Genomic DNA, 109,643 nt, shown 5'->3' on the forward strand with positions numbered 1-109,643 from the left:
CTTTCAATCCGTGCGGGGGTGCACCAGGACGCTGAGGCTTGTGTTGGGCTGGGCTGCTTCAGCACCGCTGCCATCTCCTTGGCGGAGCGCCGTTCCAGCCGCAGTTGGAGATCGAGCCGATCCAGAAGCGGGCCGGAGAGCCGCTGCCAGTACCGCTGGCGCTGGCTGATGCTGCAGCGACAGCCATGGTCGCGGTCGCCATGCCAGCCGCAGGGGCAGGGATTGGTGGCCGCCACCAAGGTGATTAGGGCCGGGAACACTGTGCTCTGCTGGGCACGGCTGATCTGCACGGCGCCGTCCTCCAGGGGCTGCCGCAATTGATCCAGCACCGTTCGCGAAAATTCCGCCAGCTCATCGAGGAAGAGCACGCCACCGTGGGCCAGGCTCACTTCCCCGGGACGGGGTGAGCGTCCGCCGCCCAGCAAGGCGGCAGCGGTGCAACTGTGGTGTGGCGATCGAAAGGGGCGCTGCTGTTGCAGTTGATCGATGCCATGCAGATGGCCGGCGACGGAATGGATGCGCGTGATGGTGAGCGCTTCCTTGCGGTTTAGGCCTGGCAGCAGCCGCGGCAGTTGATGGGCCAGACGGGTCTTGCCGCAGCCAGGGGGACCCACGAGAAGCAGATGATGGCCGCCGGCCGCTGAAAGAGCCAGGGCGCGGGAGGCCAGGCTGCTATCGAGGCAGGGCCAGGGATCAGGACCGGTGTTTGCCGCTGAGGTGCGTGAGCGACTGCAACCGATCCCCGGCCAGGGTTGTTCTCCTTTGAGGTGCTGAACCAGCGCGTGCAGGTTGGGCGCGGTGTGGATCGCTAGCCCTTCAATCAGGCTGGCTTCATGGGCATTCTCAGGAGGAACCACCAGGGCCCGGGCCCTTTGCTGATGGGCTTTTTCGGCGAGGGCAATCACCCCTCGACAGGGCCTGAGGCTGCCATCGAGTCCCAATTCTCCGGCACACCAGAGGCCCTCCAGCTGAGGGCGGGCGAGCTGCCCGCTGGCCACCAACAGGGCCAGGGCGATGGGCAGATCAAAGGAGGGGCCTTCCTTGCGCAGATCGGCAGGTGCCAGGTTGATCACCACGCGCACCAGGGGGCCGCGGAAGCCGCTGTTGCGCAGGGCGGAGCGGACCCGCTCCCGTGATTCTTGAATTGCTTTGTCCGGCAGACCCACCAGCTGGACGCCTGGCAGCCCCGGGGCGAGATCCACCTCCACCACCACCGGTCTGGCCTCCAGGCCTTGCAGGGATGCACTGAGACAACGTGCCAGCATTCTTTGGAAGGTGACGCAGGAGATTCATGCCCCTGCTGTCACACCGGTCCCGCTGTTCCTTCCTTTTCGAGGCCCATGGCAGACGACACGATCTTCGGGAAGATCCTTCGTGGCGAGATCCCTTGCGATGAGGTCTACAGCGATGCGCAGTGCCTGGCCTTTCGCGATGTCGCCCCCCAAGCTCCGGTGCATGTGCTGGTGATTCCCCGCAAGCCGATCGAGAGCCTGCGTTCCGCTGCTGCCGAGGATGAGGCTCTGCTGGGTCACCTGTTGCTGGTGGCTGCGCGCGTGGCCAAACAGGAGGGGCTGGACGACTTCCGCACGGTGATCAATAGCGGAGCCGGTGCTGGACAGACGGTGTTTCACCTTCACGTTCACGTGATCGGTGGGCGTCCTCTGGAGTGGCCCCCCGGTTGATGTCAGCGGCGAAGTGGCGCGGTGACAGCCAGACTGAGCACAGTTCAGCAGTGGCATGACCCACCAGCTTCAGAACCTGCGCAATCAGGCCGCCAAGCTGCGTCGGCTTTCGCAGCCCTACTTCTTCCCCTACACCGAAGACAACGGTTGGCAGTTCTTTGGACTGCTGGTGAGCCTGCTCTTCTGTGTGGCAGGGATCGTGCTGTTCCTGGTCACCGGGTTGATGAACGGCCTGTCGTGGCTGTTGCCGGAGTTGACCGGCCAGTACCTCGGTGGTGTCCAGTCCTCCCTGGCCATGCTCTGGTCCCGTGGATGGGGGGCCGGGATTAGTGCCCTGTTCGTTCTGGGGGCTGTGGTCTTCGCTTCCGTGCGGGGCCAACTCAGGCATCGCCGCTGGCTGCCTTGGCTGTTTCTCGGCCTAATCATCCTGATGCTGTTGAGTGTGAACGGCATCAATGCCGGTATCACATTCATCGCCAGGGATCTGACCAATGCGTTGATCTCTAAAGACGGCGATGCGTCTTATCGCAACCTCTGGATCTACGGCGCCTGTTTTGCGGTCGCGCTGCCGATTCGCAGCCTGCAGTTTTATTTCACCCAGAAACTGGGGCTGTTCTGGCGGGAATGGTTGTCGCTGAGCCTGGTGGACGACTATCTGCGGGATAGGGCCTATTACGTGCTCAATCCCAATGATGAAGCGGCCACCAATGTTGATAACCCAGATCAGCGTATTTCCGAGGATGTTCGTGATTTCACAGCTCAAGCACTTGGTTTCGCGCTCAATATCTTTGATTCAATTCTCACGTTTTCCCTCAATATTCTCATCCTTTATTCGGTGAGTGAGGGTTTGACGTTCGCTCTCTTGGCCTATGCCGCGGCGATTTCGGTCTTGATGATTGTTGCCGGTCGCAAGCTGGTGCGGTTGAACAATTTCCAGTTGCGTTTTGAAGCGGATTACCGCTATGGCCTCGTGCGGGTGCGGGACAACGCCGAATCGATTGCTTTCTATGCCGGAGAGCAGCAGGAAGCCAAGGAGGTGACGCGTCGTCTGGCCACTGTCGTTGAGAACTTTAATCTGCTGATTGTCTGGGAGGTGCTGCTGCGGGTGCTGCAGCGCTCAAGCATCTACGCCAGCAATTTCATCCCTTATCTGATTCTTGCAGCGCCGATTCTTGCTGGGGAAATGGATTACGGCGGCTTCGCTCAGGCGAACGTTGCTTACAACCTAGTTGAGGGATCGTTGTTTTTCATCATCTACAACATCGAAGCCTTGGCTCGTTTTTCGGCATCGATCAACCGGCTTGAAGGTTTTCAATCAAACATCTCCAACCTGGATCGCGAGGAGTGGAGTGATTACGTGCCGCGAATTGTGCCGTCCGAGCACCTGGCGCTTCAGGGGGTGACGGTCAAAACACCTCGCACTGACAACGTGCTGGTTCGTGATCTCAGTTTTTCCCTTGACAGCGCCGAGGGGCTGCTAGTGGTGGGCCCCTCAGGCTGTGGCAAAACCTCACTGCTGCGGGTGGTGAGTGGTCTTTGGGGTTCGCCGACGGGCACCGTTTATTCCCCTGGGCAGGGAGACCTGTTGTTCATTCCCCAAAAGCCCTACATGGCGTTGGGATCCCTGCGTGAACAGCTTTGTTATCCCCTCGATCAGGCCCGTTTCAGCGATGAGCAGCTTCGGGCTGTTTTGGATCAAGTGATGCTGGGCAAATTGCTGCAGCGTTATCCCGACCTCGACATCAAGCAGGACTGGCCGCGGCTGCTCTCTCTGGGTGAACAGCAGAGGCTGGCCTTTGCGCGGCTGCTGCTCAATTCGCCCAAGGTCGTGGTGCTGGATGAAGCCACCAGTGCCCTGGATGTCGAGACCGAATCCCGCCTTTATTCCCTGTTGCGAGACCGGGAGGTGGCTTTCATCAGCGTGGGCCACCGGCCAACCCTGAAGGACTTCCATGACACTGTTCTGGAGCTCAGCGGTGATCGCGACTGGCGGCTGATCCCGGCGACCAGCTATGACTTCGGGCGTTCCTGAAGCGGCCGGATGACCTCCACCAGCGAGCCCCCTGACACCACGTCCGTTCCGGAGACGTCCGCTACCACCAACGATGTGCCTGCCTTCGGCTGGAGTGGCTATGCCGAGCGGGTGAATGGCCGCTTCGCCATGGTGGGTTTTGTGGCTGTGCTGCTGATCGAGGTGCTCAGCGGCGACACGTTCCTGCATTGGGCGGGCCTGCTTCCCTGATCAGGGCAGGCGGATTAGATCCACATCCCAGCGGCCGTTTCGGCTTACCTGCACCGCCAAGCGCCGGCCTGAGCCGTCCAGGCTGACGCTGCGGGGTACACCCGGTGGATCCAAGGGAAGCCGTTGCGTCGCCCCAACGTTGCGCCGGTAGAGCACCAGTTCGGTGCGGTCTTCCCGCTGTTGGACCACGGCCAAGCGTTGCCCATCGGCACTGATGCTGACGCTGATTGGTTGGGCATCCGCACGGTTGAGGCCAGGCAGTGGGACAGGGTTGCGAGTGCGCAGGTCGATCAGTTCGACCCGCTCCCGTCCATTGCGTTGGCCCAGGCTGGCCAGCCAGCGTCCCCCTAGGGATGGATCCCGCCGGCTGTTCACCGATTGACGCAGCAGGCCGTTGAGGTCGGGCCGAGGGGTGGGCCTGGGGCTGCTGCACCCGGTCATCAGCATCAGGCTGAAAAGCAGAGCGACGCGGATCATGGCTCTGACGACAACGCCGGTGTGGAGAGGCTCTGCCCAGGAGGACGGTCCGGTTCGAGCAGATCACTTAGATCCAGCAGTTCCACGCGCCACCGGCCCTGATCCGTCACCTGGAGGGCGATTTGCTGTGCATCAGGCGCCAGGCTGAGCTGCACCGGGTCTCGGCCTCCCGGCAGCGGCAGGGGATGCATCCGGCCGTTTAATCGGTCGGTCACCACCGCGAGTCGGCGGCGCCCCCGCTGGGTGATCGCTGCAAGGTAGCGGCCGTTCCAGCTCAAAGAGGGGGAGCTGTGGGGTTGATGGCGGCTCAGCTGAGGAACAGACACAACTGATCTGTCGCTGAGACGGCGCAGCTGCACCGTGGGTCTGCCGCCGCGATCGCTGATGACCGCCAGCCACTCACCACTGCCACTCAGGGCTGGTGCTTGCTGACTGGTTGCGAGTAAGGCACCACCGGCCCGTTCACTGCGACCGTTGCAGCCCGCCAGCACCAGACTGGCGAGCAGGATCAGCAGCGGGCGAGACAACTGGCTCAGTCGTCGAAGCGGGAGCTGTTGTCCCGCGGTCTGCCGGAGGAGGGCCGTGAGCTGCGGGGGGGTTGGCGGTTGCTGCTGGGCCGGTTCGAGGCCAGTGGCTGTTCCGCGGATCGCCTGGAGTCGCTCGCGGCACTGGAATTGGCGCTGGGGCGTCCCCGGTTCGGTGCCGCACTACTCGGCGCTGAACTGCGGCTGGGGGTGAAGGCGGCATCCTCTGCTCCTGAGGGAGCGGGTTCGCCGGAAGGACGCTCAGGCCGCCCCATCGGACGGCTGCCGCGGCGTTGTTCGTCTCGATCCGTCCGTCTGGAGCCGAAGTCGGGACGGCGTTCATCCCGGGCTTCTCCGGCACGGAAGCGAGCCATGCGACGGGAGCGTTCGTCGTTTTGTCCCCAGCCGGAATCGCCTTGATCAGGTCCTGAGGAGCGACGACTGGCGGCTTCCTCAGGAATGGCGGCACGGCTGGAGCGGCGCGGCCGGTAGAACTCCTCTTCGGGCCGGTCTTCGGCCTCATCGTCTCGGCCGGAGAAGCGGCGTCGCACCGGCTGGGGTTCATCAAAACGGTCGTAACCGCCGTCCTCCCAGCCGCCCCGGAGACCGCCTTGGCCTCCGCCCCGGGCTGGCGCGGGTTCGTCGTCGAAATAGGCGGAGCGCCGCGCCTGCTCGGTGGCGACGCCACGCAGGCGCACGCTTTCGTAGGCGAAGAAAACGGTTGTCCCTGCTAACAGGAACTGGCCGAACTGAAGAATCGGGTCGAGGCGCCAGCCCTGGAAGAACAGGATGCCGCCGCAGAGCAGCCCGATGGCTGCAAAGAACACGTCGTAGTCCCGGGCCAGGGCGGGCTTGAACGACCGCATGAAATAGAGCAGAGCGCCGCCGACGGCCAAAACGATGCCGACGATGCTGGCCCAATTGAGACTGGCGTTAACCAAAGCTCTGCTCCCGCTTAGGAGTCAGTCTACGAGGGGCGCCAGGGGAAGATCAGAGCTTGCGATCGACTTGGTCGGTCTGGCTCAGCAGAAACAGGGCAATGGAGGCAGGAATCACGACGATCACACCTCCCCAAAGGAGGCTGCTCAGAAAGTTGGAGAGGGAGGGGGTCATGGGGTTACTGCCGTCTGCATCAAAGCCGCGGTGATCTTAAGAAGCGATGCCGTCTTTCTACGATGAGGAGACGATTTGCTTTGAGCTTTGTGATGCCGCTGCTGCTCCAGGCCCTGCCAGTTCTCCACCTGTTTCTCGGCCTGCTGTTGGCTGCCTGGACCCTGGCATTCCTGCTGCGCATCGTGCTCACCTGGTACCCCCAGGTCGACCTGAATCAGGGGGCCTGGCCTGTGGTGGCGTGGCCGACGGAGCCGGTGCTGGCGGTCAGCCGCCGCGTGATCGCCCCGATCGGTGGGGTCGATGTCACCCCGGTGATTTGGGTGGGTTTGATCAGTCTCGTGCGCGAGTTATTGGTCGGTCAGCAGGGGCTGCTCTCACAGATCCTGATGAACGCCCAGGCGGCTGCCTGAGCTCAGGGGAGCATCTCCTGCTCCACGAATTTGGTGTGCACATCGCCGTTGATGAACTCCGGCCGATCCAGCATCTCCAGGTGGAATTCCACAGTTGTTGGGATCCCGGTGACGGCACATTCGTTCAGGGCCCGCTTCATCCGGGCCATGGCGTGGTCGCGATCCTTGCCCCAAACGATCAGCTTTCCGATCAGGGAGTCGTAGAAGGGTGGGATGTCGTAGCCGGTATAGACGTGGCTGTCGACGCGCACACCCGGCCCGCCGGGGGGCAGCCATCCGGTGATGCGTCCGGGGGCGGGACGGAAGTTATGGCGCGCATCCTCAGCATTGATCCGGCATTCGATGGCATGGCCGGTGAGTTGGATTTCTTCCTGGCGCACGCTGATGGGTTCGCCACCGGCGATGCGCAACTGCTCGGCGATCAGATCCACACCCGTGACCATTTCGGTCACCGGGTGCTCTACCTGGATCCGGGTGTTCATCTCCATGAAATAAAAGCCCCCGCTGCGGTCCAGGAGGAATTCCACCGTTCCGGCGCCCTCGTAATTGATGCTTTGGGCAGCAGCTACGGCGGCTTCTCCCATGCGGCGGCGCAACTCGGGATCCAGGGCTGGGCTTGGGGCCTCCTCAAGCAGTTTCTGGTGACGGCGCTGAATCGAGCAGTCCCGCTCGCCAAGATGCACCACATTGCCGTGGCGGTCGGCCAACACCTGCACTTCCACGTGGCGCGGCCGATCGATGAATTTCTCCATGTACAAGCCGGGGTTGCCGAAGGCGGCTTCCGCTTCCCCCTGGGCTGCTTTGTAGAGGCTTTCCAGCTGACTGGCGTCTGGGACAAGGCGCATGCCGCGACCGCCGCCGCCGGCGGTGGCCTTGATCATCACGGGATAGCCCATCTCTTCGGCCAGGACGGCCGCTTGCTTTGTGCTGCTGAGCAGACCTGCACTGCCGGGCACCGTGGGAACCCCCACCGATTGCATGGTCGACTTCGCGGTCGACTTGTCCCCCATCGAGCGAATCGCGTGGGGGGACGGTCCAACGAAGGTGAGGCCGTGATCACGGCACATCTCGGCAAACTTGTCGTTCTCCGCCAAGAAGCCGTAACCGGGGTGGATGGCGTCAGCACCGCGGGAGGTTGCGGCCGCCAGGATGTTGGGAATGTTGAGGTAGCTCTTGCTGCTCAGGGCTTCGCCCACGCAGACCGCTTCATCTGCGAGCTGCACATGCAGAGCGTCTTTATCCACCGAGCTGTAAACCGCCACGGTGGCGATGCCGAGCTCGCGGCAGCTTCGAATGATCCTGAGGGCAATCTCGCCGCGGTTGGCGATCAGCACTTTGCCGATGGGCATCCCGCAGCATGTTCAGGCCTGACGCCGGATCGTATCAGCGCAGACCGAAGATGCCGAGAGCGAAGACCCTGCCCGGTATGATCTGTCCTCGACAACACCCGAGCGGTGAAGTCGACCACGCGGATGTGGTGGAATTGGTAGACACGCACGTTTGAGGGGCGTGTGGCTTCGGCCTTGCGAGTTCAAGTCTCGCCATCCGCATTTTTTTCTTTGGCCCGTCCCCGCCCAGCAGAACCAGGACCGGCCGTAGTTCTTGTTTCGAACGGTCCCGGTGAGTTGACCACCTGGGTCCGCCCACTGGCCGAGCGGCTGCACGCCAGCCTTCGCCTGCGTCCCCGGTCTTCGAATGCACCGGCATCCCTGCATTTGGTGTTGGTGCCCTGCCCCAATGCCACCGGCCAGGAGCGCGCGGCAGCTGAGCCCTGGGGCTTGTTTGAGCGCATCGTGCCGGCATGGCGCTTTTGGTCGCTGCTGTTGCGTCCCCAGCGCTACGGCCCATGGCCGCAGAAGGGTGTGGTGGTCTTCTTGGGCGGTGATCAGTTCTGGACTGTCCTGCTCTCGGCCCGTCTCGGCTACCGCCACATCACCTATGCCGAGTGGGTGGCGCGTTGGCCGGGCTGGAACGATCGGATTGCGGCGATGTCGGACGCGGTGAGGCGCCAGCTGCCGGTCCGTTACCAGCCCCGATGCCGCGTGGTTGGCGATCTGATGGCGGATCTGTCGTCCTTCGCTCGCCGCGAGGATCCCCTCCCTGAGGGCCGGTGGGTGGCCCTGCTGCCGGGATCCAAGCCGGCCAAGTTGAGCGTTGGTATGCCCTTTCTGCTCGACACCGCGGATCGTCTGGCTCGGTTGCAACCCGGATGCCGCTTTCTGCTGCCGCTGGCTCCCACTACAAGCGTTGATGAGCTGCTGCGTTTCGCCGGCGCATCCAACCCGATTGCTTCCCGCTACAGCGCCTCCGTGGCGTCGCTTGACCGGAGTGGGTCTGCAACAGAGATCGTGACCGCGGCTGGGACGCGGATTCTTCTGCTGGAGCAGCATCCGGCCCATGGCCCCTTGAGCCAGTGCGCCCTGGCCCTGACCACGGTCGGTGCCAACACGGCCGAACTCGGCGCCCTTGCGGTGCCGATGATCGTGATTGTTCCCACTCAGCACCTGGAGGTGATGCAGGCCTGGGACGGCGGGCTGGGGCTGCTAGCGCGACTGCCGGGTCTGCGGCGTCTGATCGGAGTTCTGTTGACTTTCTGGCGTCTGCGTAACAACGGGTTTATGGCCTGGCCCAACATCAGTGCGGGTCGCGCCGTGGTGCCGGAGCGGGTGGGGGCGATCACCCCCGAGGCGATTGCGCTGGAGGCCTGCGATTGGTTGAACGCGCCCGAGCGGTTGGAGGGTCAGCGCCAGGACCTCCAGGCCTTGCGCGGAGAGCCTGGGGCGGTGGCGGCATTGGCCTCCGAGGTGAGGGGGTTGCTTCCTCGAGAGCTCAACGCTTCCTAGGCTGCGCTGGACTCTGGTTTCGACGACCATGACTCCGTCCAATCCGGTCGAACGCAGCGCCGAGGAGTGGAAACAATCACTCACCCCGGAGCAGTTCCAGGTGGCCCGCTGCGGCGGCACCGAGCGAGCGTTCACCGGGGCTTACTGGAACAACAAAGCCACCGGGATGTACCACTGCGTCTGCTGTGGCGCACCCCTGTTCAGTTCCGATACCAAGTTCGATTCGGGAACGGGTTGGCCGAGCTTCTGGGACGGAGTGAATTCTGAGGCAATCACCATCAAGGAGGATCTGACCCACGGGATGGTGCGCACCGAAATCAATTGCGCTCAATGTGACGCTCACCTCGGGCACGTCTTTCCTGATGGCCCCGCGCCCACGGGCCAGCGCTATTGCGTCAACAGTGCATCGTTGGACTTCAAGGCGTCCTGAACGACTATCGGCGCCTTCGGCCCGTTCACCAGGGATCGTCGAGATCCTGGCTTCGGCGCTGGGGTGCTCTGTCTTCCATCGGTTCCACATCCAGGGGCTCGCCGGACTGCTGAACCGCTCGGCGGGAGGCTGGCATCGCTCGCCGTGGGGGCTGTTCTTCGTAAGCAGCCTGTTCTTCATAGGCAGGCTCCTGTTCGTAGGGCGCGGGCTCGTTGAAGGTCCGAGCTCGCTCAGCAGGCCTCTCGTCGTAGCGGGGTGGTTCCGCGTAGCTCTGCTCGTCGTACCGCTGGGGCTCATCGAGGTAGCGGCGTTGCTGCATGGACTCCTGCCGCCGGTCCTCCAGTTCCACGTATTCCAGTTCTGCATCAGCTTCAAGCCGCTCGGCTTCTGAAGCCTTGAGCCGTCGTTGCTCCTGCTCCTGCGGTTGGCCGGAGGTGAGCTGATTTTCGACGGGTACCAGGTTGACCCGGTAGCGCTCCCGCTCCTGCTCTTCCCAGCTGGGGCCACCGACCCCCAGCTTCTCCAGCACGCCGCTGTTCAGCTGTTTGAGCTTATCTTCGGCACCCTCATAAACAATGATCCGATCCGGGCCACTGCTGACGATCTCCTCCACCGGCATTTCCCAGGTGCTCAGCACTCCTTCCCCCAACAGGGGCACGCCAAGGGCTCCCATCACCAGGGTGGTGAGTTCTCCGGTTTCGATGTCGAAGGCGAAGCCGAGTACGCGCCCGAGCTGCTCGCCGGACTCGGTGATCACCTGGCAGTTGATCACCCGGCTGTAGCGCTCGGGGTTGAAGTTCTCACTCAGGGAGTCGGCGGAATCCACCAGGATCACGTCGCCCACCTGACGGATCCGGTCCAGCGGCATCCAGCGCGGCAGGCCGGGCAGAAAACGGGTCAGTGGGTTGTCCCGCAGTCCGACGGCGACCACTTCACGGCGGTCGATATCGACGATCACTTCACCCACCACCCCTAGGCGGCGGCCGGTGTCACGGGTGATCACCTGGGTGCCCATCAGTTCGGAGCGCAACCAGAGGCGATCGCTGGGCACGCCAGTGGTGATGGCGTCAGTTGGGGTAGGGGTCGGGGTCAAGCGCGGGCCCTCGGCCATGGACAGTCAGATCATTGTGGCGCAGGGGTTCCGCCTGTCACGTTCAGATTGCACAGCGAAAACTCAGTTCGTTTAGGCGGCATCCGGTAAACCCACCACCTGGGTGTGGGCGCCGCGGGCCTGGGTCACGCCGATGGTGCGCTGGGCTGCGCCGATCATTGGGCGGCGGTGGCTGACCACCATGAACTGGGCTGCCTCGGCTTGACGGGCGATCAGAGCAGCCAAGCGCTCCACATTGACGCCGTCGAGGAAGCTGTCCACCTCGTCGAGGGCATAGAACGGCGACGGCCTGAAGCGCTGCAGGGCAAACAGGAAGCTCAGGGCGGTGAGTGATTTCTCCCCACCCGACATCGAGGCCAGGCGCCGCACGGTCTTGCCTTTGGGATGGGCCACCAGGGTGAGGCCTCCTTCCAGGGGCTCCTCCGGGTTCTCCAGTTGAAGGTGGCCATCACCATCGGAGAGCGAGGCGAAGATCTCGCGGAAATGTCCGTCCACGGCCGTGAAGGCCTCCATGAAGGCGTCCTGGCGCAGGGTGGCCACCGTTTCGATCCGTAGCAGCAGTTCCTCCCGCTCGCTGTTGAGCACCTCGAGCCGTTCGTTCAGTTCGTTGAGCCGCTGTTCCAGGGCCTCCAGTTCCTCCAGCGCCAGCATGTTTACGGGCTCCAAGGCTTCCATGCGTTGCTGGATCGCCTGCAGATCGGCCTGCAACGCCTCCAGGCCCGCCAGGCGCAGGGCCTCCGGGATCTCCGGTCTCGGGTCCGGCAGGGCCTGCTCCATCTCCTGCAGGCGCACCGCTCCGCTGCGCTGCTCTTCGATCAATCCTTCGCGGTCTTCCTTGAGTCGCTCCAGATTCCATTCGGCCTGCTGCAGGGCCTGACGCTGCCGGCCCACCTCGGCTTCCGCGGCATCCCGGGCCCGGCGTTGGCTGCCGAAGCGCTCCTGCAGGTCGCTCTGCTGCTGCTCGAGCTGTTTGCGCTTGTCCTGGAGGTCGCTCTGTTGCTGGCGCCAGGCCCCATGGGCGCTAGCCAGGACCTTCACCGCCTCCTGCAACCGGGCTTCTTCGGCGGCCAGGGCCTTCTCCTGATCCCCCAGTCGTTCAATCGCCAGCTGCCGCTCGCGGCGGGCATTCAGCAGCTGGTCACGTTCGCTGCGGGCCGTTTCCAGCCGTTGGTCGGCGGCTTCCTGTTCCGTCTGCAGTTGGGCCCAGGCGGCGGCATCGTCGTTGTTACCGCTGTTGCGCTCTGCCTCATCCAAGGCCTGGAGCTCTGCGGTGAGTGGGGTGAGTGCAGCGCTGATGGCTTCGAGTCGTTGCTGTTGCTCGGTCTGATCCTGCTGCAGCTTGCTGAGCCGTTCGGCCCGCTGGCGGCTGCGCTCGAGCAGGGGGCCGTGGTTGCGCCGGGCCGCATTGCGCTCGGCGATCAGGGCTGCTTGTTGCTTTTCCAGTTCGCGCAGCTGGGGTTTTTGTTGCTCGATCACTTGCGCCAGCTTCGACTCCTCCCGCCGGCAGGCCACCAGAGATTCCCCCAGTTCCAGCAGGCGCCGCCGCAGGGGTTCGGCTTCGTCCTGATCGCTGCTGCGGCCAAAGCTGAGGCTGCTGCTTCGCTGGGAGAAGCTGCCGCCGGTCATGGCGCCGCTCTTCTCCAGCAGCTCGCCATCCAGGGTCACCGCCCTGGAGCGGCCCAGCTGTTGGCGGGCACTGGCCAGGTCGGAGAACACCAAGGTGTCACCGAAGACGTAAGCGAACACCTGGTCGTAGACCGGCTCGAACCGCACCAGTTCCACGGCCCGGCCGATCAGTCCAGCGCCGCTGTCCCCACCGGGGCGTGCCCCCCGGGCAAAAGCGGCTGATCCACCTCCACCAGGAGCGCGGATCTTGTTCAGAGGCAGGAAGGTGAGCCGGCCGGCACGGCGGCTCTTGAGCAGTTCGATGGCGCGGGCGGCGATGCGGTCGTCGTCGACCACCACCTGGCCGAGACGGGCTCCGGCGGCCACCTCCAAGGCAAGGCGATGGCGATCCTCCACCTCCCCCAGTTGGGCCACAGGACCATGGATGCCATCGAGGCCGGCCTCCAGCAGCAGGCGCAGGGCTCCGGTGCCGCGGCTTTCCTGAAGGGCATCCCGCCTGCTCTCCAGGCGAGCGATCTCCCGTTCCAAGCGGGTCTGCTCCTGTTCCAGTCGGCTGCGGGTGCGCTGTTGGATGGCCAGGGATTCGGCGGTCTGCTGGAGCTCCTGTTTGCCGTCGGCAATGGATTGCAGCAGGGTTTGCCAGGTCTCCTCCAGGGTTGCGAGCTGTTGCTGCACGGCGTCACCGTCGGCGCCGTCTTGGTGCTGCTCCTGGGTGAGCTCCTCCAGCCGTTCCCGTTCCTGGCGCAGCCGTTCCTGCAACTGCTGCTGTTCCTCCAACAAAGGAGCGACGCTGGATTGCAATTCCTGACGCCGACCACTGCGGCGCTTCTGTTCCTCCACCCAGGCGCCGGAGCGGCCCGCCACATCCGCCAGCCTGCGGCGGGACATCTCCACCGCCGCTTCAGCGGCTTTGCAGTGGTCTTCTGCAGCGTTCAAGGCGTCCTGATGGGGATCGCGTTCAAGCTCCCGTGATTGGAGCTGCCACTGCTGGCGACGGGTGGCGAGGTCTTGGCGCTGCGCCTGCAGTTTCTGCCCTTCCTCTTGATGGAGGCTGGCCTGGCGATCCAGTTCGCGGTTGCTGGTGTCGAGGCCAGCCAGTTCCGCCTGAACCGCCAGCAGCTGGTCCTCGCCCAGGGCCTTCACCTGCTCCTGCAGCAGGTCCAGTTCGGCCACAGCCTTGTTGAGCTGCTCCCGGCCGTTGGCAATGGCCGCGGCGTCTCTCTGTTCCTGGGCTTCCAGCGCCTGTTGACGCGTGGCCAGATCTTTGAGGGCCTGCTGGGCTGCCTCATAGGCCAGCACCATTTCCTGGCGGCGTCCCAGTTGCAGCCGTTCCCTGAGCTCCTGGTACTGCCGGGCCTTGGCGCAGTCCTTTTCCAGCCGTTGGCGGCTGGCTAGCAGTTCCTGCTCAATGATCCGGCAGCGCTCTTGGCGCTCCTGAACGTCATCGAGCTTGCGGCGGGTCTGTTCGATCCGGGTGTCGAACAAGGCAACACCGGCCAGTTCATCGATCAGGCCGCGGCGGTCGCGGTTGCTCATCGAGACGATGCGGGTGACGTCCCCCTGCATCACCACGTTGCTGCCCTCGGGATCAATCCGGAGGCGGCGCAGCTGGGTCTGCAGCTGCTGCAGGTTGCAGGGCACCCCGTCGGCGCTGTAGCTGGAGCTGTAGGAGCCCCCCGGCATCACCCGCAGTTTGCGGGTGACCGTCCATTCCGTCTGTCCCGGTTGAATCCACGGTCCCTCTGCCGGTGCCTCCAAGCCTTCCTCGGCGGCATCGGGTGTCCAGTCGCTCAGATCAAAGCGGACACTGACTGTTGTTTCAGCGGCCTTGCCGGCCTTGAGCATGCCGCTGTTGACCAGGTCTGGCAGGCGGTCTGCCCGCATGCCACGACTGGTGGCCAGGCCCAAGCAGAACAGAACGCCATCAAGAATGTTGCTTTTCCCGGAGCCATTGGGTCCGGTCACGACGGTGAATCCCTCCTCAAGAGGGATGCTCATCGCTCCGCCGAACGACTTGAAGTGCGTCAGCCCAACCTGATTGATATGAACCAACAGGAACAGGGGCTTTCAGCAGGCTGAAACTAGCGGAACCCACAAAAAGCTCAAGGGTTCGATAAGGAACAGTGCCCAGCTGTGATGCGCAGGCAGCCCTGAAGGTCGCCCTCGAGCTGCAGGGTGACGTCCGCATCTGTTGCCTTTGGGATCACGCCGCTGTAGCTGCCGGCATGGATTCGTTCGGCCCAGCCCCGATCGCCCGAAACTGCAGCACTGCGTGGTTCCAGCCACACCTTTCGATGCGCAGGCAGGGGGACCGCCGGTTGAGCTGCTTCGTTGGGTTGCGGCACTGTGGATAGTCGCCAAGTTCGGCAGCTGTCCCCATCCTCAAGCAGCAGATCGAAATGGCATCCAGAGGGGTCGTCCGGTGCTCCGGTGTGGCGCAGGAGGGCGTATCGCGGCAAAGACTTTCCCTCAGCCTTCAGTCTCCCTACCCTTCTAAAGGTTTCTGCCAACGGTCTTTATGGCTTCGCCATCGCCGCAGTCCAACGGCAGATTCGAGCACCACTTCCGCGAGAGGTTCGAAAGCCTGCTGCCGACAATCCAGGAGCGCTGGCCGGATCTGGCTGAGCACACCCTCGAGGCCACCCGGGGGAGTGTGGATGAGTTGGTTCGGTTGATCGAACAGAACACAGGCCTGACCCCTCAAGGGGTTCGCGAGCAGCTGGAAGAGCTCCTCCATAGCGCCGGTGACCGAAGCCGCGACTGGGCCGACAGCCTGGATCCCCTCGAAGAGCAACTCGAACAGTTGCTGGATGAGTTGAACAGCACCCTGAGGCCGAAGATCGAGGCGCCTGTGCGCCAGCGACCGCTGCTGGCTGTGGGTGTTGCCCTTGGTGTTGGGTTGCTGCTGGGCAGCATGCTTCGCGGGGGCCGGCGTTCCTGATGGCTGATAAGAACTCTCCCCGCGGATTTGGAGCGGCAGCTCGGGTGACCGCACTGGCGGCGTCAGTGATGGACCTGCATGTGCGGATTGCGCTGCAGGAGGTGGATCGGGAAAAACGCCGACTGATCAGCGGTGGCTTGTTCCTCGCCATCGGCGGCACCGCCATGTTTCTGGCTTTGCTGGCGGGGGAGGCGTCGTTGCTGCTGTGGATTCAGGCCCAGTGGGAGCTGGATTGGATGCGCGCACTGTTGACCCTCGCCGTGGCCAATCTGGTGCTGGCGGGCATCAGCTTGCGCATCGGTGGCCAGGTGCTGAAGGGGCCGTTCCTGCCTCAAACACTGGAGGGACTGATGAAAACGGTACGGGCGGTGATCGGACGGGCTTGAACGTTTAAAAAAAGGATTAAAGCTGGGTTAAGATTGGAATAATGTCCAAGGAGAAGAAATTTGGGTTGGCCCGATGCCCTGAATTTCTTTGGCGTAAATCCACCTCGTTCTTGCACGGATTTTTCGAATCAAGATGCTCCTGATTCGAATACATTGATGATTGTTGCTGGCCCTTGTGGATCGGGTAAGTCGACTCTTTTACAGGCTGCTTATAGAGAGAAACTGCCTTTGTTTGGTCCTGAGTTTGCCCAGTGTTTCAGTAAGTCGTGCAGGGATCGTAGCTATCGAGAGCATGATGATTACAAGGTTGCTTGGCATAAGAAATCTTTTTTTCAGGCCAGTCATGTGAAGTTGCTGGCTCGTGAGCCTTCATTGCCTCAGTTTGTGTTGCTGCATGTGGATCTTTACCAGGTGTTGCGCGGAATCGACTCCTCCTATTGGCCCCGTTCTCTTCGAAAACGTGAGCTGCTGAAAGGGGTACGGGACGAGAAGGGAAATGGCCAACACCGTGTAAGCACAAAGCTCGCCAAGCGTTCCATGGGGCGTTTGCAGTTGCCCTCTGAAAATGATCAGATGATGCGTGCTTATCTCCAGCACCCATTTTTCAAGCGTTTCAAGCGCATTGTGGTGAATACAGTTCGTTGTGAGTATTCAGAGAATGCTCAGCAGTTGTCTGAACGGAAAGCAAAGATGAGTGCAAACGGGCTGACGTTTCAGGCGCAGCCCCGATACAAGTATTTTCAGGCGCCAGATGCGATGGCTCAAGCCATTCACCAAGAGCTGTATGCAGCTTGGGAGAGGAACCTTTCGCTTCTTGAGCCCGCCGCTTTATTCACCACGCAGGTGTCTGAATCCGGGGATCTTTTGCTCAACGGTTCGCTACTTGTTGCGGGGTGGAGCAAGCGTTTTCAGCGAATCTCGTATTGAAGCCACCGGCAATCGATGCCGCCGTTGCTTACAGGAATCCGCCGTGATGCTTTGAGCCGAAGCGCCCCGGTGAGTTTGGGATTGCCACTGAGCAGCCATAGCTGCCAACCGGAGGCTTCCTGGCGTACGAATTGCCCCAGGGCGCTGTAGAGCGCATCGAGTTCCTGTTCGTCGCCGATGCGCTGGCCGTAGGGCGGGTTGCAGACCAACACCCCTGGGCCTTCAGGTAGGGCTTCGGCTTCGAAGGAGCCGGTGCAGATGCGGATGACTCCACTCAGTCCTGCGGCTTCCACATTGGCGCGGGCCTGATCGGCAATGCTGGGATCCGCTTCGATCCCCAGCAGTAGGGGAAGGCTGAGGTCTCCCCTGCGCCGTTGCCGGGCGCGATCCACTTCCTTGTCCCAGAGGTCGGGTTGGAAATCGGCCCAGCCTTCGAGGGCAAAGCGGCGCTCCAATCCTGGGGCCTGCTGCAAGGCGGCCAAGGCCGCTTCGATCAACAGCACTCCGGATCCGCAGCAAGGGTCCACGAGGGGCTGGCTTCCATCCCAGCCCGTCAGGCGGATCAGACCAGCGGCCAGATTTTCTTTCAAGGGTGCTGCCCCCATGGCTGCCCTGTAGCCACGGCGGTGCAGGCTGCCGCCACTGCCATCGAGGCTCAGTTGTGCTTCCCCACGGCCGAGGTGGAGATGCAGGGAGAGGTCGGGATCGTCGAGATCGATGGAGGAACGCTCCCCCCAGAGATCCCGTTGGGCATCCACAAGGGCGTTTTTGACCTGCAACGCCGTGAAATGGCTGTGGTTCAGCCCCGGTGTCGTTCCGGTCACATCCACCCGGAAGGTCATCGATGGATGCAGCCAGCGTTCCCAGTCGAGCGCTTGGCGGATGCCGTCGTAGAGGTCGTCTCGGCCTTGGCAGGGGAAGCGCGCCACCTGCCGCAAAAGACGGAAGGGCAGTCGAGCTTGAAGGTGCAGCCGGTACAGGCAGGCCATGTCCGCTTCGAAGCTGACGGCACGCCTGCCAGGCTTCACGTCATGGGCCCCAAGGCCGCTGAGTTCTTCGCCGCCAGCTGCCTCCAGGCCTTGGGGCACAACGGCAACAGCGGATAGCCGGTTTGTTCGACCCAAGGGCGTTGTGCTCCAGGCCACCACTCCTGTCAGAATGACAGGGTCCGGCTTCGTCGGACTAGGTGATCCACACCAGTGTTTCGGACAGCGGTTCGATTCCGCTCAGCTCCATTCCCCCTTACGGGGCTGCAATGGTTTCGACGGGGCATGAGGAGGGTGACTGAAGCCTGCTCGGTGAGAGCAAACCCGTAACTGCGAACAACATCGTTCGTTTCTCCCGTCAAGCAGCCCCTGTTGCTGCCTGACCCTTAGGGGAGATGGGGTGAAGTCAGCCTTATCACCCAAATGACTCATGGGGGCTGGAAGGCCCCCTCAACCATTCCAAGACAAGGGTTCTCGCTAACCAGGAATCGTGGTGTCCGCTAATCAGGACAAATTTCAGGACAAATTCATGGGTACTTTGGCCGCGGCGCACGGTTGGTGTCTTGGCCCACGAAAATGGTCATGGATACCAGTACCAGTCCTTATGGCACCCACCAAAAAAGAGATCCTCGCGGCATCCGCGGGCTGGGTAGCCGTCACCTTGAACGTGGTTCCGGGGCTAGGTGCTGGGTACTTGTACCAGCGCCGCTGGAAGGCTTATTGGATGACATCTGTTCTGGCAACAACCTGGTTCGTACTTGGTGCAGTGCTTGGACAAGAAGCAGATGGTGCTGAGGAAATCCAAAACCAGTTGATTGGCTTGCTAGGGCTAGTCGCTCTCGCGGCTGGAACAGCGGTTGAAGCCGGGCTTGCGGCGAAGAAATCTCGCGAACAGAGTTGAGATGTGTAGAGGCAAGCAAACTCTCAGCGGAACCTCAGAACAAAAACGAATAACGCTCTTATGAATGGAGGGTCCAAAGCAACGAGGGACCCAGGCGACGCTCACGCCTGGGTTTTTTCTTGCCTGCCAACAGCAGGGAACACTCAAGGCAGTCACGTCGGACCGATGCCTCAAGACACCCGCATTGCTCTGTTCCTGATGGGGGAGCTGGTGGCAGCACTACGTGCCAATGACCCTGATGCCTTCAAGTGCTGGCTGTCTGGAGGGGGCCAAGACCTAGGGGAGCCAGTGGTGGAGGAGTTGCTGCTGGATTGACACTTGGGAGCAAGCCTGTCGCTCCTTGATGCAACCCACTCGAAGCTTGAGCAGCCTTGCTCGATGGAATTGAAAATATCTAATTTTACAGCTTTGAATCGATAATTATTCTTTAAAAAGATGGTACGGATATAGCGCTTTTGCTGCAAGCATCAAGACAACTGCTTACCGTGAAAATGGTTAATAAATAGCAACGATGAATTCCAAATCAATCGCATCTCTTCTCTTGGTGAGTTCGCTTGGTTTTTTCTCCGCAAGCTGCAGTGGCAATAATGGTGATTTTTCAAACTCAGTAAACAAAGAAGCCAGCATTGTCAATGCCAGCCAGGAGAAAGAGCGGGCTGAAAAACCATCTCCAATAGTTGTTACAGAAGAAAATTTTCCACAGGCATATACAAATATGCGCTTTGACGCAATCATTAAGCAAGCCGGGGGGATCAATAAATTCAAAGAAATGGGCAAAGCGCCAAGCGACCCGTCTAAGCAATTTGTTGTACGCATGAATCGAGACACCCATTACTCAACGGGCGTTTTTGACATGGAAGGGGGTGTGTACCTGACAATACCTGAAACAGATAAATATATTTCAATACAAATCGTGGATGAGAATCATGAAACCCAGCCAATGATATACGGCCCTGGCAAGCATAAGCTAACAGCCAAGACGAAATATGCTTTTATTGCCGTAAGATCGTTAGACGATGAGGCTCGTAAGAACCTTGAAGCCGAAGCAAATAGTTCAGATGATTTCAATGTTAAAGAGTGGGATGAGAAGTCCTTCAGCGAGGTGGCAGCCGCCGGAAATAAAATTTTTACCGATGGGTATGATCAATCAAAGGCATTCAGCAACAAAGAAAGCGGGCAAACCCCTTACTGGAACTTCGTAGGCGCTGCCGGAGGATGGGGAGGCGCAATGGTTGTGGACAACATTTATCAGACAAGTAAATACATGAGTAATGAAGGGTGTTATGAGATGAATTTTGTAGACCCACAGGCAAGAGATTTTTGGTCTGCCACTGTCTACAATGGTGACGGCTACATGTTTAATGATGTTGCCAATATATCGAGCGAAATGAATCCCGAGATGAATCCTGATGGAACCTATACTCTTAGGTTTGGTTGCGATGGCCAGCCCAATAATATTCCTATTCGCGAAGGAAATGAAACAGGTAAATTCAATGTGCTAATGAGGCACTATGGGCCTAGCGATATGGTAAGCAATAAGCAGAAAGGCTACAATCCAGTAGAGGGTATTGAGAAGATTAAGTGAAATAATTTGACTCGCCTTGATTGTGCATTGGCTGGTCTTCCCTCAATAAAACATTCACCCCGCCAGCAATGGCGGGGTTTTTATTGCTTGAACAGAGCGGGGAACACTCAAGCCAGGCATATCTGGCCCCATGACTCTCGACATCAGCACTGCCACACGATGGTGGGCTGCAACCTTAAGCACAAGCGGCCCAGCAGGGCCAGTATCTGAAGAAGCGCCGCAAGCTCTGGGTGCCGATGTGGCAGAAGAACGTGAGCTAGTGGCTTCTTAGCTCTTTCCGCATAGACTCAGTTGTCTGGCATAAGTCAATTGAATTCTGGAACCATACGGCGGCTCATTATTACTCTTGCTACTGGGTATCTAACTGTATTTGGCGTAAGACAGATCCCTTATGAATTTGCCAATGAATGGCTTGTGCTTGTGCCAGCATTGATTCTTGTCTATGCGTTAACTGTCTGGGTAGAGGGCAAGATATTCAAGGACGAATCATTCGCGGTTCCTGTGAGTAAACCTGTCAAAAAGAAAGCCGAACCCTCAATCAAAGGATTTAAGTAAAGAGCTAGTCCACAGGCCAATGTTTCCTCTCGGCTGATCTGGAGTCATTCACAGCAAATAACAGCGTAGATGGCAAAAGAAGGATGCATTAATTTCAGTCATCGGGAAGGTCTACGAAGCTCACGTTCCTCCTTTTCATGCTGAATTCTCTGCAAGCGGAGATACGCATTGGCGCAAAGAGGGCATTCACATGGAATGCCAAAATCTTCAAGCTGCCGCAGTGCAGCTTGGGCCTGATAATGCTCAGGCCAAGAGTATGAAGTCACCGCAATTGGGGCGGAGTACAAGATGACTTTGCATGAATTTCAAAAAACCTTCTGTACCAGCAGGTCAATGTTGGGAACTCAACAACACAAGCTGTGCATGTAGTTCCATCTTAAGAGCGGCGAAGCGGAACAAGTTGCCGCCACCGTACTGGTGACTGCTGTTGCTGCATGTGCTGTTGATGCTTGTTCAGTGAAGCGGCGAGCCCATCGACTGGCTTCTCCCAAGTAAATAAAGGAATTTCCAATTGACACGACTGGTGGTGACCGCTCGTATGGCCATGTGGGGCCCACTATCAAACGTCTGTTTCCACCCTCATCGCTGCCGGCACACCCATGCGACTCAAGCAATTCGGCGCGGAGTTAATGTTTTTACCCTTTCAGCGACGCTCGGCCGCAGTTCGACGGGAACCATATCTCCCTACGTTCTTGCTCAGCCTGGTGAGAGTTCATCTCTCGAATTGGGTTGACGGCCCGTTCTGAAAAGAATCTATTACGCCGCCATCCGGTGTTCCATGGGTGTGAAGTCCCATCCGATTGGTGTCTGATTCTGATTCAGTGTGCTGTGCTCTTCGAATAGATCTTCAATTTCTTTGCAGGCTGCACTGTATGCACTCCAACCCATCATTCTGCGTGGATTTGCACGACCACGCTTGTCAATTGCCTGATCAACCGTGACTCCTTCTGTTTCTGCCTGTTCAAAGGCGCTCAGCAGTGGAATTTGTGCAGCTAGAACCTTGATATCGAATCCTTGAAGTAATTCTGTGGCTTGTTCAGCTGCAGCCTCTTTGCGTGCATCCACTTTGACAAGCAGTGCCGCATAGGGAACTTTGTATTGCCTCAGCATTTGTGACATCTCGACTGTCAATTCGATTGATCTGCTCTGCGTGGTCGTGGGTAGCAGAATGAAATCAGCCCCCTCCACTAAGTTTTTTATTTCTTCTTCGTTGCTGCTGGCCTGCCCATCTGTGATCACAATCTCTGCTGATCGAGTCGCTTTGGCTGCCGCTTCAATGGGTACAACGGTACAAGGCAAGAGCCCTCTGGCGCCATAAGCAGTCGCTGAGCGGTTGCGGTCGGCATCAACCAGGACCACGCGTTTTTGCTGTTGGCTCCAGCATGCTGCTATGTGAACGCTGCTACATGTTTTGGCGACGCCACCCTTCTGGCCAAAAACAGTGATGAACATCAGGCAACGGCTAAAGGCTTCTTTTCAGGATCGCGTTCTTTCCCGGTAAGGCAATACGTGGTTTGTCGTATTCATGGCGATGACAGCGTTGGTTGGCTGCAGTTCTCTCACCCATCTCCGGGCAGAGTGATCCACCGTGCATGAAAAGCAGATCACTCGAGCCAAGTCCACCACCTCTCTGGGGACGAGTCTCTGCTTATGTCATAGCTCTCATGGCATTGGCTTTTCCATACCCGATGGGAGTTCAGTCAACGATTTCAGTGTCTTTGCGGACAAGCCAGTCGTTTTCATCCGCGAACTTCTTATCGATTCGGCGCCGAGTCTCGATGAGGTGGCGGCGTTGTGCCCACAACTCACCAACGAACTTGGCGAGTCGTTCCCTGTGATCTCCAGTCTGCATGGGCACCAAGGGATTCTGCTCCGTGATTTCTGGATTTCCAGAGGTCATCTAAATCAGGATGCTTGAACTCAACCCTTAGCCAGATCTTTTGTCGTGGACCATTTCCTAAAAAGAAACCCCGGAGGTGTCTCCGAGGCCTTTCATCCATTCGGTTGATCCCCATCACCCGGCCGGACTGGACAAAGCTAGCCTCGTTGGACTCAAAAGTGCCAGCAAATGCGTAATCCGCACATAGTGCGGTGAAGTTCTGTGCCGATCCTTAAGACACCAGATGTGGGGCTAGGCAGCCGCTATGAGCTAAGCCATATTGATATTTCCCCCATCACCCGGCCCGATGTGCATGTCACAGCGGGTTTTTTTATGCCTTGAAGCACTAGCAGTAGTGCTTTTGAGGGTTTTGAAGCTTGTCGTTGCGTGTGGCGCACTTGATCTGTGGACAACGCGAGCCAAAAAGAACCCCCGCTGTATTTCATCTGCCATGGCGGTGCACTGGTGCCTTCATCCTTCGCGCATGCGAGGGGATGGCTGAGGGGCTTACCCCTTTTTTGTTGCATTAGCTGCTGGGGCATAAAAAAGCCGGGTCGTCACACCCGGCTCTATGCGCAGATAAGCCTGTCTATCGGCTGACCGACCACAGGCAAGAGGGCGGCAATCCCAATCGCTCCAGGAAGCCAGCTCACCAGTCGTAGAGCTTGGGTTGATTGGCCGGAGAGAGCTGCGCGACCTCAATGAACAAGAAGAGGACAGAAATCAGCGCACGTAGCGGGCATAGCTGGGGAGTCTTTTTAATCGAATCTGAGTGGAGTAACCCGTCGGCGTGATGATGTTGACCACCTCAGGAGCAGGGCAATTCAGCATGTAACCGCTTTTGGTCAGCTTGTCCCAAGATTGTTTGAGTAATTCAGTGTCCATAAATCCTCGATAACACAAGTTGTCAGGATTTCGCCAGTGCTTCCTGACCATTCCTAGTGGTTGTCAATATGTGCCACTTGATGCAATTTGGGACTTACGGAGTTATTAGCTTGTTGGTCATGCCTGATTGATAGTTATGGCTTTTGACGAACTTGACCGGACGACGCGGTATATCAGGGATGCCAAGTCTCGTGCCCTAGAGGTACTCAATCAAAGCTCTCCAAAACTCACAGCACTTGAGAAGGCGATGTGGGTGAAGTTGAAGCGGGGTGAACGCCCCTGCAAGAGCAGCAATGGCTAGTGTTCGGGCTTGTCCCAATTGGGGAATCAGGCTTGTTCAAGAGCATGGTCATGCCCAGTGACATTGGCTCAGCGTTGATTTGATCCAGGGGAAGAAGTACTGGCGGCTCTGAAGTGCACCCGCCAGTGGCTTCTCTTCAGCTTCTTCCTTCGACCTACCGTTATCGAGCTTGTCGATCGCTGCTGTCTGTCAGTGCCTCTAGGCGAGCTGGAGCTTGTTAATACACCAAGGATTGCAGTTGTTTTTTAGACCGTCTGCATGCCAAACAATTCCTTAGCTTTCACGAAGCGCCAGCGCCAGCAATGCCCGGGCTTCAGCCGCCCTCGCAATACCTGACCCTTTCCGGAGACAACGGGGGGTCCCAGCCAGACCTAGGGGTCATCACGCAGACCGCTGTAGGGATGGTCTGAATCAACAAGCAGAACGCGATGACCAGGAGCGCGAAGCCTGTGCCCGGGGCGTGGATGTTGGCTTGGAACCAGGGTTTGTTTGCCATGCCATCAGTTTGGCGTTGAGCGTTTTGACAAACAAACCTTTCGGCTTAGTTGTTGATTTTGCTGAGACAGGCGGACCCAGCAGTTGCCGCTGACATGGGTCCGCGTCCCGGCCGGAGCCCTCCAGAGCGGGACACATCTTGAATAAGACAGTGACTTCAACCGATTCAGCCTGAATCGATACCGGTCTGGGGTTTTTGTCACAAGCAGAAAGAAGACGGTCTGGCGTCCATTTCGCAAGCCCATGCCTGATCGTCCTCAGCAGCACTTGAACTGATTCGGTTTGCAACCTGGTCTCGCTGTGATTTGCCATCTGTCACGGGTTGTCCTTTGGGCTTCATTCGAGCACTCACTCAACATTGGTGAGATGGGGAGCGAACATCAGCTGAGCTTGGCTTCTTGCTGAAAGCTCGGTTTATTGGGGCAGCAGCTGAAGCAACGTGGTCCGCACTCTGAAAGATCAATGGTTCGCTTTGGCGGTCGGAGCCACGGCACTTGCCGCATTGTGCTGGCTTGAGTTGATTGCCTACTGATCAGGATTCTTTAGATCAGATGTCGAGATCTGTTTCCGCGGCTTCGTTGATTGCTGTTGGACTCCTGTTTGCTTGTTCTCCAGTTGCTCGGTCTGACGAATGGGTGACGTGCAAGCGTGATGCCTCCACTGGCCAGCTTCTTTGGCTGCGCGGTAAGTCAACTGAGCCTCTGAAGAACGCTGAATACCGGCCTGGGGCAAGCAACCCGGATCTGGGCACTTGCTTGGTTGGCAATGACCAGCTTCGTCAAGCTCACGGTTTGAGGTTTTGATCACCGCATAGGTGATCAGGCAGGGCAGAAGCACTTTCCCTCCACGGCAAATGACCTCAGGGCAACTGGCCATCCCGATGCGGCTTAGACGCAGCTTGAAGAGCACAGCACTTTTGAAGCTCCTGCAGGCCTGCAGGCCGAACCGCGCGGAAGCGTAGGCTCGGCCTGCGTCTGACGAGTCTCGTTTTGGTCATTCGTCTGATGCTCGCTCTCGCCTTGTTGGCTTCCTGGGCGTCCCCAGCCCGAGCGATTTCACTTTCAGCACGCACGGATCGGTTGATCGACCGGCTTCAGCAGCTTGGTGTTGTGATAGATCGCCTCGAGCGTTGTGGCCCCGGGGCCGAACGAGCCGCTTACAACATGGGCGTGAACCGTCTCTGTTTGTCGCAGGGACTTCGCGATGAGCCAGGGCTTCAGCTGGATGTTTTGACCCATGAGGCCATCCATGTGGTTCAAGACTGTCTGGATGGTTTGGAGACGCCGTCGTCGTCCACGATCAGCTTGATGCTGCAGGCGCAGGGTGGCTTCAGTCCCGCCCAGGTTGATCGGTTTTTGGCGCACCATCTCGACCATTCAACAGCGGGCCACGTGCTGACGGTGACCCAGGCGCTCGGGCCGCTGCAGCGCCAGCGCGAAGTCGAGGCCTATGCGCTGCAGAGCCAGACCGGCATGGTCGAATCCTTGTTGGCTCGACATTGCTGAAGTCGCTTGAGGGATGAGGCTTCGGCTTGAGATCTTGATCTGCTTGACATCGCTAACCTTGATTGATTCGTAGGAACAATCTCGGGTGAAGCACCAGTGGATTGCGATGCTTTTGTGGGCTCCAGTGGTGTTGCTGCAGGCGCCCTCATCATTTGCCCAATCCTTGTTTGATCGCCCCCCAATTCGGGTGATGATTCACAACCCTGAATCAACCGAAGGCCTGCGCAATCGCACCACGATCACTGTTGTGGTTCCTCCGGATGCTGGCAATGCCTTGGGCTCGATTGTTCTGCGGCAGTTGCCCAATCTTGATCAGTGGGACTGGGGCCGCCTGGAGCCTCGTGTCTATCTCGGTGATTATTCCCTTCGCGGTAAAGGAACAAGCGGATTGGCTTCTGCTGATGTCTCAGAGTCCGAAGAGGTCTTGACCATCCAGCTCAATCCAGCGGTTCAGCCGGGGCAAACCGTGAATGTTGTATTCCGTGGTTTTAATCCTCAGTCCAGTATTTATCAATGGTCAACGGAACTTATGGCGGATGGAGAGGATCCCATCCGTTATCTCGGCCCCACCCTGCGTTTGAACGTTTACGAGCAGGATCCTTACCGGTAGCTGTTGGCTCCTAGAGCAGATTTGGATAGGCATTGAAGAGTCCCCAGATCACCAGTGCGGTGATCGATGCAAAGATCACGGCAGTCCATGCCGCAAGATCAGCGTTGTTGCTGGACCCCTGCAGAAGCTGAAGAAGACGTGCCATCAGAAGGAATGCAAGCCCTTCGGTTCTGGCTCAAGTTGCTGGCAAATTCCAGCCTTGTTTGCGAGTCCTCATACACCGAAAAATGTACTCAGATTTAAATCGTTTCGCTTCAGCAGCACGAAGGTTGTTCCTGCATTGCCGCGGCAGATCCGCAGTTGTTCATCCAGCACGGTGATGTCGAGCCATGCCGGCGTGCTCTGCTGAACTTTTCGTATCCAACTCAACTGTTGGCGGTTCGGTAGGGAAGGGCCGACCCAGCCTCCCTGGCGAAAGCACACCATGACCCGCGTGCTGTCGGCGACCTGCAGCTCGGCCTGCACACGGATGCCCCCTAGAGCACTCAAGGGGCCGCGCAAGCGCAGCAGATTGCATCCACGTCCGTGATCTGGATCCAGGATCTGAAGGTTCTCCAGCTTGGCGTTCGGTTTTAACCATGGTTGCTGGGAACTGCTCCAGTTCAACTCCCAGACCCCACGCAGCAAGCCTGCTGAGTTGGTGAGGTCGGCGGGCTGCTCCTGTTCCACCCGTTCGATCAGCGTCTGCAGGCCTGCATCGTTTGGCTTCTGCCGCAGCAGTTTCACCAGTTGGTCGCGGTGATGCCCCAAGGGTCTAGTGGTATTCGCCGGGGTGCTGAATCTTGGTGACGCTCACGCCTGAAGAACTCTTGCCGGAGAAGCGCAGCAGTTCATCGCCGGAGACTTCGTAACCCAACTTCTGGGCAATCAGGGCCGCAGCATCGGCACTCACGGCCTGCAGCACCTGCTCTCGTAGAGAAGGGTCTCTGGAGATGTGAGCAAAAAACTGCCGGAGTTGGTCCGTGCTCATGTCGCTTGAGATGACGTGCCGATTCTGACCCGTCTGCTCTTGCCTCTTGCCTGTTGACTGGTTCATAGATCAAGTCCGATGGGATGACGCAACTGGCGGTGTCTGGCGCCTCCGGCAAAACCGGATGGCGCGTGGTGGAGGAGGCGCTCAAGCGTGGTCAATCGGTTCGAGCCATCGTTCGACCTGCGTCAGTGCTCCCTCCTGCCCTGGCCCAGGCCGAGCAGGATGGGCGCTTGGACGTCTGTCGCCTGGAGCTGGACACGGCGGAAGCGTTGCTCCATGCGCTTCAGGGCTGCACCGCCTTGGTGATCGCCACGGGTGCTCGACCTTCGATCAACCTTGCGGGTCCCTTGCAGGTGGATGCCTGGGGAGTTCAGGCGCAGGTGCAGGCCTGCCGCTCTTTGGGGCTGAAGCGTGTTCTGCTGGTGAGTTCCCTCTGCGCCGGCCGTTGGCTGCATCCCCTCAACCTGTTCGGCCTGATCCTGGTCTGGAAGCGGGTGGGTGAGCGCTGTCTCGAGCGAAGCGGCCTGGATTGGACCGTGATCCGGCCTGGAGGTCTCAGTGAAGACGACAACCGCAGCACCACCGAGGGCGTACTGGTGACCGACGCTGATCAACAGCAGAGCAACAGCATTCCGCGGCGTCTTGTGGCGCAGGTTTGCCTGGATGCTCTTGAGCAGCCGAGGGCCTGTGGTCGCATTCTCGAAATCACAAGCTCCCCTGGGCAGCCCAAGCAGCCGCTGGCCCAGTGGTTGGATCAGAACGCTTGATCTGAGGATGGATTCAATCCCAGGCCCATGTGTTGATGGGCCGGCCAGTACTGGTGAGGAAGCGTTCGCTGTCGGGGCGAATTAAATCAATCGTTTTTTGTTTGAGTTCGTCGTTCCAGCTGGGTGCCGCCACGTTTTTTCGTCCTTTCGACCCCGCTGGATTCATCAGCGGCAGTTGTCCCTTCTCCAGCAACTCGGAGCAATCCGGCGTGGCGCCGATGAAGCTCAGGATCCGCCGCAGGCTTGATTGCGGCTGTGTGCTGAGTTCTTCGGTGGTGATGCTCAGGATCAACTCCTGCGGAAACCAGCTCCGATAGCGCTGCCATTGCTTGTGATACATCGAGGCGTCCATCACGCGTTGTCTCAAGCGAGGTGAGTGCAGCAGCTGATCAAACGGCGGGCAGTCTTTGATGCGGCCCTGCCAGTGACGCCAGTGGGATTCAATCCGTCGCAGCGGATGGCGCACCAGATAGATCAATGGAATGGGGCCGAGGTGGTGGTGGATCAGCTCCGGGGTTCTGGCGTAGGAGCCATAGGACGACGAGTACATCGTGCTGGCTTCCCCCCGCAGGGGCCGCCGCGGATCGGCTTCAAACTGATTCGCGTACCACTCCCAACCACGCAGATAGTGCCGGCCGAAAAATTTCGGCTCCATCGACTGGCTGATCTGGATCTCGGGATGGCGCCGTAAAGCCGTGGCAAGGCTTGTTGTGGCCGACTTGGCGGCTCCGATGATGATGAATGTGGGCAGCTGGGAGCGGTAGATCGCTGCGATCTCGTCGTGCTGCCCCTGCAGGCTTCGGTTGATCTGCTGCCGGCAACGCCAGGCTCTCAGCCAGCTCGAACGTTCAGCGCCCGAAGCCATGGGACCGTAGCCAGTTCGACAGCTTCAAGCCTGTGCTGTGGAGTGGATTGATTGCCGGGAGGGGCGCGTTCTGGATCAAGTGGTCGACAGAGACATCGTTATAGAAAAGGCGCACATCGTCGCCATAGATTTGCATTGTTTTATTGATCAGAGCTTCGTTGTTGAAGTAACTCTGCAGGCCGCCACGGTCACTTCGCCGTACGTTTTTCTGCGGTAAAGACTCCATCACATTGATGCCGCGTCTGGCGAGAATGTCGCGCAATTCAGCCCAGTGTTCGTTGATCTGTTCAACGCGTCCTACGAACTTCGGCACGATCTGATTGCCGATGCAAAGCAATTGGCTCTGGGGGAGAACGTGAACGTCGTAGTGTTTGAACGGTGTCTCGATCAAGACATCGAGAAAGGCCTCAAACGACATGCCATGGGTGACGCCCATGTTCTGCATCGGCAGAGGTGGAGTCTCGATCTCGATCACTTTGTTGTTGTACGCCGCGATCAATCGGTCGAAAGGGTTGCGCACGAAACTGAAACTGAAATGACTTCGCCGGTATTTGCGTGCCCGACGCAGGGTGATCAGCTCCGTTTCCTGATTGGTTTCATGTTGCCAAAACTTATCGGATGTTGTTTTTGTGCCTTTGGGGGGCATTTCGCTGAGCAGCCGGCACAGGGCTGCTTTGATTGAGGAATTCGCCGCCTTGGGAACCCGCCCATAGAGCAGGTTGTGGCGTTTCATCCGGATGAAGTGATGCGGTTGGGCCATGGATTACGGGCTTTTGGCGAAATTTTTTTCGAGGAATTTGCGAAACAGCTTCCACTCGCTGCGTTTAAAAAGGGGTCGCGCCTGGATCGCCAGTTCAAGCCCGCGTTCATTCAGGCCCGGATTGGTGGTTTTGTTCAGGTTGGGGTTGTCGGTGTTGGCTTCCATCTGCTGCCTGAGCCTGTCAGCTTGCTTGGGCAGGGCATGCTTCAGCACGTTCCATAAAAAGGTGCTGGGAGCTTCGGGGTCGCTGGCTTGTTCATAGTCAACGCATACCACCTTCAGATCGCGTTTGCTGGCCAGCTCCAAGAGGGATTGTTCCAGTGATTGGGGATCGGTACGGGAGAAATCGGCCGTTTGCCGGAACGTGTCGTAGTGGCTGGTTTCAGGCGTGTGACGCCCTTCCTTGAGCAGCTGGGTGTGGCAAGAGCGCACGAAGGCCTCATGGCTTCTGCTGGCAAAGAGGATGGTCCAAGTGATCGAACGGTGCTCGAGGCTGTCTTCCAGACCAGTGATCAAGCGTTTGGTGCGTGACTTGGCGTAGCGATACAAGCCTGTCTTGCGTTCCTTGTTTGGTGTTTTTCGGCGGGGTGGATCCGCAAGGCCGCTGCGCAGCGTTCCGAAGATGGCTTCGAACGACAGAACGATGGTGTGGATGGTTTCCGGATGCTCCCCCGCCAGTTCCATCAGGGTGGTTCTGGTTTCTGATGTCAGGCGTTGGGGCGTTTTGCGATCCAATCGGCCCCACTGCAGGTGACGCCACAACTCTCCGCAACGCTTTTTGAAGGTGTTCGGCCCGAGGTACAACACACCCTGTTTCAGCAGTAGCTCGCGGTTGGTCTGCAGGTTTCGCTGGATGTAAGTGCTGCCTGTTTTGTGCAGCCCGCAGTGCAAAACGATCCTGCTCGGTTTGAGCTGACTCACGCGACCTGCTTTTGCGGGCTGGATTCGACACAGCTTTCAAGGCGTTCAAGCGCGAGCCAGGCGCCTTCCCCGTTGTTTTTGTGGCCCTGCCAGATTTCGGGGATGAAGCTTGCCTTGGGGGAGAGCTGCTCCATCAGGGCAAACAGCTGCACCCAGTCGATCTCACCATCGTGGATCTGCAGGCCTTCGCCATCAACGCCTTTGGCATCGGCCAGATGCAGGTGTGCCGTGAAGGGAAGGATCGCCTTGAGGAAGCCGCTGAAGGAGGCGTTGAGGTGCGTGCAGGCGAGCTTGGAATGGGACGCATCCAGGCAGACGCGCATTCCGGTTTCCTCGCAGAATTCCTGGATGAAGGCGGTGTCGACAAACAGATTGTGATAGCGCTGACCGCCGAAATGCCAGGGGAAGGGGGGCATGGTCTGGGGAATGATCTCCACCTCGCCTGCGGTGTTGATCTGCTCAAGGCTGTTGATCAGGCGTTGACGCAGCGGTTGCAACTCCGGACGCTCGAGATGATGGTGCTCGGAGAATCCTCCGACGTTCGTCACCAGCAGTACGGGATCGGGGCAGTCGAAACGTCGGCGCAGGTCACGCGAGATGTCGACCACGCGCTGGAGTTCCTCAATCGAATGGAGCCGGTAGTGGTCATCAGCGCTGCAGAGATCGAGGGTGTGATCGCCGGCAAAGAGTTCGGGGGCATGCACCACCAGGCCGAGCTGCTGTTTTCTCGGCAGTACTTGATCGAGGTCGACCTCTAGATCCTTGTAGCTGAGATGGATTTCAACGAGGTCGAGATTGCTGGTGACTGCAAAGCTCTCAATGTCGTGGTAGCGGACCGGCAGCCCAAAACGATGGAGGAACCGATAGTTGCGCGGGGTGGCAGCCGGGGTCTCGAGGTCTGAGGGGAAAAAAAAGTCGCCGGCGGCTTTGCTCACCGGCAGGGTCTTGCCGATGAGGTCGTCCAGACGGTTGGGCTGCAGTCCTTGCCCCGGGCTTTGGATGCCAACCATCGCCGCGGTGATCTCCGTACCGGCGGGCACGTCGCAGGTGGCGACGAGGCTTTTGGCCAGCACTTCGCGGTTCATCATTTCGCCCTGGCTGATGCTGCGTTCGCCGCTGCTGCCCATCGACTCCTCAACACGGCGAATGCCGTGGATCATCTGGGCAAATTCATCGGGCAGCAGGCTCACCTTGTGGTCGTTGCCCTCCATGGAGCGATCGAGGGTGATGTGTTTCTCGATCACCACGGCGCCCAGGGCGGCGGCGGCAATGGGCACTTCGATTCCCCGTTCATGGCCGGAATAGCCCACGGGCGCCTCGGCCAGTTCGCGCAGACGCTCGAGGTAGCGCAGGTTGACGTCCTTGAAAGGGGTGGGATAGGTGGAATTGCAGTGGAGCAGCACGTAGCCGGCCCCTTCGTTCTGGAGATGGCGAATGCCGGAGCGGATCTCCACTTCCGAGGCCATGCCGGTGGAGCAGATCAGGGGTTTGCCGGTGGCGGCCAGGCTGGAGAGCAGGGCGTGGTTGGTGAAATCGGCCGATGCCACCTTGAAGCCTTCCATCCCCCAGCGGTTGAGCTTGTCGAGGCTGGCTTCATCCCAAGGGGTGCAGAGCGGCACCAGACCTTTACTGGCCGCATGGTCAAAGCAGCGGAACAACTCGTCGTCGCTGAGCTGAAAGCGCTCGAGCAGATCGAGGGTGTATTGGGTGCCCAGATCGGAGGCCATGTCATTGCTGTCGCCCGCATTGCGGTACAGCTGGCTCATGTCCCGCATCTGGAACTTGGCGCAGTCCGCCCCTGCGGCGTGGGCCGCATCGATCAGGTGGAGAGCGGTGTTGAGATCGCCGTTGTGGTTGTTGCCGATCTCGGCGATCAGGAAGCACGGGGCGTCATCGCCGATGCGGTGGGAGCCGATTTGGAGCCCGTCGGTCGCACGACGGGCCACAGCGACGATGCGGCCATGGCTGTCCAGCAGTGGCAGCGCAATGATCCGTGAATTGAGCAGGGCGCTCAGGTCACTGGCGCTGGTGCCTTCGGCAGCCGAGCGGCAGTTGGCATTCATGGCGGCGGTGACCGGCCGATTCAGGTCGATCTCGCCGCAACCGGCAATCCAGCGGCGGAAGTCGCCGTCGGTGAGAACGCCCTGGAGGATGCCGCTTTCCGAGACAACGAAGATCAGGCGCGACTGGTTGGCCGTGATCTTGCTGAGCGCCGAAAGGATGCTGTCTTCCGCGAAGACAACGAACTGGGTGAAATTTCGCTCAATCAGGATGCCTCTCACCGTTCTGTTCGGCCGCCTGGGTTGAGTCCGTTGTTGAACCTACTTCAGATCTCTGTAGGAGATCAGCAGTGCGATCTGCCGCAGCAGAGGGTTTGCCTGGCGGACGGCCCAATATCGGCGGGCGACGCCGCGGTGGAGCGGGCGCATTAGGGCCGCCTGGCAGAGCAGCTCTCGGGCACTTCTCCAATCGCCACTGGCAATGGCGGCTTCTGCTCCCAAACGGAGTTGGTTGAAGCTGGACTGGGCATTGCCCGGATAGCCGATGCTGCTGGGGAGTGGCTGCGGCTTCTGGTGTTTTTGTTCATTCAGGGCTTCGAGAAGGGCGGCAGGGCTGAATCGTTCCCCGTAGCCCATCCACTCCAGCCAGCCTGGATCTGGGGATAGTCCCTCGGCATCAAGGGCATCCAGGTTGGGGATGTCCTCGAGGGAGCGCCACACGCCGCTGCCGGCATAAACATGACCTCCATAGTTCGGCTGTAGGCCCAGATCGCTGATGGCAATCGCCCGGCAGCCGAAGTCGAGGGCGTCGAAGAAGGCGGTTGAGGACAGGGTTGCCAGCAGCCGGGCCTGCTTCAACAGCGCCGGCAAGGGGCGATAGTCCAGACGCAGATTGGCTGGAGGCACCCCCAGGGTCTGCTTCAGCGTTGTGCTGATGTGCGTGTCGACGTCATGAAACGTGGTATCGCCGGGCGCGATGCGGGGTTTGATCAGCACCTCCCAGTTGGGAGAGCGGTTGGCCAGATCGCTGAGCAGGCGCACGAGCCGGGCCCGTTCGCTGGTCGTTGCAGGCATGATCACTTGCTCGGCAAACACCAGGCGTCGTGGGCGCTCATTCACGGGAAGCACATTCGTGTCGGGAGCGTTGCGCCGCAGACCAGTAAGCACGGTGCGCTGTTTTGCAAAAGGGGTTCCAGCCACCAGCTGCTCCAGGGCGTCCTGATCGCGCGGGCCGCTGAGGCAGATCAGGTCGTAGCCCAGCCGCCAGCTCACCCCCTCGATGAAGTGCTCCAGCACCACGCCATTGAAACCACAGAACAGCAGGGGGCGCTGCAGATCCCGTTGCAGGGCCAGACGGATGTCATTGAGCTTGCTGCCCGTCAGGAACACGCCGATGGCGTCAAAGCTCTGCAGCTGCCGATCGCGGAGCAGCCGAGCCAGGCTCTGGTGGCGCAGGGTGGCCCGCTGGGCCAGGCGTTGCAGCAATGCCTGGGGTGTTCCATCCCGTGGAATCACGTTGATGCTCCACTCCACGTTCAGCGCAGTTGGGGCGCTGCAGAGGGCTTCACAGGCCAGCAGTTGGCTGTCACTGTCGGCGATCAACAGCAGCTTCAGCGTGGGTCTGGTCGGAGTCGCTGTCATCGCTCCTCCTGGCGGGTCTTCGCATGCAGGGCTTCGATCAGGCGCTCCGGCCCGTCGGCGATGTCAGCCCCGATGCCATTAAGCCAGGCCTGGTTCACCTTGGGCAGTTCAGTGATGGCATCGAGATGGGGGATGCTGCGCAGGCGATGCATGGCACCACAGCCGAAGAACCCCGTTGTGCTCTGTTCATCGTGGATGCCGTAGTCGCCCACGATGATCGGGATGCGTCCCCAGGCCATTGCTGCCAGGCTCCAGGGCGAGCTCACCGTCAGGCAGGCGGTACAGGATCCCAGCAGCGGCAGCAGCTGTCCTGGGGCTGCTTCCACAAGGTTGTCCGCTGGGGGGACGTCGCTGGGCATCAGCGCCGTCGAGCTCCAGCCGTGATCGCGTTGCAGCATCACGGTCCAGTTCGGTCGCTGCCGCGCCCAGTTGTAGAGAACGCGGAGTAGTTGATCACGGGCTCCGATGTGGGTGGGGATCCGCTCCTGGATCAAGGCCAGGAGCAGGGGCTGCTTGGCGGGGGTACAGGGCGCGGCCTGGGGGAACCAGAAGCCGGTGCTGATCACGGTCGGCACTGCGAGGCTGGCGGGCCAGTTGAAGGTGAGGGATTGAAGCTGTCGGAGCTGGTGTTCGCCGCTCACCAGCAGCACATCACAGTCCAGGCGCAGACTGAGATCACGAATCAGGGCATCCCCCACCAGTGGCACCAGGGGACCGCTGAAAAGTGTCGCTGCGGGCAGACCGCGGGCGCTGCAAAGCCCTCGATATCTCTTGATGAAGTACCGAACCTGTTCTGGGTTCTGCAGGAACAGGCCGATGGCTGACACCTGGTCCAAAAGGGGGTGTACAGCCAGTTGTTCAAGGTCGATGCTCAGCTGTGGTGCCGGTGTGGCAAGGGGCTGGTGTCCCTGGAGTGGTGGCCCTGCGGTGATGCAGCGCTGACCATGCTGTTCCAGCGCATCGGCCATCAGCAAGCAGGCGCAACGCTCCAGGCCTCCGTCGCTGAACAGCAGCAGGGTCATCGTTCCCGCAACAGTTTTGAAAGCCAGCCGAATCCCACCACGCCATCGCGCATGCTGCGCAGTATGCGGCGGGTGCGGTGACGTTTGCGCTGGCTGGATCGGGCTCCACCACTGCTCAACATCCGCCGCCCCCCGTTGCTCAGCGCGGCTTTCTGCCAGGCACTGCTGCCCCAGCTCAGGGGGCCATGGTTGGCGGCACCGAGAGGTGCGGCTGGGTTGTTCAGTCGGTCCACCAACGCCGTGATGAAGCGATCCTCACCGTCGCGCTGCAAACCTTGCTGCTCGAGCCAATGAGCGTCATGGATCACCTCGAAGGGGTTGGCCTTGATCGCTGCGAAGTTGGCGATGGCTCCTGAACTGGCGAAAAAGTGGTTGCCGAGGGTTTCGGTGACCCCCAGATCGCCCACAATTCGGGTGCTGATGCCCATCGCCATGGATTCCATGGCGGCCGTTGACGAGACGGTGATGGCGCAACCGCACTGGCGCAGCAGTCGGGTGGCGGGCTTGAAACTCAGCCGGAGATTTGGCTGGTCGCGGGTCATCTTGTCGATCACGCTTGCCATCTCCCCATGGCGCCGATGCAGGGTGCTCTCGATGCTCGACGTTCGCGGTTTGAAGATCACGGGGTGATCGGGCCAGGCCTCCGCCAGCTCTTTGATCTGATCACAGAGGAACCTGCGCTGCAGTGGATGCACCGGAATTGAAGGTTGTTCGAAGAACACGATCGAGGGGTTCTCCGGAGCTGACGAGCGCGGTTTGGTCTGCCAAAGAATCGGCAGACCCGTCACCATGGCATTGCTGCTATCGAGGCCTAAGGCTTTGCGGCCACGGCCATACAGCGCCAGATCATCAGCACTGTTGAGGCAGAGCAGGTCGGCGCCCGATCGATCCATCATTCCTTCGAGGCCGAAGCGAAACAGGATCCCCGGGTAAGCGCTGATCAGGCGTGGGCGTTGGTCTTGATCGGCCCAAATGGTTTTCAGCTGCAGCAGCGCATCACGGCTGCGTTGGCCATCCAGACCCAGAATCAGGGCGTCGACATTCCCCGCCATGGCGCCACAGAGCTGGCGCAGATCGTTCCAGTTGTGCTTCTCGATGCGGGTCTTGGGGTCGATCCGCCGAATTTCCAGGCGCTGCCGCCGGGAGAGGGCCCGGTTGTTCAGCTCCAGCAGCAGCAGTGTGGTCTCCGCGCCTTCCCGCCGGCAGGCCGCCAGCATGGTCATCGCCAGCTTGCCGAAGGAGTCGAAGCAGGCGACGGCGGTCACCTTGCGACCGACGAGGCGCTTGGATTCTGCGGGCGCCATCGACTCCGAAACCTTGCTGGGCAAAATTACTCGCCTTTCTGGGCCGCGATGCTGCGGCAGAGGGCCAGATCCTCCGGCGTGTCGATTTCTGGCCCTACGTCGTGCAGCACCACTGGGCTGGTTGGCGGGCAGAAGCGGCTGCCACAGCCCCTGAAGGCCGTGACGCCCATGGCGTAGATCGCGCCGGTTTCCAGAAAAGCCGGTTCCAGGTCCTGACGGCGTTGGCGTGGCAACTCAGGGTTGTGGTTAATGCCTCGCCCATCGGCCCGCCAGAGGAAGCCGTGCCAGGGGCTGACAGAGAAGCTGCTGTTGCAGCCTTCTTGCTTCAGTGCGGCCAGCACCGCATCGATCTGGACCCCGGTGGTGAAGGGGGAGGTGCATTGCAAGAACACCAGCTCAGCTTCGAGGGGGCCCTGCTCTTCCAGCATGTCGAGGGCATGCAGCAGCGCCGATTCCGAACTGGCCTTGTCGCCGGCGATGGCTGCTGGGCGACGAATCACGATGGCGCCTTCGGCTTCGGCGGCGGCCGCGATGGCGTCATCGTCAGTGCTCACCACCACTCGGCCCACACCGTTGCTGGCTTGAGCGGCACGGATGCTGCGGCAGACCAGGGGCACATTGCCCACTGTTTGCAGGTTTTTGCCTGGAATGCCTTTCGAGCCACCGCGGGCGGGGATCAGGGCCAGCGCGCCACGGGGGACTGCCATCGGTGAGGATTCAGTGCGACCTGTCTTACCCGATGACCAGGCCTGCTGCTCTGAGGCTCGGGGTTCCGACCCGGGGGATGCTGACGCACCGCACACTGGCGCAGCTGCTGGCACCGGACCGTTTGGTGCCGGGTCGCCGCCGCGATGTGGACGTGCTGTTGGCGTGGGGGAGGCGACCCAGTGCGCTGTGGGTGGAGCGCCTAGCTCAACGGTGGGATCTGCCGGTGTGGCATCTCGAGGATGGTCTGCTGCGCTCGTTGGCCAAGGGCCGGGAGCATCCACCGCTTGCTTTGTTGGTGGATGAGCTGGGGGTGCATTTCGATGCAACCGTCCCCAGCAGGATGGAGCAGCTGATCGCAGCGCCGATCACGGTGGCTCAGGCCAACAGGGCTCGCGCGTTGCAAAGGCTCTGGTGCGATCAGCGGCTCAGCAAAGTGAACCCCCCGCTGGAGGCGGAGGCACCGCAGGAGCCCTACGTGCTGGTGGTGGATCAATCCGCTGGGGATCGATCGATTGCACTTGGCTTGGCCGATGCCAGCTGTTTTCAGCGGATGCTTCAGGCCGCCTTGGAAGACCATCCCGAGTGCACGGTGGTGCTGAAGGTGCATCCGGATGTGATCTCTGGCCGGGCCAGGGGGCATTTCAGCGCGAAAAATCTGGATCAACCCCGCGTTCGCCTCAGTGCGGACGGCTGCCATCCGGCTCGGCTGCTTGAGCGGGCCCGGGCGGTGTATGTGGTCACGTCCCAGATGGGTTTTGAAGCTTTGCTTTGGGGTCGCCCGGTGCACTGTTTCGGGATGCCGTTCTATGGCGGCTGGGGGCTGACCCACGACCAATGCGAGGCCCCGATTCGGCGACGCCAGGGCGCCAGCCTTGAGGCTTTGGTGCATGCCGCCCTTGTCGGGGCCTGCCGCTGCATCGACCCCCATGGGCATCAGGCCTGCAGCATTGAAGTCTTGATGGATGCGATCGGCTTGCAGCGGCGCCTTCAGACGCAACAGCCCCGGAGGTGTGTGGCCTTCGGCTTTACCCCCTGGAAACAGCGCAATCTGCGCCGCTTTTTAGCGGGCAGTCAGCTGCGGTTTCGCGCCCCATGGCGGCGGATTCCGCGAGGTGCTGATGCTGTGGTGGTTTGGGGGCGCCGCGCCAAACCGCGTCTGCTTGAGGCCGCGGCGCGCCGGCAACTGCCGGTGCTGCAGGTGGAGGACGGTTTCCTGCGTTCGGTCGGACTCGGGGCTGATCTGGTGGATCCGGTGTCCTGGGTGGTGGATCAGCAGGGCGTCTATTACGACGCCACCAGGCCCAGCGATCTGGAAACGCTCCTGGCGACGCAGCAGTGGACGTCGGCTCAATGCCAGAGGGCAGCGGCGTTGCGTCAGCGGTTGGTGCAAGAGGCGATCACCAAATACAACCTCCAGGCGGAAGCTTGGATTCGTCCTGCTGGACAGCGCCGGGTGGTGATGGTGATCGGTCAGGTGGAAAGCGATGCCTCGATCCGCTACGGCGCCCCTGGCCTGCGAACCAACAGGGCTTTGTTGGAAGCGGTGCGGGCGGCGGAGCCTCAGGCCTACCTGGTGTACAAACCTCATCCTGATGTTGTGGCAGGTCTCTGCAGTGCCGGCGCCGGCGAGGACGCCGCCGCTCAGCTCTGCGATGAAGTGCTGCCGCAAGGGTCGATCCAGCAGCTGTTTACCCAGATCGATGCCCTGCACGTGCTCACATCCCTGGCAGGGTTTGAGGCGTTGTTGCGTGGCGTTGAGGTGCATTGCTGGGGCCTGCCGTTCTATGCCGGCTGGGGCCTGACCCACGACCGCGAGCGTTGCGACCGTCGTCAGCGGCAGCTGTCGCTGGATGAGCTGGTCCATGCCGCCCTGATCGACTATCCCCGTTACGTCAGCCGCGATAGCGGCTGGTTCATCACCGCTGAGCAGGCCATCGACGAGCTGGTGGCTTGGCGTGCCGCTCCTCCACAGCGCCGCACGCTTGTGCAGGCCCTGTTCCGCCACTGGGGACGGCTTCGCCGCCGTTGAGCCGTGCCAGGATTTTGTTCATTCATGGGCGGATCGCAGTTTGGGCAGGGGACGGGCGCCAGCTCTCGTACAGGTACGAATCGAGGGGCCGGTGCTGCTTTTGATGGGCCCCATCGGTCTGTTCTTCGCTCGTTTCAGCCGCTACCTGCAGGGTTGTGGCATCCCGGTCACCAAGGTGGCGTTCCCCCTGCGGGAATTTGGCTTCCCTGCCGAAGTTTGTGTGCCGTACAGCAAGGGGATGGACTCCTGGCGTCCCTTCCTTCGTCGGCTGATTGAGGAACGGGGGATTCGCCACATCTTTATGTATGGCGACTTCATCATTCCCCACCGAATCGCCATTGAAGAAGCTCGCAACTTCGGGGTTGAGGCCTGGGTGTTTGAGCTGGGTTATCTGCGCCCGAACTACGTGACTCTTGAGCGGGATCGGGTCAATGCCCGCTCCAACCTCAACAAGCCAGCAGCTTTTTATCAGGAACTGCCCCCCTGCGACCAGCTGCCCCAGAACATCGTGCTGGATCCCGGTTGGCGATGGCGCAAGGCCTGGAAGGCACCGACCTTCATTCAGCACGCCTTCACCCGCTACCCGATCATCGAGGGTGAGCACAAACTTCAGCCCTCGCCAGGGTTTCTCTGGTGCCAAGTGCGTGGCACCTGGCGCTACTGGCTCTACCGCTGGCAGGAAAAAGCGGTGAAGCAGCGGTTGCTCGAACACTGCTCGTTCTTTTTGGCGGTTCTGCAGGTTTCCAGTGATTCCCAGATTCAGATGGGGTCGCCTTACCGGGGCATGCACGACTTCATCGAAGACGTGATTCGATCCTTCGCTGGCCATGCTCACGCCTCCGACCATCTGGCTTTCAAGCACCATCCACGGGATCGGGGCTACAACAACTACGCCTTGTTGATCCTGCTGCTCGCCAAGCAATACGGCGTCACTGGCCGGGTGCATTACTTCCACGACGGCCCCCTCAGCCGCTATCTGCGCACCTGCCGTGGGGTGATCACTGTGAACAGCACCGTCGGGCTGCAGGCCTTGTTCCATGCGGTTCCCACCAAGACGATGGGGGACACCTTCTACAACCTGGCAGGACTGACGGACCAAAAACCCCTCGACGGGTTTTGGTGCGATCCCCAACCCAGCGATCGAGCCCTCTTCTATCGCTTCTACAACCATCTGGTGCTCACCACGCAGGTGAATGGCAATTTCGATGGGGATTTCCCTTTTCGCACCACCTTCCCGATCGGTCCGGAAGCCCGTCAGCTCCCCCCCAGCCCCAGACTGCCGATAAAGCCATCCGGCAGGCTTCGCAATCCCGTGCTGCTGTTGGGGCGGCTGATGGCCCGGTTGGGCTGGGCCGGTCTGGGTTTCACCCTGTACGGCCTGCAGCTGCCCGCGATCTTGCTTCAGCGACCTGATTGGGCCGCCGCCTTGATGACCATGGCTTCCTCCGTGGCTTTGCGGGCCCTGGGCATTCAGGTGGTGGTGGATGACAGCCAACCCTCGGAACCGGCTGGCATGCCGCTGGTTCACATCTTTAATCACCGAAGCCCCTGTGATGGTCTGGTGATCCAGGGGGTTTTGCGCATGCCTGGGCTGACCACGGCGCAATTGCACCTGCGTTGGGTGCTGCCGGGTTACGCCGCCGCCGCGCGCAATGCCGGCTCCGCGGTGCTGGATCACCGTCAGCCCCAGTCCCGCCTGGCCGGAATGATGAGTGCCTCCACCCTTCTGCGGGACCACGGCGAAATCATGATTGCCCCCAACGGTTCGCTGGTGACACCAATCGAGGAGCGGGTGTCTCCGAGTGCCTGGATGTTGGCCCAGCACTATGGCGGTCGTGTGGTGCCGTGGTTCTTCAGTTACGACGGATTGGAGGGGGCTGTCGGTGCGCGCTACAAACCCCTACCGCTGTTGTTGGGTCGTTTGACGGCACCATTGGGCACGATTCACTGCCGCCGGGGTCGTGCGGACGACCTCCACCTTCCCGTTGATCCCCGCGACCGTGAGGGATTCAGCGCTGCTGTTCAGCGGTACTACCGGACGCAGAGAGCACCAGGCTGATGTTGTGACCGCCGAAGCCGAAGGCGTTCTTGAGCATCAACCGTTCGGAGCCTGAGGTCGATAGTGCGACGGGTCCCTGGTTGGTCACGGCGAGCTCCACCTCGGGGTCGAGGGGGTCGGAATTGATGCTGTGGGGCAGCGCTCCATGCCGCAAGGCCTGCACCCCAAGAATCGCCTCTACAGCTCCAGCGGCTCCCAGTAGATGGCCGAGCTGGCCCTTGGGGGCGAAGACGGGGATGTGATCGGCGGCAGCACCCAAACTGCGGCGCAATGCCCTTGCTTCGGCAAGGTCGCCCAGGCTGGTGCCGGTGGCGTGAGCCTGAACGGCGCAGAGATCACCAGGTTCCACCCCGGCCCGTCGCAGGGCATCCTCGATGGCCAGGCTGGCCTGGGTGCCCTGGGGTTCCGGGGCAACGATGTGATGTCCGTCGCTGCTGCTGCCGCAGGAGAGTTGCCAGCCCAGGGCGGCACCGCTGGGGGTGTCTTCCTCCCGCATCATCGCCAGAACTCCGGCTCCCTCCGAGAGCACGAACCCGTCCCGGTCTTTGCCGTACGGCCGGGAAGCCTGCTCAGGGGCATCGTTGCGGCAGGAGAGGGCTCGCATGGCAGAGAAGCCCACGAGGCCCAACCGGTTCACCGGCGCTTCGGTTCCGCCGGCCAAGACAAGATCGACACGCCCATCATTGAGCAGCATTTGGGCCAGCATCATGGCTTCGGCTCCTGATGCGCAGGCCGAGACAGGGGTGTGTGCACCCCCATGCAGTCCCAGATCGATGGCAACTTGGCCAGCGGCCGCGTCGGGGATCAGCATCGGCACGGTAAGGGGGTTGACCCGCGTTGGTCCTCCGGCGGTCAGCTGGTTGTGCTGTTCATGCATCGTGTGGAGTCCGCCGATGCCGGTGCCGAGTACCACGGCCACCCGGGCTGGATTAATGCCGCCCGTGACCGCGGAGGCCATGGCCCAGGCTTCCCGGGCGGCCAGTACCCCGAGTTGAGCGCACCGATCGGAGCGCCGCAGCAGTAGAGGTTCTAGGGATGAGATGGCGGCATCGGGAACACAACCCGCAATGCGCACCGATAGATCTTCGCTCCAGGCTGACCTGAGGGCGCTGATGCCGGAACGGCCCGATAGCACCCCTTCCCAGGTGGAGGAGGCGTTAGAGCCAAGAGGGGATATGGAGCCCCATCCCACGATTGAAACCCGCTGGGCGCAACGTTGCCGAACAGCCACGGTTAAGCGGTTTTGGAACTGGGCAGATCGATGTCAAGTGATTCCAGATGGCTCTGGATGTCACCCACAGTCTTGAACTGCAGCAGCTGCTCCTCCTGGATGCGAATGCCAAAGCAGGTGTCGGCTTCGATCAGAATTTCGTAGAACCCGAGAGAATCGATTCCGATGTCTTCCATCAGGCGGGCGTCGGGGGTGATCGTCGCAGGATCGGCGCCGGAAATGCGATGCAGGATTTCGACAAGGCGCTCCTCCAGCTGTTGCTTATTGGGAGTTCCCTCGGCCAACACCTACATCCTTTTAATCCAGCTAAAGTACCAGTGATACCTCGTTTACTTCTCGCCTCGGTACCAGCTGAACTGCTGGTAGACGGGTTGGTGGTCAACGTCGATAAAGAAGGCGAGACGATCCTTCGGCAGCCGTGAGAGGTCAGCGGCCATCAGAATTTCTGTGATCTGATTGAAATCCCGGGCCAAGGAGAGGTCGCAGACTTTGGCTTCCATCAGGTTGAAGTACTGGCGCAACAGCACAGGCAGACGGAAGTCGTCGCTGTGCTCCTGTCGAATCGCCACTTCAAGGGCCTGAACATTGCCGATCGGGTGGGTGTTGTCGTCCGGCTGAATGTTGTTGATCGGGTGACGCGGGGACGGCAAGGCGGGGCTCGTTCTGCGGTACGGAGGCCGCATCAATGCACTGAGGAAGGCCCTGTTGACGGCATCGCTGTAGGCGAAGTGGTTGTAAGAGACCAATCCGTGCAAGATGCTGAATCCCGAGCGAGCCGCGATCAGGAGTCCTCCGCGGAACAGGGCCATCAAGGAGTGCGGTTGACGCTGAAAGCGTGGGGCCAGGGCGACCCGACCAATTTCCACGTGTGGGGTTTGCTCCGCCAGCATCGCTTTAATGCCGGGATAGACGTGCTCCAGGTAGGACTGCTGGCTGCCGGGGAGATCCTCAGCTGAAGTGAACTGGGGAATGAATTGCAACCGTGCGGATCCGGCCAGTGCACCACTGCTGGGTTCCAGAAGAATCAGATGGTCGTAAGCCTCGTCGCGGCCGTCGAGGTCGCGGGTGTTGCCCGAGCCGGAGAGCTGTTGACGGTAGGTGGATTCCCGTAGGGTTCCAACCGCATCAGCCACCTCCTCAAATCTTGAGCCGGGGATCAGATGCAGCTCAAGACCGTCGAGGCGGAACAACAGGCTGCCAGCTCTGTTGGCTTCACTCCATCCGTGAGGAAGCAGAACGTCATGCTGCGCTGTTGGTCCGGTCTGCGTCATGGGCCATATGCCTAGACCGCATTATGCGGGAAGATTGGCGTCCATTTGGCTGCTGTCTCAGTTCCATCCATGGTTGTGCCCTCAAGGACCGGTCTTTCCGCAGCTGTTGCTGCAGCGGTGGTGCTCTCGGCTCCTGTGTTGTCGGCCGGTGGTCTGAAAGCTGAAGAGCGGATCAACTGGCTGAAGACGCCTGCGGCGGCGGCATCCACCACGCCTCTGCAAGCGCCGCCGCCGTTGCCATCCCCGCCCAGCCTGCCGCCGCAGACCTACCGCTACCGCCTGGCGCCCGGGGACCGGCTCGTCACTTCGGTGTTCAAGATTGAGGGTTACGAGGCTCAGGTTCAGGTGCTGAGTGATGGCACCGTCAACCTGCCGCGGCTTGGCACGATCCAAGTGTGGGGCTTGACCCTTGACGAGGCCCGTCAGCGCATCACCGACGGCTACAGCCGCTTCCTGCGTCGGCCCCTCGTCTATGTCGACCTTGTTGAGCAGCGCCCGGTCCGGGTCACGGTGACGGGAGAGGTCCTTCGCCCCGGTGTTTTCACTCTGCCGGTCAACAGTCAAGGGTCAATTGGTAGCTCTGGCGATGCGACAGGCGTCGGCGCAGATGGTGGCGGTTGGCCGACCATGATTGATGTGATTCAGAAAGCTGGTGGAATTTCCGCAGCAGGGGATCTGGCCCGCCTGGAACTGCTGAGGTCGTCCCCCACTCCTGGTGGGCTCACCCAGAGCTACGTCTTCGATTACCTCACCGTGCTTAAAGACGGAGGTTTTGCACCCAATCCGTTGATCTATGACGGCGACAGCATCCGGGTGCACAAGGCAACATCGCCCGTCAATGTGGACCTGTTGACGACTGCAGCCTCCAACTTCGCTCCAACGGCCATCAATGTTCAGGTTGTTGGAGAAGTCTTCTCCCCAGGAGTGGTTCAGATTGGATCCAATGATCCGTTGTCCCGCGCGATCCTGGCGTCTGGAGGCGTTACCCGCCGCGGCAGCGTGAAGCGGGTTGATTTGATCCGTATGGACCGCCAGGGACGCACCACGGTGAAGCAGCTGCGTTACGACCCCAATGCTGTGCTTAGCAGTGCCAACAACCCGCCGCTGCGCAACGGTGATGTGGTGGTTGTGGACCGCAACACCTTTACGAAGGTCACCGACACGATGAGCGATGCCATGTTGCCTCTCGAGCCGATCGTCGATGCGGCATCGGTTTACCGTTTGTTGGGTCTGCCGATGCCGTCGAATGGTGGTCGCTGATTAAATTCCCAATCGGTCCCAGATCACGCCCAGGTTCTCTTGGTGCACCGCGGTGCTGAAGCAGTCGGCCAGCTCCGCTGCGGAGAGCCGGCTGGTGACATCACCATCGGCTTCGAGATTGGCGCGGAAGTCACCGCCGGCGGCGTTCCAGGCTGTGTGGGCATTGCGCTGCACGACCCGGTAGGCCTCTTCTCGGCTCATGCCGGTGCCCACAAGGGCGAGCAGCACCCGCTGGCTGAACACCACGCCGCCATACACATTCATGTTGCGGCGCATGTTCTCGGGGTAGATCCCAAGACCCTTCACGACGCTGGTCATCTCCCGCAGCATGAAGTGCAGGGTCACCGAGCAATCGGGAAGCATCATTCGCTCAGTGGAGCTGTGGCTGATGTCGCGCTCATGCCAGAGGGCCACGTTCTCAAGAGCAGCAATGGTGTAGCTGCGCAGCACCCGGGCCAGACCGCTGATCCGCTCGCTGCGGATCGGGTTGCGTTTGTGGGGCATGGCAGAGCTGCCCTTCTGGCCCTTGGCAAAGTTCTCCTCCACTTCCAATACATCGGTGCGTTGGAGATTGCGGATCTCCGTTGAGAAGCGCTCCAGGGAAGCGCCCACCAGGGCGAGGGTCTGCACGTAGTCGGCATGGCGATCGCGGGAGATCACCTGGGTGCTGGCGGTGTCGGGGGTGAGCCCGAGGATCTCGCAGGCGATGGCCTCCACCTGGGGATCGGTGTTGGCATAGGTGCCCATGGCGCCGCTCACCTGGCCCACGGCCACATCCTGCTCAAGCCGTTCAAGGCGGATGCGGTTGCGCTCGGTTTCCGCCAGCCAGCCGGCCACCTTGAACCCGAAGGTGATCGGTTCGCCGTGGATGGCATGGGAGCGGCCGATCATTTCGGTGCCCTTGTGGGCTCGGGCCAGTTCGCGCAGAGCGTCTGCTAAGGCATCGAGTTCGTTGCGCAGCAGGGCCACCGAGCGTTTCAGCTGCAGGGCCACGCCCGTGTCCAGCACGTCGCTGCTGGTCATGCCCACATGGATGTGGCGCCCGGCATCACCAACGTGCTCATTCACGTTGGTGAGGAAGGCGATCACGTCGTGGCGTACCTCGGCTTCAATTTCCAGGATGCGCTCCACCTCGAAGCTGGCCTTCGCCTTGATGGTGTCGAGGGCCTCTTGGGGCACACGACCGAGCCGGCAGTTGGCTTCGGTGGCAGCGATTTCCACATCAAGCCAGCTCTGGAATTTCGCCTGCTCACTCCAGACGGCTCCCATCTCAGGAAGGGTGTAACGCTCAATCACCGGCGCGCTCGGTTGAACAACCCAACAAATCTATGGGGCGGCCTCCGCGCGACTGAGTGAGCCTCCGTGCCGTCGTGCCATCTCCGGGTCGCCGCCATCCTTGGGCGATGACCCCAACGCTTTACCTGCACTGGACGGCAACGCCCCACGACTTGGTCCGCTCAGGATTGGAAAACGCCGCGGCGGATAGGGCTGTTCTGGTGTTCCGAGCTCAGAGGGCCGTGCTGTCGCGGTCGCCTGTGCGGATGCGCACCACCGATTCCACAGGGCTGATGAAGATCTTGCCGTCACCGATTTCACCGGTGCGGGCGGCATCAGCGATCGACTTGACCACCTCTTCGACCCGGTCGTCCTCGACGACCACTTCAATCTTCAGTTTCTGTAGAAATTCAACGGTGAATTCCGAGCCGCGGTAGCGCTCCACCTGACCTTTCTGGCGGCCGAAGCCCCTCACTTCGCTCACGGTCATGCCGATGATGCCGGCTTCCACCAGCGCCACCTTGACGTCTTCCAGCTTGAAAGGACGAATGATTGCTTCGACCTTTTTCATGGGGAGAGTACCGATCTGGTTTTAAGGATGCCGCGGTTCTCAGAGCCGTGCGTGGCCGCTGTTACAGAACGCTGCCGAAGCTTGACTTCCTAGGGTCGCTGATCAGAACCGGCCCCTTCAGCCCTTTGACCCAAACCCCCCTCTACGGCGAACGCGCCATCGCCGAAGCCGAGCTGATCTGCTTCGACAATCCTCGGCCCGGGCGCCCTTATGAGGTGTCGATCGAGCTGCCGGAATTCACTTGCAAATGCCCCTTCTCCGGCTATCCCGATTTCGCGGTGCTGCGCCTGATCTACCAACCCGGGCCACGGGTGGTGGAGCTGAAGGCGATCAAGCTTTATGTGAACAGCTACCGCGACCAGTCGATCTCCCATGAGGAGGTAACCAATCGCATCCTCGATGATCTGGTGGCGGCCACCGACCCGGTGTGGATGCAGCTGGAAGCCGATTTCAACCCCCGCGGCAATGTGCACACCGTGGTGCGGGTGAGTCACGGCATCCGTCAGCCCTGCTGATCGGCAACCCCCTGCTGCAACAGCTGAGGCAATTCAGTGGCGAAGGCCGCGAGGTTGCGGTTACAGAGGCCGCCCACACTGAGGGTTCCATCGGCGGCGATAGCCCACAGCTGCCGGGTGGCCACCAGGCTCAATCCACCGCCCACCAGCAGCACTGCGAAGCCCAAGTACACCAGCGGTACCCCAGGATCCCGTTTGAGTAACAGTCCGCTGGCCGGCAGCACCGCATCCACCCGCATCGGCAAGCCTTTCACTTCTGATGGGGGTCCACCCGGTCGCAGCCGGGCGAGCTGCTGGCCGTCCGCATCGAACACCGTGGCTGGACCCTGTTCGCTCTCCAGGCTCAGAAATACCGGTTCGGTGCCATCCGGGCGGGTTGGCAGCACCAGGCCCCAGATCTGATCACCCAGCTCTGGATAGGTCTGCAACGGCAGCTCCAGCACGGGGCTGCGCCCGATCTGCAGGCTGATCGTTGCGAGCGACCAATCTGCCTGATAGATGGTGATGCCACGGTGCCGCAGCGGGTGATTGACGCTGATCTCGGCATCCAAGCTTTGGTTGGGTCCCTGCAGCTTCAGAGCTGAGCGGAACTGTTCCGTTCGGCCGGCCGAGTCCCGATCAATGGCGAAGCGGTCCAGGGTGATCGTCAGCTGACTGGTGCCATCGCGATCCAGAAGATCGAGGCTGCGGCCGGGGGCCAGGAAGCGCTCAAGGCGGTTTCCCGCCAGGCCCCCCCAGGCCGCGCCAATCATCAGCAGCACCAGGCCGGTGTGAACGAGTAGGGGCCCCACCCTGCCGATGGCGCCGCGCCGGGCCGCCAGCCGTTGTGGCTTGCGTTGCACCTCCCATCCGCTGGCCCGCAGCGCCGTCTCAAGCTGCGTTAGCCCCTGGCTGGGGTCTGGGCAGGGCTGGCTTTCGGCGATGGCCAATTTGCTCAGCTGGCGTGTGGTGCGGTAGTCAATCCAGCGCCGGGCCGCCATTAGGGCTGGCCACTGACGGCGCCAACTGCAGAGGATCAGGGAGAGCCCCAGCCAGGCCAGCAGGGCCAGAAACCAGCCGCTGGAGTACACATGATCGAGCTGCAATTGCAGCACCTGTTCGCCGTTAAGCAACCCCAGCCAGGGGGTGTCGGCATAGGCATCGATGTATTTGGAAGGCGGATCCCCCTGGGGGATGCCCGTGCCCACGGCACTTGCCAGGGCAATCATCAGCAGCAACACGATGGCCAGCCGTAGATCGCTGAGCCAGGCGGCCATGCGTTTTAGTGGCGCCATCCCCATCAGCTCCAGCGGGCCAGCAGGGTCAGCAGGCCGCTGGTGAGCAGCACCACACCACTGGCTGGCGGCACCCAGCGGCTGATGCCCCGCAGGGCTAGCAGTTTGGGAATGGCTGCTGCAAAGGTGCCCGCCAGTAGCAGGGGCAGAACTTGGCCGATGCCGAAGCTGCTGAGCAGGGCCACTCCCGCTAGGGGGCGACCGCTCTGGGCAATCCAGCCCAGCAGCACCGCCAAGACGGGGGTGGTGCAGGGTGAGGCCGCCAGCCCGAAGGCCAGTCCTGCCGCAACCGGCGCCAGCGGGGCCGGTACCTTCTGACGCCACTGCTCTGGATCCGGACCACTTGGCAGTGGAATCCGCAGCACTCCCAGCAGGTTGAGCCCCATCGCGATAGCCAGGATCGCCACCAATGTGGGGATCAGTGACGGCACTTGGCCGTAGATCCGGCCCAGCAGTCCGCTGATGCTTCCCAGCACCACCAGGGCGCCGACGATGCCGCCGCAGAAGGCGAGGCTGCGCTGCCACGCTGGTTGGCCATCCTCGAATCCTGCCAGGTAGGCCAGTGTCACCGGTAGCAATGACAGGGAACACGGCCCCAGGCTGGTGAGGGCGCCGCCACCAAACACCAACGCCAGCGTCAGTGGACCTGGATCCGCCAGGGCGCGCTGCAGCAGCTGTTCGCTGCTCTGGGCCAAATCGGAGAGCAGCAGCAGGTCCACAGGTGCCCTTGAGTACGCAAAGCCTATCCAGGCAAGCCGATCGTCAGACCAGGTTCAGCGTTGGCGCACGGACCGTTGTCGCTTGTTGGATCGCCCCCCGATCAAGCCTGTGGATTCCAGCGAACAGCGGATCAGCAGCCCCAGGATCACCAGGCTCGACATCAGCGAGTTGCCGCCGTAGCTGATCAAGGGCAGCGGCAGACCGGTGGTGGGCATCGCCCCAGAAGCCACCGCAATGTTCAGGATCGACTGGCCCACCAGGATCGTGGTGCAGCCGATGGCCACGAGCCGTGCCTGGTTGCTGCGGCAGCGCAGGGCCACCCGCAGCCCCACCCAGGCCACCAGCATCAGGAACAGCAGCAGCAGCACCGAGCCCACAAATCCAAATTCCTCGGCGAACACCGCATAGATGAAGTCGGTGCTCTGGATCGGCAGGTATTGGAGTTTCTGGGTGGAGAGGCCATAGCCCTGCCCCATCAAACCGCCCGATCCGATCGCCAGCAGGCTCTGCACGAGCTGATAGCCATCTCCCATCGGGTCGTTCCAGGGATCTAGAAACGACACCACCCGGATCCGCTGGTATTCATTGATCAGGATGCTGGCGGTGCCCAGCAGTGATCCCGCCATGGCGGTGCCCAGAAGGCTGCGCCAGCGCAGGCCGGCGGCCAGGGCCACCATCCAGAGGGTGAGTCCCATTAGGGCTGCAGTGGAGAGGTTGGGCTGCTTGAGGATCAGCAGCAGCAGCCCGCCGAAGCTGCCAAGCCATAGCAGCTTCTGGTCGAGGCTCATTCGGTTCCATGGGGCGAACAGGTTGGCGGCCTGCAGCACCACAAAGGGTTTCACCAGCTCCGAGGGCTGCATCTGCAGTGGCCCCAGCACCAGCCAGCGGCTGGCGCCGTTCACTGTGGTGCCCATCACCAAGGTGGCGGCGATCAGAAGGCAGCCCATCCACAGCCCCGGGCCTGACCAGCGCAGCCAGCGCCGCAAGCTTGTGGAGATTGTGATGGCCAGCAGACTCCAGCTGGCCATCAGCCAGATCGCCTGCCGTTTGAGGTAAAAGCCGCCGTCGCCCATTTCCCGTAGGGCTACCCACCAACTCGCTGACGCCAGCACCACCAGCCCTGCCACACTCCAGAACCCGGCAAGCCCCATGAGCAGGCGAGCTTCTGCTGGCCAGAGCTGCCACGGTAAGGGGAGAAGCCGCTGGACCAGAGCCGGCTTCTGAGTCTCTGGTCTACCCCGTCGTCTCGAAGTTCTTTGTAGGGCTGTCGCTTGACCCAAACGTTTGCTCAAACAGCGTCAATGCTCCATTGAGCCGTGAAATAGTTGCCTTGCCAAGACACTGATTAAACAGAATTGTTGTCTGGGAGTCTTTGCAGGACTTGGTGAGCAGGAGCTTCGCTCAAGCAATGTTCAACCGTTCATGCTCAACTTCCCACTGCACATGGGATCCCCAGGATTGCTGGCGAACCCAGCAACGTCCTCCGCGGCAGTGAAGCACCTGGAAGGGCGGTAGGTCGGAGGGCTGGTTATCAAGCCGCACAAAGCTGCCCGGCCGCAGCAACGGCACCACCTTGGCGGGTTGGGGTCGGTGGCTGGACACGTCCCTCGACGCGAATTGGCAAAATCCTCTAGGCAGAACACGCTGCAGCCGCTGGATCGCCGGTTTTCTTCGGGATCGGTCTGCTTTTATGTCGCAATGGCGTCCAAACAGCGTCTTGATCTTGAACTCCTGACCCGTGGATTGGTCAGTTCGCGCCAACAGGCGCAGCAATTGATTCGTGCTGGCAAGGTTCGTGATGGTGCCGGGACCCTGTTGGATAAGCCCGGAACGGAGGTGACGCCGGAGCGAGAACTGCGAGTAGAGCAGCCCCCTCGCTTTGTCTCTCGAGGGGGCGAAAAACTGCTGGCGGGCTTGAAGGCCTTCCCTGTGCGGGTGGAGGGGCGCGTCTGCCTGGATGGCGGCATCTCCACCGGTGGCTTTACCGATTGTCTGCTGCAGCATGGCGCCACTTGTGTTTATGGCGTTGATGTGGGCTACGGCCAGACGGCCTGGAGCCTGCGAACTGACGAACGGGTGGTGCTGCGGGAACGCACCAACCTGCGCCATCTGCAGCCCGACGATCTCTACGGGGCCGACGACCCCTGGCCCAGTTTGGCTGTCACCGATGTGTCGTTCATTTCACTGCGGCTGATTCTTCCTGCGTTGCGCCGGTTGTTGCGGGGGCCTGACACCGATGCGCTTGTGCTGGTGAAGCCGCAGTTTGAGGTGGGCAAGAGCCGCGTCGGCAAGGGGGGCGTGGTGCGTGACCCTGCGGCCCACCGGGATGCCATTGAATCTGTGATTGCAGCGGCGGCAGAGTCGGGTTGGCAGCCCCAGGGTTTGGTGGCTTCGCCGATCACCGGGCCTGCCGGCAACCATGAGTACGTGCTCTGGTTGGGGGAGGGGAATGCCGCTGTTCTTCCGGATCTCGATGCTTTTGTGGCGCAGACCCTCCAAGGTTGATGGCCAATAAAAAAGCCCGGTGTTGAACCGGGCTTGTAATTCACTTTGGGGCGGAGTTCAGTTGCCGACGTTGACCTGCTGACCCCCGGTGCAGAGCTCCACCTTGATGATGCGACCGCCCTGCTTTTGAATCCGCTGTTGTTCAGCGAACCAGCTCTCGTAGGGCACCCACTTGGTGAAGAAGGTGTTCTGCAATTCGCGCTGCGTCCGAACCTTTTCAGGGCTGGGGATGCAGGCGGTGACTTTGAACAACCGCATGGGGCTCAGTTGCCGAGGCCGGAGCAGATGTAGTCGAAGTAGACACCCATTTCCTTGCCAGCGTCAGGGCCGACCAGTCCGGCGGTGACTTCCTTCATGGCTTGGATGGCCTGAACGGTGGCGCCGATGGGAACGCCCAGGGAGTTGTAGGTCTCCTTAAGGCCGTTCAGGACACGCTCGTCGAGGATCGAGGTGTCTCCAGCCAGCATGGCGTAGGTGGAATACCGCAGGTAGTAGTCCAGGTCGCGGATGCAGGCGGCATAGCGGCGGGTGGTGTACATGTTGCCGCCGGGACGGGTGATGTCCGAGTACAGCAGGGCCTTGGCAACGGCATCACGGATGATGGCCGAAGCATTGGCGCTGATGGTGGCAGCAGCGCGAACGCGCAGTTCACCACTGGCGAAATACGACTCGAGGTTGCTCATCGAAGCCGTGTCCAGGTAGAGGCCCTGGACGTCCGACTTGTTGATGACGTTGGTGATGGCGTCTTGCATGGATCCGTGAGGAGACGAGAGGGGAGTTCAGCGAGCGGTTCAGGCGAGGGCGCCAACCACGTAATCGAAGTAGGTGCCGGCTTCCTCTGCGTCGGCTCCAGTGAGAAGGCCCATGGCGACGATCTTCATCTCGCGCACGGCTTCTGCCATGGCTTCCAGGGGAGTGCCCAGGGAGCGGTAGAGCTCTTTCGCGCCGATCACACCGATCTCTTCGATCGGAGTCACGTCACCGGCAACGATGCCGTAAGTGACAAGGCGGAGGTAGTAGTCCATGTCGCGCAGACATGTGGCAGTCATCTCTTCGCCGTAGGCATTGCCGCCGGGAGAGATGACGTCGGGACGCTTTTGGAACAGCTGACCACCAGCCTGCTTGACGATGCGCTCGCGGCTCTCGCACAGGACCTGGGCCACGCGTAGACGGCGTTGACCGCCGGTTACGAAGGCTTTGATCTGGTCGAGTTCGCCAGGGCTGAGGTAGCGGGCTTCGGCGTCCGCGTTGATGATCGAGTTGGAGACGATGCTCATGCAGTTCTGCCTCGAAACAAGCGGCCGCCCGTAGGAGACCGGTATCCGGTGAATAAGGGGTGATCCCGAAGGATCGGGTCTCAGACTAAAGGCTGAGACAGGGGGTCGAAGCGTCGGGAGTGAGACTTGTTCACAACGATCAACAGGGATCGTTGTGGCCTCGCTCCGTTGGAATCGGCTGAGGCATTCTGCGCTGGCGATGGCCTGGGTCTTTTGCCCGGGTAACAGTTCTTCACGGCCTGAGTCGTGCCAGGAAAGCCGTTGCCATGACTGCGATTTGCGTTGTCAAATTGGAGGGTTCCAAGACGCAAGAAACGATCCCGATGAAGCGGTACTTCACCGGGATCCAATGACAAACAACCGCTGTGAATTGGGGCGGTTGTTTGTCAGGAAAATGGCCGTTTGGCTCAGATCGCGTCGCCCGTTGGGGGATTCAGGCCGGCATTGCCGCGGTAGAGCGAAGCCGTGCGCTGGATGGTGGCTTGACTGACCCCTGAAGCAGTCGTCATGCCCTCGATGCGCGGCACTGTTGAGCTGATCCGTTCCGCCAACAGTTCGGTGACGGCTGCACCCTGACCTGCTTGTGCGCGGGTGATCAGGAAGCGGCTGGTTTCCGCTGGGGTAGTGGCCCGGCCTAGTAGCGCCATACCTGCCGCGGATGCGGCCCGAAGCGGAGCCATGGAGGCGATCCGGCTTTGGAAGGCCTCGCTCATGGCCACTTCAGCAATGAAATCGGGTAGGTCGATGTCCTGATTGCGCAGCCGTGACTCGGCGGAGACCAGGCGCTCGCTTTCCGTTGGAACACGGTTCAGCAGCTGACGGTATGTCGCATCGAGCACGGTACGAAGTTCAGATTCACTGCAGGGCTGTTTCAGCTCAAGCATCGCCGGGAGCCCAGCCCGCAGCTGGAATCCAGACGCATCGGCGTTTGCCAATGCTTGCCCCATGGTTGAAAGGGCCTGGGTCTTCCCGGCCGCGGCGGAGCGGCTCTTGACAGTCCAGGTGGGGCCATCGAGTTTGCTTGGCTCGGAACTGCTGGCCCGACGCATCGGGAAACCGGTTTTCTTCGAGGCCAGGCTTTGCTGGCGCACCACCGACAACCAACGGGTGTCGGCGCCGCTGGCTCCACTGGTGGGCGTCCAGGTTCCTTGCGAGGCCTGCTGCGTGTCGACCAAGTTGCGCGGTGTGATGGTGCCACTGCTGCGGAAACCTTCCGCTGGCCGCGCTTCTGGGCGGCTGCTCTGGGTGAGATCAGCAACGGCGGCAAGGTTGAGCGGACGAGCCCAGCCGGGAGCACGACGTGCGTTCACATCGCCTGGGGTGATGAATCGCTCGAAGGGGACTGTGTCGGATCCGAAGGCTTCGCTGTATTCGCGGCTGTCGATCAGCGCGTCTACAACGCCATAGAAGCCGTGGCGGGCAGCGGTGTCGAACAGGGCATCAATTTCCCAGCGGCCGAAAGTGGGCCGTCCGAGCAGACGGCGGTGCATCACTTCGATCGCCTTCACGATGTAGAGGCCAGTCCAGTAGCGGCGACGGAAGGCATCAGAGCGGGCCACCGCTCGCACGAAATCCTTCAGGGAAATGTCGCCATTTTCGAGACGGGCTTCCGCAGAACCCATGCGCTCTCCCTCATAGCCGCCGTTGCCCAGCACCTGCACGTACACCGCCTTGATCACGGCTTGGGTGCTGGCTTCGGTGGTGCGAACGCTGGGGTTCCCGCCGCGACGGGGATTGACGGTTCCTCCGGTCGCGATCTGCTGCAGTCGAACCACCCGTGGCCCCACCTTGCGGGGGCGGCTTCCACGAAAGCTGGCGCTGTTCTGCTGTCCGGGGCTGTTGAGACCGTTACTCACAAGTAGGCGACGGCTGTCGTAGCCGTAGGGCGCCGGCCTTGTGGCCAACGAGGCGGTTCCGCTCGGGAAGATGGCGCCGTACTGGTTCGCCACCGGATCATTGCCGCCGCCGTAGACGTGCTGATCAGCAAAGGGCTGGCGGTAGGAGGCGTAAAGGGTGACGTACTGCGGTGCGCCATCGAAGGGGGCGCTGAACTTGAACAGCTTGCGGTTGGAGCCCCAACCGGCGCTTTCCTGGGCTTCAGTGCCGAGATCCCGGAGGTAGGGAACGGTCTCCTCACCGAAGGCCTGGGCGTATTCCGAGGAATTCACCAGCACATCAACCAGGCCATTAAGGCCCTGGTCGCTAAGGATCGCGAACGACTTACGGAATTCCTCGAGGGAGCTGATGCCCCGGCCGAGGAAGTGGCGGTAAGCCAGTTCCACCACGCGGCTGTTGACGAAACCGTCGTGGAACTGCTGGCGATATTCCTTGCTGCGGCCGAGGGCGCGAACGAATTCGCGCATTGAAATCTGCCCCTGGGCGACGGCACTGGCTTTGTCCGCGCAGGGGGTCTGGGAGTAGCCCTTGGCGATGTCGCGCTCAAACACCTGGCGGTAGGCGGCACGAATGATTTCTGCTTTCTCGGCTCCGGAGAGACCCGGTCGCATTTCAAACAGCTGGTGTCCCTCTGAGGCCAGGGCGTAGATCGCTGGCAGCTGCAGGCCTTGTTGCACCGCACTTCCCTGACGCTGCTTGGTGCTGGGGGTGGGGATGGCCAGTTCCTGCAACAGCACGTTGAAGCAGTCGATGGTCATCTGACGGGCTTCAGGACGATCCCGCAGCAGTTCCGCTGAGGCGGCCCGCATCTCCTGAAGGGCCACGTTGGTGGCCGCCAGGGAGCAATTCTCCAGAAGGATGTCTCGCAGGCCGCGGGTGTTCACCGCAAGGATGCTGGGGTCTCCAGCCACCAGTGCATAGCCCACGTAGCGCAGGAACCAACCCATGTCGCGCACCGACTTGCGCATGAAGGCCGGGCCGTATTTGGCCACACTTATGGCGTTGAAACCGGTGGGGAGCACAACCCGTACGTCGGCATCGCCACCGGCTCCTTCCAGAAGGCGGCTAAGGAAGTTGCCACGCTTGGTGCTGTCGCTGTCGCCGGTGAAGGTACGCACCGACTGCTCAAAAGCGGCTTGGTCAGCCGCCAGCGGCGTGCCTTCACCACCAGTTCGGCGTCCGCTTTCGCCCGTTGTGAGTGGCGCTTCAAGGAAGGAGAGAGGCGTTCCTCCCACAAAAATTCTGTTGGCGGCGCGGGCCACGATGGCCTCGGCGTTGGCCGCAATGATCCGGGACGCTTCGATCCGGTCCTGACCGGTTCGGAAGAAGGTCACAAGACTGTCGAGTTCCCCGTTGTCTGGGAAACGGTCCTGCTGCTCCGCCTGACGGACGCTGGAGAGCGGCAGCGTGTCGAACAGTTGGGGAGACACGCGCGGGCTGCCGCTGCTGGCGGTCACTGTCATCGACGAAAGCAAGCCGGATCGCGACACGTTACGGCTGCCGGGATGGCGCTCCGCGGCCCCATGAACAAATGTTTGCAGGCTTTGTGGAGCCGTAGTGGATTGATGGGTCTGGCGTGAAAAGCTCGCAGGCGCCGAATCTTCGCTGCATGACCCACCCCAAGCCCAGTGATGCTGCGACTCCTGTGGTGAGTGCGTTCTATGACCGCTTTCCCTTTCCGGGGGATCCGCTGCAGGACGGACCACCTCCGGGATACAACTGGCGTTGGTGTCACCGCAGTGTGCTGGCAGCAGTGCATGGGCGGATCCCCTCCGGAACGGAGCAGCCGCGGATCCTTGATGCCGGCTGCGGCACAGGGGTCAGCACCGATTACCTCTGTCATCTCAACCCGGGTGCGGATGTGCTCGGGGTGGATATCAGTGATGGGGCCCTGGCGGTGGCGCGGGAACGCTGTCAGCGCTCCGGAGCGGCTCAGAAGGTGAACGCGTTGCGTCAGGAGCAACGCAGCCTTCTGGATCTCGGCGACGAAGGATCTTTCGACTACATCAACTCGGTGGGGGTGTTGCATCACCTGGATCAGCCAGAAGCGGGGCTGCGCTCCCTGGCGGATCGCTTGGCACCGTCTGGTCTTCTGCACCTCTTCCTTTATGCCGATGCGGGTCGCTGGGAGATCCACCGGACGCAGAAAGCTCTGAATCTTCTGAATGCCGGTACAGGGCAAGAGGGCCTGCGTCTTGGCCGGGAGCTGTTCGAGACCCTGCCCGAGAGCAATCGCCTTGCGCGTCATCACCGTGAACGCTGGGCCGTTGATTGCGCGCCTGATGCCAACTTTGCGGACATGTACCTGCACCCGCAGGAGACCAGTTACAACCTCGAACGTCTCTTCGCGTTCATCGAAACGGCGGGTCTGCATTTCGCCGGCTTCTCCAATCCGGAGGTCTGGGATCCGGACCGCCTTCTTCAAGGTGAGCTGCTGGAGCGAGCCCAGGCCTTGCCACCGCGTCAGCAGTGGGAGCTTGTGGAACAGCTGGATCCCGACATCAGCCACTTCGAGTTCTTTCTTTCTGCTGCACCGGTGGAGCGAGCCCGTTGGAGTGATGAGGCCCTCGGATTGGCCAGGGGTTTGGTTCAGCCCTGTCTCTGGGGGGAACCCGATCCAATTCTTGGTCGCAACATGGAGCCGATTCAGCTCAGTGATGCCGACCGAACCCTGCTGCGGACTGTCGCTGAGAAGCCTGAACAGACATTGGGGGCCCTTGCGTCTCCTGATCAGATCCGCAATCTTGTGGATCGACAGCTGCTTCTGTTGCAGGAATAACAGCAGCGAACGCGTGATAGATTCCGCGCGCCATTTCAGGCAGCGCTTGGAAGATTTTTACCGTCTTCAACGTCGCCTGCTGTTGGCCACCGTTCTGGTGTCCCTCGTCACGGTTCCGATCGTGGCCCTCACCATGAATCTCTCGGTGGCCGGCAGTGTTCTTGTGGGCTCATGCGCCGGACTTTTGTACGTGCGTTTGCTAGCTCGCAGTGTGGCCCGGCTCAGTGACCAGTCCCGTGGACTGGGGCGTTTTCAGCTCATCGTTCCAACCCTGCTTGTGGTTGGTTCGGCCAAGCTGCCTCAACTCGATCTGTTGCCGGCCTTCCTGGGATTCCTTCTCTACAAGCCCGCCCTGATTCTTCAGCACGTCTTCGACGACCGCTGAGTCTGAGCACTTTTATCTGCACCCATGGCTTTGTTGCCCTTACCACTCCCGTTCGCTGAACTGGAAGTGGGTCACCACCTGTACTGGCAGATCGGCGATCTGTATCTGCACGGCCAGGTGTTCCTGAGCTCCTGGATCCTGATCGGCATCCTCCTCGCTGTGGTGCTTGCTGGCACCCGCGGGATGAAGCGTGACCCGATCGGTCTGCAGAACCTGCTCGAATTCCTCTGGAATTTCATCCGCGACATCGCCCGCGACAACATCGGCGAGAAGTACTACCGCGACTGGCTGCCGTTCATCGGCACCCTGTTTCTATTCATCTTCGTGAGCAACTGGGGCGGAGCCCTGATCCCTTGGAAGATCTTCGAACTTCCCGAGGGTGAGCTTGGTGCTCCCACTGCAGACATCAACACCACTGTGGCGATGGCTCTGCTTGTGTCACTGGCGTACTTCTATGCCGGTTTGAGCCGTAAGGGTCTGCGCTTCTTCGAGCTGTACGTGGAGCCGACCCCAATCATGCTCCCGTTCAAGATCATCGAGGAATTCACCAAGCCTCTCTCCCTCTCCTTCCGTCTGTTCGGAAACATCCTTGCCGACGAATTGGCTGTTGGGGTGCTGGTGTATCTGGTGCCGCTGATCGTGCCTCTGCCCGTGATGCTTCTGGGTCTCTTCACCAGTGCCATCCAGGCTCTGATCTTTGCGACCCTGGCCTCCTTTTACATCGGTGAAGGCCTTCACGAGGCTCACTAAAACCTCTCCCCTCTATCGCCTGAGAACGGCGATCTGCTAAACACATCCGCGCGCAGGTCCGGCATTGCACCCGGGCCCGTTCCTTCGGGAATGTCCCTGCGCGGGGGGAACCGATCCCCAAGTCCATTCCGTACAGCGCTTTCCAGCGCTTCCCCTTACACCACCCAACATGGATTCCATCACCTCCGCCGCTTCCGTTGTGGCTGCTGGCCTGGCAGTCGGCCTCGCCGCCATCGGCCCTGGTATCGGTCAGGGCACCGCGTCCGGCGGCGCTGTTGAGGGCATCGCCCGTCAGCCCGAAGCCGAAGGCAAGATCCGCGGCACCCTGCTGCTGTCACTGGCGTTCATGGAATCGCTGACCATCTACGGCCTGGTGGTGGCTCTGGTGCTCCTGTTCGCCAACCCCTTCGCCGGCTGATCAGTGCAGGGGGATCGCTGATCCCCCTTCTGAACTCCTTGTTTCGATTCCTTCCCAGCGCACCTTTCCATGACCTGGCTTCTGCTCGCTGAAGCAGGTGTTCCGGAGGGAGGTCTTTTTGACCTCGATGCCACCCTTCCGCTGATGGCGGTTCAGGTGGTTCTCCTCACCTTCCTGCTCAATGTTCTCTTCTTCCGTCCGGTCGGCAAGGTCGTGGAAGATCGTGAGGGCTATATCTCCACCAGTCGTGCTGATGCCAAACAGAAGCTCGCCCAGGTTGAACGCCTGGAAGCTGATCTGGCTGAACAGCTGAAAGGTGCCCGCCAGGCCGCTCAGGCCGTGATTGTTGAGGCGGAACAAGAAGTTGATCGGCTGTATCGCGAGGCGCTGGCCCAGGCGGAAGCTGAAGCCAACCGCACCAAAGAGGAAAGCCGTCGTGCCATCGAGGCCGAGCGTGAGTCCGCCCGCACCCAGCTCAAGGGTCAGGTGGATCAGCTGAGCACCACGATCATCAACCGTTTGCTGGCTGCGTGATGACACTCAATCTCAATCCGCTCGAGACCAATCTGGTCAACCTGGTCATCGTGATCGGGCTCCTGTTTTGGTTCCTGCGTGGGTTCCTTGGAGGAATCCTTGAACGCCGCCGCGCCGCCATTCTTCAGGAGTTGCAGGACGCTGAGTCCCGCCTGAAAACCGCCACCGAAAACCTGAGCCAGGCCCAGTCCGAATTGGCTGCTGCTCAGCAGAAAGCCGAAAAGATTCGTGCCGATGGTCAGGCCCGCGCTGAAGGCATTCGTGCCGAAGGCGAGAAGCGCACCATTTCTGTGATGGCAGCCATCAAGGCTGGTGCTGATGCCGATGCTGAAGCCGACGCTGCTCGAATCAAGGACAGCCTGCGTCGTGAGGCCGCTCTGGCGGCAATCGACAAGGCCCTTGCCGAACTTCCTGGTCGTCTTGATGCCAGTGCTCAGGCCAAGTTGATCGATTCCACCATCAAAAATCTGGAGAACGCCTGATGCCTCTCCTCAATTCTCTCGCCACCCCTTACGCCGAAGCACTGCTTCAGGTCACTGAGGCCCGGGGTGAGTCTGAAACCGTTGCCGATCAATGCAAGCAATTGCTTGAGATCTGGAACGACTCCGAAGACTTCCGCGACGCCATGGTGTCCCCGGTTCTTGAGCCGGACGCCAAGAAGAAAGCCCTCAAGGCGCTTGTGGGTGAGGATGTCACTCCTTCAGTTTTCAACCTGCTGAAGGTGCTGGCTGACCGCCAACGACTCATCGCTTTTGATGCAGTGATGCTTCGCTATCTCGAGCTTTATCGGGAACAGCAGGGCATCACGCTGGCCCAGGTCCGCTCTGCTCAAAGCCTCACTGAGGATCAACAGGCGGCACTGTCCAAAAAGGTGCAGGCCATGGCCGGCACCAACAAGGTCGACATCGACCTCAGTGTGGATCCGTCCTTAATCGGCGGTTTCGTCGTGAGTCTCGGATCTCAGGTGATCGACGCCAGCCTGTCTGGCCAGGTTCGTCGCCTTGGTCTGGCACTCGCCAAGGCGAGCTGACCTCACTCTTTCCTCCACCGCTCCTTCCTCCCCAACTCCCAGCTGGGATCACACGCCATGGTTTCCATCCGTCCTGACGAGATCAGCGCCATCCTCAAGAAGCAGATTGAGGACTACGACAAGTCGGTTTCCGTCAGCAATGTCGGCACCGTTCTGACCGTGGGCGACGGCATCGCCCGTGTCTACGGCCTGCAGCAAGCCATGGCCGGCGAACTCATTGAATTTGAGGACGGCACCGAAGGCATCGCCCTGAACCTCGAAGACGACAACGTCGGCGCGGTGCTGATGGGTGAGGGATATGGCATTCAGGAAGGCAGCACGGTGAAGGCCACCGGCAAGATCGCTGCTGTCCCCGTTGGTGAAGCCATGCTGGGCCGGGTGGTGAACTCCCTGGGCCGCGCCATCGATGGCAAGGGCGAAATCGCCACCAGCGAAACGCGCCTGATTGAATCCATGGCGCCTGGCATCATTCAGCGCAAGTCGGTTCACGAGCCGATGCAGACCGGCATCACCGCCATCGACGCGATGATCCCTGTCGGCCGTGGCCAGCGCGAGCTGATCATTGGTGACCGCCAGACCGGCAAGACCGCTATCGCGATCGACACGATCCTGAACCAGGCGGATCAGGACATGATCTGCGTCTACGTCGCCGTGGGTCAGAAGGCTGCTTCCGTGGCCAACGTTGTTGAGGTTCTGCGCGAGCGCGGCGCCCTCGATTACACCGTGATCGTGGCCGCCAACGCTTCCGAGCCCGCTGCATTGCAGTACTTGGCCCCGTACACCGGCGCCACCATTGCCGAGTACTTCATGTACAAGGGCAAGGCCACCCTGGTGATCTACGACGATCTCTCCAAGCAGGCTGCCGCCTACCGCCAGATGTCGCTTCTGCTGCGTCGTCCGCCCGGTCGTGAGGCATATCCCGGTGACGTCTTCTATTGCCACAGCCGTCTGCTCGAGCGTGCAGCCAAGTTGTCTGACGCCATGGGCAAGGGTTCCATGACCGCCCTGCCGATCATCGAAACCCAAGCCGGTGACGTTTCGGCTTACATCCCTACCAACGTGATTTCGATCACGGACGGTCAGATCTTCCTCAGCTCCGACCTCTTCAACTCCGGTCTGCGTCCTGCGATCAACGTGGGTATTTCCGTGAGCCGGGTGGGCGGTGCTGCCCAAACCAAGGCCATCAAGAAGATCGCCGGCACCCTGAAGTTGGAGCTGGCCCAGTTTGACGAGCTGGCTGCCTTCTCTCAGTTCGCTTCTGACCTGGATGCTTCCACTCAGCAGCAGCTGGAGCGCGGCAAGCGTCTGCGTGAACTGCTGAAGCAGCCTCAGTTCAGCCCCCTGATCCTGGCTGAACAGGTCGCCATCGTTTACGCCGGTGTGAAGGGCCTGATCGACGACGTCCCCGTCGACAAGGTCGTCGACTTCTCCCGTGAACTGCGTGAGTATCTCAAGTCGAACAAGGCTGAGTTCATCACCGAAATCCAGGAGAAGAAAGTGATGAGTCCTGAGGCTGAGGCGATCCTTAAGGACGCCATCACCGAAGTCGTGTCCACCATGGTCGCTTCCGCGGCCTGAAGGAGCTGCCGACATGGCGAATCTCAAAGAAATCCGAGACCGAATTAAGTCGGTCAAAAACACCCGCAAGATCACCGAGGCCATGCGTCTCGTGGCTGCGGCCAAGGTGCGCCGCGCCCAGGAGCAAGTGCTCCGCAGTCGTCCCTTCGCGGATCGGCTGGCGCGGATTCTGGAAAACCTCCAGTCCCGCATGCGTTTCGAAGATGCGGCCTCTCCTCTGATGCAGCAACGTGATGTGGAGACCATCACTCTGGTTGCGGTCACTGGTGATCGCGGCCTGTGTGGTGGCTACAACGCCAACATCATCAAGCGCACCGAACAGCGTTTTGCTGAGCTGAAGGGCAAGGGCTTCGATGTGAAGCTGCTGCTGATTGGCACCAAAGCCATCGGCTATTTCACCCGTCGTGATTATCCGATTCAGGCCACCTTCTCCGGCCTGGAACAGGTTCCTACCGCCGATGAGGCCAACTCGATCTCCACGGATCTGCTGGCTGAATTCCTGGCTGAAAGCACCGATCGCGTCGAGCTGATCTTCACCAAGTTCCTCAACCTGGTGAGCTGCAAGCCCGTGGTTCAGACCCTGCTGCCCTTGGATCCCCAGGACATCGCTGATCCTGAGGATGAGATTTTCCGTCTCACCACTAAGGACGGCCTTCTGACAGTGGAGCCCGGTGCAGGCCCTGCCAACACGGAGCCGAAGATCCCTTCGGACATCGTGTTTGAGCAGACCCCCGAACAGTTGCTCAATGCGCTGCTCCCCCTGTATCTGCAGAACCAGATGCTGCGTTCACTGCAGGAATCGGCAGCTTCTGAGCTGGCCAGCCGGATGACGGCCATGAACAACGCCAGCGATAACGCCAAGGAGTTGGCCAAGACCCTCACCCTTGACTACAACAAGGCCCGTCAGGCTGCGATTACCCAGGAGATCCTGGAAGTTGCAGGCGGTGCCGCAGCGGTCGGCTGATCATCTCGATCGAGTCTTGGAAAGCCGGTCCCTCGGGGCCGGTTTTTTTGTGCCGTGCTTACGGTTAAGCGGAGGGGTTTGAGGGTGTCGGCGTGCTTCAGCTTCATCAGCTCTTCCCCACCGTGGTGGCAACCACTCAAATTCCCCTCGATCCCCTGCAGCAGGCGTCCTGCATGCAGGCCCTGCTGAGGCTTCGCGGCGAGGCCGAGGGCAACCCCAGCGAAGGGTGCGCCTGGACGGGTGACCTGCATGGGGTGTGGCAGATCCATCAACAGGAGCCCTTTCAGGCTCTGGCCCAGCGGGTGGTGGATCAGGCCTGGAGCTACCTCGATGCGTTGGGCTTCACTCGCAACCAAGTGGCCCTGCATCTGCAGCGTTGCTGGCCTGTGATCAGCGATTGGGATCAAGCGGTTGGACGGCACCATCACCCCAATGCCCATCTCAGCGCTGTTCTTTACCTCTCGGGCACGGGCTCCGGTGAGGAGGGCGTGTTGCGCCTGCATGCGTCCCATCAACCCAATGAGTTAGTGGCGGGTTTGGCGGTGGGTTATGGCGGTCCGATTGCTGAAGGCCATCCGTTGAATCAGTCCCACTGGGATCTGGCCCCACGCCCGGGTTTGCTTGTGCTGTTTCCGTCGAGCCTGCAGCACAGCGTTCTGCCTAACGACGACCCAGACGAGCTGCGCTGTTCCATCAGTTTTGATTTCGTGCTGACTGCTCCGGAGCAGGGTGGCTCTCCGGAGTATCTGGCGCCCCACCCACGCTATTGGGGGGCGCTGGACAGGCCCATTGCCTGAGAGAATGCGGCCTCTTCCTTGTTGAACCCGGCATGTCCGACGTGGCCACTTACACCGTCCGCGCCGAGTTCGAAGGCGAAATTCACAGCTTTCCCTGCCGTGCCGACCAAACGGTTCTGAATGCAGCTGAGGCTGCTGGCATCACCCTTCCCAGCTCCTGCTGCTCTGGGGTCTGCACAACCTGTGCTGCGCTGGTCAGCGAGGGCAGTGTTGAGCAGCCCGACGCCATGGGTGTGAAAGGTGAGCTTCAGCAGCAGGGCTACAGCCTGCTGTGTGTGGCTTTCCCGCGGGCCGACCTCACCCTCAAGACGGGGCAAGAGGATGCGCTCTACGAAGCCCAGTTCGGTCAATATCAGAAGTGAGGCTCATCAGCCTGCAACTCCATTTCCTCTGGCCCGCTGATGTGCCGCTGGTGGAGCTGCGCAGCTGGATTCGCCAGCAGTTGGCTGAAGAGGGTGATGTGCTGCGTTGGGCCCTCACCGGGGTGGACTCCAGCGTCGATGCTGTTCGAACCCTTCAAGTGGAGGCAGTGATCAGCGCATGAGCGCGGCACCGATGCCAACGCTGATGCTGGTGCCGACGGGCATCGGTTGTGCCATCGGTGGCTATGCCGGTGATGCCCTGCCGTCAGCACGGTTGCTGGCTGCAGCAAGCGGCTGCCTGATCACCCACCCCAATGTGATGAATGGCGCTTCGCTCTATTGGAGCGATTCCCGTGTGCACTACGTGGAGGGCTATGGCCTCGATCGTTTTGCTGTGGGTGAGTGGGCCCTGCGGCCGGTGCGGCGGCAGCGTATTGGGCTGTTGTTGGATGCCGGCATCGAGTCCGAGCTGGCCCAGCGCCAGATTCAGGTGGCCGAGGGCTGCCGCGCCAGCTTGGGTTTGGACATCGGCCCGGTGATTTCAACGGATGCACCGCTTGATGTGACGCTCGAACGCGGTGCCAGTGGCGCCAGTTGGGGGCGACTGGGGGGGGGCGATGCCTTGTTGCGGGCTGGTGAACGCTTGAAGCAGGCCGGTGCGACGGCGATTGCGGTGGTGGCCCGCTTTCCGGAGGATCCGGAGAGTGAGGAGTTAGCGGCCTATCGCCAGGGGAGTGGCGTGGATGCTCTGGCCGGCGCTGAAGCGGTGATCAGCCACCTGCTGGTGAAGCACCTGCAGATCCCCTGTGCCCACGCGCCCGCTTTGGACCCGTTGCCCTTGGATCCGCAGCTTGATCCGAGGGCGGCGGGTGAGGAGCTCGGCTACACCTTCCTGGCTTGCGTCCTGGTGGGGCTGAGCCGAGCACCGGATCTGGTGACCGGCGACCGGCAACCCGGCGACCTTGATGCGGCGCGATTGGGGGCGGTTGTTGTTCCCGATGGAGCTCTCGGGGGGGAGGCGGTGCTGGCCTGCGTGGAGCGCAATTTGCCGGTGGTCTGCGTGGCTAATCCATCGGTGCTGTCGGTCTCTGCCGAAGCCCTTGGCTTGAGCCAGGGCGTTCTTCATGCCAGCAGTTACAGCGAGGCAGCAGGTTTGGTGCTGGCGCTGCGGGAAGGATTGAGTCCAGCATCCCTGGGCCGGCCATTGCCAGCGTTGCAACGGTTGGATTGATGCCTGACGGTTTTGGTGGAGCCCCTGATCAGAGCCCTTGCCCCTGTGGGGGCGGTGCTTATGGCAGCTGCTGTGGGCCCTTGCATCGCGGCGATCAGCAAGCTGAAACGGCTGAACAGTTGATGCGCTCCAGGTATTCAGCCTTTGCACGCGGCGAGATCGACTATCTGCTGGCCACCCATCCCGAGCCGGATGTTCCTGCACAGCAGCGGCGCCGTTCCCTGAAGCAGAGTTGCCGGCAGACCCGTTGGCTCGGATTGACCGTGCTTTCTGTCAGTGAAGGCGGCCCGCGAGATCTAGAAGGAACGGTGAAGTTTGAAGCTCGTTATCGGGGAGGGGTGCTGAAGGAAACCTCCCTATTTCAGCGTCGCGGTGGCGCGGAGGATGGCCCTTGGCTCTACATAAGTGCACTCCAATTGGAGGGCTAACGGCTAACGCAGGCAGGCCATCGGATGCCGCGGTGGCACCCCCAGGGCTTTGGCTACGCCGGGATGGCACACCGATCCCTGCACCGTGTTCAGCCCGGAGAGCAGCTCGGGCCGTTCCGTCACCGCTTCCTCCAAACCTCGCCCGGCGATGCCCAGGATGTAGGGGAGAGTAACGCTCACCAGGGCTTCGGTTGAGGTGAACGGCACCGCTCCAGGCATGTTGCCCACGGCGTAGTGCTGCACGCCGTGGATGGTCACAGTGGGATCGCGGTGGGTTGTTTCCTGGCTGGTGGCGATGCAGCCCCCTTGGTCGATCGCTACATCCACGATCACCGAGCCCGGGCGCATTTGCTGCACCATTCCCTCGTCCACAAGGGTGGGGGCCCGACCCCCAGGGGTGAGCACGGCTCCGATCACCAGATCCGCTGTCGGCACCAACCGTTCCAGCAGCCCGCGGCTGCTCACCACACTCATCAACCGACCGCGACGGTCGGCCTCGAGGCTGCGTAAACGCTGGGGTGAGCGGTCGAGCAGCAACACTTCAGCATCCATTGCGGCTGCCGTACGTGCGGCATTCCAGCCCACGGTGCCGGCGCCAAGCACCACAACCCGGGCCGGTTGCACGCCGGTGCAGCCCCCCATCAACACGCCTCGGCCGCCATGGGGTTTCTCCAGCAGGTGAGCTCCCACCTGGGCTGCTAATCGCCCCGCGATTTCGCTCATCGGTGCCAGCAACGGCAGGCTGCCGTTCTCCAGCTGCACGGTTTCATAGGCGATGGCGGCGGTGCCCGCCTCAAGCAGGGCCTCGCCAACGCTGGGATAAGCCGCCAGATGTAGGTAGGTGAACAGCACCATGTCTTTCCGCAGGTAGGCAAATTCCTCCGCCTGCGGCTCCTTCACCTTCACCACCAAATGGGCGCCCCAGGCCTCGTCGCGGTTCACCAGCTGAGCACCTGCGGAGGCGAAGGCCTCATCACCGATTCCCGCTCCAGCTCCGGCTCCGGTTTCGATGCGCACCTCCAAACCCTGGCTCACCAGCTCCCGCACCGCATCGGGGGTCAGAGCAACACGCTGCTCATCGAGCTTGATCTCCTTCGGCACACCGATGCTGGCCATCGGGGCCGAGAGGACGGAGGCGGCCATGGCGGCGTCAAGGGGATACCTTCAATCTGGCTCCGCTGCGCGTAACCCGCCACATCTCAACGGTGGTACTGCTTTAAGCCGCTGCAATTGGTAACCGCCAACCGCTGCCGAAGGCCTGGGGGCTCACCTTGAGCAAGGGTGCCGCTTGGCGTCGCTTGAACTCGGCCCGTTTCATCATCCGTTCCACCCGCTCCACCAGAGCGGGATCGTGGCCGGCGGCCACCAGGGTTGTTCCGGACTGGCGCTCTTGGATCAGAGCTTTGAGCAGGGCATCCAGGGCGTTGTAGTCGGGCAGGGAGTCGCTGTCTTTCTGGTTGGGTCTCAGCTCAGCGCTGGGGGGTTTCCGTCGAATCGCTTCACCCACCAGCTCCCCTTGCGCCGGTAGCCCCAGTGCTTGGCGGCAGTTCCGGGCTGCGTCGCTGTCGAGCCAGTCGCAAAGGGAAAACACGCTGGTTTTGTAGAGATCGCCAATCACCGCCAGCCCGCCGTTCATGTCGCCGTAGAGGGTGCAGTAACCCACGGCCAGCTCGGATTTGTTTCCGGTGGTGAGCAGCAGTTGGCCCTGCTGGTTGGCCACGGCCATCAGCAGGGTGCCGCGAATTCGCGATTGAAGATTTTCCGCGGTCACGCCCTGGGGTGTTTCCCCAAGCGGTGCGGTGAGGGCCCGATCGTAGCCGTCCATCAGGCCGGCGATGGGCACTGTGTTGGTCTGCAGCCCCAACCGTTCGGCCAAGGCCAAGGCATCTTCAATGGATCCTGAGGAGCTCCAAGGGGAAGGCATCAAAAGCGCTGAGACCGCCTCGTTCCCCAGAGCTGCGGTCGCGATCACGGCCACCAGCGCTGAGTCGATGCCGCCGCTCAACCCCAGCAATGCCTGTTTGAACCCGCATTTTTGGGCGTAGTCACGCACCCCAAGCACCAGGGCTCGGAACAGCCGCTCCAGGGGATCCATCGGCTGGATCTGGCCCTGGGACTGCACAGTGGCGGGTTGGTCGCTGTCCCAGACCGCGAGGTGCTCCTCACAAACGGGAAGCTCCAGCTGTAATGCGCCATCGGCTCCCACCACAAAACTTGCCCCGTCGAACACCAGCTCGTCGTTGCCCCCCACTTGATTGAGGTAGATCAGTGGGCAGTTGAGGCGTCGCGCCGCCGTCGCCGCCAACTGTTGGCGCAAGGCCGGCTTGGCGGCATCGAAGGGGGAGGCCGCCAGATTGATCACCAGATCAGGCTGTTCGGGGATCAGTTGATCGATGGGATCCGGTCCGTCCAGGCGCTCGCGCTGCAGGCCGTCATCCACCCAGAGGTCTTCGCAGATGGTGAGTCCCAGTCGCTGTCCGTTGGGCAGGGTGAGCAGGCAGGGGCCATCGCCGGGGCGGAAGTAGCGCCGCTCATCGAAGACGTCGTAACTGGGCAGCAGCTGTTTCTGAGCAATCGGCCGCCAGCCCAGGCGATTCACCAGCACCACACCATTGAGCAGCCGTGGGCTGCGGGCATCTGCGGCCGGCAGCGCAGCACCCACCAACAGGGTGACGCTGCTGTTGAGTTGGTTCACCAGCCACTGCAGCGCCGTGTCCTGCTGCTGGATGCGGCTCGGCTCGAGCAACTGGTCTCGGGGGGGATAGCCCCAGAGGGAGAGCTCCGGGGTCAGCACCAGTTCTGCCCCTTGCTCCTCCGCCCTGCGCACCGCTTCCAGGATCCGGGCGGCATTCCCCTTGAAGTCGCCGACAACGGGGTTGAGTTGGGCCAGGGCGATGCGCATCAGCAGGGGCTCCCTGAAAGGCCATAAAGATTGTGCTGGAGCAAAAGCGGCCACACCGCTTCAGGGATCTGAGCTTCATTGGGTTGCTGCCGCAGTTGCGAACTGGCGGTGGCAGGAACCTCCAGATCCAGCAGTTCCACCCGTCCACCCAGATCGCGGAGGGCCTGCAGCGTGGCTTCTTCGAGGGGCCAACCCTTGCGCGGGGCGATCGCTAAACGGCACTGCGGTAGCCAGCAATCGCTCTGTTTCCAGCGGAGAATCTGGCTGGCGAGATCGCTACCGACCACAAACACCAGGTCCCTCTCAGGCCAATACTTGGCGGCCCGCTGCAAGGTGATCAAGGTGTAAGGGCTGCTCAGATGCTGGGCCAGCTCCAGCCGTTCATCCTGCAGTTGCTGCACCAGCTGGCCGAGCAGCATCGCCCGCAACGCCAGGGGAGCATCGTGCTGTTTCAGGGGGTTGTCGCTGGCCCAGGTCGCCACCTGGCCGTAGCGGTTCAGAAGCCCCTCCAGCAGCACCTGATGGCCGCGGGTGGGTGGATCGGCGCTGGTGCCCAGCAAGGCGATGGCAGCAGCGATCATCTCAGGGCAGCAGCGGTTGTAGATCCTGCTCCAGGGCTTTGGGCCAGCGCAACAGCCAGTGGTGCACCACGGGATCCCGTTCGGCCAGGCGGCGCAGCAGGGCCCCCGGTTGACCGCCGCGTCGTCGTAGCAATTGCTGGGCGACCAGACGCCCCGTTCGCCGGCTGGCATGCACCGCCAGGGCGGCCTGGGCCAGGGCCACTGGGGCTGCCGGGGCCAAGCTGCCGCCGCCGCTCACCGGCACCAGAAGCAGCAGTGCTTGCTTCAGGGCCGCCAGCCCCAGCTGAACGCCGCCCAGCAGGGCGTTGTGGCTGGAGAGTCGGGTGAGCAGCAGTCGTGCCGCTGCTGGTGTCATCGGCAGGTTGTAAAGACGGCTGAGCTGCAGCACCAGGGCGGTGTCGCAGGCCATGCCTCCTGCCATATCCAACGCCATCACAGGGTTGACGGCCACGCCAGTGGCCTTAGCGGCTGCATAACGACCGATCAGGCTTTGGGCCGTGTGGCGGTGCTGCTGCAGCCGCAGTTCTTGGCAGGCCCTCTGGAAGCGGTCGGCCTGGCGCAGCGACTGAATCGCCAGCAGCAGGGTGCCTTCGTTCTCCAGCTGCTGGCAGAGCTGCTTCCGCAGATCCTGCACCTCCGGCGTCGTGATCGTGCTGCGCACCCGCCCATCAGCTTGGATCTGGGGCCTGCGGGGCGCTGCCGCTGCCGCGGTGATCGGCAGATCCACTGGCAGCCGGGCGCCGATGCTGCGCAGCAGCGCGGCGCGTTCCTGCTTCGGCCAGCGGTCGCTGCGGTTCAGCACCAGCTGCAGGGGCTTGCCGCTCTCTAGCAGCGTGCTTAAGGCCTCCAGGTCAGCTCGGGTCAGATCGCTGTCCACCACCAGCAGCACCAGGTCGGCACCCATGGCCACGCGAGAGGCCAAGCGAGCCCGCCCCCCGGCATCGATTTCATCAATGCCGGGGGTGTCCACCAATTCCACCCTGGTCAGCCCGGCAATCCCCACGGGCCATTCCACCGCCTGTTGACGCCGGGTGCTGCCGTGGGCGACATCCGTCTCCAGCAGCGGCCGGCGGATCAAGGCATTGATCAGGCTGGATTTGCCGACCCCAACCCGACCAAATAGGGCAATCCGCAGGCGCCGTTGCTGCAGCCGTTGCAGCTGGCGATCCAACAGCTGCAATTCACCCCCCAGCAGTCCCCGCTCCCGGGCGCTCAGCTGCAGCTGGCTGCGCCAGCGCTCCAGCAGCAGCTGGCAGCGTTCAACGGTGTGGGGCGGGGTGGGTTGCATCCCGTTCATGCTGCCGGCTTGCGCCACCAGCCCGCCAGCACTGCCAGCACGGATTCGGCCCCGATCACGCCGACGAAGCCACCGAATTCATCCACCACCACGCGCACGCCGCTGCTGTCGCGCCGGAAGCCTGTCAACAGCCGATCGGCTCGGATCATTTCCGGCACATATTCCACCGGTTCGCAGAGGTCAACGGGCGTGAGCAGCCCACGGTTCTCCAACAAGGCGGTGAGCACCCGTTCGCGGCTGGCCACGCCAAGCACCTTGTCCACCTGATCGCCTAGCACCACCCACCATGGGTCGTTGGTGCTCATCAGCTTGGCCCGCTGGGCTTCGATGCTCAGGCTGCCGTCCAGGGTGGGTGCCGCCACCCGCGGCGTCATCAGGTCGCGGGCGGTGAGATCGTTCAGTTGAAACACCTTGCCGATCATCGCGGCTTCATCAGCTTCGATTTCTCCTTTCTGGGAGCCCAGGCGGGCCAGCAGACGGATCTCCTCTTCATTGGTGCTGAGTTCCGCTTCGGCAGTGATGGCTGGCAGCATCCGCTCAAGCAGCAGCACCATCGGCCGCAGCGCTAGGCCGAGCCAATGCAGTAAGGGGGCGCTGGCCAGGGCCACCGGCAAGGCCAGGCGGCTGCCGAGGGCTTTGGGCAGGATTTCCCCCAGCAGGATCACCAGGATGGTGAGGCCTACAGAGAACACAGGTAGAGCGGCACCGCTGATGTTGCGTTGCTCGAACACCCAGGCGGCATAACCACCCAACATCAGGCTGCCGAAAATGTTGAAACCGTTGTTCGCGATCACCAGCGCCGACAAGGTTCGTCCCAGCCGTTGACGCAACTGCGCCAGCCGCCGGGCCCCTGCCACGGGGCGCTCTCGGGCCGCCAGCTCGTGCACCCGAATCGGACTCACCGTGAGTAGGGCGGCTTCCACGCCGGAACAGAGGGCCGAGCCCAGGAGCACCACCAACACCAGCAGCAACAGCACCAGGAGATCGGAGCTCATTGCCGTCTGAAACTCCTTTCATCGTAGAGGCCCTGGCCAGTTCGGCCTTGCCAACTGCCATCCTGTTCTCCTGAACGCACTGTTGCTGTGAACGGCTTCGACTCCGGCATCCACGCGCGTCGTCGCGCCCTGTTCATGGAGCAACTCGGCGCCGCCGCCGCGGTGATCCCGGCCGCGGCACTGGCGACCCATCACGCCGACTGCGAGTGGCCCTTCCGGCAGGACAGCGATTTCTTCTACCTCACTGGTTTTGATGAACCGGACGCGGTGGCCCTGCTGGTGCCGCATCGACCGGAGGGCGAGCGCTTTGTGCTGTTCGTGCAGCCCAAGGACCCGGCAGCTGAGGTGTGGACTGGCTTCCGCTGGGGTACAGAGGGAGCGGTGGAGCGCTACGGCGCTGATGTGGCCCATCCGCTGGATCGGCTGGGCGAAAAACTGCCGGAGTACCTCGCCGGTGCTGAAGCCATCGCCTTCCGGGTGGGTCGCCACACATCGGTGGAGTCGATGGTGCTCTCGGCCTGGGGGCGGCAACTTGATACCTATGCCCGAACGGGTACTGCGGCTCTGGGACTGGTGGCGCCAACGCCAATCCTGCATCGCCTGCGCCTGCGCAAGGAGCCCCATGAGCTGGAGCGTTTGCGTGAGGCCTGTCGCATCTCCTCAGAGGCCCATGAGCTGGCCCGCTTGATCACCCGCCCGGGCATGAACGAGGCTGAGGTGCAGGCGGCGATGGAAGCTCACTTCCGGAGCAATGGGGCCCGTGGACCGGCCTACGGCTCCATCGTTGCTGGTGGTGATAACGCCTGCGTGCTGCATTACACCGCCAATACGGCCCAGCTTCAGGACGGTGACCTGCTGCTGATCGATGCCGGTTGTTCCCTGGAGGACTACTACAACGGCGACATCACCCGCACCTTCCCGGTGAATGGTCGTTTCACGGCGGAGCAGCGGGATCTCTACAGCCTGGTGTTGGCGTCCCAGGAGGCTGCGGTTGCCGTTGTGGCTCCCGGCGGTACCGCTGAGGCGGTGCACGACACAGCCCTGCGAATTCTGGTTGAGGGCCTGGTGGACCTAGGTCTGCTGATCGGAGATGTGGACGGAATCATCGAGCGAGGCGACTATCGACACCTGTACATGCACCGAACCGGCCATTGGCTGGGTCTTGATGTGCATGACGTGGGGGCATATCGGCTCGGTGAGCAACCTGCGCCGCTGGAGCGAGGCATGGTGCTCACCGTTGAGCCCGGCATATACGTCAGCGATCGCCTCAGCGTGCCGGAAGGACAGCCTGAGATCGACGATCGCTGGAAAGGCATCGGCATCCGCATCGAAGACGACGTTGCCGTGACCGAGACCGGCCATGAGGTGCTCTCCGCGGGCGCCCTCAAGAGCGTTGCTGCGATGGAGCGCTGATCGCGTCCATAACGGGGGCTTCTCCAAGGACAACTGCCCTCACTCCGTGGCTCCCTCCCAGGACAGCAAGGCTTTGGTGCCCGTAAGCACTTGATCAGCGCCGGCCTCCCGCAGCCGTTGTTCATAGGTTTCGCGCGCCGCAGCCTGCTCTGCGGTTTGCAGGTGAGGCGGCGCCACCGCAAGACTTACAAAGTGTTGTTCCGGCCAGCGTTTGCGGGCTTGGATCACGGTATGGACATCGGCCACGGTGTCGCCGAGATAGGCCACCTGCGCTACCTCGCTATCCGCTCCGAGGGCTTTGGCCAGGCGGATCAAGCCTGTGGGGTCCGGTTTGTCGGGGGCATCGCCCATCGCGATCAGGGGCGGGTTCTGGAGCCCCAGGCGCTGCTGCAGGACGAAGCGGGCTGAGGGCGGCTCAGCCCCGCTCACAAATCCCCAGCGCAGCTTGCGCTCCGACAGCGTGGCGAAAAAACTGGCGTCCACCAGAAGAGGCTCATCGCCGATGAAGCCCGTCCATTGGCTGGGGTCCCCTTCCGGATCACCCCCGAAGTAAAAGCCGCTGAAGACATCGATCAGCGCGGCGCGATCCGGCAGCTCAGCACCATGGCGCCGCAGCAGTTCAAGGCTGGCGTCCCAGTCATTGTTCCAGGCTCCTTCGGCCTTCAATGCATCGATGGCATCAGCGCTGGGCTGCCAACCGCAGTAATGCTGCACGGTGCATTGGAGGGCCCGTCGGTAGCTGCCTGCTACATCGCGGATTACACCATCGATGTCGAACAGCAGGATGGTTGGGGATCCCAGAACGTCGGACGGGGAGCGGCTGGTAGGTTAGTTGTTTGTAGTTCTGTCTTGAGCGCTGACACCATGACGGTCACCGAAGGCGCTGCCCCTACCGACCAGGAGGTCGCGACTCCGTCCGCCGACGCGGCTGAAGGCGCCACCCAGGCAGCTGAAACCACTGAAAAGCCTGCAGCCACCGAGGGCGAAGGTCGTCCTGTGCTGAAGGGCGCCGCCGCGGCTCTGGCTACGGCCACCATCGATGCCGATGGTGTGCCTTCCGGTTACACCCCCAAGGCCGATGAGGGCCGCTTTCTGCTGAAGATCCTCTGGCTTCCTGACAACGTGGCCCTCGCGGTTGATCAGATCGTTGGCGGTGGCCCCAGCCCCCTCACCTCCTACTTTTTCTGGCCCCGTGAGGATGCCTGGGAAAGCCTTAAGACAGAGCTGGAAGGCAAGAGCTGGATCACCGACAACGAGCGGGTTGAAGTGCTCAACCAGGCCACAGAGGTGATCAACTACTGGCAGGAAGAGGGCAAAGGCAAGAGCCTCGACGAGGCCAAGGCCAAGTTCCCCGACGTCACCTTCTGCGGTACCGCCTGATTCCGCTCCGCTTTTTAGCTTGTCCACAGAAACCTGCCTTCGGGCAGGTTTTTTTGTGCCTGCCACCTAGCGCTCTGATTAAAGACCCAAAAACCACCATTAAAAAAGCCAGGGGAGGAAACCCCTGGCGCGTTGAATGTCATCCGTTGAACAGTTGGATGAATCAGTCGGCTGTTTTGCTGGCCTGAAGACGAGCGCGAGCTTCATTCAGCTGTTGCTGGGCTTTGAGCTTTTCCGGAGAAGCCGGTTGGCCTTCCATGCCAGCCACCACGGTGGCGGCTTTCTGGAAAGCGGTCTCGGCGGCAGCGCCATCGATGGCGCTGCCCAGTTCGGCCTTGTTCACCAGAACGGTGACTTCATCAGCATCCACTTCGGCGAAACCACCCATCAGGGCGATGGAGTTCCAAGCACCGTTGGCACGCACCCGAAGCACGCCAATGTCGATGGCGGTGAGCAGGGAGATGTGGCCAGGCAGGATTCCGAGTTGACCGGTGGTACTGGGCAGGATCACCTCGTCGGCGCTGCCATCAAAGACGTTCTGGTCTGTTGCCAGCACGCGGAGGGTGAGGGACATGAACCTTGGTTCGAAAAGAGAACGGACTGTCGAGAACGTGATCGGGGGTGTGATTCACACCCCCGCAGTGATCACTTGGTTTCGGCGGCGATCTTCTCGGCTTTGGCTTTCACTTCCTCGATGTTGCCCACTAGGTAGAAGGCGGCTTCGGGAAGGCTGTCCAGCTCACCGGCAAGGATCTGGTTGAAACCAGCGATGGTCTCCTCCAGCTTCACGTACTTGCCGGGCATGCCGGTGAAGATCTCGGCCACGAAGAAAGGCTGGGAGAGGAATTTCTCAACCTTGCGGGCACGATCCACGGTGCGACGGTCGTCTTCCGACAGTTCGTCGAGACCCAGAATCGCGATGATGTCCTGCAGTTCCTTGTAGCGCTGCAGGGTGGACTGCACGGCGCGAGCTGTGCGGTAGTGCTCGTCACCCACCACAGCTGGCTGCAGCATGGTGCTGGTGGAATCCAGAGGATCCACAGCGGGATAGATGCCCTTGGAGGCCAGGGCACGGTTCAGCACCGTGGTGGCGTCGAGGTGAGCAAAGGTGGTGGCCGGAGCGGGGTCGGTCAGGTCGTCAGCAGGAACGTAAACGGCCTGGATCGAGGTGATCGAACCTTCAACGGTCGAAGCAACGCGCTCCTGCAGTGCACCCACGTCGGTGCCGAGGGTGGGCTGGTAGCCCACAGCAGAAGGCATGCGGCCCAGCAGTGCAGAGACCTCGGAACCGGCCTGCACGAAGCGGAAGATGTTGTCAACAAACAGCAGCACGTCCTGCTTGTTCACGTCGCGGAAGTGCTCCGCCATGGTCAGAGCGGAGAGACCCACGCGCATACGAGCACCGGGGGGCTCGTTCATCTGGCCGTAGCAGAGGGCCACCTTCGACTTGGAAAGGTCGTCAGCGTTGATCACGCCGGATTCCTTGAATTCCTCGTAGAGGTCGTTGCCCTCACGGGTGCGTTCACCCACACCACCGAACACAGACACACCGCCGTGCTCCTTGGCGATGTTGTTGATCAGCTCCTGAATCAACACGGTCTTGCCCACACCGGCGCCGCCGAACAGTCCGACCTTGCCGCCCTGGCGATAGGGAGCCAGGAGGTCGATCACCTTGATGCCGGTCTCGAACACCTTGGGCTTTGTCTCAAGCTCAGTGATGTTGGGGGCATCCCGGTGGATGGGAGCGGTGGTTGTGGTGTTGACGGGGCCCTGCTCGTCGACGGGCTCACCCAAAACGTTGAAGATGCGGCCGAGGGTGCATTCGCCCACGGGCACGGAAATCGGTGCACCGGTGTCGACGGCTTCCATGCCGCGCACCAGACCGTCGGTGCCACTCATGGCAACGGCACGAACCCGGTGATCACCCAGAAGCTGTTGAACCTCAGCGGTCAGGGCGACGTCATCGCCTGCGGGGTTTTTCCCGACAATGCGCAGGGCGTTATAGATCTTGGGCAGTTTCCCGGCGGGAAATTCCACGTCCAGAACCGGGCCGATCACCTGACGGATCACACCCTTGGTGCCAGCAGATGCAGGAGCAGAAGCGACCATAGGAAGGAGAGTTGCGGGAACAGGCGCTACGCGCTCGGACCCATTCAGAGCGGCGCAACCTTACCACTGCTGTGGTTGCTCCCTATCGGTTCGGTCACCCGCACAGCTGGAGGTCTGGCCTGAGGGCTGGTCGGTTGAATACGTTGGCACTCATCGGCATCGAGTGCCAACTCGCGTCGATGCTTGGCGCATTGCGCCCTGTCCCTGCTCCTGCAAATACCCATGGCTGCTGTTTCTCTCAGCGTCTCGACCGTCAAACCCCTCGGCGATCGCGTGTTCGTCAAGGTCTCTGAATCCGAAGAGAAGACCGCCGGCGGCATCCTTCTGCCTGACACCGCCAAAGAAAAGCCCCAGGTGGGTGAAGTGGTTCAGGTGGGCCCCGGCAAGTGCAACGACGACGGAAGCCGTCAGGCTCCCGAAGTTGGTGTGGGCGACAAGGTCCTCTACAGCAAGTACGCCGGCACCGACATCAAGCTCGGCAGCGATGAATACGTACTGCTGTCCGAGAAGGACATCCTGGCTGTCGTCAACTGAGATCAGCCCCGCTGAAATTGCGGCTTGAGTCTCAACTCAGCCTTCCTTACCCATCCTCTTCATTAGGAAACGCCTTCCATGGCAAAGCGCATCATCTACAACGAGAACGCCCGTCGCGCTCTCGAAAAAGGCATTGACATCCTCTGTGAAGCCGTCGCCGTGACTCTGGGTCCCAAGGGTCGCAACGTGGTGTTGGAGAAGAAGTTCGGTGCACCTCAGATCATCAATGACGGTGTCACCATCGCCAAGGAGATCGAGCTCGAAGACCACATCGAGAACACCGGTGTTGCTCTGATCCGTCAGGCCGCCTCCAAAACCAACGACGCCGCCGGTGACGGCACCACCACCGCCACCGTTTTGGCCCATGCCATGGTCAAGGCGGGTCTGCGCAATGTGGCTGCCGGTGCCAATGCCATCACCCTGAAGAAGGGAATCGACAAGGCTTCCGATTTCCTGGTCAGCAAGATCAAGGAAATGGCCAAGCCCATCGCTGACAGCAACGCCATCGCCCAGGTCGGCACCATCTCTGCCGGCAACGACGAAGAAGTCGGCAAGATGATTGCCGATGCCATGGACAAAGTTGGCAAGGAAGGTGTGATTTCCCTCGAAGAGGGCAAGTCCATGGAGACCGAGCTCGAGGTCACCGAGGGCATGCGTTTCGACAAGGGCTACATCTCCCCTTATTTCGCGACTGACACCGAGCGGATGGAAGCCGTCCTCGACGAGCCCTACATCCTGCTCACCGACAAGAAGATCGGTCTCGTGCAGGATCTCGTGCCTGTGCTGGAGCAGATCGCCCGCACCGGCAAGCCTCTGCTGATCATTGCCGAGGACATCGAGAAGGAAGCCCTCGCCACCCTGGTGGTGAACCGTCTGCGTGGCGTGCTCAACGTGGCCGCTGTGAAGGCTCCTGGTTTTGGTGATCGCCGCAAGGCCATGTTGGAAGACATGGCTGTCCTGACCAACGGTCAGCTGATCACCGAGGACGCCGGTCTCAAGCTGGAGAACGCCAAGCTGGAGATGCTGGGCACCGCCCGCCGCATCACCATCAACAAGGACACCACCACCATCGTTGCCGAGGGCAACGAGGCGGCTGTCGGCGCCCGCTGCGAACAGATCAAGAAGCAGATGGACGAGACCGACTCCACCTACGACAAGGAGAAGCTGCAGGAGCGTCTGGCTAAACTGGCCGGTGGCGTCGCTGTGGTGAAAGTGGGTGCAGCCACCGAAACCGAGATGAAGGACAAGAAACTCCGTCTCGAAGATGCCATCAACGCCACCAAGGCAGCTGTTGAGGAAGGCATCGTTCCTGGTGGTGGCACCACCCTGGCTCACCTGGCTCCGGCTCTGGAGCAGTGGGCAGCCTCCAGCCTCTCCGGCGAGGAGCTGATCGGCGCCAACATCGTGGCTGCCGCTCTCACCGCTCCGCTGATGCGCATCGCTGAAAATGCAGGTGCCAACGGTGCTGTCGTGGCCGAGAACGTCAAGGCTCGCGCTGGTGCCGAAGGCTTCAACGCTGCTTCCGGCGAGTATGTCGACATGCTGGCTGCCGGCATCGTCGACCCCGCCAAGGTGACCCGCTCTGGTCTGCAAAATGCCGCGTCCATCGCTGGCATGGTGCTGACCACCGAGTGCATCGTGGCTGATCTTCCCGAGAAGAAGGAAGCAGCTCCTGCCGGTGGCATGGGCGGCGGCGACTTCGACTACTGATTGAAGTGCGGGCGGTCGAGCGACCACCCGATCTCTCGAATTCCAGTCATTTCAAGAGGTCCCGCAGGACCTCTTTTTTATGCCTGCATCTGTCTTGTGAAATCTAGATTTTGCAAGACATGCTGCTCGAGGTGGGCGGTGTCAGTTGCAGGCCATGAAGGTTGTGAGGTGCATCTCTGCACCGGCTAGCGTCTTGCTACGTATGGTTGTGTCGGGACAAATGCCCCAGCGCCCCGGTGCCTTTGCCGCCCAGTTTGCTCCTGAGACGCTGCAGCGTTTCAAGGACCTCTGCCGACAGCAAGACAAGGCCTACTCCAAGGTGTTGGAGCGTCTTGCACTGTTGTACGTCGAAACCAACGGTGCAGTTCTGGCCGATCGTTCTGCTCCAGTTGGTGCAGCCCCAGGCGTTCAGAAGCGTCAGGTGCAGGTGGAAACTTTGCAGAACAAACTGCTTGAAGACTTGCTGAAGAGGGTCGAGATTTTGGAAAAGAAGGACGTCAAAATGTTGTACGAGCTTGATCGGGTCTATAAAGAGTTGGCTTTTCTCAAATCAGGGTTACAAAGTCCTGGCTGACTTAATTTCTATCGCTTGATATCAAGTTCAATGGGGTTTGCCTGAATTGAGAAACGATTTCGTTATTCCTTTTGATAGGCTACGCTTTTCAGCAAAGGGGATAGAAGGTTTGTGTTAAAAGTAAGATGAAAAAGTGGTGTGAATTCTGGAGGCAAGAATGACTATAAGAAGTAAGTCCTTATTCCAATAGTGCTTGGTATTTGCTGCAGTTCTTTTGATACTGATCTATGAATTGTCTGAAGTTGGCTGTGTAGATTTAACTCTTTTGTGTTGCCTGTGTTGCGAGTAGGGCGGCGCATTTCGCGATTGAATTAATAACATCGCGAGGATTTGAAATTGGATCAGAGAACTTTAGCGATTCTTCTGCAAAAGAGGGACCTAGTAGTTTGTTCATTTCTTCCTTGAGTTGCTTGTATTGCTCTTTTATTAATTGGAATTCAACTTCAGTAAGTAAAAATCGGTCTCCCTGAAGCCTATCAAGGCCTTGCCGCAAAAGCTTGAAATTATTTTTACTGCACCGTTTTCGACTTTGCTCTGCATGAAACTCTTTATTGATGAGATTCATGGCACGCACTTGTGGGTTATTAAGAGACTCATTGCTACGAAAGCTGGAGTCATGGCGTATTGATTCCCAACTCACAGGAATGCCGAGTTGCTCAAGACAGAAAGCCGCAGGCCCATCGCGGTGAGCCAGGGCTGTTGAAAAAGGCTGGAAATTAATATTTTCCCTAAATACTTTTTGAAGAGTTTCGATTTCTCCAGAGCGACTTGGCAATAGCCTCGTGATGGCCCGCTTGCGATGGGGCTGATCCAGCCCAACCAAGGGATTGAATTTCCCGGATTTGATGTTCTCCTGCATTGCAGAGCATGCATAGGAGTAAGGAGGCCTCACTAAGGCTAAAACCTTCACTTTGAAGCCAAAGGTTTTGAGGTCTTCAAGGAGACGTAGGTAATTCTCCTCTGGCCATGCACAAAGTGCTTCACCACTGTAGAGAAGATCATACTCTTGCTGTAAAGCCTTGATCTGAATCTCTTGGTTGATTTGTCTTAATTCGCTTCGGCCTGTTTGCTTGGATTTTTTCCCCGTACTTTTCGCTATGCCCCGCTTGTAAATCACCGACAATGGACTTGAATGATTACAGCGATTTTCTTTTTCAGGTGAATAGACAAATTGTGGGTAAAAAACACCTGCTTTCTTGAGTTCATCACGATTGCCCCCACATATTTGTTGGAATGTTGTCGTTGCGGTTTTATGAAAACCAATATGTAAGTAGCAGGTTTTCATTTGCTTCTAAGTGAATTTAATATAATTCTATCAAAGCGACGATCTATGCATTGTCTAGTTTTATTCGTTGTGTAATTATCCATTTTTAGCAATTTTCTCTCGGCTGGCCTTGGGTGGTGCTTTGAAAAGATTGTAGTTTCGGCAGCTATGCCTCTGCTTTTTTTCTGATTCTTGCTTAGAGCAGATGGGCATCGTGGCGCTCACCCTATTCATTCAACTTCAACATTTCTATAATCATGTTGATTACAATTTCAATACTGATGCTGTAACTGATTAATCCCGTTCCTGATCGCTCGGCTCTCTTGCCTTTGGCAAATAAATTACCGACATCCTTGACAAGTGATTTGTCGACTAATTGCACGCTTGTGTTGTTAATGCCCATGGGGAAAACACAATGCTTCTCATTTGAATGAAGGATGCCTGGTTTTTTGCAGAACCGATGCGGAACGAGCTGGCCAGCTCCAGCATTGGCAATGAAAAAATCAGCAGATTCGCATCGTTGAATTTTTTTTCGATAGGTTTGGCCTACCAGGCAGACAATAGAAGCATTTGAAAAAGATGACAGTTTCTTTTGAATTGAATCGACTACCTCAAGATCTTGGTTGACGGGCGTCTCCTTGCTTCCTTGTATCGGAACATATGCATTGTCTTCATATTGCGTAAATCCATCAATCAAAAATACAAACGAATCGAACCAAGGGCTCAGTCGCTCAACAAGAGTTGGAAGAAAATCTTCTTGTTCGACCCAGATTCTTTTCTGGCCTGAAATTCCAAACCAAAGTGTAAGAGTTCTCTTTTTGCCCGATATTTTCTTGATTTGTTTGATAAATTGTTCCCACCGATAATTTATTATGCCACCGCGCAAGCTTTTCAGGCTGTCTTGGTAGACAACGTTCTCCATTATTTCGGTGTATTCGTCAAGCTTCATCCCCATTTGATTGGATCCTATGACCAAGGGGAATATTGAGAATTCGGGTTTATTTTTCCTGTTGCCAGTAGCATTTCTGTTCAAGTATTTAGGGCTGAAAAAAGAATTTTTACTGACGACTGGTTTTTTCGTCTCTAAATGCACCATCCATTTGAGTTGGTCGTAGAAGTGATGGTACGGTCTTGTTTGATCAAGCAAGTAGCCAGAAAAGATTGCCTTTTTGTTTTCATGCTGTTTTGAATTCTTCCTGGTTTCTTTTTTGAGAACTCTCTTGACTGAGTTGAGAATTGTCTCGTCGCTGATGGATGAATGATGTTTTCCAGAGTATGTCGTCGAAAAAAGAGCATCAATGAATGATGTGCATTGGCATAAGATCCATTGGTTCTTATTTTGTGAATCACTAAAAAAGATAAAGTTGCACATTCCTTGTCGTACGCTTTTGACTGGGAATGTATCTACGGCTTCCATGAAGGGATGAGGTAAGCAGGGTGACCCCTTGTCCTTGTCGATTGCTTGGATGATCTCGAGGATTGGTTGAATTTCTTTATTCTCAATGGAATGAATAATCTTTTTCCATAGTGGGTTGCAGACTTCTTGGGCCAGTGTGTTGGGTAATTTTTTGGTTGGGATAATGAATTGATGCTTAGCTGATTGTTTCCTGCCAATATTTTTCTTCATTGCCTTGTTCTACTGCTTTCAGTGATTATACATCCTTATTGCTCATGTTATACCTGTCTTCGATCTATTTTATGGGCTATGGCGCTTTGGCATATGTGGTTACTTGTTCGGATGAATTAATCTCGTTAACTCTGAAAATATAAAATGACGGATTTCCATTTTAAGTTTTGCTGCCTCGAGGATTACGGTTTTGCGAGTTCTTTGCGTGCTCGCTCCAGCAGCTGTGCAAGTTTTTGGCCTTGTGGTCGATTCTCTTTGGCGACTTCCAAGAGTTCAACTTCCGTGGTTTTGGATACTTGCCCCGACTGGCTTAAAGCGATGATTGCATCGACAGTGCCGTTGGAGAGTTTTCGCTTTGACTCATTGGTTAATGTTTGGAGCAGTGTATCTCCCATAAGACTTACGGAAATGGCCTCTTCTTCGCGTATTTTCTGGGCTTGTTCTGGTGAATCCACCTGAGCTATTTCTTGGCTGAGATTTGCAAGTGATGTCAACTGTTCCTTTGAGTCTAGGAATGCATTAATGGTCTGTAGGTAAGGATCGTTTGTCTCATAGACTTTTTGGAGCTGCTGCTTTGCGATTTTGCATTGCTGTGCTTCAAGTTTTGGTTGATTTTTAATTAATGCATCTGAAATTCTTGCGCTAATCCAGGGAAATCTGCTGAAGTAAAGAGCATTAATCGTGATCAGAATCTCAAGCTCTTTGCGGCTCAGGCTCCTATTGATGACGGCTCCGGCCATCTGGCTTGTGGGATAGAGGTCTTCTGCACCGATGAGTTTGAAAATCAATTGGGAAATATCGCGTTTGTGCTCTGAGTAATTGATGATCGTATTTGTGATGTTTGACTGAGCTATTAATTCAATGACTTCAGCTGCTTTTGCATGATGTGATGAAACAAAATGCCTGGCTCTCAGAAATTGTTCCAGTGGCATTGCGTCACCATGCCGCTTAACGCGTTGTTGGTATTCCGAAGACAGCATCTCTTCGATCTCTCGGACCGCCAAGATTATGTGTAGGTCGATATGAGTTTCCCAAGTGCTCTTGTTTTGAATCAATTCTGGAACTAGCCAGAATAGTGATTCTGAGCTCAAGATTATTTTTGAATTTTTGTAGTTGCTTTTTGCTATTTCGAGCAATTGATTGGTCAAGCTTGCTTCGGACGTGGGCTCCCAATTGCCGGATGTGATTTCAAGTCTAGATGCTCGGTCGCGAAGAGATTGCTGGATGGGGTAATTGATACCTCGCTTGGCTAAATCTTCCGAAGCGATTGCTAGTGCGGACTGGATTGCGGAGGTTCCAGTTTTTCCGTGGCCGATGTGCAGGAAAAGTTTTGTTTTTTTCACTGCACTCCTTTTTATCCCTCTTACTTTAGCATCGTCTCTGATGTGGTTGTTTACAGGGTGTCGTGAAACTTTTGGGCATTGCGTTTAGCCACTATTTTGCTCTAATCTTTTCTGAAATAGGGGTTTCGAGGTCTTAGATGGAGCGAAGGCTGGTCATTCATGTTGGGGCTCAGAAGTGTGCGTCCTCTTCGCTGCAAGCCTCTCTTCGTTTGGTGGCTCAGGCGTCGAAGGGTGCTCTGGGATTTTGCTTTTTGAATCCTGCTCAACTTCGCAATGCTGACCAAGCTCTACAGCGGAATCGTGACACCGCTTTTGACTATATTGATCGCGTTCTATCTGCCGAGTCAGGTTCGCAGGTTGTTGTGAGCCATGAAATGCTTGGCAATCGCCCAGCATTGGTGTGTTCGATTGCAGAGCGTGCTTTGGATCAGCATGATTTTGATCATGTTGTGATCTCTGGATACTCAAGACTGCAATCTAGTTATCATATCTCTGCTTATTCTCAGTGGTTTTTCCGCGACAGGAAGAAACTTCACGAAGACCTAAAGGTATTGGCTGGTTATGATCTGGATTGGAAAAAATTTACGGCGTTAGAGCGAAGTCTTCTTGTACTGTCTCTGGTTGGCCAGGATCGTAATTGGTTTGGTAACTATCAACGTTTTTGTGGCGGCGTTAAAAGCCTTGGTGGTTCAGTCAGTGTCGTGAGTTCACATATCCCAACACGATCTCTCCCTTATTCCTTGCTTGCACACTTCCTGTCTTCGACGGGGCTGGCTTTGGAGCTTGATGACCTCAGCTCATTCGACGTGCGAAAGAATCTTTCCTTCAATCAAGCATTAATTCATGCCATGTCTGCCCATCTCAGTGCTCTTCGACCACGCCAGCAGTCGTTTTTCCCAGGACCCCATGAAGGAAATCGCTGGCTCTTCCGTGTGTGCAGTCGACTCTCGGCTGCAGACCAATTGATGTCTGAATTTGATGCATTGTTTTCCCCTCATCTCCAACAGTCGCTTGTTGGGCACCTCGATAGCAGAGCGTCCTCAAGTAACCAGCAGTATTGCGAATTGATGTCTGTCGACTTCAACTATTTCAAGCCATCTGATCAGGCCTCGCTGCTATCGGAAAACGAATTGATTGCTTTGGCTGGTGATATCGCGCAGAGTCGGAATTCGGAAGATATTGAGCAATTCAATGGCCAGGTTGAAAATGCCTGCATGCAGAGCATGCGTGCTGAAATTGTGAGTTCCTAAGCGGGTTGATTCAGTTCAGCCAACCTGCACTCAGGATCACGGCCAAAGACAAAAACAATGCCAGGCATGTCCATGTCAACCGGTTCAACGTTGCCTCCGCACTGCTGGCGCTGCTGAACATGGAGCTGCCGCTCGCCGCCAACCCACCCATGCCATCACCTTTGGGGCTATGCAGCAGCACCAAGACGATCAAAATAAGGCCGGTACCGATCCAGCTCCAGGACAAAATTGAGGTCAACATCAGACGGAAAGAGGAAGGCGAGCGGTCTTGGGGGTGGGATCCATGTGGGACATGGGTGCAATCAGGCTTTGGCCGGTCATGGCCGCCGGTTGAGGTAGATCGAGAATCTGTAGCAACGTCGGAGCGATATCGGCAAGGCCTCCGTTATCGCGGAGTGTGATCGCGTTGCCATGGCCAGGAAGTTTGCGCCGTTCTCCCTCGATCAGGATCGCGGGTACAGGATTGGTGGTGTGGGCGGTCCAGGCTTGACCATCCGGCCCTTGCATCAATTCAGCATTGCCGTGATCAGCCGTGATCAGCATGGTTCCGCCCTGACGTCCCACCGCATCCAACAACCGGCCAATGCAGCCGTCCACGGTTTGGATGGCCTCCTTAGCGGCATCCATCACACCGGTGTGCCCCACCATGTCGGGGTTGGCGTAGTTGATCACAACCAGCGAATAGTCCGCCTTCTCAATGGCTGCAATACAGCTGTCGGTGAGTTGCTCGGCCGACATCGCCGGTGAAAGGTCGTAGGTGGCGACCCTCGGCGATGGCACCAAGTGACGCTCTTCTCCTGACAGTGGCTGTTCGATGCCACCGTTCATGAAATATGTGACGTGGGGATACTTCTCCGTTTCGGCAGTGCGGTATTGCTTCAGCCCGGCGTCGGCCACCACCTGCCCCAACAGTTGGTCGAGCGGCTCAGGAGGGAAGACGACTTGAACGGGCAGGTCTTGTTCCACCTGAGTGAAGGTCACCACGTCTAAATCCGGAGTGTGGCTGCGCTCGAAGCCCTCGAAGTTGCGCAGGCATAGCGCCTGCACGATCTGGCGGGCGCGATCGGGTCGGAAGTTGAACACCAGAACACTGTCACCGTCCTTGATGACGCTGTTCTGGAGCCGCACCGGTTCGAGGAATTCATCGGTGATCTCCTCGGCATAACTGTTTGCCAGCACCTGGTCTGCAGTGCGGCTATCAACAGCGATGTTTGGATCGGTGTAGAGGTTGTAAGCCTTTTCGATTCGCTCCCAGCGCTTGTCCCGGTCCATGGCCCAATACCGGCCACAGAGGCTGGCGAGCTGGCCCACGCCGCTTCGGCTCAAGGCTGCTTCTACCTGGCTGATGTATCCCGGTGCGCTCTGGGTGGGTGTGTCGCGACCATCGGTGATGGCATGCACGGCGAGATGGGAGATGCCGCTGTCGGCAGCCCACTGGATCAGACCACAGAGATGGTCCACATGGCTGTGGACGCCGCCATCGGAACAGAGGCCAAGCAGGTGCAGTGTCCCGCCCCGCTTTTGAGTGCGTTCAGCCAGTTCCGTCAGCGCTTGGGTGTCGCCCAGTTGATTGCTGCGCACCGTGTCGCTGATCCGCACCAACTCCTGGCGAATGATGCGGCCTGCACCGATGGTCAGGTGGCCTACTTCAGAGTTGCCCATCTGTTGATCGGGGAGTCCCACATGGGAGCCACTGGCCTCAATCAAGGTGTGTGGATAGGCATGCCACAGGGCATCCATCACAGGAGTGCCGCTTTGCTGGATCGCGTTGTGCTCGCTTGCGCTCCTGTAACCCCAGCCATCAAGAATGGCCAGAACGACCGGTGCAACTGTCCCGGAGCGTCCTGAACCGTTGGTAGTGCTTTTCCCCACGTTCACCCGCGACCGACGGTTCTTAAGGACTCTTGCAGAATCAACTTAACGCCACGCCAGCCCTCAAGCTGCAGTTTCATCCAATCCCCACACCCCTGCACCGCTCAACCCTCCATGGCCGACCCAAACCGGATCGAAATTCTCTCGGAGCGTGAGCTTGGTTTAACCCTGGCGCGTTTGGCGTCACAGGTGCTGGAGAGTGCCGAAGACAGCCGTCGATTGATGCTGTTGGGGATCCCCACCCGTGGCGTTCAGTTGTCCAGGGTTTTGGCGCGGGAATTGGAGCGGTTGACGGGCCATGCCATCTCCCAGGGGGCCATTGATCCCACGTTCCATCGCGATGATCTGGAGCGCATCGGCACCCGTCTGCCCCAGCTCACGACACTGCCCACCAGCATTGAGGACCGCCAGGTGATCCTGGTGGACGATGTGATCTTCACGGGGCGGACGGTGCGTGCCGCGTTGGAGGCCATGCAGAGCTGGGGGCGGCCGCAACGGGTGATGCTGCTGGCCATGGTGGATCGAGGCCATCGGGAGCTCCCGATTCAGCCTGATTTCTGTGGCCGCGATGTTCCGACCCGCCGCAGCGAAACCATCGAGCTGCGCCTCAGGGACGTTGATGGTGAGGAGGGGGTGTTCCTCAGCCGTGTCAGCCGGCAGGCTTGAGTTCGTCGGCGCGGAAATGAGCCTTGTAGCGGCCGAAGGCAACGATCACGGGAAGCGTTGGGCTGATCACCCGACCTTTCCAATCATCGAGAACGTTCGCCACCTCACCGGTCTGGCCTTTCATGTCAAAGGCCTGCCCCCGATGTTCGGGATGGTTGAACACAACGACGGATGCCTCCACCGTCACCCTGTCGCCCGCCTGCATCGCACCTGAGTCATCCACGGGCTCATTTTGTCACGGGCTCGGGGACGATCGTCGACAGAAACTTTCCGGTCCGTCCTCTTCGACGCGACCACCAAGGTGGCTGCAGCCCATGGAAAAGGCCGTCCAGGGGTCCAATCCTTGGAGCAACTGGTCCTCGACGGCGGCATCAAGCCTGTCACCGCTGATCACGTCGTTATGCACCGCTGGATGTTGTTGGTGTTGCTGGGCCTCGTCGAGGGCCTGAATGGCGCTCTCCACCTGTTGACGGGTGGCGCTTGCCTGCTTCTGCCACCACGGATGGTCGAGTTTGTTGAGGCTGTCCAAGGCCTCCCACCAGCGTTTCTGCCCCACCAGTTGGACCAACCGACGCTCTTCCAACTGGTTGCGGTTCCAAATCTCTACCAGTGATGCACTGAGTTGGCCGATCGAACTGCGTGCAGGGGCTTTCAGGGGATCCAGCAACTCGAGTGCCTGCTGCAGGTCTCCCTCACGAAATAGAGCAATCGCCTGATCCATCAGGGCCTGGCGCCAGCGTTCGAGGGTTTTGCGATGGAGGTCTAGATCGCCATGGCCAGAGGCGACCAGTTGCTGCTGCAGCGTGAGGGCAGCGATCGAATCGCCTTGGTCCCAGAGATCTTCGGCGTGCTTCTGGCGGCAGAGGGCCTGCTCTTCCGGTGCTCCTTCGCCCAACCAGCGCAGGGATGCGAGTTGCTCACTGGTGCGGATGCAGGCCTCGTAGTCATTCGCGTCGAGGGCGCTCTGGAGCCGCTCCGGAAGTTGTTGTTCCCACAAGTAGGCACCTGTCGCAATCGCAAGAACCAGTCCCAGGGTTCCAACACCCCAGAGCCGCAGCAGCAATTGGCGCGGTGCCGCCACGAAGGGTGGAGCTGAACGTTGGTTCTGTTCTATGGAGTGACAGCTCCCGTTCCAAGGGCCTGTGGACGGACGTCTTATCGGACGGCCCCCAGCGTTGGGTGGGACCACGTCCGTCCGGAGCGCAAATCGTTGATTTCCAGCTGAAGCTGCGCTTCCTTGCCGATGCTCCAGCGCAGCCGCAGGCAGTCTTCGCCCTGTTCTGCGGCGGGTTCCAGGGGCAGCACCAGCTCGCCGCCCGGCCAGGGCTGTTGGGCGACCTCTCCGGCGGTCTGCTCCTGCAGGGTCGGTAAACCATCGACAAAGATCACACTGTGGCTCCCTTGGGGGATGGGTTCCGCCAGCACCAGCTCCAAGCTGCGTTGGCCGGTCCGGCTGGCGGCCAGAACGAGCTCCAGGGGGGCTGGGCTTGGCCAGGGTTGACCGGCCACGAAGAGGGGATGCCAGCGGTGGCTGTTGCTGCGCTGATCCCAGAAGCGGAGGGAAACGCCGTGTTGCAGCACATCCCGAATGGAAACCCCTGGCGTGAGTTGAAGCGCACCCAGGGCCACGGCTTCAACCGGTGGCGGTGTGAGTAAGGGGGCTGGCGCTGTGTGCTCGGTGAGCCATTGGCGCAGGAGGGGCAGCTGGGCACCGCCTCCGACGGCCACAACGCCCTCCAGATCCTCAAGGCTGCAGTTGTTGCGGCGACCGCCGGCGAGACAGGTCTCCAGCAGGTGTTCGAGCGCGTCTCCGAAGCCGCGCTCCATCAGCAGAGTGTTGAGTTCGCTGCGCGACAGCCGGAGAACATGCTCCTGCTCATCCACCGCCAATTCCATCAGTGGCTCGCGTTCGGCCAAGGCAGTGTCACTCAGCCGGCATTTGAGTCGTTCGGCGGCATTGAGCAGGGGGGCGCTGGCGGGTTGTCCCGGGCAACAGCGGTCCACAATCCACCGATCGATGTCACGGCCCCCGAGGCGCAGCCCCGCCTTGCCTAGGACCTTGGCTGTGCGCAGCATCTGGCGGCTGTTGTCCCCCAGGCTGCGTCCCCCCAGCCGTAGCAATTGTGCGATCGGTGCGGCACGACCTTCCCCTCCTTCCAGAGCTACCAGGGCCAGATCCAGGGTGCTTCCGCCCAGGTCCACCACCAGCAGGGTGGAACCAGCTGGAAGGCCGGCACCCATGGCGGCTGCAGTGGGTTCATCCACCAGGGCGATCTCGGCCACCGGCAGCGTGGTGCAGGCCTGCAGCAACCAGCTGCGATAAGCCCGGTAGCACTCAACCGGGGCGGTCAGCACCAGCCGCTCGACCGCGAGATCGCTGGGGAGCCGGCTCCAGATTTGCTGAAGCAGCTGTTCTCCAGCCCAGCGGGCTGCTTGCTGCTCTGGGGCATCCGCTTGACCGATGCGGCCCTTGAAGTCGCGATGCAGACGGATGTCCACGGAGTCATTGAGTCCTGACTCGAGCACCTGCCGGCCAATCAGGGGCCGTTGCGTCGCCTCCCAAACCAGGCTTGGAATTTCACCGGCCCGGCTACAGATGGCGGGCAGGTTCAGCAGATCGGCTGTTGTGGATGTGGCCCCTTGATAGGCCACCACCGTGGTGGTGCTGCCCAAATCGATGGCGAGTGTTCCGCCCCGTTGGTCTGAATGCTGAAGCTTTTCTTCGCCCACGCGATCTCTGACCGTGCTCAGGGCACGGTGAAGTCAAGATGAGACTAGGGGGACTGGCGGCGATGGATCGATTGCAACAGCTGATCTTCTCTTTCTACAGGGAAGATCCTGAACTGCAGGACAGGCTGGAGCCGCTGCGGAGCTGTCGCATGCGTCGCAGCTGGGGCAGCATCCGCATCGAGTGCATCGACGATGCTCATCTCGAGGAATTGAGTGGTTTGGTCGCTGATCTGCGCTTGCCCTTGGCGGCCTTGGGGATGGGACGCCAGATCGTTTTGCGGGTTCAAGGGTCCCGTCAGCGGGCTTACCCCATGCACGTGCCGTTTCACACCGATCAGTTGGCCTGAGACGGCCACCACTTAATCTGAAGTTGTTTGATAAAGAAGCCTGTGCTTTCGGCCGGAGTTGATTCCACAGATCTCGCCAAGCGTGGCGAAAGCTTGATTCGACAATCAAGCAACCGTTATTTGACGACGGTGCGGATTGCCTTCCGGGCCAAACAGCGCCGCTTTGACGACTTTGATGGCCTGCTGGAAGAGTCCAGCGTCAAGCCTGTGCAGCGGGCCATCGTGGAATTGAGCGACGAGCAAGATCAGCCCGATCTGCTGCCTGGTTGATCAATCGGCTGTGATTCAGCAGGAGGGGGACGGTTGGCGGGTGTCGCGTGATCCCTCCCGTGGCAAATATTGCTTTCTTGTAGGAGGAGAACGCTGGGCGTTTGAGTTGACCGAACCGGAGTGGCGAGATCTGGTGGATCTCGTGGTGACCCTGGAGCAGCAGCACAGGGGTCTGGTTGACCAACTGATGCCAGAGGAATCGATTGAGCTTGAGCTGGATCGAGGCGTCTGGTGGGGGTGCTTGAGCGGTGATCGCAGCCAATGGGGGCTGCGCATTCTGCTCACTCCGCTGGAGGGGCGTGCTGCGGAGGGGGAATGGCCGGCCCCAGTGGCGGCGGCGGTCGTTGCGGCGTTGAGAACGTTGTGGGACTCACAGCATTGATTAATCCAGCTAATCGTTTTTGAATCATTGATTTCTCCCGACCTTTTCCTGCTGCTCTGCACAGCTTTTCCACAGGCCATGGGGCATGAGCGCCGTTGTGGTGGACTGCTGTGGAAATCTCTTGGTTGTTGTTGATTTCGCTTGACGCTGGCGGCAGGCTGCGCGGATCCGCCTAGGCCGGTGGTTGTGCCAGTGCAGGAGCGTCTTCCTGGCTGAAATCTCGTCTGGAGATTGATGAGAATGCCCCCGTTTGGGTGGTCCTTGACGGTGGGGCTGTGGTGTGGAGAACTAGTGTTCGTTTCGAAAAGAAAAAATGCCGGAAGGCCTTGAGCAAGCCGCGGCTGAGTCCAGTGTTGTGAGTTTCCAATCGGAAGTACCGCAGCCCCTTCAGCAGGCCATGACCCAGTTCATCGAGGGGCACCCGAACTGGGATCAATACCGTTTGGTTCAGGCGGCTCTTGCCGGCTTTCTGGTGCAGAACGGCCAAGCATCCCGTGAGATCACCCGGGTTTATGTCGGGAACATGTTCCGCCGGGAATCGCTGACCAATGGGGCTTGAGGCCGGCAGCAAGCCATCAGCACCAGGGCGCTGAAGGGGAGGCTGAGCAGCAGACCCAGGGTCGCCCCGATCAGCCCTAGAAGATTGAGCCCGAGCAGCATTCCCAGCAGCGCCAGCACCTTGAGCCCGTTGCGGTGCACCAGCTGGCGGCTGTGGTCCATCGCCTGAAGTGCTCGGCAGCGCTCGTGCACGAGTAGGGGTAATGCCAGGGTTTGGCTAAACAGCCAGCTCAGCAGCACCAATCCCCCAAGCAGCACGCTGAGGCCTGCCAGGGCTGTGCTCCAGCGTCCGAGCATCCAGCTCAACGACTGAATCAATCCGACGCCTCCCAGCACGAGAACCAGCTCAAGCAGTACCAGGGTGAAGGCCTGCCGCAGCAGCTGTCTCCAGCTCTGCTTTGGGCGATCGTCGCCTCGATCGGGGAGTAGGCCATCCGTGAGCCTTAGCAGGGCCAGGAGGGGCACGAGGGGAAGCACCAGGCTGATCAACACTGATAGGTCACCCAGTCGGTTCAACCATGGGGATCCCGCCAGGCGCAGGTCGTGACCGATCACCGCAGGGCCACTGGCGCTGATCAACACCAGTGCTGCGAAGCCAACACAACGCCAGGGCCCTCGGCTGAAGCCGATCCAGGCCCTTGGCAGCAGGGTGACCAGTGGGATCTCAGTGGAGCTGGCCAAGCCGTGAAAGGAGGTCGTTGGCGGTATCGGTGGGAACCGGAAGGATCGAGAGCCGGTTGCCGCGTTTGATCACGGGCAGCTGCTCTTCGCTGTAAAGCTCCCGCAGCTGGTCGAGACTGAGCAGAGCGTCGAATTCTCCGAGAAATCGCAGGCGTGCGCAGTCCCAGCGTGGTTTCTCAGGGGTTGATTTGGGGTCGTAATACTTGGCCGTGGGATCAAACTGAGTGGTGTCCACCAGGCCGGTCTCCATCACTTCCATCAGCCCGATGATCCCGGGCGGTTTGCAATTGGAGTGGTAAAAAAACGCCCGGTCGCCCGCCTCCATGCTTCGCATGAAATTGCGAGCCTGGTAATTGCGAATGCCATCCCAAAGTGTGCTGCCCTCGCGACGCAGGTCATCGATCCCGTACGCGTCGGGCTCGCTTTTCATCAACCAGAAGGCCACGTCACAAGGCTTGTCTCACCTCATCATCGGACCGTCAGGCCCAGGTGCATCTAATTGCGTTCGTTTGGTCTCAGGCGACGTCCAGCAGGGGTTGGATCAGGGAGCGGAAGTGCTCCCCTCTGGCCTCAAAATCCGGGTACTGATCAAAGCTTGCGCAGGCCGGTGACAGCAGCAGCGACGAGGCCTGATGCCGCTGCACGGCCGTTGCAGCCAGGCTGACGGCGCTTTCGAGCTCCAGGCACTGCAGCAGTTCTCCTGGGTATCCAGCAGCTTTGGCGAGGCTGGCCAGCTCGTTGGCCCCCGCACCGAACAGGATCAGGCAGCAGGCCTTGGTGTGCAGCTGCTTCAGCCATCCACTGGCATCGCCCTGTTTGGTCTGCCCCCCGGCCAGCGCCACGACGGGCTCCTGCACGGCCCGCAAGCCAACCTCAGCTGCGTCGTAATTGGTGGCTTTGCTGTCGTTGAACACTCTTGCTCCCGCCAAAGTGCCCAGGTGTTCAAGGCGGTGCGGCACGCCCGGAAACGTGCGCAAGGCGTCGGCGATCTGCTGGGGGGAGAGGCCGACCTCCAAGGCAGCAGCGGTCACCAGCAAGAGGTTTTGGCGGTTGTGGCGGCCCGGCATCGCCAGGGCATCAGCCGCAAACAATCTGGTGGCGTTGTTGCGCACCATGCCCTCTTCATCAATCCAGAGGTCGGCGGGCTGGCCATCCGGACGAGCTCCCTCACTGCTCACCCAGGTGCCGCGGTCCCAGCTGCTGCGTTGCTGGCGTAGGTCTGGATCATCGGCATTGAAGAGGGCGTACTCCGAGCGTTCGAGCAGCCCACGTTTAATGGCCCGATAGGCCTCCAGGCTGCCGTGGCGCTCGAGATGGTCGGGGGTCAGCGTGGTCCAGATGCCGATCTTGGGGGCCACAGCGGGCGCCGCCTCAATCTGGTAGCTGCTCAGTTCCATGATGAGCCAATCCGGCCGGGGAACGGCACCTGAGGCGATCTGGTAGGCCAGTTCAGCCGCGGACTGGCCCATGTTCCCCCCCATCGGTGCCATGAGGCCTGAGGCCTCCAACACGTGGCTGAGCAGATGCGTGACCGTGGTTTTGCCGTTGGTTCCTGTGATCCCGATCCAGGGGATCTGCTGAAGGGCATCCCAGGCCAGATCCATCTCGCCGCGCACTTGGACGCCTTCGGATCGCAGTTGGATCAGGGTTGGGTGATCCCAAGGAATTCCAGGGCCGATCACCACAGCGCCCAGGTTGTCTCGCCAGGCGTCAAAGCTCTCCAGGGTCAGGGGCTGCCCCAGGACCACCTGAATACCCTCTTCGGTGAGTGTTTTCGACGTGTGTTGGAGGGTTTCGTTATCGCCCCGTTCAAAAACAACAACATCGCGATTTTGCTGCTTGAGCAAACGAGCAGCCCCTAATCCTGAGCGACCCATGCCAACGACAATCGTGCGTGTCATCGCAAGGTCTGAAGTCCGAGAACGCAGTCCCAACTGGGAAAGTGGGCGATACTGGATTTGAACCAGTGACTCCTACAATGTCAATGTAGTGCTCTACCCCTGAGCTAATCGCCCGACCATCGATCAAGTTGAAATCTTGTGATTTCACCGACCGAGGCTGAACAGTAGCAGCTGGCGGGGGGCTCAACTCAGCTGCGGCGCAGTTCAACGCGCCAGCGCTCACGTTTGGTGTGGGTGAGCGAAAGCACCTCCACAGAGCCGCGATCCTGCAGCTGCAGCCGGTCGCCAACCACGAGTTCACGGCTGGCTTGACGCACGTTGCCCCAATTGAGCCGTAGACGCCCTGCTTTGACGTGGGTCACGATCTTGGCTCGGGACAGGCCGAATCCTGCCGATGCAATCGCATCCAGGCGACAGGAGGCCTCTACCGTTTGCAGGGTGCGAATGCTGCGTTGCACAGGGTGCTGCAACTGCTCCAAAGGACGGGATTCGCAGCGAATCTCCACCTCGCGCACGGCACCCAGGCGGCCATGCAGGGCTTCGGCAGCGCTGGGGGTGCAGATCCCTTGCCCGCCGCGATCGCCCCGCACCCAGAGATCGCCGATGCTGTCTGCTTCGACCCCCATGGCCTGCAACGCTTCGCGCAGGTCGTCAGGGGAGAGAGGGTCGAAGAGGAAATTACCCTCCATCAGCAGGCCTTGAACGGGGGGCTCTGAATCGGGGCTGTCATCCCGACGGTGGCAGAGCAGCCGGTGGCGTTCGGCGCCTGGATAGCCGCCATCACTCATCCAGGTCAATTCACTGAGGCTGCCCAGTCGAGCCAAGGCTTCCTCCCGCAGTGGCGCGCTGAGGAAGGGACTCCAGGACGGTTGCCATGTGCGCAGAACCTGCTCCGCCAGATCGAGCAGCACCGTCAGGCCTTCCCGGTTCTGGGCCCCTGCCAGCAGAGTCTCCCGAGGGAGCATCACAGGTCGTCGAGGCGAACCACTTGCTGTGGCCGCGACTTTTGAATCACCTGCCAGGGGGCTTCGATCCCATTGGGGGTTTCCAGCAGCACCAGCCAGCGTCCTTCGTCGCGGCGGTTGCGCAGGATCCGCACGCCTGCATCGTTGTCTGAATCCACGCTGGCGGCTGCGGCGTAGCTCCCCATCAGGCCGGAGCCCATGCCCAGCAGGCCGCCGATCAGAGTTTCACCCCAGGGGCCAAAGCTGGCGAAGGTGGTGAGGGTGGTGATCTTGGTGAAAGTGACCCCAGCGAGGAAACCAAACGGCATCAGCCAGCGGGCCATGCCCCGCTGCCGCTGTTGGCGGGTCAGGTTGGGGTTCAGCAGTGCGACTTTGTCGATGGCATCCCCATCAGGGGGGATCGTCAGGCACTTCAGCAACGGCAGATCGGTGTCCCGGAGCCGCTGGGTTAGGCCTTCCGCCGCAGGGGCGTCGGCCATCACCATCACACAGACGGGCATGGGGCATTCAGATCCAATGCGTTGAATTCTGAACCCTGTGCTTCGAACTGGAGGGGGTGGTGGATGTCGATCTCTACAGTTCACCGCGGCAGTTCTGCGCCTTTCGATGACGAAAGTTCTTGTCTCCGATCCGATCGACCAGGCCGGGATCGACCTCCTTGGCCAAGTGGCGCAGGTGGATCAGCGCACCGGCCTCTCAGAGGAGGAGCTGATCGGGATTATCGGTGAGTACGACGGATTGATGATCCGTTCCGGTACCCAGGTGACCGCAGCGGTGATCGCGGCGGCGAGCCGGCTCAAGATTATTGGCCGTGCGGGCGTCGGCGTCGACAATGTTGACGTCCCTGCTGCAACCCAGCGGGGTGTGCTGGTGGTGAATTCTCCCGAGGGCAACACCATTGCTGCAGCGGAGCACGCTCTGGCCATGATGCTGACCCTCTCTCGGCACATTCCCCAGGCCCATGGCGGCATGCGGGCCGGCAAGTGGGACCGCAAGAAGTACGTCGGCAACGAGCTCTACAAGAAGACACTGGGGGTGGTTGGTCTCGGCAAGATCGGTTCCCATGTCGCCCGTGTCGCCCAGGCCATGGGCATGGAGGTGATCGCCTATGACCCGTTCATCGCAACTGATCGCGCCCAACAGATGCAGGTGAAGCTTCTGGAGCTGGATGAGCTGTTCCGCACCGCCGACTACGTCACCCTGCATATCCCGCGCACCAAGGACACCGAGAACCTGGTGAATGCCGAGCTGTTGCGCACGATGAAGCCCACGGCGCGGATCGTGAACTGCGCCCGTGGCGGCGTGGTGGATGAGGCCGCGATCGCTGAAGCCATCGATAACGGTGTCATCGCTGGGGCGGGCCTTGATGTGTACGCAAGTGAGCCTCTGGCGGAAGACTCCCCCCTGCGGGCGGTGGAGCGTGGTCTGGTGCTGACGCCCCACCTCGGGGCATCAACGGAAGAGGCCCAGGAGAATGTGGCGATCGATGTGGCGGAGCAGATTCGTGACGTGCTGCTGGGTCTGCCGGCCCGCAGTGCGGTCAACATCCCCGGTCTCAGCGCCGAGATCATGGAGCGGCTCAAGCCCCATCTCCAGCTCGCCGAGACCGTGGGTTTGCTGGTCAGTCAGCTGGCCGGCGGTCATGTGAAGGAGATGGAACTGCGGTTGCAGGGTGAATTCGCCAGCCATCCCTCCCAGCCTCTGGTGATCGCAGCTCTGAAGGGGCTGCTGAGTGCTGGCCTCGGCGACAGCATCAACTTTGTGAATGCCTCTTTGGAGGCCAAGGCCCGCGGCATTCAGGTGCTGGAGGTGAAAGATGAGAGCAGCCGTGACTTCGCCGGCGGCTCGCTTCAAATCACCACCCGCGGCGATCAGGGCAGTCGCAGTGTGACCGGAGCTGTCTTTGCCGATGGCGATCTGCGCATCACCAGCATTGATGCCTTCCCGGTCAATGTGACGCCCAGTAGCCACATGCTGTTCACCAGACACCGGGACATGCCTGGCATCATTGGCCACCTGGGTTCTCTGCTGGGCGAACACAACGTCAACATCGCCTCCATGCAGGTGGGCCGCAAGATCGTGCGCGGTGATGCGGTGATGGTGCTCAGCATCGATGATCCGATCCCAGCAGATCTGCTGCAGACGATCACGGCCATCGAGGGCATCCAGGAAGCACACCCGGTCACGCTCTGATGTGGTGTCGTCTCACACTCCCGTGTCCTCCAGAGCTGGAGGAATCGCTGGTGTGGAAGCTGACGGATCTAGGGCTGCATCGCCATGCGGTGCAGCATGCGCCTGAAACGCCAGACCGCAAGACGCTGTTGGTCTGGCTCCCGAAGCCGGAGTGGCCGGAGCCGCAGCGGCGGGAGCTGATTGCCAGTCTGCAGCCGCTGGCGGAGCCCTTTGGTCTCAGCCTGCCCGATGGGCATTGGGACGATGTGGCCGATGAGGATTGGAGCCTGAGCTGGAAGCAGCACTGGCAGGCCGATCCTGTCGGTGCTGGGCTGTTGATCCTGCCGGCCTGGCTGGAGGTTCCGCCAGAACATGACGACCGGCTGGTGATCAAGATGGACCCGGGTAGTGCATTTGGCACAGGAAGCCACCCCACCACCCGGCTCTGCCTGGAAGCTTTGGAGCAGTCGCCTCCGGTGGCGTCGCTCGTGGCCGATCTGGGGTGCGGCAGCGGGGTGCTGGGCCTTGCTGCGCTGGGCTTGGGGGCGGAGGCAGTGGTGGCCGCTGACACCGATTCCCTGGCGGTGCGTGCCACGACCGACAACCGCGGCCTCAACGACCGATCGGAGGCTGAGCTGCAGGTGGCTCTTGGCTCTGTGGAGACACTGAGTGAGCTGCTCGCCCCCCGCCGCGCTGATCTACTCCTCTGCAACATCCTTGCTCCGGTGATTGAAGCCCTCTCCCCGGGTTTCGAGGGGCTGCTTCAGCCCGATGGGCGCGCTCTGCTCAGCGGGCTTCTGGTGGATCAGGCTCCGCGCCTGAAGCAGGTCCTGGGGGGATTGGGCTGGATGGTCACCGCTGAAGCGGAACAGGGCCGCTGGGGGCTGCTGGAGATCCGCCGCCGACAGGCCTAACTCCATAAGCCAGGCTTATCAGAGTGGGGTCTCCGATTGGTCCTCCTCCCCTGTGGCCCAGGAATCGTCAGGTTGAGCACCTATTTGCAGTAAAAATGTGGCGTTCTGCAGGACCGGATTGTCCGGAACCCTGTACGCATTCATCAATCATGGCTTCCTACAAGGTCACCCTGGTCTCCGAGAGCGAAGGTCTGAACAAGACCATCGAAGTACCTGACGACCAGTACATCCTCGACGCTGCTGAAGAGCAGGGCATCGACCTCCCCTACTCCTGCCGTGCTGGCGCTTGCTCCACCTGCGCCGGCAAGATCACCGCTGGCACTGTCGATCAGTCCGACCAGAGCTTCCTGGACGACGACCAGATCGAAGCTGGTTTCGTGCTGACCTGCGTCGCTTATCCCACCAGCGACTGCACCATCAAGACCCACGCCGAAGAAGAGCTCTATTGAGCCTCTGTCCTTCAACTGGACGTGTCCTCTGCCACCCCTTCGGGGGTGGTTTTTTTTGGTCTGGTCGTCTTCCATGCGTGTCCCTTGTTCTCTCCTGCCGTGAGCCGCCCCGAAGTCGACGATCTTCTGGAGCCCGGCAGCATTCACACCAGCCCCGGTGGTCAGTACAGCTTTCGTGTCATCGGTCCCTGTTGCCGGTTGTTCGATCGCGAAGAACTGCCCTGGCCCTGCTGTCGCCTGGCCTGGCGCAGCAAAGAGCCGAGCTGGCGACGGATCGGACGGCGGTTTGTGCCTGATCTGGCGGCCCGGCGCTGCCCTTCCTACGCGGTGGAACTGCTGCAGCCGGGTGGACGACCCACGCCCACGGTGCTGACCCTGTTCTCCGTTCGCTTCAGCCGGGATCTGCAGGAGTGGTGGTACAGCCGCCATCCCAATTCCATGGCACCTGAGCAGGTCAGTCCCCAACAAAAAGCCCCGACGACCTGAGGCCGCCGGGGACAAACAATTTCGATCAGTTGAGGATTGATCAGCAGGAGCTGATCAGAAGTAGATCTTGCCGCCACCCCAGGCACTGCCCTGAACTTTGGGCGACACCAGGATGTAGCCGGCCATCAGGCGCAGATCCTCATCATCGAGGTCGCGCATGGCGGGGTAGAGCTCAGCGTCGCGCATGCTCGGGTGCAGGTCAGCAATGCTGTACTCACCGTCATAGGAGGTGGGGTCTTTCATGTAATCGACCAGGGCCTCGACGTTGTCGCGGGCCGGGGTGGCCAAGGCCAGGGTCTCAGGATCCAACCCCACGTTTTGGTTGGTCTTGGTGATGCCACCGGCGTGGCAGGTGCCGCAGCTGGTGTTGAACACCTTGCGGCCAGCATCGATTTCGCGATCGCTGAAGGTCACCTCTGTGCCGGAGGGATCTGCCGGAACCGTCAGGGTCTCAGCGTCCCACTGGGCCGCCTGAGCCGGAGAGATAACGGCCAAACCGATCAGCACCGGGATGAGGACCAGAAGGCCCTTCAGGGACCGTCGCAAGGAAGAGAACACAGAGGCCATGAAGGTAAGGGGGTGTGACGCATTCACCGCACCAAGCTCTTGTATCACGGGGAAGTGACCCTCTGAGGCCGGATCACGAACTGTTGCAGCGTGGTTTGACGTCAATGCTCAGGAAGTCTTTGGCCAGCAGCGTGTTTGGGAAGATCGCCTTGGCCTCGTCCAATAGGTCTTGGGGCGTTACTGGGTTGCCTGGTACGTAGCGCGGGCTGAGGTGGGTCAGCACCAGTTGCCCCACACCGGCTTCAGCGGCCGTCTGGGCAGCCATGGTGCTGGTGGAGTGCTGTTTCTGGAACGCCATCTCCGCCTCTCCATGGGCAAAGGTGGATTCGTGGATCAGCAGGTCCGCCCCACGGGCAAGCTCCACGGCCGCCTCGCAGAACACGGTGTCGGTGCAATAGACGACGCTCACACCGGGCCGTTCCTCGCCGCAGAGGCTGGTGCCGTCGATGCTGCGACCGTCCTCAAGGGTCACCGTTTCACCCCGCTTCAACTGGGCGTAGATAGGCCCGGGCGGGATGTTCAGTTCCCGTGCTTTCTCAATGTCGAAGCGACCGGCCAGGGGCTTCTGTTCGATGCGATAGGCGTAGGCCGGCACACGGTGGGTGAGTGGGGTGCAGCGCACCGTGAAGTCGTCGTCCTCGAACAGCAGCGTGCCCTGCTCAGCTGCATCCCTGACCCGGTGGACGGTGAGGGGATAGCCGATGCGGGTGGAGCTTGTACGCAGCACACCGCTGAGGTAGCTCTCCAACGGGTCCGGCCCGTAGAGATCCACCCCTGCGGGGCTGCTGCCGGCGAGTCCGAGGCTGGCGAGGAGTCCTGGCAGGCCGAACACATGGTCGCCATGCATGTGGGTGATGAACACACGGCGCAGCTGCGACAGCCGCAGATCACTGCGCAAAAACTGATGTTGGGTGCCCTCGCCGCAGTCGAACAGCCACATCTCCGAGCGCTGCGGCAAGCGCAGAGCCACGGCTGAAACGTTGCGGGCCCGGGTGGGCACCCCAGAACTCGTGCCGAGAAAAGTGACCTGCAAGGCCGGTGCTCCTCAGGGCTCATGCTGCCATCTGGCTGAACCCAGGAACAGGCGGCACACTGGGACGCCCTTCGATCTCCAGCGTGCGCCGCGCCTTCGTTGCCGTCGGGCTGGTGCTCGTCGCTGTGATCGCTCCATCGCCGATGGCGCTGGCCCGCGGCCGCGAGCCGCAGATGCGCGTGTTGCTGCTGGAGAACAACCAGGTCAGCCTGCGCTCCGATGGAGCACAGCCGCTGCGGGTGCAGGGACTCCCTGGCGGCGTGCGACGGCCGCAGCGGCTGCAGCTCAGCCTCCGTGGAACCCGCCTGAGCGCCAGTGTGGATGGCCGATCGATGCTGCTGGCCCCCAGCACCCTGGTGACGGTGCAAAACGACGACCCACGGGGCATCTGGCTCGGGTCCCGTCGGTACCGCGGTGTGCTGCGCATCAGTGGCCGAGGCGGGAGTTTGCGGGTGGTCAACAGCCTGGGCGTCGAGACCTATCTGGCCAGTGTTGTCGGCAGCGAAATGCCCCACCGCTGGCCTCTGGCCGCCCTGCAGGCTCAGGCAGTGGCGGCCCGCACGTATGCCCTGAAACAACGCAGCCGCGGTGGTGCCTGGGATGTGAAGGCCACGGTGGCGAGTCAGGTATACCGCGGCGTGGAGTCGGAAACCCCGAGCACCCGGAAGGCGGTGGCCAGCACCCGTTCGCTGGTGCTCGTGCACGGTGGTCGCTTGATCGATGCTGTCTTTCACAGCAGTTCTGGTGGGGTGACCGAGGCGAGCGGGATGGTCTGGCGCCGTCAGTATCCCTATCTGGTCAGCGTCCCCGACCATGACCAGCACAGCCCGGTGCACCGCTGGGAACAATGGTTTGATCCGGCTGGGCTACGTCAGCGGCTGCCCGAAACCGGTGGGCTCCAGGCCGTTGAGGTGCTGAGTCGTTCAGGCAGCGGTCGCGTCCGCCAGGCCCGCGTGCGCGGCCCTGGCGGGTCACTGGTGCTCAGCGGCAGCGAGCTGCGCAAGCGGTTGGGTCTCAAAAGCACTCTGGTTAACTTTGAAATGGTGACGGGGAGGCAGCGCTCCCCTGTTGAGCGTCATGTGCGGCGGGTGAACGCAGCCGCCAGTGGTGGCTCCCGCATCGATCGGATCACGGCATCGGTGGCCCGCCAGAGGGGAGGACGCCCGCCCCTGTTGGCGGCCCCTCCGCCGTTGCTGGTCAGTAAGACCTCGGTGCGTCGTTGGTCCGCGGGCGGCCTTCAGCTGTTGGTGAAGGGCCAGGGCTATGGCCATGGCGTTGGCATGAGTCAGTGGGGAGCCCACGGTCTGGCGGAGCAGGGTGCCGACTTCCGCTCGATTCTTCAGCACTACTACCGCGGGGCTGAGGTCATTCCCTACCGGCCGCACCACGACCCATCGCTGGCGCTGAAGCCCCCAACGGAGCCACTCTGGAGAGACATGCCGATTTCGCCTTTTGGCACGGTTTCCCTGTCATCTGCAACGCCATTCCAGTGACACGGATCTCTGCGCTGTGCTGGCGGCCCATCTGGAGCGACATCTGCGCAGTTGGCAGGGGCCGGATCCCTTGAAGCCCTTGGGTCTGGCTACCGGCCGCACGATGGAGCCGCTGTATCGCACCCTGGTCGAACGGCTGCTGTCCTGGTCTGCCGATGAGCTGGAGGCCCTGCGCGGCCGATGGTGCAGTTTCAACCTGGACGAATACCTCGGACTCTCGGCGGAAGATCCCCGGGGCTACCGGGCCTACATGACCCACCACCTGGCTGCACCGTTGGGCTTGCCCGCCTCAGCGGTGCATCTTCCCGACAGCACTGCCGCTGACGGAGCGGCTGCTGCGCGGCGTTACGGCGAGCAGCTCAGCGGTTGTGGGGGCATCGGCCTGCAGCTTCTGGGGCTCGGCAGCAATGGTCATGTGGGTTTCAATGAGCCGCCTTGCCCTCCTGATCAGCACTGCCATGAGGTGGAGCTGACCTCTGCGACCCGGCAGCAGAACGCGGTGCTCTTCGATGGTCGCGTTGAGGCTGTTCCCCAGCGGGCCATCACCCTGGGCCTCTGGGAGATCCTCGAGGCCGCTGAAATTCATCTTGTGGTGACCGGCGCTGCCAAGGCCGGCATCCTCAAGCGGCTGCTGGCTTTAAGCGAGCCGGATCCTGCGCTGCCCGCCAGCTGGCTGCTGACCCATCCAAATGTCTGGCTCTGGTGCGATGCAGCGGCTTTAGCTTGAACGGCCTAAAGCAGTGGCGATGAGTATCGACCCCGTGGAACGGCGCCTTGAGCAGAGTTTTGAGGCGGAACGCTGGACGCGCTTCATTCAGGACTGCCAGGACCTGGAGCAGTTGCGCGAGATGGCCTTGGCTTTGGTACAGCAGTTGGCCCAGCAGAAGGCAGCCAGTGCCTGGATGGCAACCCGTGCCTCGGAATCGGAGAACGCCAAGTTGGAGATGCTGGCCCGGCTGATTCGTCAGCAACCCGATGGAACGGGGGAGGAGGCGGCCGGCCCCCCCTGAGGAATCCCGCCGCCGGTTGTGTCGGGTCTTCAGTGTTCCTTTTGCCAGCGGCTCAGGTGTGATGGGGAGAACTTGTGGCCGTGTTTGGCGCCGACCTTGACCACGCAGGAGTTGTCCTTGCCGCAGCGCTGCACCTCATCGCGTAGGGAGTCGTTGCTCTGCACCCGCGACATGAACGTCTCCAGCTGTTTCATGGACATGGCGATCCTCAAGAAGGGATGCCTTCGGCCTAGCGCTGGCATTGCCCTGGGCTCAGGGGCACAAGCTTTGGTGCGGATTTGCTGACGACAAACTTCAAGGAGGCTCAGTCGAGCTCCATCCCGTCGGCGAGATCGAGGTTGGCGCTGACGCTGCGCACATCGTCGAGCCCTTCGAGGGCGTCCAGCAGTTTCAGGCAGCTGCGGGCGATGTCGGGATCACTTACCGAAACGCTGGTCTGGGCGGACCAGTGATGGCCCCACTCCCGCACATCCCAGTCAGCACAGCGCAAGCCGTCCTGAAGGCTCTCCAAGGTCTCGAATGGACCATGCACCATCACAGCCCCGTCCAAGAGCTCATAGCCATCGGCGTCCAGCTCCAGGAGGCTTTCCAGCAGCCGTTCCTCGTCCTCGGGGCCGGCGTTCAGGATCACTTCGCTGCGGTGCTCAAACAGATAGGCCACGCAGCCGTTTTCCCCAAGGTTTCCCCCGTTCTTGCTGAAGGCCAGTCGTAGATCTGCAGCGGTGCGGTTGCGGTTGTCGGTGAGCGCCTCCACCAGCACTGCCATTCCGTTGGGGCCATAGCCCTCGTATCGCACCTCCTCCAGTTGAGCTCCATCACCCGCCTGTCCTGAACCTTTGGCGATGGCGCGATCGATGTTGGAAGCGGGAACTCCAGCGGCGCGGGCTTTGCTGATGGCCGTCCGCAACTGAAAATTCCCGGCGGGATCGGCTCCGGCACGGGCCGCCACCATGATTTCTCGCCCCAGCCGGGTGAACACCGCACCTCTTTTGGCGTCGATGACGGCCTTGGTGCGTTTGATCTGGGACCATTTGCTGTGGCCAGCCATCGCGTCAGGGCAGGGCGGGATGCGCTCGGAGAGTACAGACCGACAGGGTGGTTTCAGCCTGCTGCATCGAACACCACCTTGGGTCGCAACAGACCTTCGCTCTCGCGGTGGCCGATGCCGGCCATGCTCCCATCCGCGTTGCACACCACCACCGCCTCTCCAGCACCGGGATCCATCGCGATGCGACGGCCACAGCGCCAGTCGTTCTGTTCGGCTTCGCTGAGATCACGCCGGGGCAGGGCCCCCAGGGCCACAAGCGGGGACAGGGGATCGGGCGGCGCAGCATCTCGTTCCGGCAGCGGATGGGCCTGGTGTGCATGGAACCCCAGGGCCTGGGTGCGGCGCAGCGAGGCCAGACAGCCTCCACAGCCGATGCTGGCCCCCAGATCCCGGGCAATCGAGCGGATGTAGGTGCCAGCGGAGCAGTGCACCTCGAGGCTCAGCTGCCCCTGGGCCGCATCCCAGTGCAACAACTCCAGCCGGTGCACGGTGACGGCCCGCGGCGGAAGGTCCATGGCTTCACCGCGCCGGGCCCTGGCATGGGCCCGTTCGCCATCCACATGGACGGCGGAGACCTGTGGCGGACGCTGCTCAATCGCGCCACGGAACGCGTCCAGGCTGCTGTTGACCTCGGCCTCATTGAGGGAAGGCCAGTCCTGCTGCTCCAGCAGCTCTCCTTCCAGGTCGTCAGTGCTGGTGCGCCTGCCCAGTTGGACCACACCGGTGTAGGTCTTCTCCCCGGGGAGGTAGGGCAGCAATCGGGTGGCCGGCCCCAGGGCGATGGGGAGAACCCCGGTGACGGCAGGGTCGAGGGTGCCACCATGGCCCACGCGCTTGAGGCCGTAGCTGCGGCGCAGGCGGCTGACGCAGGCATGGGAGGTGAGGCCTGCGGGCTTGTCGATCACCACGAAGCCGAAGGGGCCGTTCACCGGAGCTGGAGCGGGATGCCCTGACTGTTGCATTCCGGCGGCTGCGTAGGTTGGCCGCGCCCTGAAGCCCATCCATGCCCCAGCTCCGCAGCAGCACGGATGTGGACGTCTCCGCTTTCCTGGCGGACGGTTTGGGCATCAAGCAACACCTCAGCCGTTATCTCGACCTGACGCTGGAACAGCTCGAGCAGCGTCTGCCCAGCAGCACCGACGACCTGGCGGACTTGCACCCGGGTGCGTTCCGGCCGGAGGACGCCACCGCCTTCTATGAGGACACGGTGGGAACGGGGCACCTGCTGGAGCTGGCGGCCTGGCATCTCTCCAGTGCGGACTACATCGCGGACACGCTGCGGCTTCAGGGCATGGCGGTGCAGGGCCAGGTGCTGGATTTCGGTGGTGGCATCGGCACCCATGCCCTCTCGGCTGCGGCGCTGCCGGGGGTCGATCACGTCTGGTTTGTTGATCTCAATCCCCACAACCAGGCTTTTGTTCAGCAACGGGCGCAAAGCCTGGGGCTGGCGGACAAGCTCTCGGTCCATCGCGACCTCAGCAGCACGGGCGATGTGCGTTTCGATGCGGTGGTCTGCCTCGATGTGCTGGAACACCTGCCGGATCCCTCGGCGCAGTTGCTGGAGTTTCACCAGCGGATGGCCCCCGGGGCCATCGCTCTTCTGAACTGGTACTTCTTCAAAGGGCATCAGGGCGAGTACCCCTTCCATTTCGATGATCCGGCCCTGGTGGATGGGTTTTTCCGCACCCTGCAGGTCCAGTTCCTGGAGGTGTTTCACCCCCTGTTGATCACGGCCCGGCTGTACCGGCGTTCCTGAGGCTGCGACAACAAAAGCTGCCAACAAAAAAGCCCCGGTGCCAGCTGGCACCGGGGCTTTGGATTGGTGTTGGCCTCGAAACTCAGATCGCTGCTGTGATGTTGATGCGCTTGCGGTTGCGCAGGCCGCGGCGGATCGATTCGAACTTCACGATCCCATCGGTCAGAGCAAACAGGGTGTCGTCCTTGCCTTTGCCGACATTGACGCCGGGCAGAACGGAGGTGCCGCGCTGGCGGATCAGGATGGATCCGGCGGTGACGGTTTCGCCGCCGTAGGCCTTCACACCCAGGCGTTTGGCGTTCGAGTCGCGGCCGTTACGGGTTGAGCCTGTGCCTTTTTTATGTGCCATGAGAAGAGATGCTGGTGGGGCGGTTGATGGAGCGAGGGGGGGAGGTCAGCTGATGGCCTTGCCGCCCACGGAGATGGACTCAACCATCACCCGGGTGAGTTCCTGCCGGTGACCATTCTTGCGGCGGGTTTTCTTTTTTGGGCGCATCTTGTAAACGATCACCTTGGGGCCGCGGCGATGGGCCATCACCTTGAGCGACACGGTGGCGTCTTTGACGTAGGGCTGGCCGAGGGTGGTGCCCTTGCCGTCCTTCACCAGGAGAACGTTCTCAAGCTTGATGGTGTCGTCCACCTCGGCCTGAAGCCGATCGATGTCGTAATAGCGGTTGGGCTGCAGCCAGATCTGGGTGCCCGACGCCTCAACGATGGCGTAGGTCCCGCTCTGTTCCGCGGCTGGTTTGGTGTCGGCCATAAGGTGAAAAGACGCGTTCAGGCTCGGCGAACCGATTTAGGCCTGACCCGCAATCGAAAGACAAACAAAGATCTTCGTCTCTGACGCGCCCCATCGTCAAGATTCAGATGTTTCGACGTTGCGGATGTACGGATGGCCAGGCCGGCCCTCACTGTTGCTCTCGTGCTGGCCAGCCCAGCTTTGGTGGAGGCCTGCCGCCCATGGCTGCCGGCCAACCGCTACGAGTCTGTTGTACTGACTGTCGATCCTGGGGAGACCCTGGCGTCTGTTCTCGGCCCCAGGCAGGAGGATTTTGACGCTGTGGTGCTCGAGCAGAGCCTGCTTGATGCTGAGGCCAAGGAGCAATTACTGGCGGCGGGTCTGCTCTTCCCCGCCGTGATCGTTGGGGATCTGAAGGGGCAGGTGGACTACCACCCTGAGGAGTTGCATCTGCCCGACGACCAGCTGGCCCAGCTGGGATACAACGTGGACGCGGCGATTTCTCGCTTTCTGCGCCAAGGCCGCGCCGATGGACGTCAGGACGACAGCAGCTCTTCATCCCGCGCCGTCAGCAACCTCTCCCAACGCCTTCAGGAACGGCTTGGCTATCTAGGGGTCTTTTACAAGCGAGATCCATCCCGCTTCCTGGGCAGCTTGCCCCCCGAGGAACGCCGGGATCTGCTGCTGTCCCTCCAACGTACCTATCGGGACCTGCTGGCGAGTTATTTCAGCGATCCGGCCGCTGCCAATCAGGCCTTGGAAAGCTTTGTGAACACCGCTTTTTTCAGTGATCTGCCGATCACCCGCACCGTTGAGATCCACGTGGATCTGATCGATGAATTCTGGAAACAACTGAGTTTGGAGGGCCACAAACATGACTTTCTTCAGGATTACCGCCTTGCGCTTCTCGACGTAATGGCCCATCTGTGTGAGATGTACCGGCGTTCCATTCCGCCGGACTTTCCTCTATCGGGCACGGCCTCCAGCCGTGTACGTCGCCCGATGGATCAGCTCGATGCCTCGGAGGAGTCGTCATGAGTCCCCGCAAGACCTACATCCTCAAGCTCTACGTGGCGGGCAACACGCCCAACTCGATGCGGGCGCTGAAAACCTTGCGCAACATCCTTGAAACCGAATTTCGGGGCGTCTATGCCCTGAAGGTGATTGATGTGTTGAAAAATCCCCAATTGGCGGAGGAGGACAAAATTTTGGCAACGCCAACGTTGTCCAAGATTCTTCCCCCGCCGGTGCGCCGCATCATTGGTGATCTCTCGGATCGGGAACGGGTTTTGATCGGTCTCGATCTTCTCTACGACGAGCTGTCCGACACGGCCCTCAACTCGAGTGTCATCGACGCTGTCGATGAGGAGACCGACACGACGATCACGTCGGATCCTTAAGCGACATGGTGCTCTCAAGCATGGTTTGTTTCCTGCTCTCTACCGTCAAGTCATAGGTCTTTGCTATGCAGTTCCCTCCGACCAGCGGTCAGCCTCAGATGCAGGTGCAAAAGCTCCCGACGGGGATCGAGGGCTTTGATGATGTGTGCCAGGGCGGCCTACCGATCGGCCGCAGCACGCTGATCAGCGGCACGTCCGGCACCGGAAAGACGGTGTTCTCGCTGCACTTCCTCCACAACGGCATCAAGGATTTCGACGAACCCGGCATCTTCGTCACCTTCGAGGAATCGCCCCTAGACATCCTGCGCAACTCCGCCAGTTTCGGCTGGAACCTGCAGGAGATGGTCGAGCAGGACAAGTTATTCATCCTTGATGCCTCGCCAGATCCCGACGGCCAGGACGTGGCTGGCAGCTTTGATCTCTCGGGTCTGATCGAGCGGATTAACTACGCCATCCGCAAGTACAAGGCCAAGCGCGTCGCCATTGATTCGATCACGGCGGTGTTCCAGCAATACGACGCAGTCTTTGTGGTGCGTCGTGAGATTTTCCGCTTGATCGCCCGGCTCAAGGAAATTGGCGTCACCACGGTGATGACCACCGAGCGCATCGACGAGTACGGCCCGATTGCCCGTTACGGCGTTGAAGAATTTGTTTCCGACAACGTGGTGATCCTTCGCAACGTGCTCGAGGGAGAGCGGCGTCGGCGCACTG

Annotated in this window: 121 protein-coding genes and 2 tRNA genes (2 of these 123 only partly in view); 58 read left to right on the forward strand and 65 right to left on the reverse strand. The window is 60.6% G+C overall.

What is annotated here, in order from left to right:
- Positions 1–1,265, reverse strand: the 5' portion of a protein-coding gene (locus FZZ90_RS07455) for a YifB family Mg chelatase-like AAA ATPase (RefSeq protein WP_226425096.1). It extends 283 nt beyond the left edge of the window; the window shows 1,265 of its 1,548 coding nt (coding positions 1–1,265); the start codon lies at positions 1,263–1,265; its stop codon lies off the left edge, out of view.
- Positions 1,266–1,340: 75 nt separating this feature from the next.
- Between FZZ90_RS07455 and FZZ90_RS07460 the strand changes: the two genes are divergently transcribed.
- From FZZ90_RS07460 to FZZ90_RS07470, 3 genes are read left to right on the forward strand one after another with little or no spacing between them, the layout of a single operon-like run.
- Positions 1,341–1,682, forward strand: coding sequence for a histidine triad nucleotide-binding protein (locus FZZ90_RS07460; RefSeq protein WP_226425097.1), 342 nt, complete (start codon positions 1,341–1,343; stop codon positions 1,680–1,682).
- A gap of 55 nt (positions 1,683–1,737) precedes the next feature.
- Positions 1,738–3,714 (forward strand): ABC transporter ATP-binding protein/permease, encoded by a 1,977-nt coding sequence (locus tag FZZ90_RS07465; protein ID WP_226425098.1) that lies wholly within the window; start codon positions 1,738–1,740, stop codon positions 3,712–3,714.
- 9 nt (positions 3,715–3,723) lie between these two features.
- The gene (locus FZZ90_RS07470; protein ID WP_226425099.1) at positions 3,724–3,924 is read left to right on the forward strand and encodes a chlorophyll a/b-binding protein; all 201 of its coding nucleotides are present in this window, start codon (positions 3,724–3,726) and stop codon (positions 3,922–3,924) included.
- Here FZZ90_RS07470 and FZZ90_RS07475 read toward each other — a convergent pair whose 3' ends face one another.
- The 4 genes from FZZ90_RS07475 to psbX are packed head-to-tail and all read right to left on the reverse strand — an operon-like array spanning position 3,925 to position 6,038.
- Positions 3,925–4,401: a hypothetical protein gene (locus FZZ90_RS07475; protein ID WP_226425100.1), complete on the reverse strand. Its 477-nt coding sequence runs from the start codon at positions 4,399–4,401 to the stop codon at positions 3,925–3,927.
- Complete coding sequence (locus tag FZZ90_RS07480) at positions 4,398–4,928, reverse strand: hypothetical protein (protein ID WP_226425101.1); 531 nt, start codon at positions 4,926–4,928, stop codon at positions 4,398–4,400. The genes FZZ90_RS07475 and FZZ90_RS07480 overlap by 4 nt, the downstream gene beginning before the upstream one ends.
- Before the next feature lie 5 nt (positions 4,929–4,933).
- Positions 4,934–5,866 (reverse strand): Ycf66 family protein, encoded by a 933-nt coding sequence (locus FZZ90_RS07485; RefSeq protein WP_226425102.1) that lies wholly within the window; start codon positions 5,864–5,866, stop codon positions 4,934–4,936.
- 49 nt (positions 5,867–5,915) lie between these two features.
- The gene (psbX, locus tag FZZ90_RS07490; RefSeq protein WP_006851281.1) at positions 5,916–6,038 is read right to left on the reverse strand and encodes a photosystem II reaction center X protein; all 123 of its coding nucleotides are present in this window, start codon (positions 6,036–6,038) and stop codon (positions 5,916–5,918) included.
- 92 nt (positions 6,039–6,130) lie between these two features.
- Here psbX and FZZ90_RS07495 point away from each other — a divergent pair, with 92 nt between their 5' ends.
- The gene (locus FZZ90_RS07495) at positions 6,131–6,448 is read left to right on the forward strand and encodes a YggT family protein (RefSeq protein WP_255613704.1); all 318 of its coding nucleotides are present in this window, start codon (positions 6,131–6,133) and stop codon (positions 6,446–6,448) included.
- Positions 6,449–6,450: 2 nt separating this feature from the next.
- Here FZZ90_RS07495 and accC read toward each other — a convergent pair whose 3' ends face one another.
- A complete protein-coding gene (gene accC / locus FZZ90_RS07500) occupies positions 6,451–7,797 on the reverse strand; it encodes an acetyl-CoA carboxylase biotin carboxylase subunit (RefSeq protein ID WP_226425103.1) in 1,347 nt (448 codons plus the stop codon).
- Between the two features lie 119 nt (positions 7,798–7,916).
- On the opposite strand from accC, the gene FZZ90_RS07505 reads away from it, so the two are divergent.
- The 3 genes from FZZ90_RS07505 (at position 7,917) to msrB (ending at position 9,721) form a co-directional block, all read left to right on the forward strand.
- A tRNA-Leu gene (locus tag FZZ90_RS07505) sits at positions 7,917–7,998 on the forward strand.
- 9 nt (positions 7,999–8,007) lie between these two features.
- Entirely contained in the window at positions 8,008–9,291 is a 1,284-nt protein-coding gene (locus FZZ90_RS07510; protein WP_226425104.1) for a glycosyl transferase, read from the forward strand.
- 28 nt (positions 9,292–9,319) lie between these two features.
- A complete protein-coding gene (gene msrB / locus FZZ90_RS07515) occupies positions 9,320–9,721 on the forward strand; it encodes a peptide-methionine (R)-S-oxide reductase MsrB (RefSeq protein ID WP_226425105.1) in 402 nt (133 codons plus the stop codon).
- A gap of 25 nt (positions 9,722–9,746) precedes the next feature.
- Here the strand turns inward: msrB and FZZ90_RS07520 are convergent, their stop codons facing one another.
- The 3 genes from FZZ90_RS07520 to FZZ90_RS07530 all read right to left on the reverse strand — a co-directional run bounded on the left by FZZ90_RS07520 (position 9,747) and on the right by FZZ90_RS07530 (position 14,917).
- The gene (locus FZZ90_RS07520; RefSeq protein ID WP_370631042.1) at positions 9,747–10,814 is read right to left on the reverse strand and encodes a PRC-barrel domain-containing protein; all 1,068 of its coding nucleotides are present in this window, start codon (positions 10,812–10,814) and stop codon (positions 9,747–9,749) included.
- Positions 10,815–10,904: 90 nt separating this feature from the next.
- The gene (gene smc, locus FZZ90_RS07525) at positions 10,905–14,510 is read right to left on the reverse strand and encodes a chromosome segregation protein SMC (protein WP_226425106.1); all 3,606 of its coding nucleotides are present in this window, start codon (positions 14,508–14,510) and stop codon (positions 10,905–10,907) included.
- Positions 14,511–14,560: 50 nt separating this feature from the next.
- Positions 14,561–14,917 (reverse strand): hypothetical protein, encoded by a 357-nt coding sequence (locus tag FZZ90_RS07530; protein ID WP_226425107.1) that lies wholly within the window; start codon positions 14,915–14,917, stop codon positions 14,561–14,563.
- A 59-nt stretch (positions 14,918–14,976) separates the two neighbouring features.
- Between FZZ90_RS07530 and FZZ90_RS07535 the strand changes: the two genes are divergently transcribed.
- From FZZ90_RS07535 to FZZ90_RS07545, 3 genes are read left to right on the forward strand one after another with little or no spacing between them, the layout of a single operon-like run.
- Positions 14,977–15,399: a YqjD family protein gene (locus FZZ90_RS07535; protein WP_006850868.1), complete on the forward strand. Its 423-nt coding sequence runs from the start codon at positions 14,977–14,979 to the stop codon at positions 15,397–15,399.
- The gene (locus FZZ90_RS07540; protein ID WP_226425108.1) at positions 15,399–15,785 is read left to right on the forward strand and encodes a phage holin family protein; all 387 of its coding nucleotides are present in this window, start codon (positions 15,399–15,401) and stop codon (positions 15,783–15,785) included. Before FZZ90_RS07535 ends, FZZ90_RS07540 begins: the two co-directional genes overlap by 1 nt.
- A gap of 60 nt (positions 15,786–15,845) precedes the next feature.
- Positions 15,846–16,712, forward strand: a complete 867-nt coding sequence (locus FZZ90_RS07545) for a hypothetical protein (RefSeq protein WP_226425109.1) — start codon at positions 15,846–15,848, stop codon at positions 16,710–16,712.
- Here FZZ90_RS07545 and FZZ90_RS07550 read toward each other — a convergent pair.
- A complete protein-coding gene (locus FZZ90_RS07550) occupies positions 16,694–17,836 on the reverse strand; it encodes a class I SAM-dependent RNA methyltransferase (RefSeq protein WP_226425110.1) in 1,143 nt (380 codons plus the stop codon). The two genes, FZZ90_RS07545 and FZZ90_RS07550, sit on opposite strands and share 19 nt — an antisense overlap.
- A gap of 466 nt (positions 17,837–18,302) precedes the next feature.
- On the opposite strand from FZZ90_RS07550, the gene FZZ90_RS07560 reads away from it, so the two are divergent.
- From FZZ90_RS07560 to FZZ90_RS07575, 4 genes are all read left to right on the forward strand, one after another.
- A complete protein-coding gene (locus FZZ90_RS07560) occupies positions 18,303–18,599 on the forward strand; it encodes a hypothetical protein (protein ID WP_226425111.1) in 297 nt (98 codons plus the stop codon).
- A gap of 165 nt (positions 18,600–18,764) precedes the next feature.
- Entirely contained in the window at positions 18,765–18,914 is a 150-nt protein-coding gene (locus tag FZZ90_RS07565; RefSeq protein WP_226425112.1) for a hypothetical protein, read from the forward strand.
- 196 nt (positions 18,915–19,110) lie between these two features.
- Positions 19,111–20,184 carry a DUF1214 domain-containing protein gene (locus FZZ90_RS07570; protein WP_226425113.1) on the forward strand — a complete coding sequence of 358 codons (1,074 nt, stop codon included), beginning with the start codon at positions 19,111–19,113 and terminating at the stop codon, positions 20,182–20,184.
- Between the two features lie 309 nt (positions 20,185–20,493).
- Positions 20,494–20,739 (forward strand): hypothetical protein, encoded by a 246-nt coding sequence (locus FZZ90_RS07575; RefSeq protein ID WP_226425114.1) that lies wholly within the window; start codon positions 20,494–20,496, stop codon positions 20,737–20,739.
- Positions 20,740–21,495: 756 nt separating this feature from the next.
- On the opposite strand, the gene FZZ90_RS07580 is transcribed toward FZZ90_RS07575, so the two are convergent.
- Positions 21,496–22,191: a ParA family protein gene (locus tag FZZ90_RS07580; protein ID WP_226425115.1), complete on the reverse strand. Its 696-nt coding sequence runs from the start codon at positions 22,189–22,191 to the stop codon at positions 21,496–21,498.
- A 1,150-nt stretch (positions 22,192–23,341) separates the two neighbouring features.
- Entirely contained in the window at positions 23,342–23,503 is a 162-nt protein-coding gene (locus FZZ90_RS07585; protein ID WP_226425116.1) for a hypothetical protein, read from the reverse strand.
- 1,785 nt (positions 23,504–25,288) lie between these two features.
- Between FZZ90_RS07585 and FZZ90_RS07590 the strand changes: the two genes are divergently transcribed.
- Both FZZ90_RS07590 and FZZ90_RS07595 read left to right on the forward strand, forming a co-directional pair.
- Positions 25,289–25,804, forward strand: coding sequence for a hypothetical protein (locus tag FZZ90_RS07590; RefSeq protein WP_226425117.1), 516 nt, complete (start codon positions 25,289–25,291; stop codon positions 25,802–25,804).
- Between the two features lie 106 nt (positions 25,805–25,910).
- Positions 25,911–26,414 (forward strand): DUF2808 domain-containing protein, encoded by a 504-nt coding sequence (locus FZZ90_RS07595; RefSeq protein WP_226425118.1) that lies wholly within the window; start codon positions 25,911–25,913, stop codon positions 26,412–26,414.
- Positions 26,415–26,424: 10 nt separating this feature from the next.
- Here the strand turns inward: FZZ90_RS07595 and FZZ90_RS12815 are convergent, their stop codons facing one another.
- The 3 genes from FZZ90_RS12815 to FZZ90_RS07605 all read right to left on the reverse strand — a co-directional run bounded on the left by FZZ90_RS12815 (position 26,425) and on the right by FZZ90_RS07605 (position 27,384).
- Positions 26,425–26,559 (reverse strand): hypothetical protein, encoded by a 135-nt coding sequence (locus FZZ90_RS12815; RefSeq protein WP_255599769.1) that lies wholly within the window; start codon positions 26,557–26,559, stop codon positions 26,425–26,427.
- 68 nt (positions 26,560–26,627) lie between these two features.
- Positions 26,628–27,164 carry a PAP/fibrillin family protein gene (locus FZZ90_RS07600; RefSeq protein ID WP_226425119.1) on the reverse strand — a complete coding sequence of 179 codons (537 nt, stop codon included), beginning with the start codon at positions 27,162–27,164 and terminating at the stop codon, positions 26,628–26,630.
- Positions 27,165–27,168: 4 nt separating this feature from the next.
- Complete coding sequence (locus tag FZZ90_RS07605; protein ID WP_226425120.1) at positions 27,169–27,384, reverse strand: Nif11-like leader peptide family natural product precursor; 216 nt, start codon at positions 27,382–27,384, stop codon at positions 27,169–27,171.
- A gap of 83 nt (positions 27,385–27,467) precedes the next feature.
- Here FZZ90_RS07605 and FZZ90_RS07610 point away from each other — a divergent pair, with 83 nt between their 5' ends.
- Entirely contained in the window at positions 27,468–28,154 is a 687-nt protein-coding gene (locus tag FZZ90_RS07610) for an SDR family oxidoreductase (protein WP_226425121.1), read from the forward strand.
- Between the two features lie 13 nt (positions 28,155–28,167).
- On the opposite strand, the gene FZZ90_RS07615 is transcribed toward FZZ90_RS07610, so the two are convergent.
- From FZZ90_RS07615 to FZZ90_RS07650, 8 genes are read right to left on the reverse strand one after another with little or no spacing between them, the layout of a single operon-like run.
- The gene (locus FZZ90_RS07615) at positions 28,168–29,019 is read right to left on the reverse strand and encodes a sulfotransferase domain-containing protein (RefSeq protein ID WP_226425122.1); all 852 of its coding nucleotides are present in this window, start codon (positions 29,017–29,019) and stop codon (positions 28,168–28,170) included.
- On the reverse strand, positions 29,003–29,779 hold the full coding sequence (locus FZZ90_RS07620; protein ID WP_226425123.1) for a sulfotransferase family protein: 777 nt from the start codon (positions 29,777–29,779) through the stop codon (positions 29,003–29,005). The genes FZZ90_RS07615 and FZZ90_RS07620 overlap by 17 nt, the downstream gene beginning before the upstream one ends.
- A gap of 3 nt (positions 29,780–29,782) precedes the next feature.
- Positions 29,783–30,700, reverse strand: coding sequence for a hypothetical protein (locus FZZ90_RS07625; RefSeq protein ID WP_226425124.1), 918 nt, complete (start codon positions 30,698–30,700; stop codon positions 29,783–29,785).
- Positions 30,697–32,982 (reverse strand): N-acetylneuraminate synthase family protein, encoded by a 2,286-nt coding sequence (locus tag FZZ90_RS07630; RefSeq protein ID WP_226425125.1) that lies wholly within the window; start codon positions 32,980–32,982, stop codon positions 30,697–30,699. Before FZZ90_RS07630 ends, FZZ90_RS07625 begins: the two co-directional genes overlap by 4 nt.
- Before the next feature lie 39 nt (positions 32,983–33,021).
- Positions 33,022–34,341, reverse strand: coding sequence for a capsular biosynthesis protein (locus FZZ90_RS07635; RefSeq protein WP_226425126.1), 1,320 nt, complete (start codon positions 34,339–34,341; stop codon positions 33,022–33,024).
- Positions 34,338–35,363, reverse strand: a complete 1,026-nt coding sequence (locus FZZ90_RS07640; protein ID WP_226425127.1) for a DUF6716 putative glycosyltransferase — start codon at positions 35,361–35,363, stop codon at positions 34,338–34,340. Before FZZ90_RS07640 ends, FZZ90_RS07635 begins: the two co-directional genes overlap by 4 nt.
- Positions 35,360–36,667 (reverse strand): DUF6716 putative glycosyltransferase, encoded by a 1,308-nt coding sequence (locus FZZ90_RS07645; RefSeq protein ID WP_226425128.1) that lies wholly within the window; start codon positions 36,665–36,667, stop codon positions 35,360–35,362. The genes FZZ90_RS07640 and FZZ90_RS07645 overlap by 4 nt, the downstream gene beginning before the upstream one ends.
- A 26-nt stretch (positions 36,668–36,693) precedes the next feature.
- Complete coding sequence (locus tag FZZ90_RS07650; RefSeq protein ID WP_226425129.1) at positions 36,694–37,374, reverse strand: cytidylyltransferase domain-containing protein; 681 nt, start codon at positions 37,372–37,374, stop codon at positions 36,694–36,696.
- A 32-nt stretch (positions 37,375–37,406) separates the two neighbouring features.
- Between FZZ90_RS07650 and FZZ90_RS07655 the strand changes: the two genes are divergently transcribed.
- Both FZZ90_RS07655 and FZZ90_RS07660 read left to right on the forward strand, forming a co-directional pair.
- Positions 37,407–39,404, forward strand: coding sequence for a capsular polysaccharide biosynthesis protein (locus FZZ90_RS07655; protein ID WP_226425130.1), 1,998 nt, complete (start codon positions 37,407–37,409; stop codon positions 39,402–39,404).
- A gap of 103 nt (positions 39,405–39,507) precedes the next feature.
- Complete coding sequence (locus tag FZZ90_RS07660; RefSeq protein WP_226425131.1) at positions 39,508–41,463, forward strand: capsular biosynthesis protein; 1,956 nt, start codon at positions 39,508–39,510, stop codon at positions 41,461–41,463.
- Here FZZ90_RS07660 and FZZ90_RS07665 read toward each other — a convergent pair.
- From FZZ90_RS07665 to FZZ90_RS07675, 3 genes are read right to left on the reverse strand one after another with little or no spacing between them, the layout of a single operon-like run.
- The gene (locus FZZ90_RS07665; protein WP_226425132.1) at positions 41,414–42,694 is read right to left on the reverse strand and encodes a beta-ketoacyl-[acyl-carrier-protein] synthase family protein; all 1,281 of its coding nucleotides are present in this window, start codon (positions 42,692–42,694) and stop codon (positions 41,414–41,416) included. The genes FZZ90_RS07660 and FZZ90_RS07665 overlap by 50 nt on opposite strands.
- A gap of 2 nt (positions 42,695–42,696) precedes the next feature.
- Positions 42,697–42,981 carry an acyl carrier protein gene (locus FZZ90_RS07670; protein ID WP_226425133.1) on the reverse strand — a complete coding sequence of 95 codons (285 nt, stop codon included), beginning with the start codon at positions 42,979–42,981 and terminating at the stop codon, positions 42,697–42,699.
- A 42-nt stretch (positions 42,982–43,023) separates the two neighbouring features.
- Positions 43,024–43,965, reverse strand: coding sequence for a GNAT family N-acyltransferase (locus FZZ90_RS07675; protein ID WP_226425134.1), 942 nt, complete (start codon positions 43,963–43,965; stop codon positions 43,024–43,026).
- A gap of 69 nt (positions 43,966–44,034) precedes the next feature.
- Here FZZ90_RS07675 and FZZ90_RS07680 point away from each other — a divergent pair, with 69 nt between their 5' ends.
- The gene (locus tag FZZ90_RS07680; RefSeq protein ID WP_226425135.1) at positions 44,035–45,225 is read left to right on the forward strand and encodes a polysaccharide biosynthesis/export family protein; all 1,191 of its coding nucleotides are present in this window, start codon (positions 44,035–44,037) and stop codon (positions 45,223–45,225) included.
- On the opposite strand, the gene purB is transcribed toward FZZ90_RS07680, so the two are convergent.
- Positions 45,226–46,521, reverse strand: coding sequence for an adenylosuccinate lyase (purB, locus tag FZZ90_RS07685; RefSeq protein WP_226425136.1), 1,296 nt, complete (start codon positions 46,519–46,521; stop codon positions 45,226–45,228).
- Positions 46,522–46,732: 211 nt separating this feature from the next.
- Complete coding sequence (locus FZZ90_RS07690) at positions 46,733–47,071, reverse strand: P-II family nitrogen regulator (protein WP_006851285.1); 339 nt, start codon at positions 47,069–47,071, stop codon at positions 46,733–46,735.
- 125 nt (positions 47,072–47,196) lie between these two features.
- Here FZZ90_RS07690 and queF point away from each other — a divergent pair, with 125 nt between their 5' ends.
- Positions 47,197–47,586 carry a preQ(1) synthase gene (queF, locus tag FZZ90_RS07695; RefSeq protein ID WP_226425137.1) on the forward strand — a complete coding sequence of 130 codons (390 nt, stop codon included), beginning with the start codon at positions 47,197–47,199 and terminating at the stop codon, positions 47,584–47,586.
- Here queF and FZZ90_RS07700 read toward each other — a convergent pair.
- The 4 genes from FZZ90_RS07700 to FZZ90_RS07715 form a co-directional block, all read right to left on the reverse strand.
- Complete coding sequence (locus tag FZZ90_RS07700; protein WP_226425138.1) at positions 47,574–48,860, reverse strand: cytochrome c biogenesis protein ResB; 1,287 nt, start codon at positions 48,858–48,860, stop codon at positions 47,574–47,576. The genes queF and FZZ90_RS07700 overlap by 13 nt on opposite strands.
- Before the next feature lie 5 nt (positions 48,861–48,865).
- Positions 48,866–49,579 (reverse strand): cytochrome c biogenesis protein CcdA, encoded by a 714-nt coding sequence (locus tag FZZ90_RS07705; RefSeq protein WP_226425139.1) that lies wholly within the window; start codon positions 49,577–49,579, stop codon positions 48,866–48,868.
- A gap of 54 nt (positions 49,580–49,633) precedes the next feature.
- Positions 49,634–50,872, reverse strand: coding sequence for an FtsW/RodA/SpoVE family cell cycle protein (locus tag FZZ90_RS07710; protein ID WP_370631043.1), 1,239 nt, complete (start codon positions 50,870–50,872; stop codon positions 49,634–49,636).
- Between the two features lie 109 nt (positions 50,873–50,981).
- Positions 50,982–51,182, reverse strand: a complete 201-nt coding sequence (locus FZZ90_RS07715) for a hypothetical protein (protein ID WP_226425140.1) — start codon at positions 51,180–51,182, stop codon at positions 50,982–50,984.
- Between the two features lie 96 nt (positions 51,183–51,278).
- Here FZZ90_RS07715 and FZZ90_RS07720 point away from each other — a divergent pair, with 96 nt between their 5' ends.
- A complete protein-coding gene (locus tag FZZ90_RS07720; protein WP_226425141.1) occupies positions 51,279–52,085 on the forward strand; it encodes a TlyA family RNA methyltransferase in 807 nt (268 codons plus the stop codon).
- A 57-nt stretch (positions 52,086–52,142) separates the two neighbouring features.
- On the opposite strand, the gene FZZ90_RS07725 is transcribed toward FZZ90_RS07720, so the two are convergent.
- The 4 genes from FZZ90_RS07725 to FZZ90_RS07740 form a co-directional block, all read right to left on the reverse strand.
- Positions 52,143–52,343 carry a phycobilisome linker polypeptide gene (locus FZZ90_RS07725; protein ID WP_226425142.1) on the reverse strand — a complete coding sequence of 67 codons (201 nt, stop codon included), beginning with the start codon at positions 52,341–52,343 and terminating at the stop codon, positions 52,143–52,145.
- Positions 52,344–52,348: 5 nt separating this feature from the next.
- Entirely contained in the window at positions 52,349–52,837 is a 489-nt protein-coding gene (apcB, locus tag FZZ90_RS07730) for an allophycocyanin subunit beta (RefSeq protein WP_028952778.1), read from the reverse strand.
- A gap of 39 nt (positions 52,838–52,876) precedes the next feature.
- Positions 52,877–53,362 (reverse strand): allophycocyanin, encoded by a 486-nt coding sequence (locus tag FZZ90_RS07735; RefSeq protein ID WP_114989510.1) that lies wholly within the window; start codon positions 53,360–53,362, stop codon positions 52,877–52,879.
- Between the two features lie 407 nt (positions 53,363–53,769).
- A complete protein-coding gene (locus FZZ90_RS07740) occupies positions 53,770–56,721 on the reverse strand; it encodes a phycobilisome rod-core linker polypeptide (protein WP_226425143.1) in 2,952 nt (983 codons plus the stop codon).
- Between the two features lie 146 nt (positions 56,722–56,867).
- Between FZZ90_RS07740 and FZZ90_RS07745 the strand changes: the two genes are divergently transcribed.
- The 14 genes from FZZ90_RS07745 (at position 56,868) to FZZ90_RS07810 (ending at position 66,514) form a co-directional block, all read left to right on the forward strand.
- On the forward strand, positions 56,868–58,037 hold the full coding sequence (locus FZZ90_RS07745) for a class I SAM-dependent methyltransferase (RefSeq protein ID WP_226425144.1): 1,170 nt from the start codon (positions 56,868–56,870) through the stop codon (positions 58,035–58,037).
- Positions 58,038–58,083: 46 nt separating this feature from the next.
- A complete protein-coding gene (locus FZZ90_RS07750; RefSeq protein WP_114989508.1) occupies positions 58,084–58,422 on the forward strand; it encodes a hypothetical protein in 339 nt (112 codons plus the stop codon).
- Positions 58,423–58,446: 24 nt separating this feature from the next.
- Positions 58,447–59,172 carry a F0F1 ATP synthase subunit A gene (atpB, locus tag FZZ90_RS07755; RefSeq protein WP_226425145.1) on the forward strand — a complete coding sequence of 242 codons (726 nt, stop codon included), beginning with the start codon at positions 58,447–58,449 and terminating at the stop codon, positions 59,170–59,172.
- 169 nt (positions 59,173–59,341) lie between these two features.
- Complete coding sequence (atpE, locus tag FZZ90_RS07760) at positions 59,342–59,590, forward strand: ATP synthase F0 subunit C (RefSeq protein ID WP_006851467.1); 249 nt, start codon at positions 59,342–59,344, stop codon at positions 59,588–59,590.
- A gap of 69 nt (positions 59,591–59,659) precedes the next feature.
- Positions 59,660–60,124: a F0F1 ATP synthase subunit B' gene (locus FZZ90_RS07765; protein ID WP_006851720.1), complete on the forward strand. Its 465-nt coding sequence runs from the start codon at positions 59,660–59,662 to the stop codon at positions 60,122–60,124.
- Positions 60,124–60,606, forward strand: coding sequence for a F0F1 ATP synthase subunit B (locus FZZ90_RS07770; RefSeq protein ID WP_226425146.1), 483 nt, complete (start codon positions 60,124–60,126; stop codon positions 60,604–60,606). Before FZZ90_RS07765 ends, FZZ90_RS07770 begins: the two co-directional genes overlap by 1 nt.
- Positions 60,606–61,154, forward strand: coding sequence for an ATP synthase F1 subunit delta (gene atpH / locus FZZ90_RS07775; protein ID WP_115093156.1), 549 nt, complete (start codon positions 60,606–60,608; stop codon positions 61,152–61,154). The genes FZZ90_RS07770 and atpH overlap by 1 nt, the downstream gene beginning before the upstream one ends.
- Positions 61,155–61,211: 57 nt before the next feature.
- Complete coding sequence (gene atpA, locus FZZ90_RS07780; RefSeq protein WP_011365131.1) at positions 61,212–62,732, forward strand: F0F1 ATP synthase subunit alpha; 1,521 nt, start codon at positions 61,212–61,214, stop codon at positions 62,730–62,732.
- Positions 62,733–62,745: 13 nt separating this feature from the next.
- Entirely contained in the window at positions 62,746–63,696 is a 951-nt protein-coding gene (locus FZZ90_RS07785) for a F0F1 ATP synthase subunit gamma (RefSeq protein ID WP_226413563.1), read from the forward strand.
- Positions 63,697–63,821: 125 nt separating this feature from the next.
- Positions 63,822–64,493, forward strand: a complete 672-nt coding sequence (locus FZZ90_RS07790) for a putative 2OG-Fe(II) oxygenase (RefSeq protein ID WP_226425147.1) — start codon at positions 63,822–63,824, stop codon at positions 64,491–64,493.
- Positions 64,494–64,525: 32 nt separating this feature from the next.
- Positions 64,526–64,855, forward strand: coding sequence for a 2Fe-2S iron-sulfur cluster-binding protein (locus FZZ90_RS07795; protein WP_226425148.1), 330 nt, complete (start codon positions 64,526–64,528; stop codon positions 64,853–64,855).
- Entirely contained in the window at positions 64,852–65,037 is a 186-nt protein-coding gene (locus FZZ90_RS07800; RefSeq protein ID WP_226425149.1) for a hypothetical protein, read from the forward strand. Before FZZ90_RS07795 ends, FZZ90_RS07800 begins: the two co-directional genes overlap by 4 nt.
- Positions 65,034–66,086, forward strand: a complete 1,053-nt coding sequence (locus tag FZZ90_RS07805; protein WP_226425150.1) for a DUF3326 domain-containing protein — start codon at positions 65,034–65,036, stop codon at positions 66,084–66,086. The genes FZZ90_RS07800 and FZZ90_RS07805 overlap by 4 nt, the downstream gene beginning before the upstream one ends.
- A complete protein-coding gene (locus FZZ90_RS07810; RefSeq protein WP_226425151.1) occupies positions 66,086–66,514 on the forward strand; it encodes a YchJ family protein in 429 nt (142 codons plus the stop codon). The genes FZZ90_RS07805 and FZZ90_RS07810 overlap by 1 nt, the downstream gene beginning before the upstream one ends.
- A 3-nt stretch (positions 66,515–66,517) precedes the next feature.
- On the opposite strand, the gene ald is transcribed toward FZZ90_RS07810, so the two are convergent.
- From ald to FZZ90_RS07835, 5 genes are all read right to left on the reverse strand, one after another.
- Complete coding sequence (gene ald / locus FZZ90_RS07815) at positions 66,518–67,657, reverse strand: alanine dehydrogenase (protein WP_226425152.1); 1,140 nt, start codon at positions 67,655–67,657, stop codon at positions 66,518–66,520.
- Positions 67,658–67,730: 73 nt separating this feature from the next.
- Positions 67,731–69,416 carry an NAD+ synthase gene (locus FZZ90_RS07820; RefSeq protein ID WP_226425153.1) on the reverse strand — a complete coding sequence of 562 codons (1,686 nt, stop codon included), beginning with the start codon at positions 69,414–69,416 and terminating at the stop codon, positions 67,731–67,733.
- Positions 69,416–69,997 (reverse strand): nicotinate-nucleotide adenylyltransferase, encoded by a 582-nt coding sequence (locus FZZ90_RS07825; RefSeq protein WP_226425154.1) that lies wholly within the window; start codon positions 69,995–69,997, stop codon positions 69,416–69,418. Before FZZ90_RS07825 ends, FZZ90_RS07820 begins: the two co-directional genes overlap by 1 nt.
- Before the next feature lies 1 nt (position 69,998).
- A complete protein-coding gene (locus tag FZZ90_RS07830) occupies positions 69,999–71,294 on the reverse strand; it encodes a GTP-binding protein (RefSeq protein WP_226425310.1) in 1,296 nt (431 codons plus the stop codon).
- A complete protein-coding gene (locus tag FZZ90_RS07835) occupies positions 71,291–72,289 on the reverse strand; it encodes a CNNM domain-containing protein (RefSeq protein WP_226425155.1) in 999 nt (332 codons plus the stop codon). Before FZZ90_RS07835 ends, FZZ90_RS07830 begins: the two co-directional genes overlap by 4 nt.
- 87 nt (positions 72,290–72,376) lie before the next feature.
- Between FZZ90_RS07835 and FZZ90_RS07840 the strand changes: the two genes are divergently transcribed.
- Positions 72,377–73,702, forward strand: coding sequence for an aminopeptidase P N-terminal domain-containing protein (locus FZZ90_RS07840; protein ID WP_226425156.1), 1,326 nt, complete (start codon positions 72,377–72,379; stop codon positions 73,700–73,702).
- A gap of 39 nt (positions 73,703–73,741) precedes the next feature.
- On the opposite strand, the gene FZZ90_RS07845 is transcribed toward FZZ90_RS07840, so the two are convergent.
- A complete protein-coding gene (locus FZZ90_RS07845) occupies positions 73,742–74,503 on the reverse strand; it encodes a TIGR01548 family HAD-type hydrolase (protein ID WP_226425311.1) in 762 nt (253 codons plus the stop codon).
- Between the two features lie 63 nt (positions 74,504–74,566).
- Between FZZ90_RS07845 and FZZ90_RS07850 the strand changes: the two genes are divergently transcribed.
- Complete coding sequence (locus FZZ90_RS07850; protein WP_226401915.1) at positions 74,567–75,082, forward strand: 30S ribosomal protein PSRP-3; 516 nt, start codon at positions 74,567–74,569, stop codon at positions 75,080–75,082.
- Positions 75,083–75,245: 163 nt separating this feature from the next.
- Here FZZ90_RS07850 and atpC read toward each other — a convergent pair whose 3' ends face one another.
- Both atpC and atpD read right to left on the reverse strand, forming a co-directional pair.
- On the reverse strand, positions 75,246–75,656 hold the full coding sequence (atpC, locus tag FZZ90_RS07855) for an ATP synthase F1 subunit epsilon (protein WP_226425157.1): 411 nt from the start codon (positions 75,654–75,656) through the stop codon (positions 75,246–75,248).
- Between the two features lie 71 nt (positions 75,657–75,727).
- Positions 75,728–77,191, reverse strand: a complete 1,464-nt coding sequence (atpD, locus tag FZZ90_RS07860; RefSeq protein WP_226425158.1) for a F0F1 ATP synthase subunit beta — start codon at positions 77,189–77,191, stop codon at positions 75,728–75,730.
- A 222-nt stretch (positions 77,192–77,413) separates the two neighbouring features.
- Between atpD and groES the strand changes: the two genes are divergently transcribed.
- The 3 genes from groES to FZZ90_RS07875 all read left to right on the forward strand — a co-directional run bounded on the left by groES (position 77,414) and on the right by FZZ90_RS07875 (position 80,009).
- Complete coding sequence (gene groES / locus FZZ90_RS07865) at positions 77,414–77,725, forward strand: co-chaperone GroES (protein ID WP_226401909.1); 312 nt, start codon at positions 77,414–77,416, stop codon at positions 77,723–77,725.
- A 78-nt stretch (positions 77,726–77,803) separates the two neighbouring features.
- Entirely contained in the window at positions 77,804–79,435 is a 1,632-nt protein-coding gene (groL, locus tag FZZ90_RS07870; RefSeq protein ID WP_226401907.1) for a chaperonin GroEL, read from the forward strand.
- A gap of 154 nt (positions 79,436–79,589) precedes the next feature.
- Positions 79,590–80,009 (forward strand): hypothetical protein, encoded by a 420-nt coding sequence (locus FZZ90_RS07875; protein ID WP_226425312.1) that lies wholly within the window; start codon positions 79,590–79,592, stop codon positions 80,007–80,009.
- A gap of 256 nt (positions 80,010–80,265) precedes the next feature.
- On the opposite strand, the gene FZZ90_RS07880 is transcribed toward FZZ90_RS07875, so the two are convergent.
- From FZZ90_RS07880 to FZZ90_RS07890, 3 genes are all read right to left on the reverse strand, one after another.
- Positions 80,266–81,294, reverse strand: coding sequence for a hypothetical protein (locus tag FZZ90_RS07880; protein WP_226425159.1), 1,029 nt, complete (start codon positions 81,292–81,294; stop codon positions 80,266–80,268).
- 205 nt (positions 81,295–81,499) lie between these two features.
- Positions 81,500–82,900: a hypothetical protein gene (locus tag FZZ90_RS07885; protein WP_226425160.1), complete on the reverse strand. Its 1,401-nt coding sequence runs from the start codon at positions 82,898–82,900 to the stop codon at positions 81,500–81,502.
- A 182-nt stretch (positions 82,901–83,082) separates the two neighbouring features.
- Positions 83,083–84,243: a hypothetical protein gene (locus tag FZZ90_RS07890; RefSeq protein WP_226425161.1), complete on the reverse strand. Its 1,161-nt coding sequence runs from the start codon at positions 84,241–84,243 to the stop codon at positions 83,083–83,085.
- Positions 84,244–84,455: 212 nt separating this feature from the next.
- On the opposite strand from FZZ90_RS07890, the gene FZZ90_RS07895 reads away from it, so the two are divergent.
- On the forward strand, positions 84,456–85,493 hold the full coding sequence (locus FZZ90_RS07895) for a hypothetical protein (protein WP_226425162.1): 1,038 nt from the start codon (positions 84,456–84,458) through the stop codon (positions 85,491–85,493).
- Between the two features lie 10 nt (positions 85,494–85,503).
- On the opposite strand, the gene secG is transcribed toward FZZ90_RS07895, so the two are convergent.
- Complete coding sequence (gene secG, locus FZZ90_RS07900; RefSeq protein WP_226425163.1) at positions 85,504–85,734, reverse strand: preprotein translocase subunit SecG; 231 nt, start codon at positions 85,732–85,734, stop codon at positions 85,504–85,506.
- The gene (gene gpmI, locus FZZ90_RS07905; RefSeq protein WP_226425164.1) at positions 85,734–87,371 is read right to left on the reverse strand and encodes a 2,3-bisphosphoglycerate-independent phosphoglycerate mutase; all 1,638 of its coding nucleotides are present in this window, start codon (positions 87,369–87,371) and stop codon (positions 85,734–85,736) included. The genes secG and gpmI overlap by 1 nt, the downstream gene beginning before the upstream one ends.
- Positions 87,372–87,479: 108 nt before the next feature.
- On the opposite strand from gpmI, the gene pyrR reads away from it, so the two are divergent.
- Positions 87,480–88,031: a bifunctional pyr operon transcriptional regulator/uracil phosphoribosyltransferase PyrR gene (pyrR, locus tag FZZ90_RS07910; RefSeq protein ID WP_226425165.1), complete on the forward strand. Its 552-nt coding sequence runs from the start codon at positions 87,480–87,482 to the stop codon at positions 88,029–88,031.
- Here the strand turns inward: pyrR and FZZ90_RS07915 are convergent.
- From FZZ90_RS07915 to FZZ90_RS07925, 3 genes are all read right to left on the reverse strand, one after another.
- Positions 88,015–88,236, reverse strand: coding sequence for a ferredoxin-thioredoxin reductase variable chain (locus FZZ90_RS07915; RefSeq protein WP_226425313.1), 222 nt, complete (start codon positions 88,234–88,236; stop codon positions 88,015–88,017). The two genes, pyrR and FZZ90_RS07915, sit on opposite strands and share 17 nt — an antisense overlap.
- A gap of 30 nt (positions 88,237–88,266) precedes the next feature.
- On the reverse strand, positions 88,267–89,112 hold the full coding sequence (locus FZZ90_RS07920; protein ID WP_226425166.1) for a hypothetical protein: 846 nt from the start codon (positions 89,110–89,112) through the stop codon (positions 88,267–88,269).
- Positions 89,113–89,186: 74 nt separating this feature from the next.
- Positions 89,187–90,761 (reverse strand): Hsp70 family protein, encoded by a 1,575-nt coding sequence (locus FZZ90_RS07925; protein WP_226425167.1) that lies wholly within the window; start codon positions 90,759–90,761, stop codon positions 89,187–89,189.
- 62 nt (positions 90,762–90,823) lie between these two features.
- On the opposite strand from FZZ90_RS07925, the gene FZZ90_RS07930 reads away from it, so the two are divergent.
- The 4 genes from FZZ90_RS07930 to FZZ90_RS07945 all read left to right on the forward strand — a co-directional run bounded on the left by FZZ90_RS07930 (position 90,824) and on the right by FZZ90_RS07945 (position 92,319).
- Positions 90,824–91,108, forward strand: coding sequence for a hypothetical protein (locus FZZ90_RS07930; RefSeq protein ID WP_226401891.1), 285 nt, complete (start codon positions 90,824–90,826; stop codon positions 91,106–91,108).
- Positions 91,109–91,150: 42 nt separating this feature from the next.
- Positions 91,151–91,378 (forward strand): DNA-directed RNA polymerase subunit omega, encoded by a 228-nt coding sequence (locus FZZ90_RS07935; protein WP_186570564.1) that lies wholly within the window; start codon positions 91,151–91,153, stop codon positions 91,376–91,378.
- 10 nt (positions 91,379–91,388) lie between these two features.
- The gene (locus FZZ90_RS07940; protein ID WP_226425168.1) at positions 91,389–91,760 is read left to right on the forward strand and encodes a DUF1818 family protein; all 372 of its coding nucleotides are present in this window, start codon (positions 91,389–91,391) and stop codon (positions 91,758–91,760) included.
- A 313-nt stretch (positions 91,761–92,073) separates the two neighbouring features.
- A complete protein-coding gene (locus FZZ90_RS07945) occupies positions 92,074–92,319 on the forward strand; it encodes a DUF2811 domain-containing protein (RefSeq protein WP_226425169.1) in 246 nt (81 codons plus the stop codon).
- Here the strand turns inward: FZZ90_RS07945 and FZZ90_RS07950 are convergent.
- The 6 genes from FZZ90_RS07950 to FZZ90_RS07975 all read right to left on the reverse strand — a co-directional run bounded on the left by FZZ90_RS07950 (position 92,271) and on the right by FZZ90_RS07975 (position 96,365).
- Entirely contained in the window at positions 92,271–92,999 is a 729-nt protein-coding gene (locus tag FZZ90_RS07950) for a hypothetical protein (RefSeq protein ID WP_226425170.1), read from the reverse strand. The genes FZZ90_RS07945 and FZZ90_RS07950 overlap by 49 nt on opposite strands.
- The gene (locus FZZ90_RS07955) at positions 92,983–93,429 is read right to left on the reverse strand and encodes an EVE domain-containing protein (protein WP_226425171.1); all 447 of its coding nucleotides are present in this window, start codon (positions 93,427–93,429) and stop codon (positions 92,983–92,985) included. The genes FZZ90_RS07950 and FZZ90_RS07955 overlap by 17 nt, the downstream gene beginning before the upstream one ends.
- Before the next feature lie 85 nt (positions 93,430–93,514).
- A complete protein-coding gene (gene murD, locus FZZ90_RS07960) occupies positions 93,515–94,900 on the reverse strand; it encodes a UDP-N-acetylmuramoyl-L-alanine--D-glutamate ligase (RefSeq protein ID WP_226425172.1) in 1,386 nt (461 codons plus the stop codon).
- Between the two features lie 42 nt (positions 94,901–94,942).
- Positions 94,943–95,014 (reverse strand) — tRNA-Val (locus FZZ90_RS07965).
- 74 nt (positions 95,015–95,088) lie between these two features.
- Positions 95,089–95,865, reverse strand: a complete 777-nt coding sequence (locus tag FZZ90_RS07970) for a photosystem II S4 domain protein (protein WP_226425173.1) — start codon at positions 95,863–95,865, stop codon at positions 95,089–95,091.
- Positions 95,865–96,365, reverse strand: a complete 501-nt coding sequence (locus FZZ90_RS07975) for a hypothetical protein (RefSeq protein ID WP_114989480.1) — start codon at positions 96,363–96,365, stop codon at positions 95,865–95,867. Before FZZ90_RS07975 ends, FZZ90_RS07970 begins: the two co-directional genes overlap by 1 nt.
- Before the next feature lie 106 nt (positions 96,366–96,471).
- Between FZZ90_RS07975 and serA the strand changes: the two genes are divergently transcribed.
- The 4 genes from serA to FZZ90_RS07995 all read left to right on the forward strand — a co-directional run bounded on the left by serA (position 96,472) and on the right by FZZ90_RS07995 (position 99,886).
- Complete coding sequence (serA, locus tag FZZ90_RS07980; protein WP_226425174.1) at positions 96,472–98,058, forward strand: phosphoglycerate dehydrogenase; 1,587 nt, start codon at positions 96,472–96,474, stop codon at positions 98,056–98,058.
- Complete coding sequence (prmA, locus tag FZZ90_RS07985; protein ID WP_226425175.1) at positions 98,058–98,951, forward strand: 50S ribosomal protein L11 methyltransferase; 894 nt, start codon at positions 98,058–98,060, stop codon at positions 98,949–98,951. The genes serA and prmA overlap by 1 nt, the downstream gene beginning before the upstream one ends.
- Before the next feature lie 149 nt (positions 98,952–99,100).
- On the forward strand, positions 99,101–99,400 hold the full coding sequence (locus FZZ90_RS07990; protein WP_006043345.1) for a ferredoxin: 300 nt from the start codon (positions 99,101–99,103) through the stop codon (positions 99,398–99,400).
- A gap of 99 nt (positions 99,401–99,499) precedes the next feature.
- Positions 99,500–99,886 carry a hypothetical protein gene (locus tag FZZ90_RS07995; RefSeq protein WP_226401870.1) on the forward strand — a complete coding sequence of 129 codons (387 nt, stop codon included), beginning with the start codon at positions 99,500–99,502 and terminating at the stop codon, positions 99,884–99,886.
- A 54-nt stretch (positions 99,887–99,940) separates the two neighbouring features.
- On the opposite strand, the gene psbV is transcribed toward FZZ90_RS07995, so the two are convergent.
- Both psbV and rnz read right to left on the reverse strand, forming a co-directional pair.
- The gene (psbV, locus tag FZZ90_RS08000; protein ID WP_226425176.1) at positions 99,941–100,453 is read right to left on the reverse strand and encodes a photosystem II cytochrome c-550; all 513 of its coding nucleotides are present in this window, start codon (positions 100,451–100,453) and stop codon (positions 99,941–99,943) included.
- A gap of 73 nt (positions 100,454–100,526) precedes the next feature.
- Complete coding sequence (rnz, locus tag FZZ90_RS08005; protein ID WP_226425177.1) at positions 100,527–101,486, reverse strand: ribonuclease Z; 960 nt, start codon at positions 101,484–101,486, stop codon at positions 100,527–100,529.
- A gap of 5 nt (positions 101,487–101,491) precedes the next feature.
- Here rnz and FZZ90_RS08010 point away from each other — a divergent pair, with 5 nt between their 5' ends.
- Genes FZZ90_RS08010 through FZZ90_RS08020 form a run of 3 tightly spaced genes read left to right on the forward strand, consistent with a single transcriptional unit; the run spans position 101,492 to position 103,989 of the window.
- On the forward strand, positions 101,492–102,979 hold the full coding sequence (locus FZZ90_RS08010; RefSeq protein WP_226425178.1) for a SpoIID/LytB domain-containing protein: 1,488 nt from the start codon (positions 101,492–101,494) through the stop codon (positions 102,977–102,979).
- The gene (locus FZZ90_RS08015; RefSeq protein ID WP_226425179.1) at positions 102,939–103,706 is read left to right on the forward strand and encodes a glucosamine-6-phosphate deaminase; all 768 of its coding nucleotides are present in this window, start codon (positions 102,939–102,941) and stop codon (positions 103,704–103,706) included. Before FZZ90_RS08010 ends, FZZ90_RS08015 begins: the two co-directional genes overlap by 41 nt.
- 19 nt (positions 103,707–103,725) lie before the next feature.
- Positions 103,726–103,989 carry a hypothetical protein gene (locus FZZ90_RS08020; RefSeq protein ID WP_226425180.1) on the forward strand — a complete coding sequence of 88 codons (264 nt, stop codon included), beginning with the start codon at positions 103,726–103,728 and terminating at the stop codon, positions 103,987–103,989.
- 29 nt (positions 103,990–104,018) lie between these two features.
- On the opposite strand, the gene FZZ90_RS08025 is transcribed toward FZZ90_RS08020, so the two are convergent.
- The 3 genes from FZZ90_RS08025 to truB form a co-directional block, all read right to left on the reverse strand.
- Positions 104,019–104,189 (reverse strand): Nif11 family protein, encoded by a 171-nt coding sequence (locus FZZ90_RS08025; RefSeq protein ID WP_186513834.1) that lies wholly within the window; start codon positions 104,187–104,189, stop codon positions 104,019–104,021.
- Between the two features lie 104 nt (positions 104,190–104,293).
- Complete coding sequence (locus FZZ90_RS08030; RefSeq protein WP_226425181.1) at positions 104,294–105,037, reverse strand: YebC/PmpR family DNA-binding transcriptional regulator; 744 nt, start codon at positions 105,035–105,037, stop codon at positions 104,294–104,296.
- A 53-nt stretch (positions 105,038–105,090) separates the two neighbouring features.
- Positions 105,091–105,999 carry a tRNA pseudouridine(55) synthase TruB gene (gene truB / locus FZZ90_RS08035; protein ID WP_226425182.1) on the reverse strand — a complete coding sequence of 303 codons (909 nt, stop codon included), beginning with the start codon at positions 105,997–105,999 and terminating at the stop codon, positions 105,091–105,093.
- 41 nt (positions 106,000–106,040) lie between these two features.
- Between truB and FZZ90_RS08040 the strand changes: the two genes are divergently transcribed.
- Positions 106,041–106,793, forward strand: a complete 753-nt coding sequence (locus FZZ90_RS08040) for a cyclopropane-fatty-acyl-phospholipid synthase family protein (RefSeq protein ID WP_226425183.1) — start codon at positions 106,041–106,043, stop codon at positions 106,791–106,793.
- Positions 106,794–106,875: 82 nt separating this feature from the next.
- Here FZZ90_RS08040 and rpmA read toward each other — a convergent pair whose 3' ends face one another.
- Positions 106,876–107,142, reverse strand: a complete 267-nt coding sequence (rpmA, locus tag FZZ90_RS08045; protein WP_226425184.1) for a 50S ribosomal protein L27 — start codon at positions 107,140–107,142, stop codon at positions 106,876–106,878.
- A 45-nt stretch (positions 107,143–107,187) separates the two neighbouring features.
- Positions 107,188–107,553 carry a 50S ribosomal protein L21 gene (rplU, locus tag FZZ90_RS08050; protein WP_011365073.1) on the reverse strand — a complete coding sequence of 122 codons (366 nt, stop codon included), beginning with the start codon at positions 107,551–107,553 and terminating at the stop codon, positions 107,188–107,190.
- 132 nt (positions 107,554–107,685) lie between these two features.
- On the opposite strand from rplU, the gene FZZ90_RS08055 reads away from it, so the two are divergent.
- From FZZ90_RS08055 to kaiC, 3 genes are all read left to right on the forward strand, one after another.
- Positions 107,686–108,570 carry a circadian clock protein KaiA gene (locus FZZ90_RS08055; protein WP_226425185.1) on the forward strand — a complete coding sequence of 295 codons (885 nt, stop codon included), beginning with the start codon at positions 107,686–107,688 and terminating at the stop codon, positions 108,568–108,570.
- On the forward strand, positions 108,567–108,932 hold the full coding sequence (gene kaiB, locus FZZ90_RS08060; RefSeq protein WP_115022346.1) for a circadian clock protein KaiB: 366 nt from the start codon (positions 108,567–108,569) through the stop codon (positions 108,930–108,932). The genes FZZ90_RS08055 and kaiB overlap by 4 nt, the downstream gene beginning before the upstream one ends.
- A 65-nt stretch (positions 108,933–108,997) precedes the next feature.
- Positions 108,998–109,643, forward strand: partial view of a circadian clock protein KaiC gene (gene kaiC, locus FZZ90_RS08065; RefSeq protein ID WP_226425186.1) — the start only. 893 nt of this gene lie beyond the right edge of the window; 646 of the gene's 1,539 nt are visible here — the first part of the coding sequence; its start codon is at positions 108,998–109,000; its stop codon lies off the right edge, out of view.

The sequence above is a fragment of the Synechococcus sp. MU1617 genome (assembly GCF_020514235.1).
GTDB lineage: Bacteria > Cyanobacteriota > Cyanobacteriia > PCC-6307 > Cyanobiaceae > Parasynechococcus.

What these genes read in the sequence shown, in the direction of transcription:
- FZZ90_RS07460 (WP_226425097.1), top strand. Translation starts at nt 1,341, where the DNA reads ATGGCAGACGACACGATCTTCGGGAAGATCCTTCGTGGCGAGATCCCT.
- FZZ90_RS07465 (WP_226425098.1), top strand. Translation starts at nt 1,738, where the DNA reads ATGACCCACCAGCTTCAGAACCTGCGCAATCAGGCCGCCAAGCTGCGT.
- FZZ90_RS07470 (WP_226425099.1), top strand. Translation starts at nt 3,724, where the DNA reads ATGACCTCCACCAGCGAGCCCCCTGACACCACGTCCGTTCCGGAGACG.
- FZZ90_RS07475 (WP_226425100.1), bottom strand. Translation starts at nt 4,401, where the DNA reads ATGATCCGCGTCGCTCTGCTTTTCAGCCTGATGCTGATGACCGGGTGC.
- psbX (WP_006851281.1), bottom strand. Translation starts at nt 6,038, where the DNA reads ATGACCCCCTCCCTCTCCAACTTTCTGAGCAGCCTCCTTTGGGGAGGT.
- FZZ90_RS07495 (WP_255613704.1), top strand. Translation starts at nt 6,131, where the DNA reads ATGCCGCTGCTGCTCCAGGCCCTGCCAGTTCTCCACCTGTTTCTCGGC.
- accC (WP_226425103.1), bottom strand. Translation starts at nt 7,797, where the DNA reads ATGCCCATCGGCAAAGTGCTGATCGCCAACCGCGGCGAGATTGCCCTC.
- msrB (WP_226425105.1), top strand. Translation starts at nt 9,320, where the DNA reads ATGACTCCGTCCAATCCGGTCGAACGCAGCGCCGAGGAGTGGAAACAA.
- FZZ90_RS07535 (WP_006850868.1), top strand. Translation starts at nt 14,977, where the DNA reads ATGGCTTCGCCATCGCCGCAGTCCAACGGCAGATTCGAGCACCACTTC.
- FZZ90_RS07540 (WP_226425108.1), top strand. Translation starts at nt 15,399, where the DNA reads ATGGCTGATAAGAACTCTCCCCGCGGATTTGGAGCGGCAGCTCGGGTG.
- FZZ90_RS07560 (WP_226425111.1), top strand. Translation starts at nt 18,303, where the DNA reads ATGGCACCCACCAAAAAAGAGATCCTCGCGGCATCCGCGGGCTGGGTA.
- FZZ90_RS07565 (WP_226425112.1), top strand. Translation starts at nt 18,765, where the DNA reads ATGCCTCAAGACACCCGCATTGCTCTGTTCCTGATGGGGGAGCTGGTG.
- FZZ90_RS07570 (WP_226425113.1), top strand. Translation starts at nt 19,111, where the DNA reads ATGAATTCCAAATCAATCGCATCTCTTCTCTTGGTGAGTTCGCTTGGT.
- FZZ90_RS07580 (WP_226425115.1), bottom strand. Translation starts at nt 22,191, where the DNA reads ATGTTCATCACTGTTTTTGGCCAGAAGGGTGGCGTCGCCAAAACATGT.
- FZZ90_RS07585 (WP_226425116.1), bottom strand. Translation starts at nt 23,503, where the DNA reads ATGGACACTGAATTACTCAAACAATCTTGGGACAAGCTGACCAAAAGC.
- FZZ90_RS07595 (WP_226425118.1), top strand. Translation starts at nt 25,911, where the DNA reads ATGCTTTTGTGGGCTCCAGTGGTGTTGCTGCAGGCGCCCTCATCATTT.
- FZZ90_RS12815 (WP_255599769.1), bottom strand. Translation starts at nt 26,559, where the DNA reads ATGGCACGTCTTCTTCAGCTTCTGCAGGGGTCCAGCAACAACGCTGAT.
- FZZ90_RS07605 (WP_226425120.1), bottom strand. Translation starts at nt 27,384, where the DNA reads ATGAGCACGGACCAACTCCGGCAGTTTTTTGCTCACATCTCCAGAGAC.
- FZZ90_RS07610 (WP_226425121.1), top strand. Translation starts at nt 27,468, where the DNA reads ATGACGCAACTGGCGGTGTCTGGCGCCTCCGGCAAAACCGGATGGCGC.
- FZZ90_RS07615 (WP_226425122.1), bottom strand. Translation starts at nt 29,019, where the DNA reads ATGGCTTCGGGCGCTGAACGTTCGAGCTGGCTGAGAGCCTGGCGTTGC.
- FZZ90_RS07620 (WP_226425123.1), bottom strand. Translation starts at nt 29,779, where the DNA reads ATGGCCCAACCGCATCACTTCATCCGGATGAAACGCCACAACCTGCTC.
- FZZ90_RS07635 (WP_226425126.1), bottom strand. Translation starts at nt 34,341, where the DNA reads ATGACAGCGACTCCGACCAGACCCACGCTGAAGCTGCTGTTGATCGCC.
- FZZ90_RS07640 (WP_226425127.1), bottom strand. Translation starts at nt 35,363, where the DNA reads ATGACCCTGCTGCTGTTCAGCGACGGAGGCCTGGAGCGTTGCGCCTGC.
- FZZ90_RS07645 (WP_226425128.1), bottom strand. Translation starts at nt 36,667, where the DNA reads ATGGCGCCCGCAGAATCCAAGCGCCTCGTCGGTCGCAAGGTGACCGCC.
- FZZ90_RS07650 (WP_226425129.1), bottom strand. Translation starts at nt 37,374, where the DNA reads ATGGCAGTCCCCCGTGGCGCGCTGGCCCTGATCCCCGCCCGCGGTGGC.
- FZZ90_RS07655 (WP_226425130.1), top strand. Translation starts at nt 37,407, where the DNA reads ATGACCAGGCCTGCTGCTCTGAGGCTCGGGGTTCCGACCCGGGGGATG.
- FZZ90_RS07660 (WP_226425131.1), top strand. Translation starts at nt 39,508, where the DNA reads ATGGGCCCCATCGGTCTGTTCTTCGCTCGTTTCAGCCGCTACCTGCAG.
- FZZ90_RS07675 (WP_226425134.1), bottom strand. Translation starts at nt 43,965, where the DNA reads ATGACGCAGACCGGACCAACAGCGCAGCATGACGTTCTGCTTCCTCAC.
- FZZ90_RS07680 (WP_226425135.1), top strand. Translation starts at nt 44,035, where the DNA reads ATGGTTGTGCCCTCAAGGACCGGTCTTTCCGCAGCTGTTGCTGCAGCG.
- FZZ90_RS07690 (WP_006851285.1), bottom strand. Translation starts at nt 47,071, where the DNA reads ATGAAAAAGGTCGAAGCAATCATTCGTCCTTTCAAGCTGGAAGACGTC.
- FZZ90_RS07700 (WP_226425138.1), bottom strand. Translation starts at nt 48,860, where the DNA reads ATGGCGCCACTAAAACGCATGGCCGCCTGGCTCAGCGATCTACGGCTG.
- FZZ90_RS07720 (WP_226425141.1), top strand. Translation starts at nt 51,279, where the DNA reads ATGGCGTCCAAACAGCGTCTTGATCTTGAACTCCTGACCCGTGGATTG.
- FZZ90_RS07725 (WP_226425142.1), bottom strand. Translation starts at nt 52,343, where the DNA reads ATGCGGTTGTTCAAAGTCACCGCCTGCATCCCCAGCCCTGAAAAGGTT.
- apcB (WP_028952778.1), bottom strand. Translation starts at nt 52,837, where the DNA reads ATGCAAGACGCCATCACCAACGTCATCAACAAGTCGGACGTCCAGGGC.
- FZZ90_RS07735 (WP_114989510.1), bottom strand. Translation starts at nt 53,362, where the DNA reads ATGAGCATCGTCTCCAACTCGATCATCAACGCGGACGCCGAAGCCCGC.
- FZZ90_RS07740 (WP_226425143.1), bottom strand. Translation starts at nt 56,721, where the DNA reads ATGACAGTGACCGCCAGCAGCGGCAGCCCGCGCGTGTCTCCCCAACTG.
- FZZ90_RS07745 (WP_226425144.1), top strand. Translation starts at nt 56,868, where the DNA reads ATGACCCACCCCAAGCCCAGTGATGCTGCGACTCCTGTGGTGAGTGCG.
- atpB (WP_226425145.1), top strand. Translation starts at nt 58,447, where the DNA reads ATGGCTTTGTTGCCCTTACCACTCCCGTTCGCTGAACTGGAAGTGGGT.
- atpE (WP_006851467.1), top strand. Translation starts at nt 59,342, where the DNA reads ATGGATTCCATCACCTCCGCCGCTTCCGTTGTGGCTGCTGGCCTGGCA.
- FZZ90_RS07765 (WP_006851720.1), top strand. Translation starts at nt 59,660, where the DNA reads ATGACCTGGCTTCTGCTCGCTGAAGCAGGTGTTCCGGAGGGAGGTCTT.
- FZZ90_RS07770 (WP_226425146.1), top strand. Translation starts at nt 60,124, where the DNA reads ATGACACTCAATCTCAATCCGCTCGAGACCAATCTGGTCAACCTGGTC.
- atpH (WP_115093156.1), top strand. Translation starts at nt 60,606, where the DNA reads ATGCCTCTCCTCAATTCTCTCGCCACCCCTTACGCCGAAGCACTGCTT.
- atpA (WP_011365131.1), top strand. Translation starts at nt 61,212, where the DNA reads ATGGTTTCCATCCGTCCTGACGAGATCAGCGCCATCCTCAAGAAGCAG.
- FZZ90_RS07785 (WP_226413563.1), top strand. Translation starts at nt 62,746, where the DNA reads ATGGCGAATCTCAAAGAAATCCGAGACCGAATTAAGTCGGTCAAAAAC.
- FZZ90_RS07795 (WP_226425148.1), top strand. Translation starts at nt 64,526, where the DNA reads ATGTCCGACGTGGCCACTTACACCGTCCGCGCCGAGTTCGAAGGCGAA.
- FZZ90_RS07805 (WP_226425150.1), top strand. Translation starts at nt 65,034, where the DNA reads ATGAGCGCGGCACCGATGCCAACGCTGATGCTGGTGCCGACGGGCATC.
- FZZ90_RS07810 (WP_226425151.1), top strand. Translation starts at nt 66,086, where the DNA reads ATGCCTGACGGTTTTGGTGGAGCCCCTGATCAGAGCCCTTGCCCCTGT.
- ald (WP_226425152.1), bottom strand. Translation starts at nt 67,657, where the DNA reads ATGGCCGCCTCCGTCCTCTCGGCCCCGATGGCCAGCATCGGTGTGCCG.
- FZZ90_RS07820 (WP_226425153.1), bottom strand. Translation starts at nt 69,416, where the DNA reads ATGCGCATCGCCCTGGCCCAACTCAACCCCGTTGTCGGCGACTTCAAG.
- FZZ90_RS07825 (WP_226425154.1), bottom strand. Translation starts at nt 69,997, where the DNA reads ATGATCGCTGCTGCCATCGCCTTGCTGGGCACCAGCGCCGATCCACCC.
- FZZ90_RS07830 (WP_226425310.1), bottom strand. Translation starts at nt 71,294, where the DNA reads ATGAACGGGATGCAACCCACCCCGCCCCACACCGTTGAACGCTGCCAG.
- FZZ90_RS07835 (WP_226425155.1), bottom strand. Translation starts at nt 72,289, where the DNA reads ATGAGCTCCGATCTCCTGGTGCTGTTGCTGCTGGTGTTGGTGGTGCTC.
- FZZ90_RS07850 (WP_226401915.1), top strand. Translation starts at nt 74,567, where the DNA reads ATGACGGTCACCGAAGGCGCTGCCCCTACCGACCAGGAGGTCGCGACT.
- atpC (WP_226425157.1), bottom strand. Translation starts at nt 75,656, where the DNA reads ATGTCCCTCACCCTCCGCGTGCTGGCAACAGACCAGAACGTCTTTGAT.
- atpD (WP_226425158.1), bottom strand. Translation starts at nt 77,191, where the DNA reads ATGGTCGCTTCTGCTCCTGCATCTGCTGGCACCAAGGGTGTGATCCGT.
- groES (WP_226401909.1), top strand. Translation starts at nt 77,414, where the DNA reads ATGGCTGCTGTTTCTCTCAGCGTCTCGACCGTCAAACCCCTCGGCGAT.
- groL (WP_226401907.1), top strand. Translation starts at nt 77,804, where the DNA reads ATGGCAAAGCGCATCATCTACAACGAGAACGCCCGTCGCGCTCTCGAA.
- FZZ90_RS07875 (WP_226425312.1), top strand. Translation starts at nt 79,590, where the DNA reads ATGAAGGTTGTGAGGTGCATCTCTGCACCGGCTAGCGTCTTGCTACGT.
- FZZ90_RS07880 (WP_226425159.1), bottom strand. Translation starts at nt 81,294, where the DNA reads ATGAAAACCTGCTACTTACATATTGGTTTTCATAAAACCGCAACGACA.
- FZZ90_RS07885 (WP_226425160.1), bottom strand. Translation starts at nt 82,900, where the DNA reads ATGAAGAAAAATATTGGCAGGAAACAATCAGCTAAGCATCAATTCATT.
- secG (WP_226425163.1), bottom strand. Translation starts at nt 85,734, where the DNA reads ATGTTGACCTCAATTTTGTCCTGGAGCTGGATCGGTACCGGCCTTATT.
- pyrR (WP_226425165.1), top strand. Translation starts at nt 87,480, where the DNA reads ATGGCCGACCCAAACCGGATCGAAATTCTCTCGGAGCGTGAGCTTGGT.
- FZZ90_RS07915 (WP_226425313.1), bottom strand. Translation starts at nt 88,236, where the DNA reads ATGCAGGCGGGCGACAGGGTGACGGTGGAGGCATCCGTCGTTGTGTTC.
- FZZ90_RS07930 (WP_226401891.1), top strand. Translation starts at nt 90,824, where the DNA reads ATGGATCGATTGCAACAGCTGATCTTCTCTTTCTACAGGGAAGATCCT.
- FZZ90_RS07945 (WP_226425169.1), top strand. Translation starts at nt 92,074, where the DNA reads ATGCCGGAAGGCCTTGAGCAAGCCGCGGCTGAGTCCAGTGTTGTGAGT.
- FZZ90_RS07955 (WP_226425171.1), bottom strand. Translation starts at nt 93,429, where the DNA reads ATGAAAAGCGAGCCCGACGCGTACGGGATCGATGACCTGCGTCGCGAG.
- murD (WP_226425172.1), bottom strand. Translation starts at nt 94,900, where the DNA reads ATGACACGCACGATTGTCGTTGGCATGGGTCGCTCAGGATTAGGGGCT.
- FZZ90_RS07970 (WP_226425173.1), bottom strand. Translation starts at nt 95,865, where the DNA reads ATGCTCCCTCGGGAGACTCTGCTGGCAGGGGCCCAGAACCGGGAAGGC.
- FZZ90_RS07975 (WP_114989480.1), bottom strand. Translation starts at nt 96,365, where the DNA reads ATGCCCGTCTGTGTGATGGTGATGGCCGACGCCCCTGCGGCGGAAGGC.
- serA (WP_226425174.1), top strand. Translation starts at nt 96,472, where the DNA reads ATGACGAAAGTTCTTGTCTCCGATCCGATCGACCAGGCCGGGATCGAC.
- prmA (WP_226425175.1), top strand. Translation starts at nt 98,058, where the DNA reads ATGTGGTGTCGTCTCACACTCCCGTGTCCTCCAGAGCTGGAGGAATCG.
- FZZ90_RS07990 (WP_006043345.1), top strand. Translation starts at nt 99,101, where the DNA reads ATGGCTTCCTACAAGGTCACCCTGGTCTCCGAGAGCGAAGGTCTGAAC.
- psbV (WP_226425176.1), bottom strand. Translation starts at nt 100,453, where the DNA reads ATGGCCTCTGTGTTCTCTTCCTTGCGACGGTCCCTGAAGGGCCTTCTG.
- FZZ90_RS08020 (WP_226425180.1), top strand. Translation starts at nt 103,726, where the DNA reads ATGAGTATCGACCCCGTGGAACGGCGCCTTGAGCAGAGTTTTGAGGCG.
- FZZ90_RS08025 (WP_186513834.1), bottom strand. Translation starts at nt 104,189, where the DNA reads ATGTCCATGAAACAGCTGGAGACGTTCATGTCGCGGGTGCAGAGCAAC.
- FZZ90_RS08030 (WP_226425181.1), bottom strand. Translation starts at nt 105,037, where the DNA reads ATGGCTGGCCACAGCAAATGGTCCCAGATCAAACGCACCAAGGCCGTC.
- truB (WP_226425182.1), bottom strand. Translation starts at nt 105,999, where the DNA reads ATGCAACAGTCAGGGCATCCCGCTCCAGCTCCGGTGAACGGCCCCTTC.
- FZZ90_RS08040 (WP_226425183.1), top strand. Translation starts at nt 106,041, where the DNA reads ATGCCCCAGCTCCGCAGCAGCACGGATGTGGACGTCTCCGCTTTCCTG.
- rpmA (WP_226425184.1), bottom strand. Translation starts at nt 107,142, where the DNA reads ATGGCACATAAAAAAGGCACAGGCTCAACCCGTAACGGCCGCGACTCG.
- rplU (WP_011365073.1), bottom strand. Translation starts at nt 107,553, where the DNA reads ATGGCCGACACCAAACCAGCCGCGGAACAGAGCGGGACCTACGCCATC.
- FZZ90_RS08055 (WP_226425185.1), top strand. Translation starts at nt 107,686, where the DNA reads ATGGCCAGGCCGGCCCTCACTGTTGCTCTCGTGCTGGCCAGCCCAGCT.
- kaiB (WP_115022346.1), top strand. Translation starts at nt 108,567, where the DNA reads ATGAGTCCCCGCAAGACCTACATCCTCAAGCTCTACGTGGCGGGCAAC.